The following is a 112,004-nucleotide window of genomic DNA, read 5'->3' as shown; positions in this document are numbered from 1 at the left end:
CGGTGGCGGGGAGATCGAACCGCGCGAAGTGCTCGCCGCCCAGGAAGGAGGTCAGTGCCGCGATCCGGTCGTCCCGCAGCGTCAACACTGTGATCGACCAGGCCCGGTGCGGGCCGTCGTCGTCGCGGCGCAGGTAGAACGCCACCGCGGGCTGGCCGTTGGCGGTCACCGGCACGTGCCGCCAGCTGCCGCACGAGCTGAGCGGCACCCGCGCGGCGAAGTCCAGCACCGGCCCCACGCCCGCGTACCACTCGGTCATCGGCGGCATCGACCACGTGACGTCCTCGGTCACCAGCGCCAGCAACGCGTCGGCGTCGCCGCGTTCCAGCGCCCCGGCGTAGGCGGCGACGATCTCCCGCACGCGGGCGTCGCCGATCTTGCGCAGGGTCTGCTGCTGGTCGATCTCCGGTATTCGGTCGGACACGATCGCCCGAGCCCGTTGCAGCGCGCTGTTCACCGACGCGGTCGAGGTGGCCATCACCTCGGCGATCTCCGCCGCCGAGAAGCCGAGCACGTCGAACAGCAGCAGCGCGGCCCGCTGGTTGCCGGGCAGGTGCTGCAACGCGGCGACGAACGCCAGTTCCACGGCCTCCCGCTGCTCGTACCGGGCGTCCGGATACGGCCCCAGCCAGGCGGTGTCCTCGCCGTAGTCCATCGGCAGCGCCCGCCGGGCCCGGCCTTCGGCGAGGTCGAGGCACGTGCGCGTGGCGACCGTGTACAGCCACGAGCGCAGCGAGCTGCGGCCCTCGAAGCCGCTCAGCCCCCGCCAGGCGCGCAGCAGTGCGTCCTGCAAGGCGTCGTCGGCGTCGTGGGCGGAGCCGAGCATGCGGTAGCAGTGGGCGTGCAACTCGCCGTGCAGCGGCTTGACGAGTCGGGTGAACGCGGCGTCATCCCCCGCCCGGGCTGCCGCCAGGTCGAACTCGGATGAAGAAATCTCGCTCACAGCCGATGATTCTGCCGGAGGCGGCCGGTCTCACCTCTGTACGCGCAACCGCGAGGGGATTTGGACATGAAGGAAGACCTGCGCCGCTACCTCCGGGACGCCCGGGAGGCGATCCTGTGGAAGCTCGATGACCTGGGCGAACGTGACATCCGGCGGCCGCTGACGCCGACCGGGACGAACCTGCTCGGGCTTGTCAAGCACCTCACCACGGTGGAGCTGCTGTACTTCGGGATCGTGTTCGACCGGCACCCGGAGAACCCGGTGCCGTGGCTGCGGCAGGGCCTGGAGCCGAACATCGACATGTGGGCGGCGGACGACGAGTCCCGCGACTACATCGTGGGGGCGTATCGGGCCGCCATTCGGCACGCCGACGCCACCATCGAGGCGCTGGACCTGGACGCCCCGGGCACGGCGGTGTGGTGGCCGGAGCCGAAGGTGACCCTGCACCGGGTGCTGGCCCACGTGGTCGCCGAGACGCAGCGGCACCTCGGGCACGCCGACATCGTGCGGGAGCTGATCGACGGGGCCGCCGGCCACAGCCGGGGCAACGACTTCCTGCCGCCGCGGGACGAGACCGGGTGGCGGGCGCACGTGGCCCGGTTGGAAGCGGTTGCGGACCGGGCCTGAACGTCATGAAGGGCCCCTTCCTCGCGTTGAACGCGAGGAAGGGGCCCTTCATGACAGAACGGGGAGCTAGCCGGCGGCGACCGTCGACTTGACCCAGGAGGAGATGGACGACGAGCTGGCGTCGCCGTAGATGGACTTGGTCTTGCCGCAGGTGTCGGCGCCGGGGCCGTCCGCGCCGCGGCTGTCGGTGCCGACCAGCATGCCGTTGACCACGGCCGGGCCACCGGAGTCGCCGTAGCAGTCACTGCCGGACACGGTGGTGTTGAAGCACAGCTCGACGCTGCCGACGATGCCGCCGCAGTTGCTGTCGGCGGACACGGTGGTGGACAGCTGCCGCAGGGTCGAGCTCATGTCGCCGCAGCCGCGGGTCCCGCAGGTCTGGCCGAAGCCGTACAGCGTGACCTTGGTGCCGGTGGCCGGCGAGGTGGTGGCGATCTGGATCGGCGTCTGGCTGACCGGCGCGGTCAGCTTGTACAGCGAGAAGTCGTAGCCGCCGCCGTTGTACTTGGGGTTCTTGACCCACTTCGAGACCTTGGCCAGGGTGCCGCCGCTGTTCAGGCTCTTCGAGCCGACGCGGATCTGGGTGGCGCCCTCGCAGTGGCCCGCGGTCAGGACCCACTGGCTGGCCACGAGTTCGCCACTACACCACATGCCGGAGCTGTCGCCGACGGCGGCGGCCCAGGACGGGGCGGTGGTGACGGTGGAGCCGCCGACGATGTTCGGCGTGCTGGCGGCTTCGGCCGGCACGGTCGCGAAGCCGAGCAGCGCGAGCGCCATGGCGGCGACGGCAGAGAGCCTGCTGATCTTCAAGGGGCACGCCTCCAGGGACCGGTGGCGCCGGGCGGGCTGTCAGGGGTTCCCGTGCGCCACAAGCGGATGGTGCGCCCAACGTAGGATGCCTCGGGTATCGGCGGGCAGAGCCGAAAGTCGGGTAATTCGGACGAACTCGATTACCGGATGGCGGCGACCGCCGTCAACCCGCCGAAAGGCCGTCCCACGTCCAGTGCGGCATGGCCGCTTCGGTCGGCACCACGCTGTCCTTGGGCGCGTACACCAGCACGTCGGCCACCGCCCATTCCATGTACGCCCGCATGGCCGCCCGGAACTCCGGATCCACCGGCAGGCCCGCGTCGTCCATGGCGTCCACGAAACATCGCACGAACCGGCGGCCCAGGTCGTCCATGTCGCCGTTGTGGGCGTGCATCGACAACACCGCCGAATGGCCGCCGGCGATCGTCGTGTACCCGGGTGGCCCGCCCAGCACCTCGGCCCAGTAGGCGGCCAGCCGCGCCACGTGCTGCGGATGCTGGTCCGGGTGGGAGAACGGGTGGTTGAGTTCCGGATCGGCCAGGCAACGGCGGTGGTGCGCGGCGGCCAGCGCCAGGAAGGCCGGCTCGCCGCCGGCGAACTCGTACAGGCTGGGGCGCATGTCACCATGGTGGCACGACGGCCGGGAGTCCGTAGTGGACAACGTTGTCCGTACCTGTGGATGCGCTGTGAATCGGTACACCGGGGTCACTTTCGACGTATTCGACCCTCGGCTGGGGTGTCGCGTGTGGTTGCATCTGTCCCTCACCACGGAAAGGGATCGCGGGATGCCCATCCAGCAGCGGCGTGCGGTGCTCCTGCCGGCCGAGGCGGAGATACTGCGCCGCGGCCTGGACGCGTTCGCCGAGCTGGGCTACGAGGCGACTTCCGTGCGGGAGCTGGGCAATCGCCTCGGGGTCAGCCACAACTTCGTCAACGACCGCTACGGCTCCAAGGGCGCGTTCTGGCACGCGGTGGTGGACTTCGCGCTGGACGACGCCCGCCGGCAGCTGGATCCGGTGCTGGCGCGGCACTTCGAGGACCCGGCCGAGCGGCTGGCCAGCATCGTGCGGCGCTTCTACCAGATCGCGGTGCGCAGCCCGCAGCTGTCGTGGCTGATGGCGTATGAAGGGACAAGGGAGTCCGCCCGACTGGACTATCTTCACCGGCGCTTCCTCGCGCCGATAGTACTGGCGTGCGAGCCGTCGATCGAGCAGCTGGTGGTCGCCGGCCGGATCCGGCCGGTGCCCCTGTTCCAGTTGTACGCACTGGTCACCGGCCCCATCGCGACCCTGACCCAGTGGCCACTGGCCCGCCGGTTCGGTGAACCGCCGGTGAGTGAGGGAGAACGCACCGCGACCGCGGACTCGTTGGCCAGCATGGTGATGGCGGGCCTGCTGCGCGAGTGATCGTGGGATGATGGCCCCGTTGGGGGTGGGGTTTTGGTTCAGGTTCATCCGTCGGCGGTCGTCGCACCCGAGGCCGAGCTGGCCGACGACGTCGTCATCGGTCCGTACGCGGTGGTGCACGGCTGTGTGCGGCTGGCCGCCGGCGTTCGGGTGGACGCGCATGCCGTGCTGGGCGGGGATCCGCAGGACCTGGCCTTCGCCGGTGGCCCGACCGGCGTGGAGATCGGGCCGGACACGGTGATCCGCGAGGCGGCCATCGTGCACCGGGCGACCACGTCGGTGCCGACCAGGATCGGCGCCGGCTGCCTGATCATGGGGCAGGTGCACGTGGCGCACGACTGCCAGCTCGGCGACGGCGTGATCGTCTCGCAGGCGACCAGTCTCGGCGGGCACGTGGTGATCGACGACCGCGCCGTCGTCGGCGGCATGTGCGGGGTGCACCAGCACGTCCGCATCGGCCGGCAGGCCATGGTCGGCGCGATGTCCAAGGTGACGCGGGACGTGCTGCCGTTCTGCGGCGTGGACGGCATTCCGGCCACGCACCGCGCGCTGAACGTGGTGGGGCTGCGGCGATCCGGCATGCCGCCGGCCGAGTACAACCAGCTGCGCCTGGTGTTCGACCGATTACGCGACGGGCACGAGCTGGAGTCGTGGACCGACGGTCCCGTCGCGCAGCTGGTGGAGTTCCTGGCCGGACCGTCCCGCCGCGGCATCAGCCCGTTCCGCCAGGTCCGGAGGGAAGCCTGATGCCATGGACGTTGGCGGAGCTGGCTTCCGTCATCGGCGCCGAAGCCGTGTCGTCGCCGGGCTTCGTGGTCACGCGGCCGGTTCCGGCCGATTCCGATGATCCGGCGGGATTGGCGTTCTGCGCGAACGCCAAGTACCTGCGGCAGGCGTTGGCGCACGGTGTCGGTGCGCTGATCCTGCCGCCGGGATTGGACGCCGATCGCCCGCATCTGCGGTGCGCCGATCCGCGTCTCGCGTTCGCCCGTTTCCTTGAGCTGTACCGGCGTCCGTTGCCACTGGCCGCCGGCGTGCACGCCACCGCCGTGATCGATCCTTCGGCTTCGGTCGACGTTTCGGCGTCCATCGGCCCGTATGCCGTGGTGGAGCGGGGTGCTGTCATCGGTCCGCGGGCGCGGTGCTGGGCCGGCATGTCACCATGGCCGGGAACACCGGCGTCGTCGATCACGCGGTGCTGGGTGATGACGTGACCCTGGCTGTCCGAGCGCTGGCCATGAAAGACATCCCCGACGCCGGTGTCTACTATGGACAGCCGGCGATTCCGGCCGCACAGGGGCTTCGCGCCGCCGCGCTGATGGCGTCGCTGCCGGAGCTGCGTCGGCGGATCCAGGCGCTGGAGGAGCGTCTGTGAGGCGCACGGTCGCCCGGCCGGCCCGGTTCGCCGGACTCGGCCTGCACTCCGGCCGGCCGGTGACCGTCGTGGTGCACCCCGGCGACGCCGGAATTACGTTCCGGCACGGGGATTCCCGAGGTGCGGCCCGGCTCCGGCTTGTGGTCCTACACCTTCGTCCGGGGTGCGGTGACACAGACTTTCACGTGTCGGCTGCCCGACGACTACTTCGCCGAAGTGGCTCCCGCGCGCACGATCGCCTTCGCCGAAGAGGTGCCGCGTGCGCACGAGTTGGGACTGGGCCGGGGACTCACCGCGGAGTCGGTCGTGCTCCTCGGCCCGACCGGCTACGACAACGAGCCCCGGTTCCCCGACGAGCCGGCCCGGCACAAGCTGCTGGACCTGGCCGGCGACCTGTACCTGACCGGGATTCCGTTGCGGCGCCTGGACGTCACCGCCCGGCTGAGCGGTCATACCGACGCGGTGCGGGCGGCGTCGCTGGTGTCGGCGTGCGGTCGGTGATCGTCGCCTTGGGCAGCCGGGACAGCACCTTCGGCGTCACCCCGGCGTAGGCGGCGGGATCGACCGGGTTGAGCCAGTGGGCGGCTCGGACCAGCGGCGAGATGTTGGCGTCCAGGTCGGCGAGCACCTCGTCCACGTTGTGCATGGAGAACGGGATGATCTTCGTGCCGCGGCAGTGGTGGGTGTCGGTGGCGACGTCCATGAACGCCAGCTGTTCGCGGATCTCCTGCCGCATCTGGGAAGCCGGCGGCAGGTCGACCGCCCCGGCCAGGTCGGCGGCGATCCACACGGCGGCCATCTCGGCGTTGAGCGGGCTGAAGAACGAGGAGTTGTAGCCGTTGAAGTACAGGCCGGGCACCGAAACCGGCCGGATCTGCCGGTACAGCATGAAGTTGCCGCGCTCGTCCAGCAGCTCCCGCTGCACGTCCTCGGGCAGGAACGGCACGCCCTGGCGGAAACCGGTGGCGCAGACCACCAGATCGGCCGGCAGCACCGTGCCGTCGCTCAGCTCGGCCCGCGGCGAGTCGCCGCCGAGCAGCCGGCTGATGGTGGTGTCCCGTCGCACGGTGATCGTGCCGTCGGCCACGCCCTCGAAGAAACCCTCGGTGGCCAGGCCGATGGCGCCCTTGACGATGTCCTCCATCTGCCCGTGCGGCACCAGTCCCAGGGCCTTCAACCCGAACTGCCGCACCGACACCGTGCCGACCGAGTTGAGCATCCGCCGCCGCAGGCCGTTGCCGGGGCCGTGCAGGAAGCGCTCGACGCCGCGCAGCCGCAGGTACCGGAACAGCGCCTCGCCCATACGGGTCAGCAGCAGCATCTTGAAGTTCACCTTGCCGGCGATGCGCCGTGGCACCTTCCACAGCATCTGCCGGGCGATGATGTCGGTGCTGGCGGCCACCTTGCTCACCGGCACGGTCACGTCGCAGGCCGACTTGCCGTAGCCGACGACCAGCACGTGCTTGCCCCGCGCGTCCTCGGCGTCGTGGAACTCGGTGCCGGCGCACAGCCGCCCGCCGGCCGCGGCGAACTCGGCCAGCCCCGGATAGTCCGGCACGGCTGGCTCGCAGAACACGCCGTTGGCCACCACGACCCGGTCGAACAGCTCGCCGTCGACCAGCCAGCGGCCGGCCGCCGGCTCCGCGGCCACCACCTCGGTGTTCAGCCGGAACAGCCGGTCGACCCCGAAGTTCTCGGCGTAGGCGGCGAAGTAGCGCTGCACCTGCTCGCCGTCCGGCCACTCCGGATAGTCGGCCGGCATGGCGAAGTCCGACAGCGAGTACTGCGCCTTGGGGCTCTGTGTGGTGACGCCCGGGTAGCGGCGGCTGCGGCTCCACACCCCACCCAGGTCCGGCGTCTTGTCGTAGCCCACGACCTCGTGCCCGGCCTGCGTCAGCACCTTGGCGGTGGCCAGCCCGGCGACGCCGGCCCCGATGACCGCGACGCGCATGGTCAGCCCGCCTCGGGCAGCTGGAGCACGATGCCGAAGTCGGCCATGATGCCCTTGAGCACGGAGATGTCCTTCGGACCGGGCGGCAGGTCGGCCAGCGCCTGGTAGTAGTCCTCCAGGCCGGCCGGCGACACCACGGAGATCACCCGCGCCTCGTCCTTGGTCGAGTTGCGGAACGTGTGCACCACATCGCGCGGCAGGAACAGGTAGTCGCCCGGCTCCAGTACGAAGTCCTCGCCGCCGAGCATCACGTCGAGGCGGCCGGACAGGCACACGAACGACTCGTCCTCGCGGGTGTGCAGGTGCGGCGGCGGGCCGCTGGTCTCGCCGGGGACGGCGTACTCGAACAGGGAGTACGCGCCCTGGGTGGAGTCGCCGTTGGTCTTCATGGTGATGCCGAGCCCGATGGCCGGGATCTGCCGCCCCTGCCGGTTCCGGAGCATGTAGCCGCCGCCGAGAGTCACCGCCGCCTCCTCCTGTGTGGGACCCTCAGCCTGGCTTCGCCCGTGGGCCAGGCGCAATTTCGGGTCCCGCTCAGCGGGACTTGGCGTAGGCCCGGGAGGCCGCGGCGGCGGCCAGCCGGACCGCCGGCCCGATCCGGTCGGCCCGCACCAGCTTGCTCGGCCCGGTCACCGACATCGCCGCCACCACCTCGCCGAGCGGCCCGAACACCGGCGCGGCCACGCAGCTCACGCCGATGACGCCCTCCTCGCGGTCGACCGCCCAGCCCTGGTCCGGCACCGCCGTCAGCTCGCGTAGCACGGCCACCGGGTTGGTGAGCGTGCGTGGCGTACGGGCCGGCAGGCCGGCGGCCAGCACCTTCTGCACGGTTGCCGGATCGGAGTAGGCCAGGATGGCCCGGCCCAGCCCCGAGCAGTAGGCCGGGACGACCCCGCCGGCCTGCTCCAGCATCGGCATCGGTCGGTGTCCGCTGATCCGCTCGACCACCAGGATCTTGGCCCCGTCCAGCACGCCCAGCTGCACGGTGGCGTGCGTGGCGTGGTGCAGGTCCTGCAGGAACGGCAGCACCGACTCGCGCAGCTCGTGCCGGATCGGGGCCAGGCTGGAGATCTCGAACAGCCGGTTGCCGACCCGGTAGCGGTCGCGGGGCTTGTCCAGCCAGCCGAGGCGGATCATCTTGTCGGCGGTCCGGTGCACCGTCGAGCGGGGCAGGCCGCTGCGCTCGACCAGGCCGGCCAGCGTCAGCTCGCGGTGCCCGGCGTCGAACGCGCCCAGGATCGCCGCCGCCCGGTCCAGACCACCCGTGCCGTCCCGCTCAGCGGGACTCATCGTTGTCCTGCCTGGTTCATGCCGGTCAGGCTAGCGCCGACAGCACCGACTGGGGGAGGCCGACATCAGCACCCGAACCGCGCTCGTCGGCGGTGGCGCCACCGGCATCGGCCACGCCGCCGCGGCCCACCTGCTGCGCCAGGGCCACGGAGTTGTCCTGACCGGACGGAACAACGACACGTTGCAGGCCGCGGCCGAGAAGCTGCGGGCCGGCTGCACCGGACCGGTCGGCACGCTCGTGCAGGACGTCGCCAAACTGTCCGATGTGGACGCCGCGCAGGCCGTGCAGCACGTGGAGGAGCGGTTCGGCTCGCTGGACGTGTTGGTGCTCAACGCCGGCGGCCCACCGCCCGGCCGGGTCCTGGACGTGACCGACGAGCAGTGGCTGCGCTCCATCGAACTGCTGCTGCTCGGGCCGCTCCGGCTGGCCCGGGCCGCGCTGCCGGCGATGGCCCTGCGCGGCTTCGGCCGGGTGGTGCTGGTGACCTCGGCGATGGTCCGCCAGCCCGATCCGAACCTGGCCATCTCCGTGGTGCTGCGTTCGGCGGCTACGGCGGCGGCGAAGCTGATGTCCAGGGAGTACGCGGCCAACGGCGTCACCGTGAACTGCGTCGCGCCCGGCGCCACGGCGACCGACCGGCGGACCGAGGTGCTGGCCGCGCGGGCCGCGGCCAGCGGGTCGACTCTGGTCGAGGTGGCCGCCCGCGACACGATGGCGGTGCCGGCCGGGCGGCCGGCGACCGCCGACGAGATCGGGGCCGCGGTGGCGTTCCTGGCCTCGCGGGCGGCGAGTTACGTGAACGGGACCGTGCTCACGGTCGACGGCGGCAGGACGGAGACGATCTGATGGCCCAGTCCGGACCGGACTTCAGCATGGCCGAGTTCCTCGGTGCGATCAGCGACAGCGTGCGTCCCAGTGCGGCGCGGCCGATCGTGGTGCGGGCCGCGGAGCTGGAGCGGCTGCCGGCCGACCAGGTGCACAACCCGACCACGCTGTCCATCGCCGGCCGGCTGCCGACCGTGTCGTTCGAGATCTTCCGGCAGACCATTCCGCCCGGCCTGAGCTCGGACATGCAGCGCCACCACCACGAGACTGTGCACTACGTGATCTCCGGGACCGGCCACAGCGAGGTCGAGGACGAGACCGAGCCGTGGTCGGCCGGCGACTTCGTCTACACGCCGCCGTGGACCTGGCACCGGCACTACAACGACTCGGCCGACGAGCCGGTCGAGTTCCTGACCATCGAGAACTCCCGGCTGCTGGGACTGCTCGGCGTGGGTCGGCGGCAGAGCGCCGGGCTGGCCACCATGGCCGAGGCGCGGGCGAAGTTCGGGGAGGAGCAGTCGTGAAAGCGTTGCCGGAGCACATCTCCATCTGGGATGAGCTGTCCGATGTGGACCACGAGCTGCGGCACGTGGACGTGCGGGGCGTGCGCACCCGGGTGCTGCGCGCCGGCTCGGGGCCGGATCTGGTGCTGCTGCACGGAACCGGCGGCCACCTGGAGGCGTACGCGCGGGACATCGCCGGCCTGGCCGAGCACTTCCGGGTCACCGCCTACGACATGGTCGGCCACGGCTGGTCGGACCTGCCCGACCACCACTACACGATCGACGTGCTGTCTGATCACCTCGTCGCCCTGCTCGACGTCCTGGGCATCGAATCCGCGCACCTGTCGGGGGAATCGCTCGGCGGTTGGGTCGCGGCGTGGACGGCCGCGCACGCCCCGGGCCGAGTGGACCGGCTGGTGCTGAACACGCCCGGCAACATCGCCAACAAGCCCGAGGTGATGGCGCGGCTGCGGGACAGCACGATGGCCGCGGTCGCCGACCCGTCGGACGAGACCGTGCGGCCGCGGGTGGAGTTCCTGTTCCACCACAAGGAGATGGTCACCGACGAGCTGGTGCTGCTGCGGCGCAAGGTGTACAGCCGGGTCGGCTTCACCCGGGCCATCGCCAACACGCTGGTGCTGCAGGATCCGGTGGTGCGCGCCGACTTCGCGTGGGAGCCGGCCTGGGTCGGCAAGATCACGGCGCCCACCCTGTTGCTGTGGACCGACCATGACCCCACCGGCGGCCTGGACGAGGCGGCGCTGCTGCTGGAGTGGCTGCCGAACGCCGAGCTGCACGTGATCTCCGACGCCGGGCACTGGCCGCAGTGGGAGAAGGTCGACGAGTACCTGGCCGTGCACAAGCGCTTCCTGCTGGGAGACGCGGCATGAGCGAGCTTGCGAGCGAATCATTCAGCACAGAGCGTCCGCGAACGCGGACACCGAGCGCTAGCGAGGTGCCGCAGTGAGTGAGCTTGTCGGGCTGGTCGCGTTGTCCCACTCGCCGTTCGCGACGATGATGCCACCGTCCGAGGTGGACGCGCCTGGGGCCGCCTTCCTCGCCGCCGCCGAGCGGGTCCGGCGCGCGGTCGCCGCCCGTCGGCCGGACGCCGTCGTGGTGATCGGGCCGGATCACTTCCACGCCAACTTCTACGACGCCATGCCGCCGTTCGTGCTGGGTGTGGAGGAAGCCGTCGGCTTCGGCGACTTCGCCAGCCGGGAGGGGCCGCTGCCGGTGGCCGGTGAGTTGGCCTGGTCGGTGCGCGACGGCTTGGCCGGGGCCGGTTTCGACCTCTCGCTGTCGTATTCGCTGACCGTGGACCACGGCGTCGTGCAGAGCTACGACATGGTCGTCGGCGACGTGCCGATGGTGCCGCTGGTGGTGAACACCGCTGCGCCGCCGTTGCCGAGCATGCCGCGCTGCCTGGAACTCGGCGAGGCGCTGGGCAAGGTGCTGCGGTCCGCGCCGTTCCCGGGCCGGGTGCTGGTGGTGGCCAGCGGCGGACTGTCGCACTGGTTGCCGCCCAACGATCCTCGCGACCCGACGGTGGTGGGGGAGCGGCGGGTCGCGATGATCCACGGCCGCAAGGACGCCCGCGCCTTCGCCGCCGCCCGTGAACCGCGGGTGCGGGCGATGGCCGGCGACCCCAACGCGCCCGTGAACGCCGACTGGGACCGCTGGTTCCTCAAGCAGCTCGCTGCCGGCGACCCGGCCCCGATCGCCGCGCTCGGCGACATCGGCCTGGAGACGCAGGCCGGCAGCGGCGGCCACGAGATCCGCACCTGGCTGATCGGGGCCGCCGCCGTCGGCCGGCCGCTGGTCTGGACCGGCTACGAGGCCGTGCCCGAGTGGATCACCGGTATGGGCCTGGGCACGACCTTTCCGGTCGACTAGCCCAGTTTCTTGTCTACGAAGCACCACCGCCAGCTCTCACCCGGCTCGTAGCTGCGCATCACCGGGTGCCGGGTGTCGCGGAAGTGCTTGTCGGCGTGCTTGCCCACCGACGAGTCGCAGCAGGCCACGTTGCCGCACTTCAGGCACATCCGCAGGTGCACCCAGGTGATGCCCTCCTCGACGCAGGCGGCGCAGCTGTCCTCGCTGCTGGCCGGGACGTCCCGCCACTCGTGGGCCAGGTGCTTGCACGCCTCGGTCAGGGTCGCCGGCGCGCGTAGCTCGCGGCCCTCCTGGGGCGGCTCCTCCTCGTCCCGGTCCAGCATGGACTCCTCGACGTCGAGCCGTTCCAGGACGCGCCGCAGCACCACGTCGTCGGCAGTGCCCTTGTCCCGCGCCTTCAGACAGTGCTCGCGCTCCACCTGGAGCAGCTCCAGGCGCAGCCGGCGGTAGGCGTCGCTCGGCGTCTCGCTGAGCGCGCTCTGCCGCCCCAACTGCTCCCACGCCGCGTCCGTGCGACCTTGGAGGCGCTCACGCAGCCGCTGCACCACCTCCGGCGGGTCCGCCGGGGTGCTGATCTCGTCCAGCTTGACCAGGGCGACGCGGACCATGTCATGTAGCAGAGCCGCTTCCTGCAAGGCATCCTGCGCCGGGTCGGGGCCGGGCAGGCCCATCCGCCGCACCAGCATCGGCAGCGTCGTGCCCTGCACCAGCAGTGTGCCCGCCACCACGACAAAGGCCGCGAGCACCAGCACCACCCGCTGCGGCGTGTAGGCCGGCAGCACGAACGCCGCCGCCAGCGTCACCACCCCGCGCATGCCGGCCCAGCCGATCACCACCGAATACCGCCAGGGCCACGCCTTCTTGCGTTTCATGCCCAGCATGGCCGTGATCCGCTTCTCGGCCGCGACGCCGACCAGCCACACCATCCGGGTCACGATCGTTGCCGCCAGCACCGCCGCGCAGATCAGCGTCAGCGTGAGCACCGACAGGCCGCTGTGCGCCACCTCGGTGAGGATTCGCCGCAGTTGCAGGCCGATCAGCAGGAAGACGATGTTCTCCAACAGGAACTGCACCGTCTGCCAGTTGTGCCGGCTGGCCGTCCGGGCCGCCCCCGACAGCACGCGCGGGGACCGGTGGCCCAGCATCAGGCCGGCCACCACCACTGACAGCACTCCTGAGCCGTGCACCGACTCGCCGAGGATGTAGGCCACGAACGGCACCGCGAACGACAGTGCCGTGTCCGCCACCGGCTCCGTCAGCTTCAGGCGTACCAACGAGGCCACGAAGCCGACCACCAGGCCGGCGGCAACCCCGCCCACCGCCGCCAGCACGAAGTCCAGACCCACATGCCACAACGAGATCGAGCCCGTGATCGCCGCGATGCCCGTGCTCAGCGCCACCAGCGCCGCCGCGTCGTTGAACAGGCTCTCGCCCTCCAGCAGCCGCACCATCTTGCGGGGCATCGCCACCCGTCGGGCCACCGCCGTCGCCGCCACCGCGTCCGGCGGCGCCACGATCGCTCCCAGCGCGAAACCCGCCGCCAGCGGCAGGCCCGGGATCACCAGCCAGGCCACCAGGCCCACACCCGCCGTCGTGAACAGCACCAGGCCCACCGACAGCACCGCGATCGGCCCCCGGAGCCGACTGAAGTCCACCAGCGAGGTCTGGATCGCCGTCGAGTACAGCAACGGTGGCAGCAGGCCGACCAGCACCACCTCCGGGTCCAGTTCGTAAGCCGGCACCCCCGGCACGAACGACACCGCGACGCCCACCACGATCAGGCACAGCGGCGCCGACCAGTCCAACCGTCGGGCCACCGCCGTGACGGCCAGCACCGCCACCACCAGGGCCACAATCTCCGCCGCGATCTCCACGCCGCAAATCATCACTCGAACGGCGGCCGGCAGGCCAGCCGGGCACCGCCGGGCGTCCCGTCGCCGGTCTGTCCTTGCCCGGCCGTTCCGGTTCCCGCTCTTTGTGAGAGTCCACTTGCATGGGATGAGGGTCCCAACCTAGACTCGTGAGAGTTCACTCTTACGAAGGAGCTGGCATGAGTCGGGTGTTCGACCTGGGGGACGGGCTGTCGGTCACGGTGGATGTGCGGGAAGGGGCGGGGGAGACGGCGCTGGTGCTGCACGGGGGTGCGGGGCCGAAGTCGGTGGCGGGGCTGGCGGGAGTGCTGCCGGGGGATCGGACGGTGCTGACGCCGACGCACCCAGGGTTTGACGGGCAGCCGAGGCCGCAGTGGTGCGACAGCGTGGCGGATCTGGCGGTGGCCTACCTGGACCTGCTCGAACGGTTAGCGGCGGAGCGGGTCCTGGTGGTGGGCAGCTCGATCGGCGGCTGGATCGCGGCGGAGATGGCGACCCGGGACAGCTGGGGGCGCATCGGCGGGGTGGTGCTGCTGAACGCGGTGGGCATCGACCCGAAGGAGGGGCAGCTGACCGACACCCGGGGGCTGCCGCCGGTGAAGCTGGGGGAGCTGGCCTTCGTGAACCCGGCGCTGCGGCTGGATCCGTCGAAGCTGACGGAGGAGCAGCGCGCGGCGGGCCTGGCCAACCAGGAGGCGCTGGCGGTGTACGCGGGGGAGCCGTTCATGTACGACCCGAAGCTGCGCCGCCGGCTGCGCGGGGCGAAGGCGCCGGCGCTGGTCGTGTGGGGCGAGGAGGACGGCATCGCGACTGTCGACTATGGACGGTCCTACGCGGAGGTGTTCACGCGGGGGCGGTTCGTGCCGGCGCCGGGGGCGGGGCACTTCCCACACATCGAGGCGGCGGAGCTGACGGCGGCGGCGATCGAGGACTTCGTGAAGCAGGAGTTCTGAGGCGGGTGGGCCCCGCGCAGGGGCCCACCCGAAGGCTCAGGCGAAGTCGGTGGCGGGCGTGGTGGCGTAGCGGCCCATGACCTCGACGGTGGCGGCCGGGGTCAGCGTGCCGTCGGCGGCGACCACGTCGCGCAGGTCCCGGAAGTACTGCACGTACAGGTCGGGCGTGAAGGTGTTGAGCATGACGGCGGGCTCGTCGCCGGGATTGGCGAACGTGTGCGGCACGCCCGGCGGCACCATGACCAGGGTGCCCTTGGCGGCCACGTGGTCCTGGTCGCCGACGGTGAACCGGACGGTGCCGGACACGACGTAGAAGCCCTCGTCGTGCTGGGCGTGGCGGTGCTGCGGCGGACCGGCGCTACGTGGGGCCAGGGTGATCTCGCCGATCCCGAGCCGGTGCTGGGTGACGCTGCCGTCCTCCATGATCCGCATCCGGGCCGGGCCGAGTTCGATGACCTCGCCCCCGTCCGGGCCGGTGATCGAGACGTCGTTCACTGGGGTGCTCCTTCGTGAGAATTAACTCTCACGAAGGTAGTGCGCTGTAGCGGCACGATGCAAGTGTTCTCTTACGAATCGGATAGGATGGCGGGCATGGCGCAGACGACCTCGGGCCGGGTGAACCAGAAGACCCGCACCCGCAACGCGATCGTGCGGGCAGCCGCGGAGCTCAGCCGCAGCGGCCGCGAGGTGACGATGCCCGAGGTGGCCAAGGCGGCCCTGGTCTCGGAGGCCACCGCCTACCGCTACTTCCCGGATCTGCTTTCCCTGCTCCGGGAAGCGATCGCCGGTCAGTTGCCCAGCCCGGAGGAGGCGCTGGCCCCCGTCGCCGACTCGACCGACCCGGTCGTCCGGATCGCCGCCGCCGCCGAGTTCCTGCTCCGGCACGTGCTGTCCAGGCAGGGCGTGGTGCGCGCGATGATCTCCGCTACCGTCGTGCGCCCCGAGCAGGCCCAGACCCGTCCGGGCATGCGCTTCGGCCTCATCGACTACGCCCTCGCGCCGCTGGCCGGCACGCTCGGCGGCCGTGACCCGCAGGCCTTGGCCCAGCTCAAGAACGGCCTGGCCGTCGTGGTCAGCGCCGAGGCGTTGTTCTCCCTGACCGACCTGTACGGCATGGCGCCCGAGGCGGCCATCACCAGCCTGGTGCAGACGGCCACCACTCTCACTCGGGCCGTCCTGAACACCCAGGCATAGCCTCAGAAATCGAGCGCCCCTCGGATCTGTTGGATCCGGGGGGCGTCTTTCGTGATCGACAAAGGCGCTGTCGGTGAAGGACAACGGCGACGGTCCATTCAGGACAGACGGTCGACGTGACGTCAAACCTGACTCAAGTTACTCGCTGGTACGTAGTGACTGATCGGCCGATCGTACGTATAACTTGTTCTAATCTCTCAACGGTGAGGAAGATCACATGAGCGAGAAATCCATGCAAAGTAACGCTTCTGGTCGTGTCTCCCGCCGCGCTTTCATCGCTGGAACAGGTTCTATCTTGGGGGCGGTGGCCCTCGGCGGTCGGGCCCTCGCGGCACCGGCCGCGGCCGGGCCGATCCAGTCCGGCGCCCACGTGCCGGTGCTGGTGATCGGCACCGGATACGGCGGCTCGGTCGCGGCGCTGCGGCTGGCTCAGGCCGGCGTGAACGTGCAGATGGTCGAGATGGGCATGGCCTGGGACACGCCCGGCGCGGACGGCAAGATCTTCGCCAACACCACCAACCCCGACGCCCGGTCGTACTGGTTGCGCACCAAGACGAAACAGCCGCTGAGCAATTTCCTCGGCTTCCCCATCGACCGGGACATCCCACGCTACACCGGGATCCTGGACGCCGAGGAGTTCGCCGGCATCATCGTGTACCAGGGTCGGGGCATCGGCGGCGGGTCGCTGGTCAACGGCGGCATGGCGGTCACGCCCAAGCGGGAGAACTTCGGCGCCATCCTGCCCTCGGTCAACGCCGACGAGATGTACAACACCTACTACCCGCGGGCCAACGCCGAACTGGGCGCGGGCCTGATCGACCCGGCCTGGTTCGACACGGTGGACTGCTACCAGTTCGCCCGGGTCGGCCGCAAACAGGCCCAGCGGTCGGGTTTCCCGTTCGTCTTCGTGCCCGACGTGTACGACTGGGACTACATGAAGCAGGAGGCCGCGGGCACCGTGCCGAAGTCGGCGGTGGCCGGGGAGATCCTGTACGGCAACAACTACGGCAAGAAGTCGCTGCAGAAGACCTACATTCCCAAGCTGATGGCCACCGGCCGGGTCACGATCTCCCCGCTCCACAAGGTGACCTCGGTCAGCCCGGCGGCCGGCGGCGGCTACACCGTGCTGATCGACCAGCTCAACACCAACGGGGACATCACGACCACCAAGACGGTGACCGCGGACAAGGTGTTCTTCGCGGCCGGCAGCGTCGGCACCAGCAAGCTGCTGACCATGCTCAAGGCCACCGGCAAGCTGCCCAACCTGAGCTCGGAGATCGGCAAGGGCTGGGGCGACAACGGCAACGTCATGGTCGGCCGGGCCAACTGGTGGTGGGACGCGACCGGCTCGGTGCAGGCCTCGATTCCCTGTGGCGGCATCGACAACTGGACCGCGGGCGGCGCGTTCGCCGAGGTCGCCCCGTTGCCCACCGGCATCGAGACGTACGCCTCGTTCTACCTGTCCATCACCAAGAACCCCAACCGCGCGGAGTTCTCCTGGAACGCCGCCACCAACCAGGTCGACCTGAGCTGGCAGACGGCATGGAAGCAGCCGTCGATCGACATGGCCAAGACCATCTTCGACAAGATCAACTCCACCGAGGCGACGGTCTACCGCTCGGATCTGTTCGGTGTCAACAAGATCTGGGGCGACCACCTCACCTACCACCCGCTCGGCGGCGCGGTGCTGAACCGGGCCACCGACAACTACGGCCGCCTGAACGGATATCCCGGCCTGTACGCCATCGACGGCTCGCTGATTCCCGGCAACACCAGCGTGAACCCGTTCGTCACCATCACCGCGCTGGCCGAACGGAACATCGAGAAGATCATCGCGACCGACCTGTAGCGGCGGCTGCCGGGGCCCGGTCAGTGCCCCGGCAGCACGCACACCGCGTCGATGCCCAGCACGTGGTTGAGCCGCCCGAACGCCAGCCAGGAGCCGATGCTCATGCTCAGCTCCACGATCTCCTGCTGGCTGTAGTGCTCGGACATCCGCGTCCAGAACGCCTCGTCGATGTTGTGGTGGTCCAGGGCGTACCGCTCGGCGTACTCGGCGGCCAGCCGGGTTCGCTCGTCGAAGGCCTCGGTGGTGCGCCACTCGGTCACCGCCTGGGCGAACTCCTCCTCGACCTTCGCGCCGTCCCGGTCGGTCCGCCAGTCCAGGCAGAACAGACACCCGTTGATCTGGGCGATCCGCAGCCGCGCGGCCTCGAACTCCCGCAGCCCCAACGTGGTGTGCTGGTACACCGACAGCGAGAAGTTGGCGGCCGCGGTCCCGATACCGGGCACCATCTCGCCCCACACGTAGCCGATCGCGTCCTTGCCCGCCGGGATGTCGATGTTCATCGCGAACGTCCTTTCCGGACAGTCAGGGGCGGCCGAGTTTGCCGACGGCCGGCCGCAGCGGCACGTCGAGCGCGTCGTACAGACCGGGCTCGGCCTCGACCAGCCAGTCGATGGCGTTGACCAGCCGGCCCACCGCGGTGGCGTTGCCGCCGGCCGAGCGGTTCTCGCTCTCGTCGGTCGCCTCGATGGTGACCTCGATGCGCGGCCGGCCCTCGATGATCACCCGGTGCGCGCCGTCGCCGCTGGGCGGCTGCGGCCAGTCCGGGGCGCAGGACGAATGGATGCGGGTGACGTGCTCGATGACGATGCGGGCCGCGCCGTTGACGATGCCCTGCACCTCGAACCGGACCGCACCCTGGGTGCCGGCCTCGAACTCGCCCATGGTCCTGGTGGTCACGCCTGCGTCCAGCGGGCGACGGTCCATCGTCTCCCGGATCTCGTCCAGCTCCACGCCCAGCGCCCGGGCCATCATCCGGATCTGGCCGCCCCACACCATCGTCGGCACCGTCGCCATCAGCATCGGCGCCTGGTAGTCCATGGGCTGGCCCATACCGACGAGGTAGCGGACCGAGTCGGGCTGCTCGTAGGTGGAGTAGTCGAAGATCTCCTGGCAGCGGATCACGTCCACGGTGCTGCCCAGGCCACTGATCAGCAGCGGCAGCACGTCGTTGCCCCAGCCCGGATCCACTCCGGACACGAACAGCGACCCACCGCCCGACTTGATCGCCGCCAGGATCGGGTCGCGCAGCTCGGCCGGCGCGTTGCGGTGGTCGTAGAGCGGATACAGCGAGGGAGTGACCACCACCGCCCCGGACTCGACCGCCTTCACAAGATCCGCGAGCGCTTCGAGTCCCCGGACGTCGCCCGAGGCCGCGTACACGATCGCCCGTGGCCCCGTGGCCAGCACCGCGTCGATGTCGTCCGTCGCGGCTACGCCCAGCTCGACGTCCAGCCCGGCCAGCTCGCCCGCGTCCCGGCCGACCTTGGCCGGGTCGTGCACGAGCACCGCCGTGAGCTTCAGCGCCGGGTGGGCGGCCACGGCCCGAATGGCCGCGCGACCGACGTTGCCTGTGCCCCAGACAACCGTGGCAATCATGGGCAAAACCTAGCAAACGCTTGGTTGCGTCACGAGGGGCCGAACGAGTGAGGGCCCCGCCGACGGCGGGGCCCTCACAGGTGGACGGGGAACGCGGTCAGGTGCGGGAGCCGATGCCGGTCAGCGCCCGGACCTCCATCTCGGCCTGCTTGCCCGGGTCGCTCTTGCGGCTGCCGACGAACGTGCCGACGATGCCGCACAGGAACGAGAACGGGATGGAGACGATCCCGGGATTGCTCAGCGGGAACCAGTGGAAGTCCATCGACGGGATCAGCGAGGTCGGCGCGCCGGACAGCACCGGGGAGAACGCGATCAGCACCAGGCAGGAGCCGAGGCCGCCGTAGATGCTGGACAGCGTGCCGGTGGTGTTGAAGCGCTTCCAGAACAGCGCGAACAGGATGGTGGACAGGTTGGCCGAGGCGGCCAGGGCCAGCGCCAGCGCCACCAGGAAGGCGACGTTCTGGCCGTTGGCGGCGATGCCGCCGATGATGGCCAGCGCGCCGATGGCGACCGCGGTCAGCCGCGCCACCCGCACCTCGCGCCGTGGATCGGCCTTGCCGTGCTTGATGATGTTGGCGTACACGTCGTGCGCGAACGAGGCCGAGGCGGCCAGGGTGAGGCCGGCGACCACGGCGAGAATGGTGGCGAACGCGACCGCCGACACGATGCCCAGCAGGACCGCCCCGCCGACCCGGAAGGCCAGCAGCGGCGCGGCCGAGTTCTCGCCGCCGGGCGCGTGCAGGATGGCGTCCGAGCCGACCAGCGCGGCCGAGCCGTAGCCGACGACCAGCGTGCACAGGTAGAACACGAACATCGTCCAGATCGCCCACACCACCGAGCGGCGGGCCTGCTTGGCGTCGGGCACCGTGTAGAACCGCATCAGCACGTGCGGCAGGCTGCAGATGCCCAGCACCAGCGCCAGCGCCAGGGACACGAAGTCCAGCTCGTTCTTGCCGTACTGCGCCCCCGGCCCGAGGATCGCGGTGCCCAGCTTGTTGTTCTGGGTGGCCCGGTCCAGGATCGAGGAGAAGTCGAAGCCGAACTTGCCCAGCATGAACACGCTGATCAGGGTCACGCACAGCAGCAGCAGGACGGCCTTGATGATCTGCACCCAGGTGGTGCCCTTCATGCCGCCGACCAGCACGTAGAAGATCATGATGGCGCCGACGACCACGATCACCAGCGACTGCCCGGCCCGGTCGGTGACGTTGAGCAGCAGCGCCACCAGGCCGCCGGCGCCGGCCATCTGGGCCAGCATGTAGAAGAACGAGATGACCAGCGTGGAGATGGCGGCCGCGGCGCGCACCGGGCGCTGCCGCATCCGGAACGCCACCACGTCGCCCATGGTGAACCGGCCGGTGTTGCGCATCATCTCGCCGATCAGCAGCAGCCCGACCAGCCAGGCCACCACCCAGCCCACCGAGTACAGGAAGCCGTCGTAGCCGTGCACCGCGATGCCGCCGGCGATGCCCAGGAACGAGGCGGCCGACAGGAAGTCGCCGGACAGCGCGATCCCGTTCTGCGCGCCGGTGAAGGCGCCGCCGGCCGCGTAGTAGTCCGAGGTGGTCGCGTTGCCGCTGCTGACCCGGTAGACGATGTAGAGCGTCGCCGCCGCGAACAGCACGAAGACGCCCAGGTTGATCAGCGGGTTACCGGTCGCGGTCCCGTCCGCCAGCACCTTCACTTGTTCTCCACCCCGGCGTGCGCGCGGATCAGGGCCACCTGCGGGTCAATTCGCTTTCGGGCGAACCTGTTGTACGCCAACGTGATCAACACCGTTGAGACGAACTGGGCCAGGCCGAGCAGCAGGCCGACGTTGACCAGTCCGAAAACCTGCTGAGCCATGAACGCGTGGGCATACGCCGACAGCAGCACATAAGTGAGGTACCAGACCAGGAACAGCCCGGTCATCGGGAAGATGAACCGGCGCAGTCGGCGGCGTAGCTCGGCGAACTCCGGAGTCTCCTGGATGGCCTCGAAGTCCGGCCGCCCCGGAGCGGCCGGCCGACCACCGAAAACCTGCTGCTCCGGTTCGACCGCCGCGTGCCGACCCGTAGTCGACGCTGTGGTCACCTGTCCTCCAGGGCGAGCCGACACGTTGAAGAAAGTGGGCCAACTCTAACGGGGGCGTGAACGGAGTCAACCGCAGGCCGGCCGCGGGCGGGCGGTCCAATCCGGCGGCCGGGAGCACCCGGGCTGACGTGTCGGCCTTGACAGCGGAATTCGGCCTGGAGTACACCCCAGCAGCGGCCGGACGACCGTAACGCGTTTCCCTTATCGGCAGACAACCGAGCAAAGGGGAAGCCGGAGGTTTCCGGTGCGATACTTACCCGCGCCCCGCACCAGAACCTGAGGAAGGACGTATCGTGGTTCAGCCCAGCCCGGGTCCGTGGTGGCACACGGTCGCCCGGTGGCGCAACTGGCCGGTGCTGGTGAAACTGGCCGCGGTGCTGGTGGTGCCGGTGGTCGTCGCGGTCACCCTCGGCTTTCTCCAGGTGCGCAGCGAGATCGGCCAGGCGGACCAGTACCTCACCATTCAGCGAGTGATCGCGCTGCGTGACTCCCTGACTCCGCTGACCGCGCAGCTGCAGCGTGAGCGCACGCTGGCCGCGCAGGTGCCGACCCAGGGCGTCGCCGCGTTCCACGCGCAGGCCAAGAACGTCGACGACGCGGCGGCCAAGGTCGCCGACGCCGCCCACCGCACGGTCGGACTGTCCGCGGCCTCCTCGGCGTGGTTCAACGACCTGCAGCTCAACCTCGGCCAGCTGCCGGCCATCCGCCGTCCGGTCGAGCAGTCCAGCGACGCCGACACCGACGCCGTGTCGGCGTACACCCAGGTCATCGAGACCGCCCTGAACTTCGACCAGGCCCTGGTGGTGCAGCTGGGCGACCCGTCGCTGTCCAGCCCGGCGACCGCGCTGCTGGACCTGGAGGGCGCACAGGAGCAGATCCGGCTGGAGCAGGCGGTGGTGCTGGTCGGCATCGCCCGCGGCCACCTGATCGACGCCGAGGCCAAGATGCTGGCCGCCTCCGCGACCCGCTACGACGACAACGTGGCCAACTTCCAGGCGGTGGCCTCGCCCGAGTGGCAGCAGGCGTTCCAGCAGACGGTGTCCGGCGTCGACGTCGGCACCCGGCGGCAGCTGCTCGACTTCGCCAGCACCCAGCCGGTCGGCCAGGCCGCCCCGGCCCAGAACGCGGCCAAGAAGACCGGCGGCGTGCACAACGCCCCCGCCACCGGCGGGCTGACCATCCCGCTGGACGAGTGGAACCGCACCTCGGACGCCACCGTGACGCTGGTCAACAAGGTCGCCACCGGCCTGGCCGGGCAGGTCCGCGACACCGCGACCGCCCTGCAGGAGGGCAGCAGCGACCGGGCCGGCCTCGAGTCCGTGGTGCTGGTCGTGACGGTGCTGCTGGCCGGCGGCGTCGGCCTGGTCGTCGGCCGCTACCTGCTGGGCTCGCTGGGCGTGCTGCGGCGCACCGCCCTCGACGTCGCCTCCCGCCGGCTGCCCGAGGCGGTGGCCAAGATCCGCGAGGGCCGCGGCGAGGACGTGCGCATCGACCCGGTGCCGGTGTACACCACCGAGGAGTTCGGCCAGGTGGCCCGGGCCTTCGACGAGGTGCACGGCCAGGCCGTCAAGTCCGCGGCCGAGCAGGCCAGCCTGCGCAGCAACCTGGGCAACATCTTCGTCAACCTGTCCCGGCGCAGCCAGGGTCTGGTGGAACGGCAGCTGCGCCTGATGGAGCAGCTGGAGCGGCACGAGGAGAACCCCGAGCAGCTGGCCAACCTGTTCAAGCTGGACCACCTGGCCACCCGCATGCGGCGCAACAACGAGAACCTGATGGTGCTCTCGGGCCTGGACCTGTCCCGCCGGTTCACCAAGCCGCTGCCGCTGGGCGACGTGCTGCGGGCGGCTGTCTCCGAGATCGAGCACTACCAGCGCGCGGTGGTCCGCTCGGCGCCGACCGCCACCGTCGTCGGCTACGCCGCCGGCGACCTGGTCCGCCTGATCGCCGAGCTGCTGGACAACGCCACCGCCTTCTCCCGGCCGGACACCCAGGTCACCGTGGACAGCCACCGCGACACCAACGGCGACATCGTCGTGCAGGTCGTGGACCAGGGCATCGGCATGGGCGACACGGAACTGGCCGAGGCCAACAAGCGCGTCTCGGCCGGCGCCGCGGTCGAGGTGCCGGTGTCCCGCCAGATGGGTCTGTTCGTCGTTGGTCGGCTGGCCAGCCGGCACTCCTTCCGGGTCCGCTTCGAGCAGGGCGGCGGCGGTGCGGACGGCCTGACCGCCTCCGTCACCGTGCCGGCCGAGCTGGTGGTGCGGGGCAGCGGTGACCGGGAGCGGCCGCTGAGCACGCCGGGCGAGGTCGCGCTGAACGGCATGCCGCCCGCCCCGCGGCTGGGGCCGGACGACACCACCCGCATCGAGCGCATCGACGAGGTGGTGTGGCCGAGCGACAGCGTCGAGGACGAGCCGTGGGACCCGCCGGAGCGCAACGCGCCGGTGGTGCCGGACACGCCGCCGAACGTGGTGAAGGCGATCGACCCGTCGCCGACGCCGCTGCCCACCCGCCGCGTGCCGCGCAAGCCGGACATGCCGCCGGCCCTGTCCGGTCCGCCGGTGCCCCGTCCCGGGCCGAACTCCGGTCCCACGCCGCCCGAGGTCCTGTCGACCGGGGGGATGGAGCTGCCGCGGCGGACCTTCACGCCGCCGCCCACGGTGCAGCCGCCGGTCCCGGCCGACGGGGCGACGGGCTGGTTCGCCGCCAACACACCCGTCGCCGACGAGAGCAAACCGCCGCGTCAGGACGAGGAATCCGTCCTACGACCGGAGGTCTCGCTGGAGCCGACCAGCTACGCTTGGTTCGAGCACATGTCCGGGGGACCGGCGATCGAGTCCTCCGATCAGGTGAACCCGTCGGGCGCCACCGCGCCCGAACCGGCCCCGCCGGCGACGCCGGAGCCGGTCTGGCCGGCCGAGCAGCCGGCGGCGCCACCCGCGCCGCAGCCTCGTCCCCAGGGCGTCCAGAACGGGGCTGGCCTGCCGAAACGCGTGCCGAAGGCTGGGTTGTTCCCGGCTACCGGGGCGCCGGCGGCCGGACCCGCGGCGGGCGCCGCCCACCGCGATCCGAACCGGACACGCGGCTTCCTGGCCAGTTACCAGTCTGGTATCCGTCAGGACCACACTGGTGCAGCAGCGTCGAGTGAGAACGAACGGGGGCAGGAGAGCCCATGACCGCACCCCAGTCGCGGCAGGTGAACCAGTTCGGCTGGTTGGTCAACAACTTCGCCGAGCACGTGCCCGGTGTCGCGCACGCGGTCGTCGTGTCCGTGGACGGTGTGTTGCTGACATCGTCCGCGCGGTTGCCCGCCGAGCGGGCCGAGCAGGTCGCGGCCATCGCGGCCGGCGCGGTCAGCCTCACGCAGGGAGCCTCGCGCTGCTTCGACGGCGGTCCGGTGCGCCGGACCGTGGTGGAGATGCAGGGCGGCATCCTGTTGCTGATGACGATCATGGACGGCTCGTGCCTCGCGGTGCTGGCCGCTCCCAACTGCGATGTGGGCCAGGTGGCCTACGAGATGACGGTCCTCGTCGACCAGGTCGGACCGCTGCTCACGCCCGAACTGCGCAGCGAGCTCAGGGTCGCCAAGCAGGCCATGGACAGCCAGCCCGTCTGAGGGTGGAGATGAACACCGAGGACTGGGGCGAAGACCCCGCGGAGAGCACGTTCGCGGACGTGCTCAACGGCTTCACGCTCAACGGCGGAGGCGGCTCCCGCCGCCGCGGCCGGCGGGAGCCCGACGGCCGGCACGCCGAGCCGGAGCGGCCGGTCGAGCAGCCGGCGCCCGCCCAGGCGCCGGTACCCGACCAGGACGAGTCGTCGGCCGCCATCGTGCGCGCCTACGCGTGGACCGGCGGCCGGACCCGGTCGGAGGTGCCGCTCCAGATCGAGACCCTGGTCTCGACCAGCGAGCACGGCAGCACCACGACCGAGCCGCTGCAGGCCGAGTACCGGGCCATCGCCGAGCTGTGCGCGCAGACCAGGTCGGTGGCCGAGATCGCCGCGCTGCTGTCGATCCCGCTCGGCGTGTCCAAGGTGCTCGTCGGCGACATGGCCGGCCTGGGCCTGGTCTTCGTGCACGCCGCCGACACCGGCGGCGACGGCGCGCCCAACCTGGGGCTGATGGAGCGGGTGCTCAGCGGGCTGCGCCGGCTGTAGTGCGCTTCTCCGCCTGGAACGCGTCCTCGTGCAGGCCGCGCCGCCAGTAGCCGGAGATCGACAGCTGCTCGCGGTCGAGGCCGCGGTCACCGGTCAGGTGGCCGCGGAGCTCCTTGACCATGCCCATCTCGCCGTGCACGAAGGCGTGCACCCGGCCGGCTGGGAAGGTCAGGGCTCGCACCGTGTCGACGACGTCGGCCGGGTCGACCCAGCGGACCTCGCGGTCGAACGGCTGCGGCTCGGCGCTGCCGACCACCGCGACCACGTTGGCCGCCGGGGACAACGCGTCGATGGCCGCGCCGATCGCCGGCAGCGCGCTCTCGTCGCCGACCAGCAGGTGCCAGTCCGCCGTCGGGTCGGGGGCGTAGGCGCCGCCCGGGCCGAGGAAGTAGAGCTCGTCGCCGGGCTTCGCGCTGGCCGCCCAGGGGCCGGCCAGGCCGCTGTCGCCGTGGTGCACGAAGTCGATCGTCAGCTCGCCGCTGTCCGCGTCGTGCGAGCGGATCGTGTAGGTGCGGCGGGGCGGCAGCTGGTCGCGGGGGAGGTCGTCGAGGTTGTCCGGGAAGCCGCCCTCGCCCGGGAACAGCAGCTTGACGTAGCGGTCGGTGAAGCCGTTGTCGACGGCCAGGCCGTCGCCGGCGAAGGTCACGCGGACCATGTGGGGGGTGATCCGCTCGCTGCGGCGGACCTGGATACGGGTCGCACTCATTGGGTCAGCTTAGCCTAACCTTACATCTAGTTGTAAAGCTATAACTGTCTCCGTGTGGATAGGGTAGCGCCCATGAACGATCAGCGCGAGGTGCTGACCTGGGAGCTGTTCGGCTCCGCGAGCCGCGAACTGGCCGAGATGGTCGCCGCCGACGGCTTCGAGCCCGACCTGCTGCTGTCCATCGCTCGCGGTGGCCTCTTCGTGGCCGGCGCCCTCGGCTACGCGCTGGACGTCAAGAACCTGCACGTGATGAACGTCGAGTTCTACACCGGCGTCGACCAGCGGCTCGACCTGCCGGTCATGCTCCCGCCCGTGCCCAACGCCGTCGACCTGCACGGCGCCAACGTCCTCGTCTGCGACGACGTCGCTGACACCGGGGCCACGCTGAAGCTCGTCCGCGACTTCTGCGCGGACAAGGTCGCCGACGTCCGCTGCGCCGTCGTGTACGAGAAGCCCCACTCCACCGTCAAGTGCGAGTACGTGTGGCGGCACACGGACCGCTGGATCAACTTCCCTTGGTCGACCCTGGCGCCGGTGGTCCAGCGCCGTGGCCAGGTGCTGGACGCCTGACGTGCCCGTCGAGATCGTCGAGGGGGACATCACCACGCAGCAGGTGGACGTCATCGTCAACGCTGCCAACACTTCTCTGCTCGGCGGCGGTGGTGTCGACGGCGCCATCCACCGCCGTGGCGGGCCCGAGATCCTGGCCGAGTGCCGCAAGCTCCGCGCCGGCCACTACGGCCGTGGGCTCAAGGTCGGCCAGGCTGTCGCCACCACCGCCGGCCGCTTGCCGGCCCGCTGGGTGGTGCACACCGTCGGTCCCGTGTGGTCGGACACCGAGGACCGGTCGGCGCTGTTGGCCGACTGCCACCGCAATTCCCTGCGCGTGGCCGCTTCGCTCGGCGCTGTCACCGTCGCCTTCCCGGCCATCTCCACCGGCATCTACCGGTGGCCCCTGGAGTCGGCGGCCAAGATTGCTCTGGAGACGGTGACCGCCGAACTGGCCGCCGACACGTCGGTGCAGACGGTGCGCTTCGTCCTCTTCGGACAGCAGGCCTACACCGTCTTCCGCACCCACCTCCCCTAACCCCTCTCCTCTCCCTCCCTTTTTCCGCCACATGTGGTCCACATGTGGCGTCTGGAGTCGACTGTGGCGCACATGTGGCGTTTGCCGGGGGCGCGATGGGGGTTAGCGGGTGAGGCGGAGTTGGAGTTGGGCGACCAGGCGCTGGTCGGGGTCGGCGAGGTCGAGGCCGCTGAGTTCGCAGGCGCGGCGGACGCGGTAGCGCAGGGTGTTGGGGTGGACGTGCAGGCCGGCGGCGGCGGAGCGGACGTCGCCGAAGGCGTCGAGGTAGGCGAGCAGGGAACGGCCGATGTCGGTGCCGGCCAGGGGATCGAGGCGGGGATCGCGGATGCGGGGGTTGTCGGACAGCAGGGTGAGGGTTTCGCTGAGCAGGACCTGGGTCCGCACGTCGGCCAGGGCGGCGACGGCGACCTCGGGGCGGGCGGCGATGGCGTCGAGGACGCGGTCGGCCTCCTGGCGTGAGACCGGCACATCCGCGAGGCCGGCGACCACGGAGCCGATGCCGGCCTGGACGGTGAGGCCGAGGTGCCGGCTGGTGGCGGCGACGGCGTCGCGGGTCATGGCGGTGACGGTGCCGGCGTCGGAAACCTCGGGCAGCAGCACGTAGACCCGGCCGCCGATGGGAGTGACGAGTGCGGACCGCCGGTACGAGGCGGCGTGCACGGAGACGATGCTGATCATCTCGGCCCGGTGCAACTCGACCTCGGAGCGGGTGCGATCGGTGCTGCGCAACAGGAAAGCCACGACGGCGGCGGGTTTGAGGGGGTCGGCGCCGATCTGGCCGGCGACGGAGACGCCGGTGATGCGGCCGTCGAGCACGCCGGTCAGCAGGTTCTCCCGCAGCCGCAGGCCGGCGCTGGCGGTGTTGCGGTGCTGCACCAGGTGCAGCGCGGTGATCCGGGCGGCGCCGAGCAGCGCGCGGTCGGCGTGCTCGGTCAGTGGGTGACTGCCCTCCTGCACCCACACGGTGCCGAGCGGCTGCGACCCGGCGTGGATGCCGACCGCGATCCGGCGCTTGATGCCCAGCTCGGGCCGCTCGTCGATGTGCACGACGTCCTCGCCGGAGCGAAGTCGTTGGTACACACCCCATTCCCGGAGCATCGCGAGGTACGGCTCGGGCCCCTGGCGGCCGAGGATGGACAGCCGGCGCAGCTCGTCGACCTCGTCGGAGGAGCGCGAGTAGGCCAGCACGCGGTTGGCGGTGTCCTCGATGCTGACGCTGCCGCCGGTCAGGGCGGCGATGGTCTGGGCCAACGAGAACAGGTCGCCGAGCACCTCGCCGGCATCGGCGTCGGCGGTGCCCCGAGCGGTGCTGACCACATTGCGCGCCAACGACTCCAGCTGTTCCCAGCGCACCTCGGAGCGGACATCCAGCAGGGCCACGCCGGCGTCGGCGGCGGCCTGCCGCAACGGCTCGGCGTCCTTGACGGCGACGGCGGTCGCCCCGCGCTTGCCCGCGGCCCGCACGTGCGCGGTGGCGGACTTGCCCCGGGCCCCGATCACCAGCACCAGGTCGCCGGGGCGGGAGTCGGGGGCGTCGTCGGGATCGAGGATCACCACGTCCCGCACTTCGGCGTCCAGGCCGTCGGGGGCGGTCAGCACCTCGACGAACGGCTCGCCGAGGGCGAGCAGCAGCTGCTGGACGCTCGACCCGCTGATGATCCGCTCCTTTGTTCACCCGGACAACCCGGCACCGGCAAGCTTAGCCGTCCGAACAACACACCGCCGGTCGGCGCTGCATAGCCTTTGCCCATCGACGACGACGCCGAAGGAGTGCCAGTGGACGCCGTGACGCAGGTCCCGACCCCCGTGAACGAGCCGGTGCTGCAGTACGCGCCGGGCAGCCCGGAGCGGGCCGAGCTGACGGCGAAGCTGGTCGAGCTGGCCAAGGAGCAGATCGAGCTGCCGCTGACCATCGGCGGCGAGCAGCGGATGGGCGGCGGCGAGCGCGTCGACGTCGTGCAGCCGCACAACCACCGCGCCGTGCTGGGCACCTTCGCCGGCGCCACCCAGGCCGACGCCCGCGACGCGATCGCCGCCGCCAAGGCCGCCGCCCCGGCGTGGCAGGCGATGCCGTTCGACGAGCGAGCGGCGATCCTGCTGCGCGCCGCCGACCTGCTGTCCGGCCCGTGGCGCGCCACCCTCAACGCCGCCACCATGCTCGGCCAGTCCAAGACCGCCATCCAGGCCGAGATCGACTCCGCCTGCGAGCTGGCCGACTTCTGGCGCTTCAACGTGGCCTTCGCCCGCGAGCTGCAGGCCAAGCAGCCGGAGAGCTCGAAGGGCGTCTGGAACCGCACCGACCACCGGCCGCTCGAAGGCTTCGTCTACGCCATCACGCCGTTCAACTTCACCGCCATCGCCGGCAACCTGCCGACCGCGCCGGCGCTGCTGGGCAACGTGGTGCTGTGGAAGCCGTCGCCGACGCAGACGTTCGCCGCGCACCTGACCATGCGGCTGCTGGAGCAGGCCGGCATGCCCCCGGGCGTGATCAACCTGCTGACCGGTGACGGCCTCGCCGTCTCCGAGGTGGCGCTGGCCGACCCCGACCTGGCCGGCATCCACTTCACCGGCTCCACCAAGACCTTCCAGCACCTGTGGTCGACGGTCGGCGCGAACATCGCCAACTACCGCAGCTACCCGCGGCTGGTCGGCGAGACCGGCGGCAAGGACTTCGTGCTGGCCCATCCGTCGGCCGACCTGGACGTGCTGCGCACCGCGCTGGTCCGCGGCGCCTTCGAGTACCAGGGCCAGAAGTGCTCGGCCGCCTCGCGGGCCTACGTCCCGCGGTCGGTGTGGGCCAAGCTGCGGGACGGCCTGGTCGCCGAGACCGAGGCGCTGACCATGGGCGACGTCACCGACCTGAGCAACTTCATGGGCGCGGTGATCGACCGCCGCTCGTACGACAAGCTCGCCGGCGTGCTGGACCGGGCCCGCGGCGACAGCAAGCTGGAGGTCATCGCCGGCGGCACCGCCGACGACTCCGACGGCTACTTCGTGCGGCCGACCGTGCTCGTCGGCGAGGACCCCTCGCACGACGTGTTCAAGACGGAGTTCTTCGGTCCGGTGCTGGCCGTGCACGTCTACGAGGACAACGACTTCGACTCGGTGCTGTCCACTGTGGACTCGGCGTCGCCGTACGCGCTGACCGGCTCGATCATCGCCGACGACCGGGCCGCCGTGGTCCAGGCCTCGCAGGCGCTGCGCTTCGCCGCCGGCAACTTCTACGTCAACGACAAGCCCACCGGCGCGGTCGTCGGCCAGCAGCCGTTCGGCGGCGGCCGGGCGTCGGGCACCAACGACAAGGCCGGCTCGGTGCACAACCTGCTGCGCTGGGTCAGCCCCCGCTCGGTCAAGGAGACCTTCGTCGCTCCGACCACCGTGCGTCACCCCCACCAGGGGTGAAACGCCACATGTGGCGCGCATGTGGCCCACAACGCCACATGCGCGCCACATGTGACCAAACTTGGTGACAGAAAGTGAGGAGATCCCATGCTGCGCACCGCTTTGCTGGCCGCCGCCCGCTCACCGCTGGCCCGGCAGGCCGTCGAGCGCACCCCACTGGCCAAGCCGGTGGTGCGCAGGTTCGTGGCCGGCTCGTCGCTGGGTGAGGCCGTGGCCGTGACCGCGTCGCTGATCGGCGACGGCCGCAAGGTCACGCTCGACCACCTCGGCGAGGACACCATGGACGCCGCGCAGGCCGCCGCCACCGTGCACGCCTACGAGCGGCTGCTGGCCGAGCTGGGCGACACCGGGCTGTCGGCCGGCGCCGAGGTTTCCGTGAAGCTGTCGGCGGTCGGCCAGTCGCTGCCCAAGGACGGCGAGAAGATCGCCCTGGACAACGCCCGGCTGATCGGCGAGGCGGCCGCCGCCGTCGGCACCACGGTCACGCTGGACATGGAGGACCACACCACCACGGACTCCACCCTGGGCATCCTCGCCGACCTCCGGGTCGACTTCCCGTCCACCGGCGCCGTGTTGCAGGCCTACCTGCGGCGCACCGAGCAGGACTGCCGGGACCTGTCCGGCGCCGGCTCCCGGGTGCGGCTGTGCAAGGGCGCCTACAAGGAGCCGGAAACCGTTGCGTACCAGGACAAGTCCGAGGTGGACCGGTCCTACGTCCGCTGCCTGAAGATCCTCATGGCCGGGGACGGCTACCCGATGGTCGCCTCCCACGACCCGCGCCTGGTGTCCATCGCCGCCGACCTGGCCGACGCCGCCGGCCGCACGCCCGACACCTACGAGCACCAGATGCTCTACGGCGTGCGCCCCGACGCCCAGCGCCAGATCGCCGCCGCCGGCAAGACGCTGCGGGTCTACGTCCCCTACGGCGACCAGTGGTACGGCTACTTCATGCGCCGCCTGGCCGAGCGTCCCGCCAACGTCGCTTTCTTCCTCCGCTCGCTGGCCACCAAGAGCTGACACTGCGGCGGTCACGCTTTCGGGCACACCGAATGTAGAGTCCCGGTGTGTCACGTGCGAGGTCGCGCCGGTCTCTGGAGCCGCGGGTCGGGAAAATCGCGTCTTTTCAGCGATTTTTCCGACCAAGGCGAAGAGACCGGCTTAGAAGCGACCTCGCCCCGCGCGGAACGCGCGGCATGGGCACAGCCTGGCGGCCGGTCCTGATCGTCGCGGCGGTGGCCGCCGTGGTGCACCTGGCGGTGGCGTTGCGCTACGGCTGGCATCGTGACGAGCTGTACTACGTCACCTCGGGCCAGCATCCCGCGTTCGGCTACGTCGACCAGCCCCCGCTGACGCCGGTCCTCGCGGCCCTGGCGGGAAACCTGCTGGCACTGCGGATCCTGGCGCTGGCGGCGCAGGTGGGCTGCGTGGTGTTGACGGCGATGCTGGCGGCGGAGCTGGGCGGTAACCGCAAGGCCCAGGCGTTGGCGGCGGGTTGTGTGGCGGCGTCGCCGGTGTTCGTGGGGGCGTCGCTGTTGTTCGGCACGACGGTGCTGGACCAGGTGGTGTGGGTCGCTGTCTTCCTGACGGCGACGCGCGCGGTGCGGATCGGCACGGTCAGGGCGTGGCTGCTGCCGGGGATGATCGCCGGCCTGGGCATGGAGAACAAGTCCACGGTGGTGGTGTTGTTGGCCGGCATCGGGATCGGGTTGCTGATCTTCCGCCGGGACGTGCTGCGCACCGGAGGACCGTGGCTGGCCGCGGGGCTCGCGCTGGTGATCGCGCTGCCGAACATCATCTGGGAGTTCGCCAACGGCTGGCCCGAGTTCGGGATGGCGGCGGTGTTGTCGAACCGGACCGGTGGCATCCCCGGGTCGTCGGTCCAGTTGGTGGTGCTGGCGTTGCTGCTGGCCGGGCCGCCGCTGGTGGCGGTGTGGGTGCTCGGCGCCCGCTGGCTGGCCAAGGGCGAGCACCGCTGGCTGTTGGTGGTGGTCATCGTGACGGCCGTGGTCTTCACGCTGTCGGGCGGCAAGTCGTACTACACGGCGCCGGTGCTGGCGCTGTTGTTCGCGGCCGGCGCGGTGTGGAAGGGTGCGGCGCCAAAGGGGTGGATCATCGCCGTCGCGGCAACCGGTGTGGTGGCCGTGTTCCTGACGCTGCCGATCCTGCCGCCGTCGGTGCAGACACACCTGCGGGCGATCGACCCGGAGCCGACGGAGACCTACGGCTGGCCGGAGTTTGTGGATCAGGTGAAACGGGCCGAGCAGACGATGCCGCCGGGCACTCCGGTCTTCACCAGCAACTACGGCGAGGCGGGCGCCCTGACCATCATCGGCGGCCTCGCCAACGTCTACAGTGGACACAACGCCTACGGTGACTGGGGCCCGCCGCCCGGCACCTCGCCGACGGTGTTGTGCGTCGGGGAGTTCACCGCCGACCAACTGCGCCGGGGCTGGCGGGTCGTTCAGCCCATCGCGCCGATCACCATGCCGGACGGCGTGCAGAACGAGGAGACCACCAACCACGCCACGATCTTTCGCTGCGAGCAGCCGGTCGGCAGCTGGGCCCGGATGTGGCCGATGATCCGCCACCTCAGCTGATGGTCAGGCCGTTCTCCGTCCCCTCGACGCAGGCCAGGTAGTGCCGGGCCACGTCGGCGGCGGGTGTGCCGTCGGCCGGGTCCATGCCCAGTGACACCAGGGTTTCCCGGAGCCAGCCGGGGGCGACGAGGTTGAGGCGCAGCTCGCGGGGCAGTTCGGCGGCGGCGTTGGTGACGAAGCCGGACAGGCCGGCGTTGACCAGCGCGCCGAGCGAGCCGCCGGCCAGGGGAGCGGCGAAGGTGCCGCCGGTGAGGGTGATGGATCCGTTGTCCCGCAAGTGGTGCAGCGCCCGGCGGGCGAGGGCGACCTGGCCGAGGAGCTTGCCGGACAGGCCCGCGGCGAACTCGGCGTCGGTGGCGGCGGCGAGGTCGAGCAGGGGGCCGCTGGCCGCGCAGCACACGACTGCGTCGACGTCAGGCACGGCTGCGAACAGGGCGTCGATGGAGGACGGGTCGTCGAGGTCGACGGCGATCGGGCCGCGGCGGGACGCGGGGATCACTTCGTGGCGAACGGAAAGGGCGGTGCTGACGGCCCGGCCGAGGGTGCCGGTGGCGCCGATGACGATGATCTTCACAGCCCCAATGCTGCCCTAGTGACCGGCCGGGGTGGGGCCGGCCAGGACAGAATCATGGCGCTGGAGGTCTCGCCGTAGCCCCACAGGCGTTCCAACACGGCGGTGAGCTGCTGCACGTCCCGGGCGGCGATGTGCACGATGGAGCAGACGTCGCCGGTGAGCCGCACGATGGACAGGATCTCGGCGAAGTCGGCGACCCGCTCGGGTTGCAGCGTGATGCAGCGCGGTCCGTAGCAGCGCATGGAGACCAGGGCCTGCACGCCGAGGCCGACGGCGGAGACGTCGACGGTGGCGCGGTAGCCGGTGATCACGCCGGACTCCTCCAGCCGGCGCACCCGCTGGGCGATGGTGGGAGCGGAGACGCCGAGGCGGCGGGCGAGTTCGTTGAACGAGGTCCGGGCGTCGGCCTGGAGCTCGGTCAGCAGGCCCCAGTCGAGGTTGTCCAGCTCCATCTCACGAGTGTAAGCCGTAACCGCTCACATCTTTACGACCAACAAGCAAATGGCGACCGGCACCTGTCGACAGCCATTCCGAACGTCCCTCGATCGGGCGACGATGTCCGGGTGAAAACCGAGCCGAAGCTGGAGTTCGCCGAGGCCAGCCCGTACGACCAGTACGTGCACGCCTCGGTGCTGACGTCCCTGCAACAGCCTTGGTCCGACGACCCGGCCGAGATGGCGTTCCTGATCACCACCCAGGTGATGGAACTGTGGTTCACCCTGCTCGTGCACGAGTGGCGCACCGCCCGCGACGCGCTGCGCCAGGACCGCCTCGGCGACGCGCTGGCGGCGCTGCGCCGCAGCCAGCCGCAGCTCAAGGCGCTCAACGCCGCCTGGCAGCCGATCGCCTCGCTGACGCCGGGCCAGTTCAACTCCTACCGCTCGGCGCTGGGCGAGGGCTCGGGGTTCCAGTCGGCGATGTTCCGCCAGCTGGAGTTCGTGCTGGGCGACAAGAGCGTCAGCCTGCTCCAGCCGCACAAGGCGGTCCCGCAGGTGCACCGGGAGCTGGAGCGGGCGCTGCACGAGCCCAGCCTGTACGACGAGGTGCTGCGCTTCCTGCACCGCCGCGGCTTCGACATCCCGGCCGAGGTGCTGGACCGCGACGTCTCCCAGCGCTACCAGGAGAATCCGGGCGTCGAGGCGACGTGGACGGAGATCTACCAGGATCCACGGCATGATGACCTGGTGACCCTGGGAGAGGCATTGACCGACGTCGCCGAGCTGGTGGGCCGATGGCGCACCGACCACCTGCTGGCCACCCGCCGCGCGATGGGGGCCAAGCCCGGCACCGGCGGCTCGGCCGGCGTGGCCTGGCTGGAGAAGCGGGCCAACAAGGTCGTGTTCCCTGAGCTGTGGACGGCGCGCAGCCATGTCTGAGCTCGCCGAGCGGGCCGCGAAGGCCGACGCCAACGATCCCCTGGCCGCCAAGCGCGACCTGTTCGACCTCGACGACGGCGTGATCTACCTGGACGGCAACTCGCTGGGCGCGCTGCCCCGGCACGTGCCGGCCCGGGTCGCCGACGTGCTGACCCGGCAGTGGGGCCGGATGCGCATCCGGGGCTGGACCGAAGAAGGCTGGTGGGACGCCCCGCAGCGGATCGGCGACCGGATCGCCCCGCTGGTCGGCGCGGCCCCGGGCCACGTCGTGGTCGGCGACTCGACCAGCGTCAACATCTTCCGGGCGGTCGTCTCGGCGCTGCGGATGACGCCCGGTCGCGGCGAGATCCTGGTCGACGCCACGACTTTCCCGACCGACGGCTACGTCGCGGCCTCGGCGGCGCGGCTGACCGGGGCGACGATCCGCCCGGTTGAGCCGAAGAACGTTCCCGACGAGGTGGGCGACGACACCGCGGTGGTGCTGCTCAACCACGTGGACTACCGCTCGGGCCGCCTGCACGACATGGGAGCTCTCACCGCCGCCGCGCACGCGGCCGGGGCCCGGGTGATCTGGGACCTGTCGCACAGCGCCGGTGCGCTGCCGGTCGATCTCTTGCAGCACAACGTGGATTTCGCCGTTGGCTGCACGTACAAGTACCTCAACGGCGGCCCGGGCGCGCCGGCCTTCTTCGCCGTCCGGCCGGACCTGCTGCCGGTGCTGGACCAGCCGCTCGGCGGTTGGTGCTCGCATCGCGAGCCGTTCGCCATGGACCCGGAATACGTTGCGGCGGAAGGCATCGCCAAGGCCCGTGCCGGCACGCCGGAGATCGTGTCGCTGCTGACCCTGGACGCCAGCCTGGACGTCTGGGACGACGTCGATCTGGCCCAGCTGCGAGCGAAAAGCCTGGCTCTGACCGAATTCTTCGTCGACTGTGCGCGTGAGCTGGCCCCGGCGGCCAGGAGCGTCACGCCGGCCGGCGAGGACCGCGGCAGCCAGGTGTCACTGTCCTGTGTGGACGCCGAGAAGGTGATGGCCGAGCTGATCGCCAGGGGAGTGGTCGGCGACCACCGTCCGCCGGACCTGCTGCGCTTCGGCTTCACGCCGCTGTACACCCGGTTCGCGGACGCCTTGCGGGCGGCCGAGATTCTGGGTGAGATTCTGGCATGAGGACAGTCGACTACGGCGACCACGCGGATCAGGTCGTCGACGTGTGGGACAACGGCTCCGACACCGTTGCGGTCCTGGTGCACGGCGGCTACTGGCGAGTCCGCTACGACCGGTCGTACCTGGTGCCGTTCGCGGAATACCTGGTGGCCCAGGGCTTGTCGGTGGTTTCGTTGGAGTACCGGCGGATCGGCAACGGCGGCGAGTGGCCGGTGATCTTCGAGGACGTCGCCGCCGGCGTGGACAAGGCCGTGGAACTGTTCCCCGGCAAGCGGATCGTGCTCGTCGGCCACTCGGCCGGCGGCCACCTCTCGCTGCTGGCCGCCGACCGTCCCGGCGTGGCCAAGGTGGTGGCGGTCGGCGGCCTGTGCGACCTGGCCCGGGCGCACGAGCTGGGGTTGAGCGACAACGCCGTGACCCTGTTGCTGGGTGGTGACCTCGGCCGGCTGGCGGCGGCGGACCCGATGAACCAGGTGCCGCCGCCCGTGCCCGTCACGCTGCTCCACGGCGACGCCGACACTCACGTCCCACTGGAGCTTTCCCAGCGGTACCAGGAGAAAAGCGGGGCCGAGCTGGTGGTGCTGCCCGGGATCGGCCACTTCGAGCCGGTCGAACCCGGGGCAGCGGCCACGGTGGCAGCGATTCGTTCCAACTAGCGGTCAGCGGCGGTAGGTGTACACGGTGACGTCGGTGTTGCACGGGCTCGGTGGCACGACCTCGACCCGCAGCTCACCGGTCACCGTGTCGTAGTCGACGCCCTCGGCGGTGTACGCGCCGACGCAGGTGCTGACCAGCGGCAGCTGCCCGAGCGAGGTGACGTGTGCCCGGACGTCCTGGCCGCGCAGCTGGTGCTGGAGGTCGATCTGCAGCAGCGGCTTGCTGGTCGGGTACAGGTCGTTGTTGGAGTCGTCGGACGCGCAGATCAGCCGGGTCGAGGTGATGAAGTCGCAGCCCTGGAGGTTGCGGACCGGCTTGTCCAGCAGCACCTTCGCGGCCAGCGGCAGGGTGCCGCCGCCGGCCGGCAGCGCCTTGTTCAGGATCGGCGCCGGGAACACCAGCAGTCGGTCGACCTGGGCCAGCTCGCTGGACACCAGCCACTGCCCGTCCGGCGTGACGGCGGTGTAGGCGTTGGCGTTGGGCACGATCTCGTCGGGGCCGAGCGTGTGCGCGTACTCGTACTGCTGACCGGTCGGCGTGGTCACCAGCATCATCTTCTGCGTGATCGTGGCGGTGGTCTGCTGGTAGGGGTCGAAGACGTAGCCGTGCAGCGAGTCGGGGTCGCCGATGTGACCCCAGCCCTCGGCCTTCAGGTTGGCCGGGATGGTGTTGCCGGCGGTGTAGTACACCTTCACCGGCTGGCCGGGGAGTCTGACCGTGGCCACTCCCTCCCCGCCGACGGCCGCGCTGACGGTGGTCTTGTCCACGACGTGCCAGTGGTCGTGGTGCGCGTCGTCGGCCAGTGCCGCGGGCGCGGCGACAGCGGTCAGCAGGGCCGCGAACAACACGGCCGTCACGCCACGGATCATCGAGCTGCCTCCTCGAAGCTGATTTCGACCTGGAAAAGCTAGAAGGCGGTTGTTCGCCCGTCAATGATGCATTTCTGGCGTTCACGTCGGTGAACAGAACGGGACCTTCTTCTTGGTCCACGATGACGTCAGGGCCGACTGAAGTTCGTATATGTGAAATGCGACGCACGAAATGGAGCAATGAATTCCGGCGGATGAACGGCGGGTGTCCGCCGACTGACCGTGACCCGCCGGTCACGCCACGCGGCTAGTTAATGCCGTTCACTCACCCGTTCGGGTATAGCGTGAGGTCAACTGGTATCGCTCTCACGCACGGAGTCCTGGCGTTGACGATCATCGAGGAGACGACCCACCTCCGCATCGGCCTGCTCGGACCGGTCCGCGCCTGGCGGGGCGGGGCCGAGGTGGCGGTCGGCCCGCCGCGCCAGCAGGCGCTGCTGGCGGTGCTGGCCACCAACGCCAACCAGGTGATCTCCCGGGCCGAGCTGATCGACGCCATCTGGGGCACCGAGCCGCCGGCCAGCGCCGTCGGCAGCGTGCACACCTACGTCGCCGGCCTGCGGCGTGCCCTGGAGCCGGCCCGCAAGACGTTCCAGGTGCTGGTCAGCGCCGGCTCCGGCTACAGCCTGCGGGTCGAGCCCGACGACGTGGACGCCGAGCGCTTCGCCCGGCACCGCCAGGCCGCGCGGCAGCTGTCCGGCAACGATCCCGACGCCGCCCTGGCCGAGCTGGACCGGGCCCTGGCGCTGTGGTCGGGCACCCCGCTGGGCAGCATCGGCGGCCCGTTCGCCGACGTCGAGCGGCACCGGCTGGCCGAGCTGCGCCTCGATGTCGTCGAGGAGCGCGCCGACCTGCTGCTGACCCTGGGCCGACCGGCCGAGGTGGTCAGCGAGCTCAAGACCGTGCTCGACGACCACCCGCTGCGTGAGTCGAGCCGGGCGCTGCTCATCCGGGCGTTGCACCAGCACGGCCGCACCGGCGAGGCCAAGTCGGTCTACCAGGCCGGCGCCCGGCTGCTGGACGACCGCCTGGGCGTGCAGCCTGGCCCGGCGCTGCGCTCCGTGTACGACACGCTGCTCAACACCGCCGGGCCGGCCGAGGACTCGCTGCTGCCGCGGGTCGTGCCGTCCCAGCTGCCGCACGACACCCGCCGGTTCACCGGCCGCGGCGAGGAGCTGCGGCGACTGGACGCGCTGCTGCCGGTGGCCGGCGCGGTCAGCCACGGCGGCACCGTTGTCATCACCACCATCGAGGGCACCGCCGGAATCGGAAAGACCTCGCTCGCCGTGCACTGGTCGCATTTGGTCCGCGACCTTTTCCCGGACGGCCAGATCTATTTGAACCTGCGCGGATTCGACGTCGCCGACAAACCCGTGCAGCCGCACGACGCGCTGTTCACGCTGCTGTCCGCTTTTCGGGTGCCGGCCGAGAAGATTCCGCGGACCACCGCCGAGCGCACCGTGCTGCTGCGCAACGTGGTCGCCGGCCGGCGGATGCTGATGGTGCTGGACAACGCCGTGTCCACCGACCAGGTCACGCCGCTGCTGCCGGCCAACCAGAGCTGCGTGGTCCTGGTGACCAGCCGCAACCGGCTGGACGGCCTGGTCGCCACCGGCGACAGCCAGCAGCTCACGCTCGGCCTGTTCGACGAGGTCGACTCGGCCGCGCTGCTGGCCAGCTACCTCAGCCCGGAGCGGGTCGACGAGGAGCGCGAGGCGTTCGACGAGCTGCTCGCGCTGTGCGCCGGCCTGCCGCTGGCCCTGAGCATCGTGGGCGCGCGGGCCTGGTGCAGCCCCAACCTGCCGCTGGCCCAGTTCGTCGACGAGCTGCGGGACGACTTCCGGCTGGACGCCCTGGACACCGGCGACGACGCCGCCTCCAGCGTGCGGGCGGTGTTCTCCTGGTCGTACGCCGCGCTCAGCCCCGAGGCCAAGCGCATGTTCCGCCGGCTGGGCCTGCACGCCGGGCCCGACGTCAGCCGGCACGCCGCCGGCGCGCTGGCCGACGTGACCGAGGACGAGGCCCGGCAGCAACTGGACGAGTTGGTCCGGGCGCATCTGCTGGAACTGCGCGGCGACGGCCGGTACCAGTTCCACGACCTGCTGCGGGTGTACGCGGTGGAGCGGGCCGACAACGACGAGACCGCCGCCGAGCGGGACGCCGCGGTCCGGCGGTCGGTGAGCTGGTACCTGCACGCCGCCAACGAGGCCGACCGCAAGATGCTGTCGTTCAAGCCCGTGCACAACATCATCGACCCGCCCGCGCACTGGACGTTCCACGAGCAGGACGACCCCGAGGGCGTCAAGGCGTGGTTCATGACCGAGGAGACCAACCTCGTCGAGGCCGTGCGGCGGGCCGTGGAGCTGGCGGAGCACGCCGTCGCCTGGCGGCTGCCGCAGACCCTGTCCAGCTTCTGGTACGTGTGCAACAAGCGCTGGGAGCTGTGGGGCGAGATGATCCGGATCTCGCTGCGGCACGCCGTCCTCGACGGCGACGTCAACGGCCAGGCGTCCGCGCACGGGATCCTCGGCATCATCGCCAACGACCTGCGCCGCTACGACGAGGCCGTCGACCACTACCAGCAGGCCATCGCCCTGTTCCCGCAGATCGACGAGAAGTGGCTGGTCGGGATCACCTACAACTCGCTCGGCCACACCTACGTCAGCATGGGCAAGCTGCCCGAGGCCATGGCCGCGCTGCGCACCGCCGCCGAGGCGTACGCGGCGATCGGCAACACCTGGGGGCGGGCGTGGGCGCTACAGGGCACCGCCTCGGCCTACAACGCCATCGGGGACCACGAGAAGGCTTTGGAGTACGGCCATCTCACGCTTGAGGCCTGGCACGACGTCAACTACACGCACGGCATCGGCTCCGGCCTCAACCTGCTCGGCGAGATCCACCTGGCCGCCGGCAACTACGCCGAGTCCATCGACTACTACGACCAGGCCATCCAGGCCCGGCAGTCCATCAACGACCGCTTCGGCATCGCCAACGCCCTGCGCGGCAAGGCATTGGCCGAGCTGCGGGCCGGCCGGGTGGACGCCGCACGCGAGTCCTACCGGCTGGCCCTGCCGATCCTGACCGCCCTGGAGTCCCAGGACACCGCCGAGGTCGAGGAGCAACTGGCCCAGCTCGACGCCACCCAACCCTGACCCCCGCGAGTCCCGCTCTCCAGCAACCGAAACACCGGTTTCAGTTCGTCCTGAAACCGGTGTTTCATGTGCCTGAGAGCGGGACTCGCGAGGTTACTGGGGGTCGTAGGCGAGGTTGGGGCGCAGCCAGCGCTCGACCTCGGCCACCGGCACGCCGCGGCGGGCGGCGTAGTCCTCGACCTGGTCGCGGCCCAGCCGGCCGACGGTGAAGTACTTGGACTCCGGGTGGGCGAAGATCAGGCCGCTGACGCTGGCCGCCGGGGTCATGGCGTACGACTCGGTCAATGCCATGCCGAACTCCTCGGCCCCCAGCATCTGGAACAGGTCGGCCTTCTCGCTGTGGTCGGGGCTGGCCGGGTAGCCCAGCGCCGGCCGGATGCCGCGGAACCGCTCGGCGTGCAGGTCGGCCAGCTCCGGCTGGGCGTCCGGCTCGAACCACTCGCGGCGGGCCTGCAGGTGGATGTACTCGGCGAAGGCCTCGGCCAGCCGGTCGGCCAGCGCCTTGACCATGATCGCCCGGTAGTCGTCGTTGACGGCCTCGTACTTGGCGGCCAGCTCCTCGGCGCCGAGGATGGTCACCGCGAAGCCGCCGAGGTGGTCGCCGGCCGGCGCGATGTAGTCGGCCAGACAGCGGTTGGGCCGGCCGTCGGGCTTCTCGGTCTGCTGCCGCAGCATCGGGAAGTCCGGCGCGCCATCCAGGATGATGTCGTCGCCGTCGGAGTGCGCGGGCCAGAAGCCGTAGACGCCCTCGGCCCGCAGCGTGCCCTCGGCGATGATCTGGTCCAGCAGCGTGTTGGCGTCGTCGAACAGCTCCCGCGCCACCGGCTGGTCCAGGATCGCCGGGTACTTGCCCTTCAGCTCCCAGGCCAGGAACAGGAACGTCCAGTCGACCATCTCACGCAGCGTCGTCAGGTCCGGGCTCACGCGCTTGGTGCCGGTGAACGGCGGCGTCGGCACGTCGTCGAAGGACACCACCTCGCGGTTGGCCCGGGCCTGCTCCAGCGTGAGCAGCGGCCGCTGCTGGCGGTTGGCGTGCTGCTCCCGCAGCCGCTCCTGCTCGACGGCGTTGTTCTCGGCCAGCACCTCGGCCCGCTCCGGGTCGAGCAGGTCGGACACCACGCCGACGACCCGGGAGGCGTCGAGCACGTGCACGGTCGTCGACTCATAGGCCGGGGCGATCCGCACCGCGGTGTGCTGGCGGGAAGTGGTCGCGCCGCCGATCAACAGCGGCAGCTTCAGCCCGCGCCGCTGCATCTCCGCCGCCACCGACACCATCTCGTCCAGCGACGGCGTGATCAGGCCGGACAGTCCGATCGCGTCCGCGCCCTCGGCCACCGCGGTGTCCAGGATCTTGGCCGCCGGCACCATCACGCCCAGGTCGATCACGTCGTAGCTGTTGCAGCCCAGCACCACGCCGACGATGTTCTTGCCGATGTCGTGCACGTCGCCCTTCACGGTGGCCAGCACGACCTTGCCGTTGCCGCGGGCTGTCTCCTGCACGCCGGACAGCCGCAGCTGCTCCTTCTCCTCCTCCATGTACGGCTCCAGGTAGGCCACCGCGCGCTTCATCACGCGGGCGCTCTTCACCACCTGGGGGAGGAACATCTTGCCGGAGCCGAACAGGTCGCCGACGATCTTCATGCCGTCCATCAGCGGACCCTCGATGACCTCCAGCGGCCGCGCGGCCTCCTGCCGGGCCTCCTCGGTGTCGTCCTCGATGAAGTCCACGATGCCGTGCACCAGCGCGTGCGACAGCCGCTCCCGCACCGGGGACTCGCGCCAGGACAGGTCCACGACCCGCTTGGTTCCCTTGCCCCGCACCGTCTCCGCGAACTCCACCAGCCGGTCGGTCGCGTCCTCCCGGCGGTCGAACAGCACGTCCTCGACCAGTTCCAGCAGGTCGGCCGGGATGTCCTGGTAGACGGCCAGCTGGCCGGCGTTGACGATGCCCATGTCCAGGCCGGCGGCGACCGCGTAGTACAGGAAGGCCGAGTGCATGGCCTCGCGCACGACATCGTTGCCACGGAAGGAGAACGACAGGTTCGAGATGCCGCCGCTGGTGCGGGCGCCCGGGCAGCGCTGCTTGATCAGCGGCAGCGCGTCGATGAAGGCCTTGGCGTAGCCGTTGTGCTCGCTGATGCCGGTGGCGACGGCCAGCACGTTCGGGTCGAAGATGATGTCCTCGGCCGGGAAGCCCACTTCCTTGGTGAGCAGGTCGTAGGCGCGGGCGCAGATCTGCACCTTGCGCTCGGTGGTGTCGGCCTGGCCCTGCTCGTCGAAGGCCATCACGACCACGCCGGCGCCGTACTCGCGGATCGTGCGGGCCTGCCGCAGGAACGGCTCCTCGCCCTCCTTCAGGGAGATCGAGTTGACCACGCCCTTGCCCTGCACGCAGCGCAGGCCGGCCTCCAGCACGCTCCACCGCGAGCTGTCGACCATGATCGGGATCCGGGCCACCTCCGGCTCGGTCGCGACCAGGTTCAGGAAGGTGGTCATCGCCTGCTCGCTGTCGAGCAGGTCGGCGTCCATGTTCACGTCCAGCAGGTTGGCGCCGCCGCGCACCTGCTCCAGCGCCACGTCCACGGCCGCCTGGTGGTTGTCCGACTCGATGAGCCGGCGGAACTTGGCCGAGCCGGTGACGTTGGTCCGCTCGCCGATCATCACGAAGCCGGTGTCCGGGCCGATCGCGAACGGCTCCAGGCCGCTGAACCGGGTCGCCGGCTCGATCGTCGGCAGCCGGCGGGGCGGGAGGTTCTTGACCGTCTCAGCGATCTTGGCGATGTGCGCCGGGGTGGTGCCGCAGCAGCCGCCGACGATGTTGACCAGGTGCGACTCGGCGAACTCGCCGATCAGCGCGCTGGTCTGGGCCGGTGTCTCGTCGTAGCCGCCGAAGGCGTTGGGCAGGCCGGCGTTGGGGTGGCAGGCCACGTGCGTGTCGGCCAGCCGGGCCAGCTCCACCAGATGCGGCCGCATCTCGGTGGCGCCCAGCGAGCAGTTCACGCCCACCGCCAGCGGCTTGGCGTGCTCGATGGACCGCCAGAAGGCCTCCACCGTCTGCCCCGACAGGGTGCGGCCGGACAGGTCGACGATCGTCACCGAGATCCACAGCGGCAGGTGCGGCGCGACCTCCTGGGCCGCCGCGATCGCCGCCTTGCAGTTCAGGGTGTCGAAGATGGTCTCGACCAGCAGCAGGTCCACGCCGCCCTCGGCCAGCGCGCTGATCTGCTCGGCGTACGAGTCGCGCACCTGGTTGAAGGTCACCGCGCGGTAGGCCGGGTCCTCGACCCGCGGCGACAGCGACAAGGTGACGTTGAGCGGGCCGATCGAGCCGGCGACGTAGCGGCCACCGAACTCGTTCGCGGCCTGCCGGGCCAGGCCGGCGGCCTCGATGTTCATGTCGCGTACCAGATGCTGCAGGTCGTAGTCGGCCTGCCCGATGCTGGTGGCGGTGAAGGTGTTCGTGGTCGTGATGTCCGCGCCCGCGGCCAGATACTGGCGGTGCACGTCCGACACGACGTCCGGGCGGGTCAGGTTCAGCAGGTCCGGGTCGCCCGTGACATCCTTGCTGTGGTCCTCGAAGCGGCCGGCCTTGTAGTCCTCGGGCTTGAGTCCCGCGTTCTGGAACATCGTGCCCCAGGCCCCGTCCAGCACGGCGATCCGCTGCCGGAGCAGTTCCCTCAACGCGTTTTCGGACACCAGCCACCTCCCAGTCGCGGGAGGCGCCCTTGGTCGTCGCGGAACAAAGTCGAGCGTGGCGGGCTGTTGCCCGTTGCAGCGCCTCTCGACCTCCCGACAAGGCTACCGGAGGCGGGCGAGAGGCGACCAGAAGGTTCGGTGGGATGGGTGGGCTCGGGGTGTGACCTGGTGATCAGCGGGGATAGATGGGATCTCAGGATGTGGGACGGGGGAGGTTGGGTCCACAAGCGACGGTGGGTGGTGTGGGGCGGGGTGGTTGGTTGGTTGGTTGGTTGCGGGGTGTGTGGGATTGGCGGGGGTTGGGCGGGGTCAGGTGGGGATTGGGTTGGGCTGGTCGGCGTGGGTTGGGTGGGTGGCTGGGTTTAGGGAGGGCTTTGGACGGGAGGGATGGTGGGGGTCGTTCGGAGGTGGGGGTGATGGGGTGGTGGGGGAGGGGTGGTTGAGGGTGTCGAGGGTTCGGTGGGGGTCGGGTAGCTTTTCCGGGAGCCGGGAGCCGGGAGCCGGGAGCCGGGAGCCGGGAGCCGGGAGCCGGGAGCCGGGAGCCGGGAGCCGGGAGCCGGGAGCCGGGAGCCGGGAGCCGGGAGCCGGGAGCCGGGAGCCGGGAGCCGGGAGCCGGGAGCCGGGAGCCGGGAGCCGGGAGCCGGGAGCCGGGAGCCGGGAGCCGGGAGCCGGGAGCCGGGAGCCGGGAGCCGGGAGCCGGGAGCCGGGAGCCGGTCAGTTCCCGTGGTTCCCGTGGTTCCCGTGGTTCCCGTGGTTCCCGTGGTTCCCGTGGTTCCTTTATAATCCCCGGCACTTCCTCGGCTTTTCGCCAGGCCTTTTCCTTCGGGCTTCTTCCGCTTTGTAGTTGTCAAAGAATCGGTGCTCAGTACTGGTGTGGCTGGGTGGTGTAGTGCCGTCCCTGTGGTGTGACCCAATGTGTCGTGCCGTCGGGGTCCAGGGTGACGGTGTAGTTGTCGTGTTTGCGGTGGTGGTGCCAGGAGCAGAGGCCCTTGAGTTGGGTGGCGGTGGTTTTGCCGATGGGCCAGGGGGTGGTGTGGTCGAGTTCTTGGATGGGGGTGGTGCATCCGGGGGCGGTGCAGGTGCCGCCGTCGCGGACTTTGATGAACTCGCGGGTCTTAGCGTCGGCCCGGTATTTGTGGGTGTTCATGGAGTCGGCTTGGCGGCGTTTGTCGAGCAGGATGCCGCGCCAGGGGCCGTGCATGGCGAGTTCGCGGGCGGAGTCGGCGGCGATGGGCCCGTAGCCGTCCAGGAGGCCGGGGTCTTCGGTCAGGCCCATCAGGGTCTCGATGGAGATGGTGACGTGGACCTGGACGTTGCGGTCGACCCCGTAGCCGAGGAACCGGTCCAGGAAGGCGTCGGCGCGCTTCTGATCGGTGGTGCGGTCGTCCTTGGGTAGGGAGCGGGCGTCGCAGGTGAGCAGGTCGTAGGCCTGGCGGGCGTCGACGGCCGGCAGGATGATGCTCAGTTGGGCCATGTCGTCGGGCAGCGGGGTGAACTCGACTCGGCGGTCTTCCCGGGCGAGTTGGCGGCGTTGGTCGTAGCCGAGGGGGTCGGCTTCGGCGACGGCTTTGGTCGCGCGGCGGGCCAGTTGGGTGCGGGTCAGGCCGGGTGCCACGTCTGCCAGGGCCTGGTCGACTTGGGCGATCAACTCGGGGTCTGCCAGGTGGGCCACCCGGTCGTCCATCGCCTTGAGTCGGCGGGGGTCGATCTCGCCGCGCCGCAGGAGTTCGGCGCATTGGGGGAGTCGGTCCAGGACCTGGCTGTACTCCTTCTGGCGGACCACGGACTGTTCTGGTTCGTGGATGGCCATGGCGATTTCGGTGGTGTCGTCGAGGTTGTGGAGAATGGCGAGCTGGAGGTGTTCGGCCCAGGATGTGAATTTGCGGGCGAGGATGAGCAGGGTGAGTTTTTCGCTCAGGGTGAGGGTGGTGAGGTCTGCACCCATGGCTAGGTCCATTAGGGCCCCGGAGGGTTCCTGGGACTCCAGGTCCTGGGTGAGTTCTGGCATACGTTCAGAATACGCTTGCTAAAGATCGAACTCGAATCACTGGTGGGTGAATTCAGTTCGAAGACCACATTCCTACGGCGTCGAGATGACGCAAGAGGCGTTGTTCGCCGTCCTGGACGTGGCGAAGGGCGGCGGAGCGGGCCGCCTCGGGGTCACGGGAGCGGAGGGCGGCCAGCAGATCGGCATGGTCGGCGACGACCTGGAGCCGCCACTGGGGATCGGCGGTGTAGACCCGGGCCGGGACATAGCGGCTGGCCATGTCGAGGAAGCGCGCCAGCTTGCGGGCGGCGGCGGCCTTGTTGATCAGGCGGTGGAACTCGTACTCCAGGGCGCTGAGCTCCTGGTGGCCCACGGCCGACGCAAGATCAAGAGCGACCTGGGAGACGTGCTGGAGCTGCTCGGGGGTGATGAGCTCGGTGGCCCGGACGGCGAGCTGGACGGCGAGGTCGGCCTGGAGGCGGAACATGTCCTCGACGTCGCGCCGCGAGAGTGGGCTGACGACGAAACCGCGACGGGGCTCGAGCTCGACCATGTCCTCGCCGCGCAGCGCGAGCAGGGCCTCGCGGACGGGGGTGACGCTGACGCCCAGTTCGGCGGCGACGGCGTCGAGGCGGACGAACTGCCCGGGGCGCAGCACGCCGGACATGATCGCCTCGCGGAGGTGCGCGGCGACCTCGTCGGACAGCTGCGGACGAGCGGTCAGTGGCCTGGCCATAAGATATATTATATGTCCTACGGCCGACGGCCGGTGCGACGAGGAGGTCGGACATGCGGCTCAGCGTGCCCCTGCAGTACGCCGGCGACCCGGTGCAGTTGATCGAGCAGGTGGTCGCCCTGGAACGGGCCGGCCTGGACGCGGTGTGGGTGGCCGAGGCCTACGGCTTCGACGCGCCGACCCTGATGGGCTACCTGGCCGCGAAGACCGAGCGCCTGCTCATCGGCTCCGCCATCCTGCCGATCTACTCCCGCACCCCGGCGCTGATCGCGCAGACCGCCGCCGGCCTGGACGCCGTCTCCGGCGGTCGGGCGCTGCTCGGCCTCGGCGCGTCCGGGCCGCAGGTGATCGAGGGCTGGCACGGCGTGCGCTACGACCGGCCGCTCGGGCGCACCCGGGAGATCATCGACCTGTGCCGGCGGATCTGGCGCCGCGAGGTGATCACCAACGACGGCATCTACCCACTGCCGCTGCCGGGCGGCACCGGTCTGGGCAAGCCGTTGAAGATGCTGACCAAGCCGCTGCGCGAGTCGATCCCCGTCTACCTGGCCTCGCTGGGTGACAAGAACGTCGAACTCACCGCCGAGATCGCCGACGGCTGGCTGCCCACGCTGTTCCTGCCGGAGAAGGCTTCCGCGGTGTGGGGCAGGGCGCTGGAAGCCGGTCGCGCCAAGCGGGTCGGCCTGCCGCCGCTGGACGTGGTCGCGGGCGGCATGCTGGCCATCGGCGACGACGTGGCCGAGATGCGCGAGTGGGCCCGGCCGATGATCGCGCTGTACGTCGGCGGCATGGGCGCGCGGGACCGCAACTTCTACAACGACCTGATGCGGCGCTACGGCTACGAGGCCGAGGCGCGCACGATCCAGGACCTCTACCTGGACGGCCGCAAGGACGAGGCCGCCGCCGCGGTGCCGGCCGAGTTCCTGGAGCTCAGCTCGCTGGTCGGGCCGGCAGGGTACGTCAAGGAACGGGTCGAGGCGTTCCGCGCGGCCGGCGTGACCATGCTCAACGTGACCCCCGTCGGTCCTGATCCGATCGGGGACGTGCGCACGCTGCGTGAGTGGCTGGGCTGAGGCGATGGGCCGCTGGGACAACCTCCGGCGCATCCTGGCGCTGGACCCCGAGCGTGACCACCAGGAGATCTACCGGCTGTCCGCGGGCTTCGAGTTCCCGTGGGACTACCAGCGGTCGCTGGAGTTCGCCCTGTTCCGGACGTACTGCGTGCCGTCGATCTCCCGGCTGCTGGCCGCCACCCAGGAGTTCGAGAAGCGGCCGCAGCGGCGGTACGACGACACCGCGTTGCTGATCGCGGAGATGATGGAGCACGGCTACGACTCGCCTCGTGGCAAGTCCGCCCTGCGCTCCGTCAACCGCGCGCACGGCCGCTACCGGATCACCAACGAGGACATGCTGTACGTGCTGTCCACCTTCGTGTACGAGCCGGTCCGCTGGCTCGACCGCTTCGGCTGGCGGCGGCTGTCCGACCACGAACGCCTCGCCGCGTTCCACTTCTACCGCGCCGTCGGGGCCCGCATGGCGATCCGCGACATTCCTTGCGACTACCGGGAATTCGAACAGTTCAATGTGGACTTCGAGCGGCGGAACTTCGTGTACACCAAGGACAACGCGGCCATCGGCGGCTACACCCTGGAGCTGTTCTGCTCCTGGTACCCCAAAGCCACTCGTGCCCTGATCCGACCCGCGCTGCGGTCCCTGATGGACCGTCCGCTGCTCGACGCCTTCGGCTTCCCGCCCGCGCCGGCCTGGCTGACGTCAGTGTCCGAGGCCGGGATCCGCTTCCGCTCGGCGATCGTGCGTGAACTGCCGCCACGACGCCGGTCCAAGCTGGCCCGGGATCCACACAACCGGACCTATCCCGGCTACCCCAACGGTTACGACCCGTCAACCATGGGCGCTGGGGAGCCGCCCGCTGACATCGACCCAACCTTCCTGCGCCGAGGCTGACCGGACGCACGGATTGGGGGGTGCAGGGGGCGAAGGCCGCCCTGCCTGGGGTGTGGGGCGCGAGCCCCACACAACACGATCAGGTCCCCATGTCTGCGCTTTCCGCAGACATGGGGATCCCCGGGACCTAAATGCTGTCGGAGCGCTCGATGACGTGGTCGATGAAGCCGTAGGCCAGCGCGTCCTTGGCGGTGAACCAGCGGTCGCGGTCACCGTCGCGGATGATGTTCTCGACCGGCTGGCCGGTCTGCCGGGCGGTGATCTCGGCGAGCTCCTTCTTCCAGAGCCCGTACACCTCGGCGCGGATCTTGATGTCGGAGGCGGTGCCGCCGACGCCGCCGGACGGCTGGTGCATCATGATCCGGGCGTAGGGCAGCGCGTAGCGCTTGCCGGGGGCGCCGGAGGAGAGCAGGAACTGCCCCATCGACGCGGCCAGGCCCATGGCGTAGGTCTGCACGTCGGGCTGCACGAACTGCATGGTGTCGTAGATCGCGAAGCCCGCGGTGACCGAGCCGCCGGGGGAGTTGATGTAGAGCTTGATGTCCTCTTCGGGGTTCTCCGCGGTCAGCAGCAGCAGCTGAGCGACGATCCGGTTCGCCACGTCGTCGTCGACCTCGGAGCCGAGCACGATGATCCGGTCGCGGAGCAGGCGCTCGTACACCGAGTCGGTGAGGTTCATCCCGGACGCGCGCGCCACGAGGTTCGCGTTGGCGTGGTGTTCCACTTCTGTCCGCCTCTTCTTGAAAGCCAGGACTCCTGATTCCTGCTCGCTACTCTAGCCGAGCGGATCGGGCCGGAGTTCGGCGGCACGGCCGTGTTCGCCCACAGCAGTACGGCGATCATCGGCGACCATCCTGACCTGCGGCGATGCGCCGGTGTTCTGGTCATCACGGCGTGTCGCACGCCATTCGCCACATTCGGCGTTCGCCTTCGGCGGAATTGTTTTTCGCCGCGGGAATTCGTCAGCCGATCAGGGCCAGCGTCTGGGCCGCGTTGCGGGCGAGCAGGTCCCACCGGCCGGTGTGGGCGCAGTAGGCCTGGGCGTCCAGCCCGATGTGCACCTGGTAGGCCAGCAGCGGCCCCCGGCCGATCATCCCGGCGATGTCGATGTCCCGCCAGGCCGGGTACCAGGGCCACCAGTAGAGCAGCCAGGCCAGGTCGTAGTCGGCGTCGCCATGCAGCGAGTTTCCCCAGTCCAGGACCGCCGTGACCCGGTCGCCGGACACGAGCACGTTCCGGTAGAGCAGGTCGCCGTGGATGATCTCCCGCCGGTCGGGGCAGTCGGCGACCAGCTCTGGCAGCGCGGCGGCGGCCTCGTCGAACGGCCCGGCCCCGGTGGGAGAGGACTCCAACGCGGCCCGCCAGCCGTGGATCCGGCCGCCGGGTTCGTCGTTGACGATGTCGAGCAGCGCGTCGGCCCAGGTGGCGAACGGGGCGGAGCCGTCGGGCCGCCACGGCCCGTAGCCGGTGGTGTCGGAGACGTCGATCCGCCGGACCTCGTCGAGCATGGCCAGGGTGGCCGGCAAGACGGCGTTCATGGCGTCGCCGTCGAGCTCGTCGAGGAAGTCGCCGTACGCCCGGCGGGTGATGGCGAAGTAGCCGTCCTCGGTCTCGCCGGAGTCGACGAACTCGGGGACGGGCAGCGCGGCGGACCGATGCCGGGCCATGCGGCGGTCCTTGGCGTAGTCCTCACCGTGCTGCCCGAAGCGGGCGACGACCTCGCGGCCGTCGAGCTTGAGGGCGTAGGCGCTGGACCACTCGCCGGCGCCGAGCGGGGAGGGCGTGGTGGCGCGATCCCCGTAGCGGCGCCGGAGGAAGTTCTCGATCACGCGCCGCCAGTGTAGAAGGCGATGGTCCGGTCGCCGACTTCTTTTGCCTTGGCGGGATCGGTGCCGAAGGCGATGTCGGCCTCGGTCCACTGCCGGCCGCTGGCGGTGTAGAACTCCTTGGCCTCGGCGGAGGCCATCCACTTGGCCGCGGCGGCCTGGTCCATGCCCTCGCCGGTGGCGAGGTGGTTGGCCAGGCCCAGGAGCATGCCGTCCCAGCCGATGCCGACCGCGCCGGGACCGTAGGTGTCCCAGTGGTCGCCGACGATGGCGATGTGGTGCAGCTCGAACCGGGCGCCGCCGTCGACGGGGGACAGGCGCACCTCGATCCAGCTGACCTGGTCGCCCATCTCCCACGTCGCGTCGTAGGCGGTGGGCGGCTGGCAGGCGGTGACGGTGCCGCCGGCGTTGCCCTGGAGCTGGTAGTGGCCGCCCAGCTTCAGCTCGCCGGTGACCGGCAGGAACCAGCGGCCGATGCGCTCGGCGCTGGTCACGGCGTCCCACAGGTCGTCGACGTCGGTCTTGTACGTCTGGCTGACGGTGACGGTCCGGGCCTCGCCAGCCTCCAGCGTCCGGCCGCCGACCTGCCGGCTCACGGCGTTGATCTGCTGCTTCACGTCGAACATGCCGGCAAAGTATCAGCACGAGCTTATATAAGCAACGGGTGTGGAGTTAGGCTGGGGCGGGGACGGTGCTCTTCCGGGGAAGGGCACCGCCCCCGTTGTCACCAGGCGTAGTGCTCGGGCGCGGTCTTGTAGCCCGGGAATATCTCGTCGATCGCCGCCAGGTCGTCGGCGGACAGCTTGATCTCCAACGCCTTCAGCGCGCCCTCGAAGTGGGCCGGAGTGCGGGGGCCGACGATCGGGGCGGTCACCGCCGGCTGGTGCAGCAGCCAGGCCATGGCCAACTCACCCGGCTGGTGGCCGAGCTTGTCGGCGAGGTCCTCGTACGCCCCGAGCCGCTCGCGGTGCTTCTCCAACTGCTTGGCGAGGAAGTCGCTGAAACGGCGCTTGCCGTCACGCTGCCCGCGGACCGAGCCGCCGAGCAGGCCCGAAGCCAGCGGGCTCCACGGGATGACGCCGATGCCGTGGGCCTGGGCCGCTGGCAGCACCTCCAGCTCGACCTCGCGGGTCAGCAGGTTGTAGTGCGACTGCTCGCTGACCAGGCCGAGGAAGTTGCGCTTGCTCGCCTCGGCCTGGGCCACGGCCAGGTGCCAGCCGGCGAAGTTGGAGGAGCCGAAGTAGAGGACTTTGCCCTGGGCGACCAGGGTCTCGCAGGCCTGCCAGAGCTCCTCCCACGGCGTGTCCCGGTCGATGTGGTGGAACTGGTACAGGTCGACGTAGTCGGTCTGCAGGCGGCGCAGCGAGGCGTCGATGGCGCGGCGGATGTTGAGGGCGGACAGCTTGCCCTCGTTGGGCCAGTCGCCGGTGGCGCCGTAGAGCTTCGTGGCCAGGACCGTGCGCTCACGGCGGTCGCCGCCCTTGGCGAACCAGTTGCCGATGATCGTCTCGGTCGCGCCCTTGCCGGCCGCGCCACCGTAGACGTTGGCCGAGTCGAAGAAGTTGATGCCCTGCGCCAGGGCCTCGTCCATGATGGCGTGGCTGGTCGGCTCGTCGGTCTGGGAGCCGAAGTTCATCGTGCCCAGGCACAGGCGGGAGACGGACAGGCCGGTGCGGCCGAGGTGCGTGTACTCCATGCCTGCCATCTTGGTACGTGGCCGGGGAAGTAGTCACGTCAAGGCCTGCCGGGACAGCAACGGTGCAGTTCCAACGGTCCTTCGTGCCGACGCCCGGGCCTTGCCGGTGTCACGGGCCGGGCGGCAGCGTCACGCGGGTGACTCTGGCACCGGCCTATCTCCGTCTGATGCGGGCGGACAAGCCGATCGGCGCGCTCCTGCTGTTGTGGCCGACGCTGTGGGCGCTGTGGATCGCCACGCCGGGGATCCCGGATCCGTGGACGCTGGCGGTGTTCGTGGCCGAGGTCTGGATCATGCGCTCGGCCGGATGCGTGGTGAACGACTACGCCGACCGCGGATTCGACGGCCACGTCAAGCGCACAGCCGGTCGTCCGCTGCCCAGTGGCGCGGTGACCGAGCGGGAGGCCCGGATTCTGTTCGCCGTGCTGGTGTCGCTGTCGTTCTTGCTGGTGTTGACCCGCAATCTGATGGCCATCCTGCTCTGGGTGATGGCGGTGGGGCTGGCCTGGGTCTACCCGTTCGCCAAGCGCCACACCCACCTGCCGCAGCTGGTGTTGGGCCTGGCCTTCAGCTGTTCGATTCTCGTGGTCTTCGGCGCGGTGCGGGAATCGCTGCCGCCGATCTGCTGGCTGCTGTTCGTGGCCAATGTGGTGTGGGTGCTGGTGTACGACACGCAGTACGCCATGGTCGACCGCGACGACGACGTGCGGATCGGCATCAAGTCGCTGGCCATCCTGTTCGGCCGGCACGACAAGGTGATCATCGGGATCTCGCAGGTCGTGGTGCTGGCGCTGATGGTCGCCGTCGGGCTACTGGCCAACCTCGGCTGGCCGTTCTCTGTCGCGATCCTGGTCGCCGGCGCGCTGTTCGCCCACCAGCAGAAGCTGATCGCCCATCGCGAGCGTGCAGGCTGCTTCAAAGCCTTCCTGAACAACAACTACGTGGGAATGGCGCTGTTCGCGGGAGTGCTGCTGAGCCAATAAAACGAGGCGGGCCCCCGAAAATCGAGGGCCCGCCACGTGATCACACTCCAGCGGTCGACTTGATCCAGCTCCGGCTGGCCGCGACGCTGGCGTAGTTCTGCACGCCCTGCGGGTCGGAGCCGCTGTTGCCGGCGGTGGAGGCGACGCCGACCTGCACGCCGTTGGACACCTCGGGCCCACCGGAGTCGCCGTGCCAGGCGGCCCCGTTGATGCCGGTGCTGGCGATGGCCCGGCCGCCGTAGGCGTCCGTGCTCCGCCCGCTCACCCGCACGTTGGCGGTGCGCAGCACCGACGCCGGCGGCGACTGGTTCAGGGTCCGGCCCCAGCCGTAGATCTGGTTGGTGCTGCCCGTCGCCGGGTCCGCCGAGCCCAGCTTCATGTACGTCGTCTGCACGGCCGTGGCCAGGTGCAGCAGCGCGATGTCACCGTTGGGCGACGTGTACTGCCGGTCCACGGCCACGTTCGTGCCCTGGTCGAAGTTCACGTTGCCGACCTTGACGTGCATGCCCGAGCTGCTCTGGCAGTGGTGCGCGGTCATCACCCACTGGGCGGCGATGATCGTGCCCGAGCACTCGAAGCCGTCGAACTCGCTGCCGCCGCTGTTCCAGAAGATCTGCGCGCCCCACGGGGCCGAGCTGACCTGCGTGCCGCCGATGATGTTCGGAGTGCTGACCGCGGCCTCGGCGACCGGGGCGGCCATCATGGCCGCCCCGACCAGAGCCGCGGCGATGACGCCGCGCATCAGACGCCCGCGGTGTTCTTGATGAACGTGCGGCTGGACGCGACGCTGGCGTAGTTCTGGGTGCCCTGCGGGTTCGAGCCGCTGTTGACGCCGGTCGAGCAGACGCCGACCTGCACGCCGTTGGACACCTCGGGGCCGCCCGAGTCGCCGTGCCAGGCCGCGCCGTTGATGCCGGTGCTGGCGATGGCGGAGCCGCCGAACGCGTCGGTGCCGTGGCCGGTGACCCGCACGTTCGCGGTCTTCAGCACGGGGGAGGGCGGGTTGCTGCCCTGGGTGCGGCCCCAGCCGTAGATCTGGTTGGTGGCGCCGGTGGCCGGGTCGGCCGAGCCCAGCTTGCTGAACGTGGTGTTGATGGCGGTGCTCAGGTGCACCAGCAGGATGTCGCCGTTGGGCGAGGGCACCTGGCGGTCCACGGTGGCCTTGGTCCCCTGGCCCAGGTTCAGGCTGCCGACCAGCACGTACATGCCGGGGTCGTTGCGGCAGTGCTGGGCGGTGAGCACCCACTGCGGCGCGATGATCGTGCCGGAGCACTCGAAGCCGTTGGCGGAGCCGGCGTTGGTCCAGTAGATCTGGGCGCCGTAGGGGATGTTGCTGGCCGCGCCACCACCGATGATGTTCGGGCTGGCGCTGGCCGCCATGGCCGGGGCCGCGGCCAGACCGGCCGCGAGGGCGGCGCCGGCGAGAGTTGCCGCGACGAGAGACTTACGCATGATGGGGTACCTTTCGGCGACTGGCAGGGACAGTCGTGCGTAAACCGAAAGCTAGACCCGTGCGCGCGGCCGCGGCACCCGACGATCGTCGGTACCTTTTCCGCCGTTTTACCCGAGTTTGCGGAAGTCCCAGGAGACTACTGTGTGCGGCCGCAGCCGCATCCACGCGTGCCGGCCGTCATGGAACATCTGGTCGCCGCCGAAGTACTTGCGGGCGAACAGCCGCTCCGGTTCGGCCAGCTCGGGCACGTTTTCCCCGGTGCGGGGCGCTTCCCCGACGAACTCGACGTCCCCTCGCAGCTCCGCGCCGCGCAACTCGGCGTAATCATGACCGGCGTCGACCAGCACCGACACCTGAGGGTTCCGCTTGAGCTGGGCCCAACGCTTGGCCCGGGTGATCGAGGTCAGCCACAGCGTCCGGTCGTGCCACAGGAACCACAGCGCGGTCAGGTGCGGGCCGTCCGGGCCGGTCGTCGCCACCCGGCACGTGCGCTCGGCCGCCAGGAACTCGTCGAGTTCCGCGTCGCTCATGGCGATGCGTCGGCCACGTCGCTGTTCTGCCACCGTTGTCCTCCGGCCAGTCCGTCGATCACCGTGGTCGCCTGGGCCACGATGCCGGTGATCAGTTCCTCGCAGCTTGGCAGGTCCCGCAGCACGCCCACCACCTGGCCGGCGGCCAGCACGCCGGCGTCGGTCCGGCCCTGCACCAGCCCGGACCGCAGCAACATCGGCGTGTTGGCCGCCATCAGGACCTGAGACCAGCTCAGCTCCCGGCCGTGCTTGAGCCGCCGGCCGTCGCCGACCATGGTCCGCCAGCTCAGCCCGGTCAGCGCCTTGAACTTCCGGGCGTTGGCCAGCGCGCCGAGCAGCGACCTGAGCCGTCCGGTCCGCTCCAGCCGGTCCACGAGCTCGGTCCGCAGCACCCGGTGCGGCATGCCGTCGACCTTGGTCGTGACGACGGTGCCGTCCAGGCCGCGCTCCAGGTACAGCCGCTTCACCTCGTCCGGCACCGAGCTGTCGCTGGTCAGCAGGAACCGGGTGCCCATGGCGATGCCGGCCGCGCCGTAGGCCAACGCCGCCGCCAGGCCCCGGCCGTCGAAGAAGCCGCCGGCCGCCACCACGGGAATGTCCACGGCATCGACCACGCTCGGCAACAGCAACGTCGTCGCCACCGCGCCGGTGTGCCCGCCGCCCTCGCCGCCCTGCACGACGACGGCGTCCGCACCCCAGGCGGCGACCTTCTCGGCGTGCCGGACCGCACCGATGGACGGCATCACGACCACACCGTGATCCTTGAGCCTGGCGATCAGGTCCTTCTTGGGGGCCAGGGCGAACGAGGCCACCCTGACGCCGTGCCGGATCAGCAGCTCGACCCGGTCGACCGCGTCGGACGCGTCCGAACGGAGGTTGACACCGAACGGATTGTCGGTGCGGCGCTTGGTCTCCACGATCGCCGCGTCCAGCTCGGCCAGGGTCATCGTGGCCGAGGCGATGATGCCCAGCCCGCCGGCGTTGGCCGTGGCCGAGACCAGGCGCGGGCCGGCGACCCAGCCCATCCCGGTCTGCACCACCGGATGCCGGACGCCGGTCAGCCGGGTCAGCTCAGTCGCGAGCATGGTTGGGATCCAATTTGTCGATCAGCTCCAACTCCTGCTGGGACGGCTCCCGGGTCTGTGCGGCCTCGCCGATGTCCAGCGGAAACCCGGTGTTGTCAAGGACTTCGTCCACGGTGACGCCGGGATGGGTGGACACCAGGCGCATCGAGCCGTCCGGGGTGGCGAAGTCCAGCACGCACAGGTTGGTGACGACCCGGTGCACATGGTGGAAGCCGCGGTCGTGGCCGACGCCGCTGACCACGTCGACCCGGGGCACGAAGACCCGCTTGCTGTGCTTGGGAACCCAGTAGCTGGTGCGGTGGTTGGCGGTGTTGCCGGGCGCGCCCCGGAAGCCCAGCAGCTGCCGGGTCGGCCGGTCGTGGTCGCCGATGCACGAGATGTTCTGGTTGCCGAAGCGGTCCAGCTGGTTCGCGCCCATCACCACGTGCCGGCGGCCGTGCGCCACGACGTCGAACACCTTGCGGTACGGCAGCCAGCCCTCGACTCCGTTTTCCCCCACCAGATACGCCTCGCCGTCGGACAGCAGCAGGTCCGGCTCGGTGGTCAGCCGGGCCAGCTTGGCGCCGAGCTGGGGGACCAGACCCATCGGGCTGGCCAGGATCTCGCCGGCGCCGAGGAACAGGTCGGCGCAGGCGGCGACGCAGACATCGATGCGGCTCATGACATCCCCTGCACGGCCAGTTGGTACCCGGTCTCGCCACGGGACAGGAACTGGTCCACGAAGGACGGCCATAGTTCCTCGTCGGCGGCGGATTTCGCGTAATGTCGCTGGAAGGTCTCGTCGCGGCCGTAGTCCGGCACGCAGGACGTGAAGTGCGCGCCGTTGGGCGTCTCCACGACGCCGTCCACCATCATCCGGTTGGTGAGCAACGACTGCGGCGGCCCGTCCAGCTCGGCGGTGTCCACGATCCGTTCGCACGACAGGAAACGACGCTTGGCCGCCATGCAGAACAGGTCGTCGAAGTACGGGTCGGGGCCGAGGTACTGGCCGTTGCCGTGCCGGTCCGCCCGGTTGAGGTGGATCAGCGCCACGTCCAGCGTCAACGCCGGCATGGCCACCAGTTCCTCGTTGTCGTAAGGGGACCGCACGGTCTTCAGGTCCGGGTTGACCCGCAGCACGTCGGAGCCCAGGCCGGCGCGGATCGGCAGGAACGGCAGGCGGTGTGAGGCCGCCAACAGTCCACTGTAGAGCATGCCCTCGTCGTACTCGCCGACCTCGATGCCGCCCTGCTGGCGCACCCGCTGGAACCACGGGTCGTAGGCGATGCTGTCCAGGGACACGAATCCGAACACCAGCCGGCGGACTTTGCCGGCCGCACACAGCAGTCCGACGTCCGGCCCGCCGTAGGACACGATCGTCAGGTCGCGCGCAGGGGAGTCGAGAATGGCCCGGACCAGAGCCATCGGTTTGCGCCGCGAGCCCCAGCCGCCGATGCCGACGGTCATGCCGTCGGAGAGTTCGGCGGCCACCTCGGCGGCGGTCATCCGCTTGTCCCGCATGTCATCCCTCCAGGAAGGCCCGCCGCGCCTCGTCGGACACACCGGACAGGTTCAGCTCGAAGGTGAAGCCCTGCTCGTAGCGGTAGCTGCGGTGCACGTGCTGTGGGTCGATGCCGTTGAGCGCCTCCTTGGCGCAGCGGATCACCCGGGTGTCCTTGGCGGCGATCTCCTCGGCCAGCGCCATCGCCGCCGCGTCCAGGTCGGGCGGTGGCACCACCTCGTACACCGAGCCGTGGTGGTGCAGCTGCGCGGCGGAGATCCGCCGGGCCGTGTAGTACAGGGCGCGCAGGAGATGCGGCGGCACCATCCGGGCCAGGTGGGTGGCCGCACCGAGGGCGCCCCGGTCCACCTCGGGCAGCCCGAAGGTGGCATCTGTCGACGCCACGATGATGTCCGCGTTGCCGACCAGCCCGACGCCGCCGCCGAGACAGAAGCCGTTGACCGCGACCACCACCGGCACCTGGCAGTCGTAGACCGCCGCGAACGCCGCCGCGCAGCCCCGGTTCGCGCCGATCAGGGCGTCGAATCCGGACGTGCGCTGGATTTCCTTGATGTCCACGCCCGCGCAGAAGCCCCGGCCCTCGGCCCGCAGCACCACCGCGTGGGTCTCCGGCCGGCGGCCGGCGGTGGTCAGCGCGTCGGCCAGGTCGAACCAGCCCTGTACCGGGACCGCGTTCACCGGCGGGTAGTCGATGGTGATCACGGTGACGCCGGATCCGGTGTGGCTGCTGGAGATGCCCATCGGCACTCCTTCCCAACCTAGCGGTTGCTTGGTACGTTAACAGGCATCGGCGGACCTTGGAAGTGCCCATGGAACTGACGAACAGGGTGGTTCTGGTGACCGGCGGCACCCGGGGCGTGGGGGCCGGCATCGCCCGGGTGTTCCGGGCCGCCGGCGCGACCGTGCTCACCTGCGCCCGACGGCCGCCGGAGCAGCCGGATCCCGGCTTCGTGGCCTGTGACGTGCGGGAACCCGAGCAGGTGGCGGCGCTGGTCGACGGCATCGTCGACCGCCACGGCCGGCTGGACGTGCTGGTTAACAACGCCGGTGGGGCCCCGAACGCTCCGGCCGCCGAGGCGTCGCCGCGCTTCCACGCCAAGGTCGTCGAGCTGAACCTGCTCGCGCCGCTGCTGGTCTCGCAGGCGGCCAACCGGGTGATGCAGGGCCAGCCGGACGGCGGCGTGATCGTCATGGTGAGCAGCGTCAGCGGGCAGCGGCCCTCGCCCGGCACCGCCGGCTACGGCGCGGCCAAGGCCGGGCTGGACAGCCTCACCGGCAGCCTGGCTGTGGAGTGGGCCCCGAAGGTCCGGGTCAACGCGCTGGCCGTCGGGCCGGTCCGCACCGAGCTGTCCGACATGCACTTCCCCGACCTCGCCGCCGTGGCGAAAACCGTGCCGCTGGGGCGGTTGGCCGAGCCGGCGGACGTCGGCAACTGCGCCCTGTTCCTGGCCTCCCCGCTCGCCTCCTACGTCTCCGGCGCCACGCTGCTCGTGCACGGCGGCGGTGAGTGGCCGGCATTCCTCACCGCACAAGGAGATCGATGAGCAGGGTCGTGATCATCACCGGCGCGGGCCGAGGCATCGGCCGGGCCCACGCGCTCGCCTTCGCCGCCGCCGGCTACTCCGTGGTCGTCAACGACCTGGACGAGGCTGCCTCGGAGGTCGCCGCCGAGATCGGGGCGGTGGCCAACCGCGACGATGTCGCCGACTGGGACGGCGCGGCCCGGCTGGTCGACACCGCGCTGGATGCCTATGGGCGGCTGGACGTGTTGGTCAACAACGCCGGCTTCGTCCGGGACCGGATGCTGGTCAACCTCAGCGAGTCCGAATGGGACGACGTCGTCCGCGTGCACCTGAAGGGGCACTTCGCGCCGCTGCGGCACGCCGCCGCGCACTGGCGGGCCGAACACAAGGCCGGCCGGCCCGTAACGGCCCGTGTGATCAACACGACGTCAGGTGCGGGACTGCTGGGCAGTGTCGGCCAGGGCAACTACGCGGCCGCCAAGTCCGGCATCCTCGGCTTGACGTTCACCGCCGCCGCCGAACTCGGGCGCTACGGCGTGACCGTCAACGCCATCGCGCCTGCGGCGCGGACTCGGATGACCGCCGAGACCTTCGCCGCGCAGATGGCCGCGCCCGCAACGGGCTTCGACGCCATGGCGCCGGAAAACGTGTCACCGCTGGTGGTCTGGCTCGGCAGCGAGGACGCCGGCGACATCACCGGCCGTGTCTTCGAGGTTGACGGCGGCCGCATCTGCCTGGCCGACGGTTGGCGCCGCGGCCCCACCGTGGAACGTGAAGAACGTTGGCCCGTAACGGAAGTCGGCCCCGCCGTGCGAGCACTGCTCGACAAAGCCGTGTCGCCGGAGCCGGTCTACGGCGCGGAATGAGCTGACTACCCAGCGACGTTAGCGCTAACGAAGCGGCAACGACACTGTCCATTGTGGTCTCGGCGGCGCATTCTCCGAGTGGAACTCCACTCCTGCGTCGCTGGAGGCCGCCATGGCCAAGTCGGTTCTCAGATTCGTCGCCGCCGCCGCGCTGATCGTCGGTGGCGCGGCCGTGTGCGCCACGGGCGTAGCGTCGGCCGCCGGGGACACGCCGCCGTCCGGCGACCCACGGGCCGTCGTGCACTCGGGCAACGCCACCACCTGCGCTCAGGCCGGCCTGGCCGGCGGCACCATCACCGTGACCGCCACCATCACCGGCAACACCTACATCACCGTCACCGCCGTGCCGGCCGGCACCACCGTCACCGGTGTTGTGGTCAAGGGCAGCGACGGCTACAACGTCTACCTGCCCGGCGCTCTCGGTTCGCTGCCGTGGACCGACCTGCACTCGCCCATCGCCGGCAACAGCGGCAAGCCCGCCACCATCAGCCACTGGTTCGCGTGCGGCACCGAGACGACCACCACCAAGCCGACGACCACGGTGCCGACAACAACAACCACTGAGTCGACGACCACGACAACCAAGTCGACCACCACCACGGCACCGACGACGACCACCACAACCACCACGACCGCGCCGACCACCACCACGACGACCACGACGGCCCCGACCACCCCAACAACCACGACTCAGCCGACGACCACGACCAAGTCAACGACCACCAAGCCGACCACCACCACAACCACGACGACCAAGTCGACCACCACGACGACGCCGTGCCCGACCACCACCACGTCGCACAAGACCACCACGACTACCAGCACCACGACAACGGCACCGACCACGACCAGCACCACGACGGCACCGCCGACCACCACCAAGGCGTCGCCCACCACCACCGAGACGGTCGTGACCGCCATGCCGGCCGGTGGCGCGCTGGCCTACACCGGCTTCTCCGGCGGCTGGCTGATCGTCGTCGCGCTGGCGCTGATGCTGGCCGGCCTGTCGCTGCTCACGATCCCGAGCCTGCTGGCCCGGCGGCGCTAACCGATCTCGGTCGACACCGGCGGCAGCGAGCCGTCGGTGTCGGTGAAGCCGTAGCGCTCGGCCAGTTCGGCGGTGGTCTCGACGCCGCCAGACCGGCCGAGCCGGGCCGGATCCGTGGCCAGCCCGACAACCCCGCGCCCGATGAACCGCGGCGTCTCGGCCTGGCTCACGTCCAGCACCCGCCCGTCCGGGAAGTCCAGCACCTGACGGCCGTCCTCGGTGGTGCGGGCGGCGGCCAGCAGGAACTCGGTCCGCACCAGGCCCGGCCACAGCGAGAACACCGACACACCACGGACCTTGAGCTGGCCGGCCATCTCCGCGGCCAGTCGATCAGTGGCCGCCTTGCCGACGGCGTAGGCCACGTTGGGCACCTGCTGGCCGCGCGACGACACGTTGACGATCAGCCCACCAGAGGGCATCAGCGGCACCGCGTGCGTCGAGGCCACGTAGTGCGCCCGCGTGCCGAGGCCGAGCACCCGGTCCCAGGAGTCGATGGGCAACTCCCAGAACGGCCGGGTCAGCCAGCCGGACAGGTCAGGGGAGCAGAAGACGTTGTTCACCAGAATGTCCACGCGGTCCAGCGGCCGGAACAGGGCCGCCGTCTGCTCGTCGTCGAGGTGGTCGCACGCGACCGCGATGCCGGTGCCGCCGGCTTCCGTGACCGCGGCCGCCGTCTCGCCGATCGTGCCCGGCAGCCGACCCGGCTCCACACTGCGGCCCGTTACGTACACCGTCGCGCCGGCTGCTCCCAGCTCGATGGCAATGCCCTTGCCGACTCCACGGCTCGCGCCGGTGACCACGGCGATGCGACCACTGAGATCCATCCCGCCAAGCTACGTGATCACGCCGCCGCGACCGGTTCCCGATGTCCGCCCGTGCACTGTTTTCGGGCTCGCACGGAGAAGGTGATCGGCGTCGGCTCGTCGCCCTCGCCGAACCGCTCCAGCGTCAACCCGGCCTCGGGGAAGGCGTTCAACAGCTGGTGCGCCGGCCAGTGCGCCGCGCCGACCCGGTTGCGGACTCCTTGGTCCGTCCAGGACTTCTTGGTCCAGCTGCCGTCGTGGTAGCCCGGGGTGATCACGATACTGGCCGGATCCGCCCGGTCGGCGAAGTGCCCGCAGAAACACGGATGCACGCCCACGTGCACAAAAACCCCGCCCGGTCGCAGCACCCGGCGCACTTCGCGCAGCACCGCCGGATAGCCCGGCATGTCGGTGTGCACCATGACCGAGACGACCGCCGGCAGCGAGTCGTCGGCGAACGGCAGGTGCTCGGCGTTGGCCCGCGCGACCGGCAGCCGGCCGTTGGCGTAGCCGAGCATCTTGGTGGACAGGTCCAGGCCGATCGGCGTCCAGCCCAGGGACCGGACCGTCTCCGCGTGCGCCCCGGTCCCGCAGCCGATCTCCAGGCACAGTCCGGTTCCCGAGCCGAGCAGGTCGCCCAGCTGCCGGTACAGCCCGGGCAGCGGCTGGAACTCCCGCTCGTACCAGTCGGCGATCTCGTCGTATGCGGCCTTCACGCCGTCCACGCTGGCGTGGACGGCGTGACCCAGCAAGCGTGTTCGCTACTGGATGACCATCACCGGCTCCGGCGCGAACCGGATGTCGGCCAGCGTGCCTGGGCGCAGGTCCACGGCGGCGGAGCTGGGCAGGTCGCTGTCCACCTCGGTGCCGTCGGCCAGCTCCACGGTCACCCGGGTCACCGGGCCGCGGAAGCTGCTGCGCGCCACCCGGACGTTGCCGGCGGCAGCCGGGGTGAGCAGCACGGACTCGGGCCGCACCAGGGCGGTCACCTTGGCGCCGGCGGGAACCTCCGGGGCCTGGGTGACGACCAGGCGCTGGCCCAGCACCTCGATCTCCGCGCCGGAGGCGATGCCGCTGATGCGGTTCATCGCGCCGACGAAGGCGGCCACGAACGGAGTGGCCGGGCGGCTGTAGACCTCGTCGGGACTGGCGCACTGCTCCAACCGGCCGGCGTTCATCACCGCGACCCGGTCGGACATGCTCAGGGCCTCCTCCTGGTCGTGCGTGACGAACAGGGTGGTGATGCCCAGACGCTGTTGCAGGCCACGGATCTCGTCCCGCAGCTGGACCCGGACCTTGGCGTCCAGAGCGGACAGCGGCTCGTCCAGCAGCAGCACCTTGGGCTCGATGGCCAGGGCCCGGGCCAGTGCGACCCGCTGCTGCTGGCCGCCGGACATCTGGGTGGCGTAGCGGTCGAAATGCTGGTTCAGGCCAACGAGTTCCAGCAGCTCGCCGGCCCGCTTGCGGCGCTGCGCCGGGTTCACGCCGCGCAGCCGCAGCCCGAACGCCACGTTCTCGCCGGCGGTCAGGTTGGGGAACAGGCTGTAGGACTGGAACACCATGGCCATGTCCCGCTTGTTGGCCGGGATCTTGGTGATGTCCTTGCCGTCCACGAAAACCGCGCCGGCGTCGCTGTGCTCCAGCCCGGCCACGATGCGCAGCGCGGTGGTCTTGCCGCAGCCGGACGGGCCGAGCAGGCTGACCAGCTCGCCGGGGGCGATGTCCAGGTCGAGGCCGTCCAGCGCGACCACCTGGCCGTAGCCGCGGCGCAGGCCGGCCAGCCGGACCGGGCTGCCGGGCTTTGGGCTGCCCGGCCCGGCCTCGGTGCTGGGATCGAGTGTCACGGTCACGACGACCTCCCGGTGCGGCGGGCGCCACGCTGCCCGAACACGGACATCAGCAACAACAGGGCCCAGGTGACGATGAGGATCAGCATCGAGGCCGCGGTGGCGACCTCGCCGTCCTGCTGGCCGGCCTGGACCGTCCAGACCGGCAGGGTGTTCATCAGCAGCAGGTTGGCGATGGTGAACTCGCCCAGCACCATCGCCGCGCTCAGGATGGACGCGTTCAGGATGGCGGTGCGCAGGTTCGGCACCACCACCCGCAGCAGCACGGTCAGCCAGCTCGCGCCGAGGTTGCGGCCGGCCTCCACCAGCGTGGTCAGCGGAATCGCCGACAGGCCGGCGTCCAGCGTGCGATACGTGAACGGCAGGGCCAGCACCACGTACTCCAGCGCCAGGATCACCGGGGTGCCGGTGATCCAGCTCGGCCCGCCGCGGAACGCCACCAGCACGCCGTTGGCCAGCACCACCGCCGGGATCACCAGCGGCAGCACGCAGATCGCCTCGATCAGCCGGCGGAGCTTCGGCAGCCGCAGGTGCACCCACGCCGTGGTCGGCACCATCAGCACCAGTGTGATCACCACCGTGCCGGCGGCCAGCTCCAGCGAGGTGACCAGGTTGTCCAGGAAGCCGGGCTGCCCGAACAGGTTCTCCCAGGTGGACAGGTCATGGGTGTCGTGCACGCCGCGCAGGCTGAACTCCACCGACGCCGCGATGGGGACGAGGAAGTACAGCGCGGCGATGATCAGCACCAGCCACGCGGCGATGCGACCCTTGCCGAGCCTGCGGCGGGTCGCGGTCCGCGGCGCGGTGGTGAGGTCGACAACTGCGGTCATCGCAACCACCTCGACGTCCGACGCTGCATCAGGGCGTAGCCGGCCAGCGCCAGGCCGACGATGAGGATCATGCCGAGCCCCAGGGCGTTGCCCAGGTTCTCCTGCCCCACGGCCACGTTGCCGGACATCACCGCGGCGATCTGGATCGGCACCAGCGGGATGATGCCGTTGGTCAGCGCGGCAGCCGTGGCGTAGGCGGCGAAGGCGTTGGCGAACAACAGCATCAGCGCGCCCAGGAACGGCGGCAGCAGCAGCGGGCCGCCGACCAGCCGCCAGTACTGCCAGCGGCTCGCGCCCAGGTTGCTGGCCGCCTCCTGCCACTGCGGGCGCAGGCCCTCCAGCGCCGGGAAGATCACCAGCACCATCAGCGGGATCTGGAAGTACAGGTACACCACCGTGATCCCGGCGAAGCCGAACAGGCTGAAGCCGGAGATGTCCAGGCCCAGCGACCCCAGCCACTTGGTGACCAGGCCCTGGCTGCCGATGGCCGCAATGAACGCGAAGGCCAGCGGCACACCGGCGAAGTAGGCCAGCACGCCGGAGGCCGTGGACACCACCTGGCGCAGCACGCCGCCGGGCGGGGACGCGCTCACCGCGAAGGCGATGGCCAGCCCGACCACCGCGCCGATCGCCGCCGTCAGCGCGGAGACCTCCGTGCTGACCACAAAAGCGTGCAGATACGGGTCGCCGACGGCGGCGCCGATGTTGCTCAGCGTCCAGCCGCCGGAGTCGTCCTGGAACGCGCCGACGACGACCGAGACCGTTGGCACGCCCAGGAACACCGCGACATAGGCCAGAAACGGCAGCAGCCCGAGGATGTCGAGCCGCTGCCGGTTCCGGGACTTGATGTCAGCCAACGGTCTTCGCCCAGCTGTCGGCGATGACCTTCTTCGCCGCGTCCAGCTGCGCCTCGGTCGGGAACGGCGAGTTGCCGTCCACCTGCGGCAGCGCGGCCAGCTCGGTCTTGTCGACGGTGCCGGCGGCCTGCATCGCGGCCAGCTCGACCGGACGGGCCCAGCCCTTCAGGAAGCCGTTCTGGCCCTCGGCCGAGTACAGGTACTCCTCCCACAGCCGGGCCGCGGCCGGGTGCGGGGCGGTGGCGCTGATGGCCTGGTTGTAGTAGTTGGCGTACAGGCCGTCCTTGGGCACGACGACCTTCCAGTCCACCTTGCCCTTGAGCGTGTTGGCCGCCGAGACCTGCAGGTAGTCCCAGTCGATGGTGATCGGCGTCTGGCCGGACTGGATGGTGGCCTGGGTGGCGCCGACCGGGATGAAGTTGCCGGACTTCTTCAGCTCGCCGAAGAAGTCGATGCCCGGCTGGATGTTGTCGGCGTTGCCGCCCTTGGCCAGCGAGGCGGCGAACACGCCGGCGAAGGCCGCGCCGGCCTTGGTCGGGTCGCCGTTGAGCGCCACCTTGCCCTTGTACTCCGGCTTGGCCAGGTCGGCGAACGAGGTCGGCGGCGTGGTCACCTGCTTGGCGTCGTAGCCGATGGAGATGTAGCCGCCGTAGTCGTTGTACCAGCGGCCCTGGGCGTCCTTCTGCGACTCCGGGATGTCCTTCCACGACGCGACCTGGTACGGGGCCAGCAGGTTGGCGCTGGCCGCCGACAGCGCGAACGAGGAGCCCAGGTCGAGCGCGTCCGGCGCGCGGTCCTGGCCCTTGAGCTGCTTGACCGCGTTGATCTCGTCTTGGCTGCTGCCGTCCGGGTTGGCGTCGGTGATCTTGATGCCGTACTTCTTGGTGAAGTTGTCCATCAGGTCGCCGTAGCCGGCCCAGGTGCGCGGCAGCGTGATCAGGTTGAGCGTGCCCTCGGCCTTGGCCGCGGCGATCAGGGCGTCCATGCCGCCGAGGTCGGCGGCGCTCTTGGCGGTGGCGGCCTTGGTGTCGCCGCCGCTGCTGCCGGCGCTCGACGAGGAGCCGCATGCGGTGGCGGCCAGCGCGACGACGGCCAGCAGACCGGCCGCGAGGGCGGTACGGCTTCTGTTCACGGGGACTCCAGGGGAGTACGGGGAAGGACTGGCGGCAGACTTGTTCACCGAACTGACGACTTGGCTAGATAAGTCGGAACATGGTCGGACACGAAGGTGAACGGTGGATGTCGGGTTGCCCTCACGGCGGGTGACCGACCGGTTGCGGGTTACGGTGCAGGGCATGGGGACCACGCTCTACCGCCGAGTGGCCGAGGACATCAAGGCAGCCATCGTTTCCGGTGCGTACCAGGCGGGAGCCCGACTTCCGTCCGAATCGGAGCTGGCCGCCCGCTACGGCGCCTCGCGCGGGACGATCCGGCAGGCCTTCGCCGCGCTGGTCGCCGACGGCGTGATCTCGTCCCGGCAGGGCGCGCGGCGCGTCGTGCTCGGCGGGCCGCGGCTGCAGACGTTCAACGAGCTGGTCAGCTTCTCCCGCTGGGCCAAGGCGATCGGCGAGGAACCGGCCGGCCGGGTAGAGCGCATGGAGCTGCGCGCGGCCAGCGAGGACGAGTGCGCGCACCTGGAGGTGCCGGCGGGCAGCCGGGTCTACCACCTGACCCGGGTGCGCTACCTGTCCGGCCGGCCGGTGATGATCGAGCGCACCGCCTACCGGGAGCCGGTCGGGGCCATGGTCGCCGGCATGGACCTGGACGTCGTGTCGATCACCGAGCGGCTGGAGGACCTGGGGGTGATCTTCGCCGACGCCGAGCATCAGATCGACGCGGTCGCCGCGACCTCCGAGGACGCCCGGCTGCTGGAGATCCGGCCCCGGACGCCGCTGCTGCGCGAACGCCGACGCACCGCGGACCCCAACGGCGTGCTCCTGGAATGGTCCGATGATCGGTACGTCGGCGACGCGGTGGCCTTCACCGTCCGCAACTCCGCCAGCGGCAAGGCCCTGTCCCGCCTCCCCTCCCCCCGCTGAACCCCCGCGAGTCCCGCTCTCAGACAGCTGAACTACCGGTTTCGGAACTCGACATTCAGTTGCCCCAGAGCGGGACTCGCGGGGGTGTCAGGGGCGGACGAGGCGCTCCAGCAGCGGGGCAAAAAGGGAAAACCCGGGCACGGTGGCTTCGGGATCCTTGGCGGCCTCGTCCCACCGCCGCACCGTGACGGCGTCTTCCGCGTAGGGGCCGGCGGCGAACTCCGCAGCCTCCACTTCGGACATTGGCCCGCCCTGAAAACCCAGCGTGCGCACGGAGGCTTGGGACAGGGACTCGAAGTAGCCGGGTTCGGTGGCGCAGAGATAGCGCTTGGCGGCGACGTGCAGGCGCACGGGTTCGGTGACGGCTGGCGGGAACCAGCGGGCCAGGAACCGCGCCCCGGCGGTGTCGTGGTGCTGCTCGTCGGCGACCAGATGCCCGATGTCGTGCAGCAATGCCGCTGCGACAAGGTGATCGGGTGCCTGGGCGTGCAGCGCCGCCGCGCCGGCAAGGAGCATGTGCTGGGCCTGGGTCACCGGCTCGCCGAGGTACGCCGCCGCGCCGGGGCCGGTGAACATGGCGGCCAGCTCGGCGACTGGCGTCCGCCGGAGGACGGCGGCGGAGCTGGCCAGGGCGTCGATGTCGGCGTAGCAGCCCTGGAGGTGCCTGGAGCCGCTGGTCTCGAAACCGGTGCGGGCGTGCAGGATCCGGGTGTTGTCGAACAGCAGGCAGTCGCCGGGCTCCAGCCGGAACGCCGCCTGGGACTCGGTCAGCAGCGCCCGGAAGGCCCGGTACGCCCGGTAGAACTCGGGCCCGTGCTCACGGCCGGGCTGCATCGACCGGTTGTTGATCCGCACCTCGCGGATCCGGCCGGCCGGGTCGACGTCGATGATCGGCCGGAACGCCGACAGGAAGGTGGTGGCGTCGGCGAAGGAGAAGGTGACCGGAGTCTGCGTCAGCACGGCGAAGGCCTCCGGGTCTTCGGCGCGCAGCCGGGCGGCCACGGCGAAGCCGTCGACGAGGGTCGTCTCCCCGCCGGCGGCGGCGTTCTCCAGGCAGTGCAACAACTGGAGCGTCGGCACCGGATCCCGGTACGGGTTGTCGGTGTGCGGCGTGATCGGCTTGCTGGTGAAGGCCAGGTTGTTGGGGGAGTCGACCACGTGCACGTCGAACAGGCGGCCGTAGTTGGTCTCGCGCACGAACCCGAACGTCTCGGCGACCTCCAGCACCGCGCCCGGTCGGGTGGGCACGCCTCTGAGCAGGACAAAACCGTTGCGCAGCACGGAATCCAGACAGCGCAGGCGTTCGGCGTCGTCATCCAGGTACGCCAGCCAGGACGCCGACACCACGTCGGTGCGGGTCCACAGGTCCTTGGACGACTCGTCACGGTGGCCCAGCGGCGCGGGCGCAGCCAGCCAGGCCCGGTCGAAGACCGAGCGGTGGCCGTCGGCGAACACCACGGTCACCTCGGCCGCGGACTCGGCGATCTCGGCGATGGCGGGGGAGTCGGCCAGGTCGAACAGCTTCTGGCCGCTCACCGCGTCCCGGCACTCGGCGCACCGGCAGTTGTCCCGCAGCCACTCGGCGGAAACTCCAAGACTTGTCTGCACAAGTCCCAACATGGTCGGACAAGATGGCGTCCGGTGGTCCGGCGGGCGAACGGCGGATGTCAGATCCGTTCCAGGATGCTGCCGGTGGCCAGCGCGCCGCCGGCGCACATCGAGATCAGCGCGGTCGAGGCGTCCCGGCGCTCCAGCTCGTGCAGCGCGGTGGTGATCAGCCGGGTGCCGGTGCTGCCGACCGGGTGGCCCAGCGCGATCGCCCCGCCGTTGACGTTGACCTTGGCCGGATCCGGCCGGTGCACCGCCTGCCAGGACAGCACCACCGAGGCGAAGGCCTCGTTGACCTCGAACAAGTCGAGGTCGTCGATCTTCATGCCGCTGCGCTCCAACACCCGACTGGTGGCGGCGACCGGGCCGTCCAGGTGGTAGTAGGGCTCCGCGCCGACCAGGCACTGCGAGACGATCCGCGCCCGCGGCGTGAGCCCCAACTCCTTGGCCTTCTCGAGAGAAACCAACAACACCGCGCTGGCGCCGTCGGAAATCTGCGAGGAGGTGCCGGCGGTGTGCAGGCCGTCCTCCAGCACGGGCTTCAAGCGCGCCAACGCTTCCATGCTCGTCTCACGCAGGCCTTGATCGATGTCGACGCCCTTCACCGGCACGACCTCGTCCCGGAACCGGCCGGCGTCCCAGGCGGCGCGGGCCAGTTCCTGGGAGCGCAGCCCGAACCGGTCGGTGTCCTCACGGGTGATGCCCCGGCGCTGGGCGATCCGCTCGGCGGCCAGGTACTGGTTGGGCAGGTCGATGTCCCACGACTCCGGTCGTGGCATCCCGGCGTCGGTGCCCACGTTGCTGCGCAAGGGAACTCGGCTCATCGCCTCCACGCCGCAGGCGATGCCGACGTCGATCGCCCCGATGGCGATCAGGCCGGCGATCAGGTGCGTGGACTGCTGGGCCGAGCCGCACTGGCAGTCCACCGTGGTGCAACCCGCGCCTTGCGGCAGGCCGGCGTGCAGCCAGGCCGTTCGGGTGATGTTGTTGGACTGCTCGCCGGCCTGGGTGACGCAGCCGCCGATCACCTGTTCCACCAACGCCGGATCGACGCCGGACCGCTCGACGACGGCCTGCTGCGCCGCGCCCAGCAGCTCGGCCGCGTGCAGGCCGGCCAGCCAGCCGCCGCGCCTGCCGATCGGCGTCCGCGCCGCCGCCACGATCACCGGGGTGCCCATGCCCTCAAAACTAGAACAGGTTCTCGTTCGTCGCAATGGTCATTTGAGCAGCGGGGTTCCGTTAGTTAACGCTGTATGCTAGGAACTTGGTAGAACCCGTTCCAGCACGACGAAGTGCCTGGAGGCAACGTGGTACCCGAAGGCTACGACTTCACCGATCCCGACATCTACGCCAACGGCGTGCCCCACGAGCACTTCGCCGAGCTGCGCAGGACCGCGCCGGTGTGGTGGAACGCCCAACCCGACGGCTGCGCCGGCTTCCAGGACGGCGGCTTCTGGGTCGTCACCCGGCACGCCGACGTGCGCGAGATATCCAAACGCAGCGACGTGTTCTCCTCGTCAGCCAACGGCGCGATCGTCCGCTTCGGTCACGAGATGACCGCGGAGCGTATGGACATGATCAGGCTGATCATGCTCAACCAGGATCCGCCGCAGCACACCAAGGTCCGGGGCATCGTGTCCCGCGGCTTCACCCCCAAGTCGATCAACTCGCTGCGCGACGCACTGCGCGAGCGGGCCGAGCGCATCGTCGACGAGGCCCTGGCCCGCGGCACCGGCGACTTCGTCACCGAGGTCGCCTGCGAGCTGCCGCTGCAGGCCATCGCCGAACTGCTCGGCGTGCCGCAGGAGGACCGGCGCAAGATCTTCGACTGGTCCAACCAGATGATCTCCTACGACGACCCCGAGTACGACATCGAGCCGGAGGCGGCCAGCGTCGAGCTGATCGGCTACGCCTGGAACATGGCCGAGCAGCGCCGGGCCTGCCCGATGGACGACATCGTCACCAAGCTGGTGCAGGCCGACGTGGACGGCGAGGCGCTGGGCTCCGACCAGTTCGGCTTCTTCGTGCTGCTGCTGGCCGTCGCCGGCAACGAGACCACCCGCAACGCCATCACCCACGGCATGGCCGCGTTCCTGGACCACCCCGAGCAGTGGGAGCGGTTCAAGGCCGAGCGCACCGCCACCGCCGCCGACGAGATCGTGCGCTGGGCCACGCCGGTGGTCGCCTTCCAGCGCACCGCCACCCAGGACGTGGAGATCGGCGGCGTGGCGGTCAAGGAGGGGCAGCGGGTCGGCATGTACTACAGCTCGGCCAACTTCGACCCCGAGGTCTTCGACGACCCGCACACGTTCGACATCGGCCGCGACCCCAACCCCCACCTCGGCTTCGGCGGCAGCGGCACGCACTACTGCCTCGGCGCCAACCTGGCCCGGCTGGAGATCGAGCTGATCTTCAACGCCATCGCCGACCGGATGCCCGACATCCACAAGCTGGCCGAGCCGGAGCGCCTGCGCTCGGGCTGGCTCAACGGCATCAAGCACTTCCCGGTCGCCTACACCTGATCTTCCCTCGCAACCTGAGTGGCTTACTTGACCCTGGTGGCCAAGTAAGCCACTCAGGCGTCTTTACTGGGTCGTGAACACGAGTGCGGGCCGCGACCAAGTAGAGATGTGATGACAGCAACCGACGAGGCGGCGCCACCGGGCCACCTCGCGGATTTCGAGCAGCTGTTCGAGGCGCATGCCGATGATCTGCACCGCTACCTGGGCAGACTCGTCGGCGGCGTGGCCGACGACCTGGTCGCCGACACGTTCGTCGCGGCCCTGAAGGGTCGGGACGGCTTCGACCCGGCGCGGGCCTCGGTCCGCGCCTGGCTGTTCGGGATCGCCAACAACCTTGCCCGCAACCACCTGCGCCGACGCAAACGTGAGACCGCGGCCACGGCCCGCTTGGCTGACGCCGCCCGCGCCGAGAGCCACGAGAACCGCGTCGTCGAGCAGGTCGACGCGCAGCTGCGCGCCCGCCAACTGACCGCGGCCATCGCCGAGCTGGACGACGCCGACCGCGATGTGCTGCTGCTGACCAGCTGGGCCGGCATGGACTCCAACGAGATCGCGGAGGCGCTGGGCATCCCGGCCGGCACCGTGCGGTCCCGCCTGCACCGCGTGCGCCGCCACCTCCGCGAGGCCGCGCCGCAGATTGATCTTGGGGGTAGCGATGATGTGGACTGACAGCGAGCTCGACCAGGCCCTGGCCGACCAGCCAGCGGGGCCGGCGTTCAGCCCGGAGGCGCGGGCCCGGGCGCTGGCGGCGATCCGTGCCGCGTCGGCGGAACCCCGTCGACGCAGCGGCCGGGCCTGGTGGCTGGCCGCCGCCGCGTCGGTCGCGGTGGCCACCGGCGTGTCGGCCACCTTTCTCTCCGGCGGACCGGCACCGCAGGCCAGTGCGGCGGCAGTGCAGCGCCTCGAGCAGGCGTCCAGCGGCTCGGCGGAGGTGACGGTGGGGCCGGGACAGTACTTCTACCTGTCCATCCACAGCTGGGGACTCGACGCCGTGCAGACGAAGTCGGGCAAGTACCTGGACGTCATGCAGGAGAACGTCAGCGACCTGTGGATTCCGGCCAACCGGTCGGACGTGTGGCTGATGCGGTCCCAGGACAGCGGCCGGCACACGTGGATCGTCGGCAACGACGAGCTGGCCAAGGCCGAGGGCGACGGCTGGATCCTCGAGCCGGGCAAGCCGACCGAGCGACAAGGGCCGTGCGCAGACTGGGACGGACACCAGATACCCACCCTGGGCGGTTCGCCCGACGACGGCAAGCCGTGCGACCAGCGGATCGGCAACTGGTACGAGCCGACGCCTCGGTTCATCGCCGAGCTGCCGACCGATCCGGCCAAGCTGTACGACCGGCTGCGGGCGGACAACAAGCAGGGCGGCAAGGGCGACATGCTGAAGATGGCCGCCGGCGTGCTGTCCTCGGGCGACGCCTCTCGGGAGGTTCGGTCCACTGTGTACCGTGCGCTGATGTTGATGCCCGGCCTGGACGTCACCGACAATGCGGCCAACCTGGACGGTCAGCGGGGCGTGGCCCTCGGCGCTGTGGACGGCACCCTCCGCCAGGAGATCGTCATCGACCCCGACTCCGGCAGCTACATCGGCAACCGGTCGACCACCCTCGCCGCCGGCACCGAGGCATGGCAGGGCGTACCCGCCGGAACCGTCGTCGAGTTCACCTCCGTGCGAACCGCCGTCGCCACGAAAATCGGTGTCGCGCCTCGGTAATCTGGATGTGTGTTGACGCAGAGGCTCACGCGGGCGATCGGTACGCCGGTCGTCCGCGTGACGCCGTTCACCGGCGGTGGCTACACGCCGGCGCGGCGGATGATCGTGGAACTGTCCGACGGCACAGCGGTGTTCGCCAAGCAGGGCGTGAACGAGTACACGGCCGGCGCAATCCGCCGCGAACACACGAACTACCGCCGGCTGCGCGGATCCTTCCTGCCCAGGTTGGTCGGCTGGGACGACGACGGCGATGTGGGGCCGATCCTCGTGCTGGAGGACCTGTCCCGTGCGGTGTGGCCGCCGCCGTGGTCGGTGGACCGGGTGCGCAGGGTGCTGGACACGATCACCGAGATCGCCGAGCAGCCGGTCCCGGACGGCTTGGCCGCGCTGGAGTTCGACGGAGTCGGCGGCGGCTGGCGCGAGGTCGCTGAGGATCCGGAACCGTTCCTGTCGTTGGGAATGTGCACGTCGGCGTGGCTGGACCGGGCGTTGCCGGTGCTGCTGGCGGCGGCGGAATCCGCACCGCTCAAGGGCGATCGGGTGATTCACTTCGACGTCCGCAGCGACAACCTGTGCTTCGACGGCGACCGGACGCTGTTCGTCGACTGGAACCACGCGTGCCTCGCCAACCCCGAGGTGGACAGGACGTTCCTGATGCCCAGCATGGTGTCCGAGGGTGGACCGCAGCCGGAGCAGGTCGGGACATTCCAGCCGGAAATGGTCGCGGTCGTCGCCGGCTTCTTCGCTTGCCGGGCCGGACTGCCGCCGGTGCCCGGTGGGCCGGGGGTGCGCGGCGTCCAGCGCACACAGCTGGAAGCCGCGCTACCGTGGGCGACCCGGGTCCTGGGGCTGCCCTCACTTGGCGCGTAGGGTGCCCATCGCGCGTTCCATCTCCCAGTGCGCCCGGACCGACCGGATCAGGCCGTCCTCGTTGATCCGGTAGACGAACACCCCGTCGGTGTCCATCAGGTTGCCGCCGGGCAGGTGGATGGTGATGGTGCCGACGTTGGCGCACTCCAGGCCGTTGGCGAACGAGTCGGTCATGGTGAAGTCGAAGCCCTCGGCCAGGGCGATGGCCTTGTCCCAGAAGGCCCCGATGGCCTCGTGGCCGTGGTGGCCGACGCCCTCGGGGTCGAACGGCGACGGACCCACCGGGTCCTCGACCGAGCCGTCCGGGGCGAACAGGGAGATCCACTTCTCCTTGGCCCCGGCCACCACCGCCTCCATGGACCGCCAGGAGGCCAGCCGCGCCGGGTGCTCGACCTTCGACGCCCGCCAGTCGATCACGCCGTCACCTGCTCGATCACGTCGTGGGTGAAGCGCCGCACCGCGTCCTGCTTCGCGGCCAGCTCGCCGTCGAAACCGATGCCGTAGTTCATCCACGGCATCACGATCACGTCGGTGACGCCGGCCTCGAACAGGTCCCGGTAGCCGTCGACGCCGAACTTGTCGATGCACACGGCCTGGATCTCGAACGGCTCGTCGGCGCGGCCGTACTCCGCGCGCAGCTCGCCGAGCCGGCCGATGACCTGCCGCAGGTCGTCGAACTTGATCATCGCGGAGGTCCAGCCGTCGCCCGTGCGGGCGGCGCGGCGCAGGCCGGCCTCGGTGTGCCCGCCGACGTAGATCGGCACCGGCCGCTGGGGCGCGGGGCTCATCTGCAGCTTGTCGAAGTCGTAGTACTCGCCGTGGTACTCGACCATGCCGCCGCCGAGGATCAGCTTCAGGACGTCGATCATCTCGTCGCACCGCGGCCCGCGGTGCGCGTACTCCGTGCCGCACCAGGCGAATTCCTCCGGTGACCAGCCGAGGCCGACACCGAGCCCGAACCGGTCGCCGGTCAGCGCCGCGACGGAGCCGACCTGCCGCGCGAGCAGCACGGGGTTGCGGGAGCCGAGCTTGAGCACCTGTGTGTAGAAGCGGATCCGCTCGGTGGCGGTGCCCATCGCGGCGGCCGCGATCAGCGGGTCCACCCACGGCGTGTCGGCGTTCCAGAACCGTGAGCCGTCCGGTGTGTACGGATAGTCCGCGGACACCTTCTCCGAGTAGAACAGGGAATCCGGCAGCGCGACGGACGCGAAGCCGCACTCCTCGGCCGTCCGGGCCAGCTCCACCAGCTGGTCCAGCGGATTCATCGCCACCGCAAGCGTGAACTTCACCGCGCACCCGGCCTTTCCGATCCGACCACCCAGAGCGAGAAGTACTGCGAGCCGCCGCCGTAGGCGTGGCCCAGTGCGACACGGGCGCCGTCCACCTGGTGCTCGCCGGCCCGGCCGAGCACCTGCATCGCGGCCTCGGCGTAGCGCAGCAGCCCGGACGCGCCGATCGGGTTGGACGACAGCACGCCGCCGGACGGGTTCACCGGCAGCCGGCCGCCGATCGCCGTCTCGCCGGCCTCGGTGAACTTCCAGCCCTGGCCCTCCTCGGTGAACCCGAGGTTCTCCAGCCACATCGGCTCGAACCAGGAGAACGGCACGTAGATCTCGGCGACGTCCACTTCGGACACCGGGTCCTTGATGCCGGCCTGCCGCCACAGCGCCGCCGCCGCGTCCTTGCCGGCCTGCGGGCTGACCTGGTCGCGGCCGGCGAACGTGGTCGGCTCGGTCCGCATGGCCGTGGCGTGGATCCACGCCGCCGGCCGGCCCTTGGCCGTCTGCTCGTCGGCGATCACCACCGCGGCCGCGCCGTCGGAGGACGGGCAGGTCTCGTCGTAGCGGATCGGGTCCCACAGCATCTTCGACGCCTGCACCGATTCCACCGTGATGTCGGCCTGTTTGAGATGTGCGTACGGATTCAGCGCGCCGTTGCGCCGGTCCTTGGCGGCGACGATCGCGCCGATGTGGTTGGGCGCGCCGGACCGCCGGATGTAGGACCGGACATGCGGCGCGAAGTAGCCGCCGGCACCGGCGCCGACCGGCATGTGGAACGGCGGCATGACCGACAGCGCCCACATGGCGTTGGACTCGGACTGCTTCTCGAACGCCACCGCCAGCACGCGGCGGTGTACGCCCGACTGCACGAGGCTGGCCGCCACGTTGCCGGTGGAGCCGCCGACGGAGCCGGCGGTGTGCACGCGCAGCAACGGTTTCCCGGTCGCGCCGAGCGCGTCGGCCAGGAACAGCTCGGGCATCATGACGCCCTCGAACAGGTCCGGGGCCTTGCCCAGCACCACGGCGTCGATGTCGGCCCAGTCGGTCCCGGCGTCGGCCATCGCCCGGTCGATCGCCTCCCGGCACAGGCCGGCCATGGACACGTCCAGGCGCTTGGCGGTGTGGTGCGTCTGGCCGGTTCCGATCACGGCCGCGAGTTGCTGGCCCATCAGCGTCCCTCCAGCACGCAGACGAGATTCTGTTGCAGCAACGGCCCGCTGGTGGCGTGGGCCAGTGCCCTGTCGGCGCGACCGGCGGTGATCTCGCCGGCCGCCGCGCCGATGCGGATCAGGCCGGCGGCGAACATCGGGTGCCCGGCCAGCACACCGCCGGACGGGTTGACCCGAACCTCCTCACCCAGCCCGAAAGCCTGGCGCAGCAGGATGTCCTGGTGGGTGAACGGCGCGTGCAGCTCGGCCACCTGCACGCCGTCCACGCCGGCCGCCTTGGCCGCGGCGATGGTCGACGGCGAGGTGGTCAGATCCCGGGCGCCCAGCAGGGGAGTGTCGATGCGGTGCTCGAAACCGGAGATCCACGCCGGTCGCTCGCACAGGTCCCGGGCCCGGTCGCCGGCGGCCAGGATGATCGCCGCCGCGCCGTCGGTGATCGGCGCACAGTCGTGGGCTCGCAGGGGATCGGCCAGATAGGGCTGTTTCAGCAGCTCCTCGGCCGTGGTCTCACCGGCCAGCTGGGCGTCCGGATTGGACAGTGCGGCCCGGCGGCTGGCCGCCGCCACCTCGGCCATGTCGGCCTCGGTCCACAGGCCGGCGTCGATGCCCAGCCGGGCCTGAAGCCCGGCCACGCCAACGGAATCCGGCCACAGGGGCGTCACCAGGTACGGGTCCATCTGCATGGCCAGCACCCGCCGCAGCTCGCCGGCCGAGGACTTGCCGAAGCCGTACACCAGGGCGGTCTCGACCTCGCCGGTGCGGATCTTCACCCACGCCTCGTACAGCGCCCACGCGGCGTCCATCTCCACGTGCGACTCCATGATCGGCGGGAACGCGCCGATGGCGTCGACCGCCGCGATGAACGAGAACGCCCGCCCGGCCAGGTAGTCCGACGACCCCGAGCACCAGAACCCGATGTCCTGCTTGGTCAGGCCGGTGTCGGCGAGCAGCCGGTGGAACACCGGCACCAGCATCTCGACGCCGTTGGTGGTGCCGGGTGTGCGGCGCACGTTCGGCGCCTGCGCGAAGCCGACGACCGCCACCTCGCTCACGAGGGCCTCCTAGAGATGTTGGGCGAAAGACTCATAGGGCGCGTCCGGTTCGCCGGAGGGCTCGAAGTGGTCGATGTTCTCCAGCGTGGTGCCCCACTGCTCGCGCGGCCGCCAGTGCGCCCGCACCCGCAGGCCCATTCGGACCTCGTCGGCGGTGCAGCCCAGCACCAGGTGCTGGAACGGAATGTCCGCACCCTCCAACAAGATGTACGCGGCCACGTAGGGCGGCTTGATCCGCTGGCCGAGGAACGGCACGTTCACCACGCAGAACGTGGTGACCACACCGTGGTCGGGCAGTTCGACCTCGTCCTCGGTGGGCACGCCGTCGGTGGGGCAGGAGCCGCGCGGCGGGATGTAGACCTTGCCGCAGGCCGGGCAGCGCTGTCCGAGCAGCCGGCCCTCGGCCAGTCCGCGCAGGTAACGGCTTTCCTCCGGCGACGCCGTGTGCTGGTACTGGAGGTGGATCGGTGTCGTCAGCATCGTGACGGCCTCGCCGCCGACCGGATCGCGCTGAACCGGTTCCGCGTCAAGAGGTTCGAAGCACTCGATGTCACGGATGCTGCCGGTCGGCCCAGCCGCCCAACGCACGCGGACCCGCATGCCAGTGCTCATCCGGTCCGGCGACCTGGCGTCGACGGCGTGCAGCAGGCCGGTGTCGGCGCCGTCCAGTTTGACCAGCGCCCACGCGAAGGCGTGCGAAAGTGGTTGCCCCGCAGGCGGTTGCGGGTTCCACGACCACGTCTGCACGACGCCTTCGGTGGCGACGTCGACGAACTCGGTCAGCTTCTCCGCGGTCACCGGGTCGTATTCGGCCGGCGGCACCAGGACCCGGCCGTCCGAGCCGCGCACGCCGGCGATCCTGTGCTCGCGCAGACCCGTGGCGAACCGGCCCAGCACCGGCCCGAGCGAGCGGGTGTAGTCGAAGCCCACGTCCAGCGGGGCGCTCAACGGTTCCGAGCTGATCGTCACCTTCGAAGTGAAACACGTTCTCGTTTTTGCGGCAAGATGAAGCCATGAGGCTTGGACTGCAACTCGGCTACTGGACCCCCGTGCCGGCCCCGAACACCCCGGAGCTGGTCGCCGCGGCGGAGCGGTGCGGCTTCGACTCGGTGTTCGCGGCCGAGGCCTGGGGCTCGGACGCGTTCACCCCGCTGGCCTGGTGGGGATCCCGCACGTCACGGCTGCGGCTGGGCACCTCGGTGGCCCAGCTGTCGGCGCGCACGCCCGCGGGGTGCGCCATGCACGCCCTGACCCTGGATCGGCTCAGCGGCGGCCGGTTCATCCTCGGTCTGGGCGTCTCCGGGCCGCAGGTCGTGGAGGGCTGGTACGGCCAGCCGTTCGCCCAACCGCTGGCCCGCACCAGGGAGTACGTGTCGATCGTGCGGCAGGTGCTGGCCCGCGAGGCGCCGGTGGTGAACAATGGGCGGCACTATCCGCTTCCGTACCAGGGGCCTGGGGCGCTCGGGCTGGGCAAGCCACTGAAGTCGATAGCCCATCCGCTTCGCCCTGATGTGCCGATCATGCTGGGGGCGGAGGGGCCGCGCAACGTCGCCATGACCGCGGAGATCGCCGACGGCTGGCTGGCCATCTACTACACGCCGCGGCTGGCCGGGCTGTACAACGAATGGCTGGACGAGGGCTTCGCGCGGCCCGGTGCGCGGCGGTCCCGCGAGGACTTCGAGATCGTGGCCAGCTGCCAGATCGTGCTCACCGACGACCGGGCTGCCGCCGTCCAGGCCATGAAGCCGGTGCTGGCGCTGTACATCGGCGGCATGGGCGCGGCCGGCATGAACTTCCACGCCGACGTGTTCAGCCGGATGGGCTATCCGGATCAGGTGGCGGAGATCGGCGAGCTGTTCCGCGCCGGCCGCAAGGACGAGGCGGCGGCCGTGGTGCCGGACGCGCTGGTCGAGGACATCGCCGTGATCGGCAACGCCGACGAGGTGCGGGACCGGGTCGCGGAGATGGAACGGGCCGGTGTGACCACCCTGCTCGTCGGCTGCGGAAGCACGGCGCAGGTTGAGCAGCTGTCCTCGGCCCTTGTCGGCGAAGTGGAACACGTTCTAGATTGAGATGCATGACGGCGCCTGGACTGTGGAACATCGCGGCTGCGGAACCCGGGTTGACGGCGGTTGTCGACCCCGACGGCGGAGAGGTCGGCTACGGCGAGCTGGCCGCCGCGGCGGACCGGTACGGGCGGGGGCTGCAGGCCATGGGCCTGCGGCCCGGCGACAGCGTCGTGGTGCTGCTGCCCAACAGTTCCGAGCTGCTGGCCATGTACTTCGCCGCGATGCAGACCGGCCTGTACATCGTGCCGGTGAACTGGCACCTGATCGGGCCGGAGGTCGCCTACCTGGTCGCCGACTCCGGGGCCAAGGCGTTCGTGGCCTCGCAGCGGTTTGTCGACACCGCCGTGGTGGCGGGGGAGTCGCTGCCGCCCGACGCCCGCTTCTCCGTCGGCGAAATCCCCGGTTTCCGGCCGTTGTCCGAGTTGGGTGCGGACGAACCCGTTGGGCGGCCGGACATCCGCACCGCCGGCGCGCCGATGCTCTACACCTCCGGCACCACCGGCCGGCCCAAGGGCGTGCGCCGGCCGCTGACCGGGGCCGACCCGGACGTGCTGCCGGCGGCCGGCGTCTGGTTCTTCGGCATCTTCGACCTCAAGCCGTTCGACGGGCACGTGCACCTGTGCGGCTCGCCGCTCTACCACACCGCCGTGCTGAACTTCGTCTCCCTGTCCGTCCAATTCGGACACAAGACGGTGTTGATGGACCGGTGGGACGCGGCCGAGATGCTGCGCCTGATCGAGAAGCACCGGGTCACCCACAGCCACATGGTGCCCACCCAGTTCCGCCGGCTGCTGGCGCTGCCCGAGGATGTGCGGTCCTCGTTCGACGTCTCCTCGCTGCGGGCCGCCATCCACGGTGCCGCGCCGTGCCCACTGGAGGTCAAGCGCCGGATGATCGACTGGTGGGGACCGGTGGTCACCGAGTACTACGCCGCCACCGAGGGCGGCGGGACCATGATCGAGGCGGCCGACTGGCTGCGCAAGCCCGGTTCCGTCGGCCTGCCGTGGCCCGGCTCGGTGGTCAAGGTGCTCGCCGACGACGGCGCCGAACTGCCGGCCGGCGAAGTGGGCACTGTGTACATGCGGATGGGCACCTCGACTTTCGAGTACTACAAGGACAAGGCCAAGACCGACGCCGGCCGGGTGCGCGACCTGTTCACCCTCGGCGACGTCGGTTACCTGGACGAGGACGGCTACCTCTACCTGCGCGACCGCAAGGCCGATATGATCATTTCCGGCGGGGTGAACGTCTACCCGGCCGAGATCGAGGGCGAACTGGCCTGTCACCCCAAGGTCGCCGACGTGGCCGTGTTCGGCATCCCGCACCCCGACTGGGGCGAGGAGATCAAGGCTGTCGTGCAGCCCGTGGACGACGTCGTCGGCGACGACGCCCTCACCGCCGAACTGCTCGCCTTCGCCGCCTCGCGCCTGGCCAAGTTCAAGCTCCCGCGCAGCGTCGACTATGTCGCCGAGCTGCCCCGCGACCCCAACGGCAAGCTCTACAAGCGTCGCCTGCGCGACCCCTACTGGCAGAACCAGGAGCGCGCCATCTAGAACCTCGCGAGTCCCGCTCTCGGGCAACCGTGTGTCGAGTTCCGAAACTCGTGTTTCAGTTGCCTGAGAGCGGGACTCGCGGGTGTTAGCGGCCGTTGAACTCCGGCTTGCGTTTGGCGGCGAAGGCGGCCGGGCCCTCCTTGGCGTCCTCGCTGAGGAACACCCGCGTTCCGTGCTGGGACTCGATCTTGAACGCCTCGTTCTCGGGCAGGCCCTCGGTCTCCCGGATGGTGCGCAGGATCGCCTGCACGGCCAGCGGTCCGTTGGCGGCGATCATGTCGGCCAGCTCCAACGCCTTGGCCAGCGCTTGTCCGTCGGGCACAACATGACCGATCAGGCCGATGTCGAACGCCTCGGCGGCGGTGATGTGGCGGCCGGTCAGCAACAGGTCGGCGGCGACGGTGTAGGGGATCTGGCGGGGCAGCCGGACGGCCGAGCCGCCCAGCGGGAACAGGCCCCAGCGGGCCTCGGACACGCCGAAGCGGGCGCTCTCGCCGGCCACCCGGATGTCGGTGGCCTGAAGGATCTCGGTGCCGCCGGCGATCGCCGGCCCCTCCACCGCGGCGATCAGCGGCTTGCTCAGCCGGCGGCCCTTGAGTAGCGGCTCGATCACCGACAGGTCCCAGCCGCCGCCGGAGAACGAGTCGCCGGGATGGCTGGCCGTCATCGCCTTGAGGTCGGCGCCGGCGCAGAACGCGCCGCCCGCGCCGGTCAGCACGCAGACCCGGACGCTGTCGTCGGAGTCGACGCGGTCCCAGGCCTCGCGCATGATCGCCATCATCGGGCCGGACAGGGCGTTGCGTGCCTCCGGGCGGTTCATCGTCACCACGAGGACCCCGCCTCGTTGGTCTACCAGGCAGTGCTCGGACTCCTGCGTCGCGGTCATCAAGCCTCCCAGGGGATTGCCCAAAACAGTAACACGTTCTAGTTTGCAGGGGTGGCCCTGAACATCGCAGACCTCGTGGAGCACGCCGCCGATCTCGTCCCCGAGCGCGCCGCGGTGATCTGCGGCGAGCGCCAGGTCAGCTACGCGCAGCTGGACGAGCGCGCCAACCGGCTGGCCAACCACCTCGCCGCGCACGGCGTCGGACCGGGTGACCATGTGGGCGTGCACTCCCGGAACTCCATTGAGATGGTGGAAAGCATGCTCGCGGCGTACAAGCTGCGGGCGGTCGCCATCAACATCAACTACCGGTACACGCGCGCCGAGCTGCGCTACGTGTTCGACAACTCCGACCTCGTCGCCCTGGTGCACGAACGCCGCTTCACGCCGCTGGTGGCCGACGTCCTGCCCGAGGTGCCGCGGCTGCGGCATGTGGTCTACACCGAGGACGGCACGGACGAGAACGTGTCCTACTCCGCGGTCGAGTACGAGGCGGCGCTGGCCGCGGCCAGCCCGGCCCGCGACTTCCCGGAGCGCAGCCCCGACGACATCTACATCCTGTACACCGGCGGCACCACCGGCCATCCCAAGGGTGTGCTGTGGCGGCAGGAGGACGTGTGGCGCGTCCTCGGCGGCGGCATCGACTTCCTCACCGGCGTGCCGGTGGAGGACGAGTGGCAGCAGGCTCGGCAGGGCCAGGCCTACGGGCTGGTCCGGCTGTGCGCGCCGCCGATGATCCACGGCGCCGCGCAGTGGGGCGTGTTCGGCGCCCTGTTCACCGGCAGCACCGTTGTGCTGCTGCCGCAGTTCGACGCCGACCAGGTCTGGCAGGCGGTGGAGCGGCACAAGGTGCAGGTGATGATGATCGTCGGCGACGCCATGGCCCGGCCGCTGATCGAGTCCTATCGGGACGGTCAGTACGACGTGTCCTCGCTGGGGGCCATCTCCAGCAGCGCGGCCCTGTTCTCCAAGGCCGTCAAGGAACAGTACGTGGCGGCCTTCCCGAACATGGTGATCACCGACGCCATCGGCGCCTCCGAGACCGGCTTCACCGGCATCGGCGTCGTGCAGAGCGGCGCCCCGCAGTCCGGCGGCCCGCGCGTGAAGGCCGACCCGGCCAGCATCGTGCTCGGCGACGACGGCCGGCCGGCTCCGCCCGGCGTGGTCGGCAAACTGGCCCGTGGCGGGCACATCCCGCTCGGCTACTACAAGGACGAGGCCAAGTCGGCCGCGCTGTTCACCGAGGTCGACGGCAAACGCTATGCCGTGCCGGGGGATTTCGCCCGCCTCGAGGAGGACGGCACCGTGACCCTGTTGGGGCGCGGCAACATGTGCGTCAACACCGCGGGGGAGAAGGTGTTCCCCGAGGAGGTGGAGGGCGTGCTGAAGTCGCACCCGGACGTCTTCGACGCGCTGGTGCTCGGCATCCCCGACGACCGGCTCGGGCAGCGGGTCGCCGCCGTCGTGCAGGCCCGCCCCGGCCACACGCTGGCGTTCGACGAGCTGGAGGCCCATGCGCGGCAACAGATCGCCGGCTACAAGGTGCCGCGCAGCATCTGGGTGGTGGACGAGATCAGTCGGCTGCCCAGTGGCAAACCCGACTACCGGTGGGCGCAGGCGCTCGTCGCCGACCAGCCGCCGACCGTAGAGGTGCAGACCAAGGCCGGGCTGGGAGGTTCCCGTGCGCACGGCACTGTGTGAGCGGTTCGGGATCGAGTATCCGATTTTCGGCTTCACGCCGTCGGAACACGTCGCCGCGGCGATCAGCCGGGCCGGCGGGCTCGGGGTGCTGGGCTGCGTCCGGTTCAACGATCCCGGCGAGCTGGACGCCGCGCTGACATGGATGGACGAGCACACCGACGGCCGGCCCTACGGCGTGGACGTCGTGATGCCGGCCAAGATCCCCACCGAGGGCACCGCCGTCGACCTGGACGCGCTGATTCCGGCTGAGCATCGGGAGTTTGTCGAGCGCACCCTGACCGAGCTCGGCGTTCCGCCGCTCGACTCGCACGGCACCGGCGTGCTGGGCTGGCTGCACTCCGTAGCACGGTCCCATGTGGACGTTGCCCTGCAACATCCCATCCGGCTGATCGCCAACGCCCTGGGTTCGCCGCCTGTTGACGTCATCGAGCTGGCCCACGAGCACGACATCCCCGTGGCCGCCCTCGCTGGCAAGGCCGAGCACGCCCGGCGGCACGTGGCGAACGGCGTGGACATCGTTGTGGCCCAAGGCTACGAGGCCGGTGGCCACACCGGCGAGATCGCCAGCATGGTGCTCGTGCCCGAGATCGTCGACGCCGTCGACGTTCCCGTGCTCGCCGCCGGCGGCATCGGCACCGGCCGCCAACTCGCCGCCGCTCTCGCCCTCGGCGCGTCCGGCGGCTGGCTCGGCTCGTGCTGGCTCACCACCGCCGAGTACTCCGAGGGCCTGCCCGTCTCCGCCACCCAGCAGGCCCTGCTCGCCGCCAGCTCCTCCGACACCGTCCGCAGCCGCATCTACACCGGCAAACCGGCCCGGCTGCTCAAGACCCGCTGGACCGAGGCCTGGGCCCAGCCCGGCGCCCCCGCCCCGCTGCCCATGCCCCTGCAGAACCTGCTCGTCGCCGACGCCCACCAGCGGATCACGCTGTCCGGCGACCCCACCGTCGTCTCCATGCCCGTCGGCCAGATCGTCGGGCGCATGAACGAGATCCGCCCCGTCGCCGCCGTCATGGCCGACCTGCTCCGGGAGTTCGACGACACCCTCACCCGCCTGGACAAGCTCCGCTGACCCAGTCCGCCAGCCGGGCCAACGATTCCCGGCTGTGCGGGTCGATGCCCCGCCTCGACCGGCCGAACGCGAACAGCCTGGTCCGCCGGTCGCCGAACTCGTCCCGCCAGAGCAGGGCGTAGCCGGCCTGGTCGACGCCGAGCACCGCGTCGGTCGGGATCCGCACCGTGCGCACCCATCCCCGCACGGCGATCGTGTCGGCCGTGCAGTCCACCCCGCACTCCGTGCCCCGCACGCTCAGCGTGATCGCGACCAGCAGCGCCACGCCCAGCAGCGGGATCTCCAGCGTGTTTCCGACGATCGGCCCGGCCAGGATCAACGCCCCGAAGGGGAGTAACCAGCTGAGCACGATGATCGCGATCTGCGCCTGCACGGTCATGCGAAGCCTCAGTGGCACGGCGAGATCATAGCGAGGTCACACCGGGGTCGCGGCGAGGGCGGCTCCGATGTGGCGCAGGTGGGCGGTGGCGCCGCCGAGGGCGAACTCGTGACGTTTGGCGGCGGTGAAGTAGCGGTGCAGGGGGTGGCTGACGTCGATGCCCATGCCGCCATGGATGTGCACGGCGGTGTGGGCGACATAGTGCCCGGCTTCGGCGGCCCAGAACTTGGCGGTGGCGAGCTCGGTGTCGCAGGGCAGCCCTTCGCTGAGCCGCCAGGCAGCTTGCCACAACGTCAATCGAATGGCTTCGACCTGGATGTACGCGTCGGCGAGGCGCTGGGACACGGCCTGGAAGCTGCCGATGGGGCGGTCGAACTGCTGCCGCGTCCGGGCGTACTCGGTGGTCATCTCCAGGGCCCGTTCGACGACGCCCAGTTGCAACGCGCACAGGCCGACCACACCCCGGTGCAGCGCGTGGGAGACGGCGGCGGCGTCGAGCACCCGGGAGGCGTCGACCTCGACGTCGGAGAGATCGAGCAGGCAGGTGTCGCCGTCCACGAGTTCCTGAGGCTGCGGGGAAACCTGGTCGGACTCGACGAGGAACAGGCGCACGCCGTCGGTGGTGCTGGCCGGGACCAGGAAGAGATCGCCGGGCGGGACAAGGGACTTCGCGCCGGTGAGCCGCCAGCCGCCGGAAATCGGCGACGCCTGCGTAACCGGGGACAGGGGATCGTCGTTGTTCTCTTCGGACAGGGCGACCGACAGCACGGTCGACCCGGTCAGCGCCGGCCGCACCCAGCGGTCGACGTGCTCGGCCGTGCCGAACCGGGCCACTGTCGACGCCGCCTGCACAATGGAGTGCAGGTACGGCGCCGATGACATGGCACGGCCGAGTTCGACCAGCACGCTGCACTGTTCGAGAAGCCCGAAACCGTTGCCGCCGGCGGATTCCGGCAAGGTGGCGGCCAGCACGCCGGAGGCCGCCAGGTCGGTCCACTGTGGATGCTCGCGCACCATGGCGGCGAGGTCCCGCTGCGCTTCCGAAAACTCGAAGTCCACCGGAGGTTTCCCTTTCAGCGCCGGCCGACGGGCAGGCCGAGGCCCACCGCGGCGATGATGTCCCGCTGCACCTCGTTGGTGCCGCCGCCGAACGTCAGGATCAGTGACGACCGATGCATCCGCTCGATCCGCCCGTGCAGCAGCGCGCCCGGCGATCCCTGGCGCACCACGGCGTTGGTGCCGAGCACCTCCATCAGCAGCCGGTAGGCCTCGGTGGCGAACTCGGTGCCGTACACCTTGGTCGCGGACGCGTCGGCGGGGCTGGGCGACTGCTCGACGCCCCAGGCGATCCGCCAGTTCATCAGCTTCAGGAACTCGGCCTTGGCGTGCACCCGGGCCAGGTGCAGCCGCACCCACTCCTGGTCGATCACCCGGTTGCCGTCGGGCAGCTTGGTGCGCTGCGCCCACGCGATCACCTCGTGCAGCGCGGTCAGCACGGGCGCGGCCGAGGTGAGGGCGACCCGCTCGTGGTTGAGCTGGTTGGTGATCAGCGGCCAGCCCCGGTGCTCCTCGCCGACCAGCGCCGTCGCCGGCACGCGCACGTCCTGGTAGTAGGTGGCGCTGGTGGTCGGCCCGGCCATGGTGTGCACCGGCGTCCAGCTGAAGCCCTCGGCGTCGGTGGGCACGATCAGGATGCTCAGTCCCTTGTGCTTCACCGCGTCCGGGTCGGTGCGGGCGGCCAGCCAGACGTAGTCGGCGTACTGGATCAGGCTGGTCCACATCTTCTGGCCGTTGATCACGTAGTCGTCGCCGTCGCGGACCGCCCTGGTCCGCAGCGAGGCCAGGTCGGTGCCGGCCCCCGGTTCCGAGTAGCCGATGGAGAAGTGCAGCTCGCCGGCGGCGATCCGGGGCAGGAACTGGGCCTTCTGCGCGGGCGTGCCGTACCGCATGATCGTCGGGCCGATGGTGTTCAGCGTCAGGAACGGCACCGGCACGCCGGCCGCGGCCGCCTCGTCGAGGAAGATCAGCTGGTCCAGCATGGACCGGTCCTGGCCGCCGTGCTCCTGGGGCCAGCCGATCACCAGCCAGCCGTCGCGGCCCAGCTGGGCGACGACTTCCTTGTACGCGACGCCGTCGCCGTACTCGCCGCCGGTGGTGGTCAGCGCCTCCCGCCGCTCCGGCGTCATCAGGTCCGCGAAGTAGGCCCGCAGCTCGGCGCGCAGCCGCTCCTGCTCGGGGGTGTACGCGATCCGCATCCGGCCTCCCGGCTCGGCGAGGTGGAACGTGTTCTAGTAACCGTAGCACGGTGTTACCGTGAATCGCGTGGCTTCTGGCGAGCGGGAGGCGGCCGTGGCGATCGAGGTCGATCGGAATCTGTGCGAGGCGAACGGCCTGTGTGTGGCGGCCGTGCCCGAGGTGTTCGAGCTGGACAGCGACGAGGAACTGGTCATTCACGAGGCGGCCGTGGACACTGTGTCGGCCGAGCGGATCAAGGTTGCTGTCGCGAGCTGTCCGCGTTACGCGCTGCGTGTGACCGGCTGAACGGTCTTGCCCAGAACGAGAACAGATTCTAGTGTGGCCTGGATTACAGTGTGGTGATCCCTGGCGACTAGGAGCGGCGAGTGGAGCTGGACGGGAAAGTCGCGATCGTCACCGGTGCCGCCGCCGGGCTGGGCCGCGCCGAGGCGCTGGCGCTGGCCGCGGCCGGCGCGTCCGTGGTGCTCGGTGACGTCGCCGACGCGTCCGACGTGCTGGCCGAGATCGAGGCGCTGGGTGGCAAGGGCGAGATCGTGCCCGGAGACGTGGCTGACCGCTCCACCGCGGACGCCCTCGTGGCCGCGGCCGTGGAAGGCTTCGGCGGCCTGCACATCGTGGTGAACAACGCCGGCGTGCTGCGCGACCGGATGCTGTTCAACATGACCGACGAGGAGTGGGACACCGTGATCCGCGTGCACCTGCGCGGACACTTCCTGTTGTCCCGCAACGCCTCAGCCTACTGGCGACAGCAGTCCAAACAGGACGGTAAGCCGGTGTACGGCCGGGTGGTCAACACCTCGTCCGAGGCCTTCCTGCTCGGCTCCGAGGGCCAGCCCAACTACGCCGCCGCGAAGGCCGGCATCGTCGCGCTGACCGTGGCCACCGCCCGGGGCATGGCCCGCTACGGCGTGAAGGCCAACGCGATCTGCCCCCGCGCCCGCACGGCCATGACCACCAACGTCTTCGGCCCCGCACCGGATGGGGCGGATCCCCTTTCCCCGCAGCATGTCGCGCCGTTCGTCGGCTACCTCGTGTCCCCGGCGGCCGACCACATCAGCGGCCAGCTCTTCGTCGTGCACGGCGGCATGGTGGCGCTGATCGCCGCGCCGTCGGTCGAGCAGACCTTTCACGCCGCCGACGGCGACTGGGCCGCGGTCGGCGGCTACTTCACCGACCGGGACCCGGCGCGCACCTTTGCCTGCACCGAAGTTATGACCCTCAGTTAGGAGAAGGCCATGACCGGGCGACTGGACGGCAAGACCGCGCTGATCACCGGCGCGGCCCGTGGACAGGGCGCGGCCGCGGCGCGGCGGTTCGTCGCCGAGGGCGCGCGGGTGATCATCGCGGACGTCAACGACGACGCCGGCAAGGCGCTGGCCGACGAGCTCGGCGACGCGGCCGACTACCAACACCTGGACGTCAGCTCGGAAGACGAGTGGGCGCAGGTCACCGGCGAGTTGGAGCGGCTGGACGTGCTGGTCAACAACGCCGGCGTGCTGCACTTCTCGCCGCTGCCCAAGACCACGCTCGCCGACTACGAGCGGGTGATCCGGATCAACCAGATCGGCACCTTCCTGGGCATGCGCGCGGCCGTGCCGCTGATGAAGGGCCACGGCGGCTCCATCGTGAACGTGTCCTCCGTGGAGGGTCTGGCGGCGATGCCGTTGCTGGTGGCCTACTCCGCCTCCAAGTTCGCCATCCGCGGCATGACCAAGGTGGCGGCGGTGGAGCTGGGCCGCAAGAACATCCGGGTCAACTCGGTGCACCCCGGCGCGATCGACACCGACATGGTGAAAACCGCCCTGGGCGGCCACGAGATGGACATGACGCCGGTGCTGAAGAAGCTGGCCATCCAGCGGGCCGGGCGGCCCGAGGAAGTCGCCAACCTGGTGCTGTTCCTGGCCAGCGACGAGAGTTCCTACTGCACCGGCGGCGAGTTCTCGGTCGACGGCGGGGCCGCCGCCACCCACGCGCTGGCGCCGTCGTGATCGTCGCGTTCCGTCAGGTCGGGCGGATCTCCCTGCTGGGCTGGGAAGTCGTGCGGTCGGTGCCGCAGCGGCCGTTCCAGTGGCGGGAGCTGGTCCGCCAGTCCTGGTTCTTCGCCAGCGTCACCATCCTGCCCACGGCGATGGTGGCGATCCCGTTCGGCGCGGTCATCTCGCTGCACCTGGGCTCGCTGACCAAGCAGATCGGCGCCCAGTCGTTCACCGGCGCGGCCAGCGCGCTGGCGATCATCCAGCAGGCCAGCCCACTGATCACGGCGCTGCTGGTGGCCGGCGCGGGCGGCTCGGCGATGTGCGCGGACGTCGGCGCGCGGACCATCCGCGAGGAGATCGACGCCATGCGGGTGCTGGGCGTGCCGCCGGTGCAGCGGCTGATCGTGCCCCGGGTGCTGGCCGCGATGTTCGTCTCGATCCTGCTCAACGGCCTGGTCAGCGTGGTCGGCGTGCTGGGCGGCTACTTCTTCAACGTGATCATGCAGGGCGGCACGCCGGGCGCGTACCTGGCCAGCTTCAACGCCCTGGCCCAGCTGCCGGACCTGGTGATCAGCGAGATCAAGGCGGTGATCTACGGCTTCATCGCCGGCGTGGTGGCGGCCTACCGAGGGCTGAACCCGTCGGCCGGCCCCAAGGGCGTGGGCGACGCGGTCAACCAGGCCGTGGTCATCACCTTCCTGTTGCTGTTCCTGGTGAACGTGGTGCTGACCGGCATCTACCTCCAACTGGTTCCGCCGAAGGGCATGTGAGACATGACAGCTCCTGCGGCGCAACTGGAGCAACTCGGCCGCCAGATGGCGTTCTACGGCCGGGCCATCGCCTGGGCGCCGCAAGCGATCCGGCGGTATCCACGCGAGGTGCTCAGGCTGCTGGGTGAGGTCAGCTTCGGCAGCGGGGCCCTGGCGGTGATCGGCGGCACGCTCGGCGTGATGATCGGCATGACCCTGTTCACCGGCACCGTGGTCGGACTGCAAGGCTATTCGGCGCTGAACCAGCTCGGCACCTCGGCGCTGACCGGGTTCATCTCGGCCTACTTCGACACCCGCGAGGTCGCGCCGCTGTCGGCCGGCCTGGCGCTGTCGGCCACGGTCGGCTGCGGCTTCACCGCCCAGCTCGGCGCGATGCGGATCTCCGAGGAGGTCGACGCGCTCGAGGTGATGGGCGTGCCGAGCCTGCCCTACCTGGTCACCACCCGGATGCTGGCCGGTGTGGCCGCGGTCATCCCGTTGTACGTCATTGGTCTGCTCTGCTCCTATCTGGCCTCCCGCGAGATCACCGTGCTGTTCTACGGCCAGTCGGCCGGCACCTACGACCACTACTTCGCGCTGTTCCTGCCGCCGGTGGACGTGCTGTGGTCGTTCGGCAAGGTGATGGTGTTCAGCGTCGTGGTCATCCTCGTGCACTGCTACTACGGCTACACCGCCAGCGGCGGGCCGGCCGGGGTCGGCGTGGCCGTCGGCCGGGCGGTGCGGGCCGCGCTGGTGTCCCAGGTGGTGCTGGACTTCTTCCTCAGCCTGGCGATCTGGGGCTCGTCCACGACGGTGCGGATCGCCGGATGAACCGGTACCACGTGTTCGGCGCGGCCTTCCTGGTGGCCATCGTGGCCTTCCTGTCGTTCACGGTGGCCGTCTACGAGAAGGCGTTCACGCCGGCCGTGCACGTGACGCTGGAGACCGACTCGGTCGGCAACCAGCTGACCCCGGGCTCGGACGTGAAGGTCCGCGGTGTGGTGGTGGGGGAGGTGCGGTCGGTCCGCACCGACGGCGGCCTGGCCTCGCTCGACCTTGCGCTGCAACCGGATCTGATCGACCAGGTGCCCTCGAACGTGACGGCCCGGCTGCTGCCGAAGACGTTGTTCGGCGAACGCTATGTGGCGCTTCAGATCCCGAACCAGCCGGCGGCGCCGATCCAGGCCGGGGCGGTGATCGGCCAGGACCGCAGCAGCTCGGCCGTCGAGATCAGCAAGGTGCTCGACGACCTGATGCCGGTGTTGCAGGCCGTGCAGCCGCAGAAACTCGCCGGCACCCTGACCGCCCTGTCGCAGGCGTTGGACGGCCGAGGCAAGCAACTCGGGGAGGTGCTGACCCAGGCCGACTCGTACCTGCGGCAGCTGGCCCCCTCGTTGCCGGACCTGAACGCCGATCTCGCATCCCTGTCCCACGTCGCCGACACGTATTCGACCGCCGCGCCGGACTTTCTGCACGCGCTGGCCGATCTCACCACCACCAGTCGGACCCTGGTCGACCAGCGGTCCCAATTGGACACTCTGTACTCGGTCGTCACCACGACGTCGGTGGACCTGGACAGCTTCTTACGGGTCAACGAGGCCAACGTCATCGGCCTCGCCGGCTCGGCCGCGCCGACCCTGGCCGTGCTGGCCAAGTACGCCCCCGAGTACCCGTGCGTGCTGGGCCAGCTCGCCGACCAGTTGGCCAACGCCGACTTCACCTTCGGCAAGGGCACCGACCACCCGCAGATGGGCAAGTTCACGCTGACGATCACCGCCAGCCGGGGCGCGTACCAGCCGGGCGTGGACACGCCGAAGTACCTGGACACCCGTGGGCCGCAGTGCTACCAGAAAGCCAGCAGCGGCAACCTGTTCCCGCAGTACCCGCCCGGCGGCCCGATCAAGGACGGTTCGACCCATCCCGGTACCCAGGACTCCGCCGGCCAGCCGGCCACCACCCACCCCGCAAGCGCTTCCGTCGCCGGTTCGTCGGCCGAGCAACAACTGCTCAACCTCCTTGAGGCGCCCCAACTCGGCCTGATGCCGCAGCAGACGCCCGGCTGGAGCGCCCTGCTGATCGGCCCGCTGCTGCGCGGCTCGGAGGTGACGCTGAAATGAGGTCCGTCCTCGGCCCCGGCCTGAAGATCGCGATCTTCACGGTGGTCACCGTGGTGCTGACCGGCATGCTGGCGGCGACCATCGTCAACGCCAACCTCGGGAACACCGCCACCTATCACGCGATCTTCTCCGACGTCAGCGGCCTCAACAAAGGCGATGACGTACGGGTCGCCGGTGTCCGAATCGGACAGGTCGACGACATCGCCCTGGTGGACGACAAGAACGCCGAGGTGACGTTCGACCTGGCCGCCGACCGGAAGCTGCCGGCGGCGACCACGGCGTCGGTCAAGTACCGGAACCTGGTGGGGCAGCGGTACATCTCGCTCGGCACCGACGTCGGCGACCCGAACGCGGTGCTGCGGCCCGGCACCACCATCCCGCTGGACCGCACCCAGCCGGCGCTCAACCTGACCGCGCTGTTCAACGGCTTCAAGCCGCTGTTCCAGGCGCTGTCGCCGAAGGACGTCAACCAGCTGTCGTACGAGATCATCCAGGTCCTGCAAGGGGAAGGCGGCACGGTCAGCGACCTGCTCGCGCACACCGCGTCGATCACCTCGGCGGTCGCCGGGCGGGACCAGGTGATCGGGCAGGTGATCGACAACCTGACCGCGGTGCTGGGCACCATCAACGGCCGCGGCGCCGAGCTGTCCAGCCTGATCAGCACGGTTCAGCAGCTGGTGAGCGGGCTGGCCGCGGACCGGCAGCCGATCGCCGACGCGATCACCGCGCTGGACGGCCTGACCACCGCGACCGCCGGGCTGCTGGCCCAGGCCCGGCCCTCACTGCAGTCGGACATCGGCAATCTCGGGCAGGTGTCGCAGCTGCTCAACCACGCCGACCCGTCGCTGGACTCGTTCCTGCAGAAGCTGCCCGGCGACCTCCAGGCCTTCACCCGGACCGCGAGCTACGGCAGCTGGTTCAACTACTACCTGTGCCGGCTGTCCGGCTCGGTCAGCATCGGCTCGCTGGGCGTGTCGCTGCCGATCGTGCCGTTCCCGGTGTCCCAGATGCCGGCGAGGTGTGGCCCATGAGGCGGGAAGTAGCCATGAGGAGGGAAATACTCGTCGGAGTGGTCACCGTCGTGGTGCTGGTGCTCGGCGTGCTGGCCGCGTTCAACGCCGACGACCTGCCGATCATCGGTGGCGGCACGACGTACTCGGCCTACTTCGGCGAATCGGCTGGGCTGGTGGCCGGCAATGAGGTCAGCGTGGCCGGCGTGAAGGTCGGGCAGGTGCGGCGAGTGTCCTTGGCCGGCAACAAGGTGCTGGTGGAGTTCCGGGTCAGCGACGTGTTCCTCGGCGACAAGACCAGCGCCTCCATCCAGATCCGGACCGTGCTCGGTGACAAGTACCTCGCCCTGCAATCGGCTGGCTCCCAGGCCCAGGATCCACGGCAGACCATTCCGCAGTCCCGCACCATGTCGCCGTTCGACGTGACCGACGCGATCAACCAGCTCGGCCAGACCGTCGGCCAGATCGACCCGAACCAGCTGGCCGCCAGCTTCCAGGTGATCTCCGACGCGTTGAAGGACACGCCGGAACCGTTGAAGCAGGCGGCGTCCGGGCTGTCGTCACTGTCCACGACAATCGCCTCCCGTGACGATCAGATCGCCGGTATGTTGGCCGGCACCAACCAACTGAGCTCAACCGTGTCGGCCCGGGGCGCCGAGATCAGCAAGCTGCTCGACGACGGCAACCTGCTGCTTTCCGTGGTGCAGCAGCGCAAGCAGGCCATCGCCCAGCTGCTCACCGGCACCCAGCAGCTGGCCAAGCAGCTCAGCGGGCTGGTCACTGACAACCAGGACCAGCTGCAGCCGGCGCTGGACCAGCTCGACGAGGTCACCGCGGTGCTGGCCCGCAACCAGGACAACCTCAGCCAGGCGCTGGCCTCGCTGGCTCCGTTCGTACGGGTGTTCAACAACACCATCGGCACCGGTCGCTGGTTCGACGGCTACATCTGCGGCCTGCTGCCGCCAGCCCAGACCACGGCCGGCCTGGAGTTCAATCCCGGCGGCTGCTCGACGCCGCTGGCCGATCCGAGCCTGGGGTCGAAATGACTCGCATCCTGGCAATCGCTTGCGTCGTCGCGTTGGTGCTGGCCAGCGCCTTCCTGTGGCTGGCCCCGACTTCCGGCACGGTCGTGACGGCGTACTTCGACAAGACGATCGGCCTCTACGCCGGCTCGGCGGTCCGGGTGCTCGGAGTGAAGGTCGGCAGCATCGACTCCGTGATGCCGGTCGGCGGCCAGGTGAAGGTTCAGTTCACTGTGGACCGTGACGTGCAGATCCCGGCCGGCGTGCATGCCGTGGTGATCGCGCCCAGTCTGGTCAGCGACCGCTACGTGCAGCTGACGCCGGCCTACGACGGTGGGCCGGAGCTGCCGCCGAACTCCACGCTGTCCCGGGACCGCACCGCCAGCCCGGTCGAGCTGGACCAGTTGTTCACCAGCGTCGACCAGCTCAGCCAGGCCCTGGGGCCGTCCGGCGCCAACAAGAACGGCGCGCTGTCCAACGTGATCGACTCCGCCGCGGCCAACCTGGCCGGCACCGGTGACGCCTTGAACAACACCGTCAAGCAGCTCAGCCAGGCCGCCGGCGCCCTGGACAGCTCCAAGGGCGACCTGTTCGGCACCGTCGACAACCTGAGCAAGATCACCTCCACCCTGGCCGCCAGCGACCAGCAGGTGCACGACCTCAACGGCCGCCTGTCCGACGCCACCGGCTTCCTCGCCGACAACCGCCAGCAGCTCGGCGCGGCCGTGTCCGCGCTGGCCTCGGCCCTGACCAAGGTGCAGAAGTTCCTCACCGACAACAAGGGGCTGATTCAGACCAATGTGGACAATCTGGCCGCCATCACCAAGACCCTGGTCGACCAGCGCGCCGCCCTCGCCGAAGTCCTCGACGTGGCGCCCACCGCCGCCACCAACTTCGTCAATGCCTACGACGCCAAGTCCGGCACCATCGCCGTGCGCGGCAACATCAACGAGCTGACCTATCCGCCGGTCATGATGATCTGCCAGCTGTTGCAGCGCAGCACCCCCACCCAGATTCCCAGCGCCCTGGCCGACATCTGCAAGCAGATCGCCCCGCTGCTCGACGGGACCCTGCACCTGCCGTCGGCGGCGCAGGTGCTGTCGGCGCTGCAACAGGGCAAGCTACCGCCGCTGCCGTTGCCGCTGTTGGGAGGAGGAAAATGAAGCGCTGCCTCATACTCCTCCCGCTTCTGCTCGTCGCCGGATGCAGTCTCTACGACACACCGCTCCCCGGTGGCGCGGATCTCGGCGACCGGCCGTATCACGTGACCGTGCAGTTCGCTGACGTTCTCGATCTGGTGCCGCAGTCCAGCGTGAAGGTCGACGACGTGCCAGTGGGCCGGGTCGACCGCGTGGACCTGGGGCCGGACAACAAAACCGCCCTCGTGGACGTGCTGATCAACGGCTCGGTGCGGCTGCCGGCCAACGCCGGGGCGCAGCTGGGGCAGTCCAGCCTGCTGGGCGAGAAGTACGTGGAACTGACCGCGCCCGCGCAACCCAGTGGCCAGTTGCGGGACGGGGCGGTGATCACCAAGGACCGGACCGGCCGCAGCCCGGAGATCGAGGAAGTGCTGGGGGCGCTGTCGCTGCTGCTCAACGGGGGCGACATCGGCCAGATCCAGAACATCGTGCGGGAGCTCAACGCGGCCATGACCGGCAACGAGCCGCAGATCCGCTCGTTCCTGTCTCAAGTGGACAATCTGGTGCGGGACCTGGACGGCCAGAAGGACAGCATAGTCAAGGCCATCGACGCGATGAACCGGCTCACCGGCACCCTGGCCGGCCAGCGCGACAACATCGCCACCGCCCTCGACCAGCTCGGCCCCGGCCTCCAGGTCGTCACCCAGCAGCGCGACGAGCTGACCAGCATGCTCAACGCCCTGGACCACCTGTCCTCGGTGGCCGTCGACACGATCAACCGCAGCCGCGATGACCTGGTCGGCGATCTCCAGCAGTTGCAGCCGGTGTTGCAGAAGTTGGCCGAGACCGGCTCGAAGCTGCCGACCGCGCTGGAGTACCTGGCCACCTACCCGTTCAGCGACTATGCGGCCAACGACGTGAAGGGCGACTACTTCAACTCGGACATCCGGTTCAACCTGGACCTGAGCTCGCTGCTGGGCCCGCAGTCGCCGATCATCGGGGGTGCGGGATGAGGCTCCGCGTCCAACTGGCCGTCTTCCTGGTCATCGCCCTGGTCGCCATCGTCGGCCTGTACCGGTTCCTCCAGACGCCGGGCTATCAGATCACCGTGCAGCTCAGCGATTCCGGCGGGGTGTTCCCGAACGCCGAGGTGTCGTACCGGGGTGTGACGGTCGGGCGGGTGAACCAGCTGAAGCTGTCGCCGGCGGGCGTGCAGGCGCTGCTGACCATCGATTCGTCGGCCCCGCTGATTCCGGCCAGTGCCAAGGCGGTGGTGGCGAACCGGTCGGCGGTGGGGGAGCAGTACATCGACCTGGAGCCGGCGGACGACAAAGGTCCGTACCTGGCCCAGGGATCGACCATCGCGCAGGACCGGACATCGCTGCCGCCGACTCCGGACGAAGTGCTGTCCAATTTGGACTCGTTGGTGAAGAGCGTGCCGGCGGACAAGCTGAAGGTGGTGGTGGACGAGCTGGACAAGACGTTCGCCGGTACGGGTCCGGATCTGCAGAAGCTGTTGGACGCCAGCCGTGATCTGACCGCCGCCGCGGCGCAGCACCTGCCGCAGACCAAGGCGCTGCTGGCCGATGGCAAGACGGTGCTGGACACCCAGAACCGGGACGCGGCCGACATCACCTCCTTCGCGACCTCGCTGAACCAGATCGCCGGCCAGCTCAAGGGATCCGACGCCGACATCCGGTCGCTGATCTCCGCCGCGCCGGCGGCCGCCCAACCAGTGGACGACATCCTGCGCTCCTCGGGCCGCAATCTCAGTGTGGTGCTGGCCAATCTCTACACCACCACGGCCATCACCTCGACCCGCACCGCCGGCATCGAGGAACTGCTGGTGGCCTACCCGGTGATCACGGCGTTCACGCCGGGCTTGTCGCCCGACGGCACCGGGCACCTGGGTCTGATCCTGAACTTCTTCAATCCGTTCCCGTGCACCAAGGGCTATGAGACGACCCAGGAACGCCCTGCGAACAACACCGCCCCGGCGGCCGCGAACAGCCAGGCCTACTGCGCCGAGCCGCCCAGCAGCCCGATCGACGTCCGTGGCTCGCAGAACGTGCCGCGGGGCAACACACCGCGCCTCCCTGGTGCGCTGGGGACGACTCAGACCACACCCTCGCCGACGAACATGGCCCAGCTGCTGGGATTGCCGGGATGAGCCGGGTCCTTTCGGTTATCGCCTTGCTGGCCGTGCTCGGGGCCGGCTGGGCTGGTTGGAGTTGGTGGCAGTCCGCGCACTCCGACGACGTGACGTACGGCCAGGCCCGGGACCTGGTGCTGGCCGCGGCCTCCGATCAGATCAAGACGTTGAACACGGTCGACTATCGCGAGGCGGATGAAGACCTGACCCAATGGCAGCGGGTGACGACCGGCAACCTGCTGACCCAGTTGACCAATCAGCACGACAGCGACGTGAACTCGACCAAGTCACAGAAAACAGTGTCCACGGCCAAGATAATCGACGCCGCGGTCAGCACCTTGGACAGCAGGGCCGGCACCGCGACCGTCCTTGTCGCAGTCGAGGTGACGATCAGGCAGGCTGACGGTCAGCCCTCGGTGCGAAAGAGCCGGGTGGACGCGGTGCTGTCCAGGACTGAGGACGGCTGGAAGACCGGCACCGTGCAGGTGATCGAATGAAGGCCGCCATCGCGGTCATCGTCGTCGCACTGGCGGCCACGGGATGGTTTCTGCTGAACCAGGCGCCACCGATGGCCAACACCGCCTTGGTCGACACCACGACCACGAGCCAGGTCGAGGCGCAGGTCAAGACGGCGGTCGAGAATTCGTTCTCCTACGACTACACCGACACCGCCCGCACCGAGAAGGCCGCCAAAGCGGTGCTGGTCGGCGACGCCATGCGGGAGTACGAGCAGTTGTTCGCCAAGGTTCGCACGCAGGCCTCCGAGCAGCAGTTGGTGCTGGTCAGCACCGTCCGGGCGATCGCCGTCCGCGAGCTCAAGGGAGACGACGCGACGCTGCTGGTCTTCGTGGACCAGCAGGCCGTACGAACGGGAGACAACGGCAATACATCGACATCCGCCCAGCTCACCGTGGTTGCACACCGAACCGGCGACAGCTGGCGGATCACCGGGCTCACGGTGCTCTGAACTCGACATTCGGTTGCCTGAGAGCGGGACTCGCGAGTTGACAGCGGCCATATAGTCGGATCCGAACAGTCGGATCCGAGGGGTGGACGTGGTCAGGAGAAGTCGGAACACGCTCGCGCTGGCGGTGCTGGGCCTGCTCATGGAGCGGGCGTCGCACCCGTACGAGATGGCGCAGACGCTGCGGGAGCGGAACAAGGGAACAAGCTTCAAGGTCACCACGGGCTCGCTCTACGACGTGGTGGAGGGCCTGGAACGGGACGGCTGGATCCGCTCGGTGGAGACGGTGCGGGAGGGCAACCGGCCGGAGCGCACCGTGTACGAGCACACCGAGCTGGGGTTGGCCGAGTTCCAGAAGTGGATCGACGAGCTGGTGCGGGTGCCGGTCAACGAGTACCCGAAGTTCATCGCGGCGGTGAGCTACGTCGGAGTGCTCGGTCCGGACGGCGCGGTGGACGCGCTGACCGAGCGGGCCGAGCGGTTGGCGAAGACGATCGACGAGACCGATGAGCACATGAGGACGGTGCCGGTGCCGCGGTTGTTCGTCATCGAGGTCGAGTACGCGCAGGCGATGCGCCGTGCGGAAGTGGAGTGGCTGCGGCGGACCGCGGCCGAGATGACGGCCGGCGGGATCACCTGGCCGAAACCGGGGGAGTTCTAGTGCGCACAGATGTGGTGATCGCCGGCGCCGGGCCGGCCGGACTGATGCTGGCCTGCGAGCTGGCTACCGCGGGCGTGGAAACCGTGCTGCTGGAACGGGAAGCGGCCAGGCCCGCCTTCTGCCGCGGGTTCAACCTGAACGCGCGCAGCCTGGACGTGCTGGACCGGCGCGGCATCGCCGACCGGTTCATCAACGAGGGGCTGAAGGTGCCGGTCTCCTTCTTCGGCCTGCCGGCGCCGCTGGACATCGGCCAGCTGGACTGGGACCACCCGTACACGCTCGGCATCCCACAGACCCGGGTCGAGGAGATCCTGGAGGAACGTGCCGTCGAGCTCGGCGTGGACGTCCGTCGGGGCGAGGAAATCCGCACGTTCGAGCAGGACGAGGACGGCGTGACCGTCAACGACTCGATCCGTGCGAAGTACCTAGTCGGCTGCGACGGCAGTCGCAGCGTGGTCCGCAGGATCGCCGGAATCGGCTTCCCGGGCACGGAGACCACCCGCTACGTCATGTTCGGCGATGTCGAGGCCGACATCGCACTCGGCAAGCACGAGGGTGGCGTGCTGGTGATCCCGCGCACCGGTTACGTCCGCGTCGCGGTCGCGGATCCGGTGCTCAACCGCGCGGAGCCGATCACCCTGGAGATTCTGCAGTCCACTGTGGACGAGGCGCTTGGCCGGCATGTCGAGCTGGCGAATCCCCGTTGGGTGACCAGGTTCGGCAATGCGGTGCGGCAGGCGGAGCGCTACCGCAGTGGTCGGGTGCTGCTCGCTGGCGACGCGGCGCACATCCACCCGCCGGCCGGCGCACAGGGCGTCAACCTGGCCATCGCGGACGCCATGAACCTCGGTTGGAAGCTGGCCGCCGCGGTGCAGGGCTGGGCGACGCCGGAACTGCTCGACACGTACCACTCCGAGCGGCATGCGGCCGGTGCGCGGGTCCTGATGCATACGCAGGCGCAGGCGTTGCTCGGCGGCGACAGTGTCGGTCCCTTGCGCGAGCTGTTCGTTGAACTGAGCGAGCTCGACGGTGTCGGAAAATATCTCGCGGAACTCGTCACCGGTGTGGAAACCTGTTATCCCATGGGGGAATTCACCTCACATGCGTGGCTTGGCCGAATGGCGCCGGATGTCGCCGTCGCCGTCGACGGCCGCCCGACCAGTGTGGCCCGGCTGCTGCGGTCCGGCCGGGGAGTGCTGCTCGACTTCGGCGTGGCCGACCACCCGCCGCTGGACCGGATCGACGTGATCAGGGCCGAACCCCTGGACGACGTGCCGGTCGGCGCGCTGCTGCTCCGCCCCGACGGGCACGTCGCCTGGCTGATGACTCGCGACGGCCGCCTGGAGCCAGGGCCGCTGGCCGACGCGCTGTCCCGGTGGTTTGGCCTGGTGCCGGCGTGACGACGGACGGCCTGGTGCGCCGGGTCGCGGTGCACCAGGCCGTCCGGCCGGGAGCGAGAGTCTGGCTCGACGGGGCTGACGGTGTCGGCCTGATCGAGCCGGTGGGCGCTGATCCCGGTTCCGGCGGCTGGGGCCGGGGCGGGCGGTGTGCCTGACGGCCCTGCGTGCGGTGCGTGCGGTGAGCCGCCCGAGAGGCCGTGGTGTACCCGGGCGCCCTGGCGCTGTGCCGGGCGTTGGGGTTCGCCGGCTACGCGCGCAGCGTCGACTTCCGGCGTTGAGCGGTCGGTGGCGACGAGGGGAGACGCCACCGACCACCACGGGAGGAGATCAGCACTGCTTCCACTCGAAGTGATAGGTGGAGTGAATGCTGCCGTCCGTCGAGTCCATCTCCATGAAACTCGTGCTGGCCGGATCGGAGCTGCCGGCGGCCACCCGCAGCTCGGTGTTGACATTGAGCAGCCGGTCGACGCCGCACGGCGCGAACACCAATGACGCGACATCGGTCGCGTCGACCGTCTCCCAGTCATCCTGGAACGGTCCGGAGAACTTGTGGGGGACCCGGGCCGTCGGCGCCGTGCCCTGGAAATAATAGTTGGCCTGTTCCATGCCGGTCGCGCCCGAGGACAGCGCGGCGAAGCCGCGGTAATCGGCCTCGGCGATCGCGTAGGTGAACCCCTGCGGCACGTGGATCCGCAGAGCCAGCTGGCAGTTCTTGCGGATGTCGGTCGGCGAGGACTGCGGGCCGACCTGGGCCAAGTAGTTGCTGTAGGTGACGGTGAACGCGGTGTTGTCCCTGGCCACGGCGACGGCGGCGGTTCCGGCGGGGCACCCGGACCCGTTGACCGTGACGACGTCGACCGTGATCGGGCTTGAAGGCGGCGGAGAAGCGGGAGCGGAAACACCGGAAGTGATCATCGATAAAGCCAGACCGGTGGCCGCCATCGTAGTAAGCATGGGTTTCCTTCCCAATACTTTTCACGACAAGGATCGCACGCGTCGCTCACCGTAGCGCCAAGCGTAACAACGCGGCACCCACTGAACGGTGCAACATGAAAACACCCCGTTGTCCGATCGTGGGATGAATTGACGCCAGCTGGTTTCCGTGACGGAAACCGCATTGGCTGATTTAGTGCGGACGGGCTATCGGAACACGCTCACGTCGGTGCTGCGACCGCCGAAACGCGATGGCTCCGTTCGGCCGAGACGTTTGACTCGGCAGCGACCGGGTAACCGCTCCCATCGGGCCGGACGGGGCCCAGTGGAGGTGAACGGCCATGATCGTCGGAATCGTGCTGGTCGTGCTGTCGGTCGCCGTCGGGGTGGCGGCGGTCGCGTTCAACGGCGCCGGTTCGACCCACGAGATCACCGCGTTCGGGCAGCACGTGACGAACGCCAACGAGACCCAGGTCTTCGTCGGCGGCATCGTGATCGGCCTGGTGTTCTGCGTGGGTGTGTGGATGGTGTCGGTGGCCGGCAAGCGGCGGCGGGCGCTGCGCGCCGAGTTCCGTGCCGCGCGCCGGGAAGCGGCCGACGCCGGCCGTGAGCGGGACCGCCTCGCCGAGCAGTTGAGCACCCAGCAGGAGATCACCCAGCGGGAGCAGGAGACCACGGTGCCCGGTCGCCACCGCGACCGCGAGGTCACTTCCTGAGTTCCTTGCGCCAGACGAACTTCAGCCCCGACCAGTCCTCGGACAGGGCGGCCACCTTGACGTCCACCAGTCCGGTCGGCAGTAGAAGTTCACGCAGCAGGTTGTCGGTGATGTCGCTGCGGTGCCCGCCGGCGCGGCGGGGCCAGCAGACCCACAGCGACGACGCCACCGCCAGTCCCGACGCAAGGGTGGTGACGTCGTCGCCGAGGTCGGCGTGGCGGCGGTAGAAGGCGAGGACGACATCTGCCCCGGCGATGTCGTCCTCGACCAGTTCCACGTCCGGCAGGGCCCATTCCCGTGGGGTCCATCCCGGCGGGGCATGCCGCAGTGTCACCCGGTGACCCGGCTTGACGCCGAGCTTGCGGTCCAGCGGCGTGCCCTCGACCATCCGGTGATTCTAGGGCGTTCCGGTCGCGGCTGACGGGGCCCATTGGGCGAGTTCGGCCCGGGCCGCGGCGAGCTGGCTGTCTGAAGGCGACGCGGACGGCTCGGCCACCAGGGCGTAGTGCAGGCCGGGGGAGGCGGCCAGCAGCAGCTGGTCGCCGCTGCGGGTCGATGACACGTCCGAGACCACCGTCGCGTTCATGCCGGCCGGCACGTGCAGTTCGGTCGGCGCCGCCAGGTCCGAGCCCTGCCAGACCAGCACGCCGTAGCGGCCGCTGCCGACGATCGCCGACGTGGCGGGCATCGAGCTCGGCACCGAGTTCCAGGTCAGCACCTGGCTGCCGTCGCGGGACCGGTCCTCGTAGGTGAACGCCAGCGTGTGGCCGGCGACCGCCGCCGGGTACAGCCGGTCCAGCAGCCGCGGGTCCTGGCGGAGCTGATTTCCTTGCACCGACGAGTAGTCCTCGCCGTTCCAGCCGTCGCCGATGGTCTGCACCTTGCTCGGATTGTCGTTCATCAGCTCGTGGTGCTGGCCGCTGTAGACGTCCCAGTGCCACTGCGTGCCGGACAGCACCGGGCCGGACTGGCCGGGGTGGCTCCACCAGTTCGCGCCGGACAGCCGGGAATCCAGGGCCTGGTACATCGCCTTGTCCACGGTCGGCGTCTTGTCCGAGGTGTAGCCGGTCAGCGGATGCCCGAACTCGGTGACGATCGCCGTGGTGCCCAGGGCCTGGGCCCGGTCCCGGATCGTGCCGAAGTCGGTGCTGTACTGGCCGTCGCCGGCCTTGCCCGGCATGAGCACGCCGGACTGGGCCAGCTCGTCGTAGAAGTGCGTGTTGAAGACGTAGCGCGAGCCGATCGCGCCGGTGTCGAGGAAGCCGCCGGTCTGCCGTTCGAAGGAGATGTTGGCGTTCCAGAACATGCTCGGCTCCACGAAGGCCGGCTTGTCCTGCCAGCCGGCGGTGTCCATGGCCTGCCGGAAGCGCTGGAAGAAGGGCCAGAGTGTGTTCTGCTCCCAGGTCTGGCTGTTCTGGTTGGCGTCGTAGCGGCCGGCGTAGGGCTCGTTCCACGGGTCCATGCCGGCGACACCGGCGAACTCGTCGGCCGTCAGATGGTCGTGCAGGTACTGCATGGTCTGCGTGGCCTGGCTGACGAACTCGTCCTGGACTCCGTTGGCGTTGTGCCAGAAGTCGCTGGTGGCGTCCTGCACCGCGCCGTTCTGGGTGACGTTCTGTCCCCAGTGGACACACGCGCCGCAGTTCTCCTGCGGGTAGTGGCCGAGGTCGACGACCCACTTCGGCGCGCCGTCGCCGCTGTACCAGCTGCCGGTGTTGAACAGGTAGCGGGAGTAGAGGTCCTGGTGGTAGTCGGGCAGCACCTCGATGCCCGCGTCGAGGAACGCCCGCATCTGGTCGGTGAGCTTGGCCAGGTACGTCTGGTCGAGCTGGCCCCGCGTGGGTTCCGCGCCGGCCCAGGAGACCAGGAAGCGGACCGCGTTGGCACCGGTCAGCTGGCGCATCGCCTGCGCCGACGACTGCGCGTCGGCCGTGCTGGCGAACGGCAGGAAACCGTTCTCCGCCAGCTTCACCTCGCCCGAGACGTTGAAGCCCCGCAACACCACCTCGCGGCCGTAACCGTCCACGAATGTTCCATTGTGGACAGTCAGCTGGCGTGCCCGGACGTCATCGGCCATCGCCGCGGGGGCCGTGCCCAGCACCGCCGTCGCCGCCGCGAGCACCGCAACCAGTGCCCTCATCACGCTCCCAATAACGTGAAAAAAATTCGCGACCGACGGTAGTGAGGGGTGGGGAGTCGGTCAAGGGGCCGTTCCGGTGGCAAGGGGTGGTTGTTGTGAGGTTGTCGGGGGTGTGGCGATGGTGGTGGAGGGTGGTGGGGTGGGGTCAGGTGGGTGGGTGCTTCGGGTGGGTCGGTTGCGGTTGGGTGGGCGGCTGGGTTTAGGGCGGGCTTAGGACGGGAGGGAGGGTGAGGGGAGTGTGGAGGTGAGGGTGATGGGTTGGCCTGTGGTTGTGGGTGGGGGTTCTACGGTGTGAAGGGATGCTTGTTTTTGGGTGGTTGGGTGAGAGATTGTTGTTCGCGGGCCCGCTTCACTGTTGAATTGTCAAAGAACGGTGTGGCTGTCAGTACTGGTGGGGCTGGGTGGTGTAGTGGCGGCCTTGCGGGGTGACCCAATGGAGCGTTCCGTCAGAATCTAGGGTCACGGTGTAGTTACCGCATTTGCCGTGCTTGACGCGATGATGATGAGCGCAGTAGCCCTTGAGTTGGGTGGCGTTGGTCTTACCTTGTGGCCAGGGAACGGTGTGGTCGAGTTCCCTGATTGGACTGATACAGCCTGGGGCCGAACAGGTGCCGCCGTCGCGGAGGGTGGAGAAGGCGCGGGTTTCGGCGTTGGGGCGGTAGGTGTGGGTCCCGATGGCGGCGGCATGGCGGTACTCGTCGAGAAGGAGACCGTTCCAGGGGCCGTGCATGGCGAGTTCGCGGGCGGCGTCAGCGGCGATGGGGCCGTAGCCGTCGAGCAGGGCGGGGTCCTCGGTCAACCCCATCAGCGTCTCCATCGAGATGGTGACATGCACCTTGACCTTGCGATCCACGCCGTAGCCCAGGAAGCGGTCCAGGAAGGCGTCCGCCCGCTTCTGGTCGGTGGTGCGGTCGTCTTTGGCGAGGGAGCGGGCGTCCTGGACCAGCAGTTCATAGGCGGCGCGGGCGTCGATGGCCGGGAGGGTGAGGCGGAGTTGGGCCATGCCGTCGGGGAGCGGGATGAACTCGACCCGGCGGTCCTCGCGGGCCTTCTGGCGGCGCTGGTCGTAGCCGAGGGGGTCGGCCTCGGCGACGAGCTTGGTGGTGAGGCGGGCCAGTTGGGTGCGGGTGAGCCTGGGGGCGATGTCGACCAGGGCGTCTTCGACCTGGGCGACCAGGTCGGGCCTGGCCAGGTGGACAATCCGCTCGTCGACGACCTGGAGCCGGCGTAGATCCAGTTCGCCGCGCCGGACCAGGTCGGCGAGTCGGGGCAGCCGGACCAGAGCCTCGGCCTGATCCTTCTGACGGACCACGGACTGCTCAGGCTCGTGAATGGCCATGGCGAGCTCAGTGGTGTCCTCGACGCACTGAAGAATGGACAACAGCGCGTGATCGGCAAAGGCCTTGATCTTGCGGAGACAGATGGTCGCAGTGGTTTGCAGTTCCGGTGTGAGACTGGTCAGATCCGCACCCAGAAAGAAGTCCAACATGGCCCCCGACGGTTCCATGCTCTCCATCTCGCGGGCGAGGTCTTCCATGCCTCCAGAATACTCACACACATGATCGAACTCGAATCACTAACGAGTGAAAATTTGCTGCATAATCGCAGTTATTCATCACCTTGCGCTGATCATTGGGTCAATGATCGACCACACCAATATCGGAGGGTGGATTTTGCGTGGAGGGGGGCGATGGCCCTCGCTTGTACGCGAGAGGGGCAGGCCTGCCTGCCCCGGAAGTGCCCCTCGTAGGCCATCGCCCAGAGGCTCCACGCAAAATCCATCCGGAGCCACCACGAGAACTCCCCGCCACTGCCCCAACTTTCGCCAGACTATCCACAATGGACTGAACGTCCTGCGCGCCTACCCCGAAATTCGGGTGCGACCACCCGCACCCCATCGCTACCGTCGCCCCATCATGACGAAGCTGAACCAGATCATCGCGGTCGAGAAGGGCGTCAAGAGCGGCGCGCTCCGGGACCTGACCGATGCGCACCACGCCCTCCAGAAGCCCGCGCTGCTGGCCGGCATCTCCCGTACCTACCAGCCGAAGGACGAGGACGGCGAGGTCCTGCCGCCGGAGTCGACGCGCGTCCAAGTCAAGACCGAGGACGTGTTGCGGCGTACCGCGACTGTGCTCACCCGCCTGTTCGACGTCACCGCGACCAAGGACTGGGCCAACTGCGTGGCCCGGGCAGACGTGGTGGTCGACGGCCGCACGCTGCTGGCCGATGTGCCCGTCTCCTACCTGCTCTTCCTGGAGAAGCAGCTGGTCGACCTGCACACCTTCGTGAAGAAGCTGCCGCTGCTCGACGCCGCCGAGTCGTGGAACTTCGAGGAGTCCGCCGACTACTGGCGCACCGAGCAGGTGCGGACCATCCGCACCAAGAAGGTGCCGCGCAACCACGTGAAGGCCGAGGCCACCGAGAAGCACCCCGCCCAGGTCGAGGTGTACTACGAGGACGTGCCGGTGGGCTACTGGACCACCGTCAAGTTCTCCGGCGCGCTGCCGGCCCGCCGTGTCAACGAGCTGCTCGACCGGGTCGAGAAGCTCCAGCAGGCCGTCAAGTTCGCCCGCGAGGAGGCCAACGGCCACGAGGTCACCGACCAGCGCGTCGGCGACGCCGTTTTCGGCTACCTGTTCGGGTAGCGTCACAGACTCCCCCGCTGGAGCGCGGGGGCGCGCCCCGGACACCGGGGCGTGAAGCTGAAACTGAGTCGTCAGCCTGATTTCTCCCGGCCACAGCGGAGGTTCGAGTCCTCCTCCCGGCACTTCCGCGCCGGGGTAGCCCAACTGGCAGAGGCAGCCGGGAATCAACCTCAAGCTCTCGCTCCAGCGTCAGCATTCCGCCGAACACCGGATCGCGCGGGGACGGGCGACCATCGTCGAGGTGCTGGTTCAAATCCAGCCGGCCGCGCCAACCATGCGGCCGTAGCTCAACGGAAGAGCGCGGCGACCTGACACTGACCCGTCCCCTTAAACGTGCCGGTGTGCGCAATTGGGCGGCCAAGCAGGGCCCCGGACTGGCCATGTCCGGGGCCCACCGTCATTTCAGCGATCTCGGCGACTGCGACCTCGCCGTCGTCGTCACGATCGGAAACCGCATTTCGATGTGTCTGAGAGCGGGACTCGCGGGGGTCAGCCGGCTTGCTGGTCGTCCTGGTCCTGGGGCGTGGACTCGGTGAGGGAGGCGGCGCGGAGGGCGACCTCCAGTTCGAAGCGGGCGTCGGGGCAGCGGAGTTGGTCGCCGAAGAGGCGTTCGACCTGGCGCATGCGGTAGCGGACGGTCTGCGGGTGCACGCGGAGGCGGGCGGCGATCTCGGGGGCGCCGCCGCGGGTTTCCAGCCAGGCCAGCAGGGTCTCGCCCAGTCGCTTGTGCTGTTTGTCGGTGAGCGGGGCGAGCGGGGCCAGCCGGGTGCGGATGAGCTGTTCGACCAGGAACTCGTCGGTGAGCAGCCACAGCGTGGACAGGTGGTCGGCGCAGCGCACCGGGAAGGTCTCGGCGATGGTGTTGCGGCGCACCAGGTCCCGGGCCAGCTGGGCGTGCCGATGCGACTTGGCGGCGTCGGCCAGCGCGGTGGTCGGGCCGATCACGACCCGCCAGCCGGCGAGTGCGGCGGCGCACCGCGGCCACCAGTCGGAGTCCTCGGAGTCGGGCACGATCAGACAGCCGACCGCGCCCTGGAAGTCGGCCAGGATCTCGGCAGACAGCTCGGGTTCGGCCTCGGCCGGCCCGCCGGCCCGGTCGACCATGACCACGCACAGCCGGTCGGGCAGCGGCCAGCGGGCGGCGGTGGCCAGCTCGACGGCCTCGGCCCTGGCCGTGTCGTCCTCGCTGATCAGCAGCCGCAGCAGGCGCTTGCGCCGTCGTTGCCGGCCCTGTTCGCTGCGGGCCTGCATGTCGGCGTAGCCCTCGACGGACAGCGCAATGAGCTCGTCGGCATAGGCCAGGGTGGCCTCGCCGAGCGTCCACATCATGGCCGTGGGCAGGCCGCTGCGCTGCCGGAACCGGATCAGGTGCCGCCAGGCCACCCGGGTGCCCAGCCGGTAGGCCTTCTGCAGCGAGTCGAGGCTGCGGCCCTCGCTGGCCTCCAGCCGGCCGAGCTGGCGGTACACCTCGGCGAAGTCGGGGCGCGGCCGGTCGGGGTCGGCGATGCGGTCCACGAACTGCGTCAGCGCCTGGTTCACGCCCAGCCGGATGGCCTGCCCGTAGCAGCCGTCCAGCGGTTTCGCGTACTCCGGGATGGTCGCCCGAATGGCGTGCACGATCTCCTCGGCCAGCGGGGGCAGCTGAGGTCGGATCAGTGTCGCCAATTCCCTGGGCAGCCGTTCGGCGGTCGTTCTCATGGCGTCATCCCCAGAACTGTCAGGTGTTCGGCGATTCTGCCACACGGGACCGCGTTTTGACTCCGGTCGGTAATCGTCAGAATCGTGACAGTGAATGCTCACGATCATGACAAAGAGCCGGGGTGGAGCGCTCCCATGCGCTCCACCCCGGCGTAGAAAGGCCTTTCAGCTCAAGGTGAGCGCCGTGTCGTCGAGCACGAAAGAGGTCTGCAGTGAGGAGTCCTCACTCCCACTGAATGAGACGGTGACGGTCTGGCCGGCCAGCGACGAGACGTCGTACGAATGCTGAACGTAACCGCTGTTCGCGTTGAGGTTGGAGAACGTGGCCACGGTGGTCGAGCCGACCTTCACGGTCAGCTTGTCGTACTGCGTGGTCGTGGTGGTCTCGGCGGTGTCGATGTGCAGGTAGAACGACAGCGTCGCGTGGCAGCCGGCCGGAATGGCGACCGACTGGGTGGCCGAGTCGGTGTGGGTGGTGCCGTAGCCGTCCAGCCAGGCGAAGTGGGTGCCGCCGTGGGCGGTCTCGCCGGAGCCGTTGGCGTTGACCACACCGGAGGTCGTGGTCCACGGCGCGGTCCCGGACTCGAAGCCGGCGTTGCCCAGCTGCTGGCCGGAGCAGCCGCCGCCACCGCCGGTGGTGATCGTCCACGAGAACGAGGCGCTGCCGGTCTTGCTGGCCGCGTCGGTGACGGTCGCGGTCACGGTGTTCGAGCCCGCGGTGGTCGGCGTGCCGGAGATCAGACCGGACGAGGAGATCGACAGGCCGGCCGGCAGGCCGGTGGCGCTCCAGGTGTACGGCGCGGTGCCGCCGGTGGCCGAAAGCTGGAGGCTGGCCGCGGTGCCGACGACGCCGGACTGGCTGCCCGGGTTGGTGACGCTCGGCGAGCCGGGCGGCGGCGGGGTGCCGCCGGCGGTGAACGCGGCGGTGCCGTTCGGGGTGCCCAGGCCGGTCGGCCCGTCCCAGCCGGCGCCGGCCTTGCACTGCACGGCCGTGGAGCAGCTGCCGTTGCTGCCCGAGGTCACGTCGTAGAGGGCGCTCGCGTTGGCGTACGGGTAGGCGGCCGGGCGGTCGCTGGAACCGGGGGCGCCGGCGAGGGCGTAGACCGAGGCGATGATCGGCGAGGAGGCGCTGGTGCCGCCGTAGACGGCCCAGCCGCTGCCGCCGTAGGTCTGGTACACGGCCAGGCCGGTGTTCGGGTCGGCCACCGCGGACACGTCGGCGTCGGCACGGTTGTTGCAGCCGGTGGTGACGCCGCTCTGGAAGGACGGCTTGGCCACGTCGCTGGAGCAGCCGGAGCCGGCGCCGCTCCACGCGGACTCGGTCCAGCCGCGGCTGTTGCTGGCCTTGCTCAGCGAGGTGCCGCCGACCGCCGTCACGTACGCCGAGGAGGACGGGTAGCTGATGCCGTAGCCGCTGTCACCGGTGCTCGCGGTGATGGCCACGCCCGGGTGGTTGAAGTAGCTGGAGTCCGAGGAGTTCTCCGTGCCGTCCTCGGAGCCGCCGTAGCTGTTGGACACGTACTTGGCGCCCATGCTCACCGCGGTGTTCACGGCCGTGCCCAGGTCGCTCATGGACGGCTGGTTGGCTTCCACCAGCAGGATGTGGCAGCCGGGGCAGATCGCCGACACCATGTCGACGTCCAGCGAGATCTCGCCGGCCCAGCCGGTGTCGCCGGAGGGCAGCGGGCTGGTCTGCCCGTTCTCGTTGACCTTCTTGAAACATCCGTTGGCCGTGGTGCAGGCCGGCAGCCCGTAGGTGGACCGGTAGGTGGCCAGGTCGGACTCGGCGTTCGGGTCGTCGTTGGAGTCGATGATGGCCACGGTCGCCGACGCGCTGCCGGACGCGGTCAGGTTGTAGGCGCTGCGCAGGTCGCTCGGGCCGTAGCCGCTGGGTAGCGCCGGGGTGTTCGGGGACGCGGTGACGTCGGTTCTGCGCAGGGCGAAGCAGGACACGAAGCCGGGCTTCGGGTTCTGGTCGCAGACGTGGGTTACGGGGTGGTTGGACGGGGTGGCGATCGGGGTCGCCGACGCCAGCGCCGAGCCGGCGGTCAGCGCCAGTGCGGCCATTCCGGTGAGAGCGGCCAGCCATCGACTGGGACTGCGCACAGTTTCCTCCCTGGCAGGGTAGAGGGAAAGCCGTGCTCGTTGTGTACCGTGCCGCGGCGTCAATCGGTGGCGCACCGGTGTCAGTGGCACTAATGTGCCGAAACGAACGCCAGCCCAGGGAGAAACCATGGTTTCGGCGGACACCGGTCACCTTGTCACCCTCGGACTCGGCGAACAGGCCGCCCGGGCCTATCTCGCGCTGGCCGCCCTCGGAACGTCCACACTGGACCAACTGGCCGACGCGGCCGGCCGCCGACCGGAGCAGATC

At 70.1% G+C, this 112,004-nt stretch carries 113 protein-coding genes (2 of these 113 cut by a window edge); 59 read left to right on the top strand and 54 right to left on the bottom strand.

Annotation, left to right across the window (positions count from 1 at the left end; all coding sequences use genetic code 11):
- Positions 1–943, bottom strand: the 5' portion of a protein-coding gene (locus tag JJ691_RS21025; RefSeq protein WP_211770428.1) for a sigma-70 family RNA polymerase sigma factor. 5 nt of this gene lie to the left of the window's left edge; the window shows 943 of its 948 coding nt (coding positions 1–943); the start codon lies at positions 941–943; its stop codon lies off the left edge, out of view.
- Between the two features lie 66 nt (positions 944–1,009).
- Between JJ691_RS21025 and JJ691_RS21020 the strand changes: the two genes are divergently transcribed.
- Positions 1,010–1,570, top strand: coding sequence for a DinB family protein (locus tag JJ691_RS21020; RefSeq protein WP_211770427.1), 561 nt, complete (start codon positions 1,010–1,012; stop codon positions 1,568–1,570).
- 66 nt (positions 1,571–1,636) lie between these two features.
- On the opposite strand, the gene JJ691_RS21015 is transcribed toward JJ691_RS21020, so the two are convergent.
- A complete protein-coding gene (locus JJ691_RS21015) occupies positions 1,637–2,380 on the bottom strand; it encodes a S1 family peptidase (protein ID WP_211770426.1) in 744 nt (247 codons plus the stop codon).
- Positions 2,381–2,543: 163 nt separating this feature from the next.
- Complete coding sequence (locus JJ691_RS21010) at positions 2,544–2,999, bottom strand: group II truncated hemoglobin (protein ID WP_211770425.1); 456 nt, start codon at positions 2,997–2,999, stop codon at positions 2,544–2,546.
- Positions 3,000–3,165: 166 nt separating this feature from the next.
- Here JJ691_RS21010 and JJ691_RS21005 point away from each other — a divergent pair, with 166 nt between their 5' ends.
- From JJ691_RS21005 to JJ691_RS20980, 5 genes are all read left to right on the top strand, one after another.
- Complete coding sequence (locus JJ691_RS21005) at positions 3,166–3,786, top strand: TetR/AcrR family transcriptional regulator (protein WP_211770424.1); 621 nt, start codon at positions 3,166–3,168, stop codon at positions 3,784–3,786.
- Positions 3,787–3,819: 33 nt separating this feature from the next.
- On the top strand, positions 3,820–4,533 hold the full coding sequence (gene lpxA / locus JJ691_RS21000; protein WP_211770423.1) for an acyl-ACP--UDP-N-acetylglucosamine O-acyltransferase: 714 nt from the start codon (positions 3,820–3,822) through the stop codon (positions 4,531–4,533).
- Complete coding sequence (locus tag JJ691_RS20995) at positions 4,533–5,000, top strand: LpxD N-terminal domain-containing protein (RefSeq protein ID WP_211770422.1); 468 nt, start codon at positions 4,533–4,535, stop codon at positions 4,998–5,000. The genes lpxA and JJ691_RS20995 overlap by 1 nt, the downstream gene beginning before the upstream one ends.
- A complete protein-coding gene (locus JJ691_RS20990; protein ID WP_211770421.1) occupies positions 4,997–5,161 on the top strand; it encodes a hypothetical protein in 165 nt (54 codons plus the stop codon). Before JJ691_RS20995 ends, JJ691_RS20990 begins: the two co-directional genes overlap by 4 nt.
- Positions 5,162–5,329: 168 nt before the next feature.
- The gene (locus JJ691_RS20980) at positions 5,330–5,662 is read left to right on the top strand and encodes a UDP-3-O-acyl-N-acetylglucosamine deacetylase (RefSeq protein WP_211770420.1); all 333 of its coding nucleotides are present in this window, start codon (positions 5,330–5,332) and stop codon (positions 5,660–5,662) included.
- Here JJ691_RS20980 and JJ691_RS20975 read toward each other — a convergent pair.
- From JJ691_RS20975 to JJ691_RS20965, 3 genes are all read right to left on the bottom strand, one after another.
- A complete protein-coding gene (locus JJ691_RS20975; RefSeq protein ID WP_211770419.1) occupies positions 5,592–7,112 on the bottom strand; it encodes a flavin-containing monooxygenase in 1,521 nt (506 codons plus the stop codon). The two genes, JJ691_RS20980 and JJ691_RS20975, sit on opposite strands and share 71 nt — an antisense overlap.
- 2 nt (positions 7,113–7,114) lie before the next feature.
- Positions 7,115–7,576, bottom strand: a complete 462-nt coding sequence (locus JJ691_RS20970; RefSeq protein ID WP_249228083.1) for a cupin domain-containing protein — start codon at positions 7,574–7,576, stop codon at positions 7,115–7,117.
- 70 nt (positions 7,577–7,646) lie between these two features.
- Positions 7,647–8,402 (bottom strand): IclR family transcriptional regulator, encoded by a 756-nt coding sequence (locus JJ691_RS20965; RefSeq protein ID WP_211770418.1) that lies wholly within the window; start codon positions 8,400–8,402, stop codon positions 7,647–7,649.
- A 49-nt stretch (positions 8,403–8,451) separates the two neighbouring features.
- On the opposite strand from JJ691_RS20965, the gene JJ691_RS20960 reads away from it, so the two are divergent.
- From JJ691_RS20960 to JJ691_RS20945, 4 genes are all read left to right on the top strand, one after another.
- A complete protein-coding gene (locus JJ691_RS20960) occupies positions 8,452–9,249 on the top strand; it encodes an SDR family oxidoreductase (RefSeq protein ID WP_211771622.1) in 798 nt (265 codons plus the stop codon).
- Entirely contained in the window at positions 9,249–9,752 is a 504-nt protein-coding gene (locus JJ691_RS20955) for a cupin domain-containing protein (protein WP_211770417.1), read from the top strand. The genes JJ691_RS20960 and JJ691_RS20955 overlap by 1 nt, the downstream gene beginning before the upstream one ends.
- Complete coding sequence (locus JJ691_RS20950; protein WP_249228082.1) at positions 9,749–10,621, top strand: alpha/beta fold hydrolase; 873 nt, start codon at positions 9,749–9,751, stop codon at positions 10,619–10,621. Before JJ691_RS20955 ends, JJ691_RS20950 begins: the two co-directional genes overlap by 4 nt.
- A gap of 73 nt (positions 10,622–10,694) precedes the next feature.
- Entirely contained in the window at positions 10,695–11,624 is a 930-nt protein-coding gene (locus JJ691_RS20945) for a 2,3-dihydroxyphenylpropionate 1,2-dioxygenase (protein ID WP_211770416.1), read from the top strand.
- Here the strand turns inward: JJ691_RS20945 and JJ691_RS20940 are convergent.
- Complete coding sequence (locus tag JJ691_RS20940) at positions 11,621–13,498, bottom strand: Na+/H+ antiporter (protein ID WP_249228081.1); 1,878 nt, start codon at positions 13,496–13,498, stop codon at positions 11,621–11,623. The two genes, JJ691_RS20945 and JJ691_RS20940, sit on opposite strands and share 4 nt — an antisense overlap.
- Before the next feature lie 176 nt (positions 13,499–13,674).
- Between JJ691_RS20940 and JJ691_RS20935 the strand changes: the two genes are divergently transcribed.
- Positions 13,675–14,448, top strand: a complete 774-nt coding sequence (locus tag JJ691_RS20935) for an alpha/beta fold hydrolase (RefSeq protein ID WP_211770414.1) — start codon at positions 13,675–13,677, stop codon at positions 14,446–14,448.
- A 36-nt stretch (positions 14,449–14,484) separates the two neighbouring features.
- On the opposite strand, the gene JJ691_RS20930 is transcribed toward JJ691_RS20935, so the two are convergent.
- Positions 14,485–14,943: a cupin domain-containing protein gene (locus JJ691_RS20930; protein WP_211770413.1), complete on the bottom strand. Its 459-nt coding sequence runs from the start codon at positions 14,941–14,943 to the stop codon at positions 14,485–14,487.
- A gap of 96 nt (positions 14,944–15,039) precedes the next feature.
- Here JJ691_RS20930 and JJ691_RS20925 point away from each other — a divergent pair, with 96 nt between their 5' ends.
- On the top strand, positions 15,040–15,642 hold the full coding sequence (locus JJ691_RS20925) for a TetR/AcrR family transcriptional regulator (RefSeq protein ID WP_211770412.1): 603 nt from the start codon (positions 15,040–15,042) through the stop codon (positions 15,640–15,642).
- A 295-nt stretch (positions 15,643–15,937) separates the two neighbouring features.
- On the top strand, positions 15,938–17,491 hold the full coding sequence (locus JJ691_RS20920) for a GMC oxidoreductase (RefSeq protein ID WP_249228080.1): 1,554 nt from the start codon (positions 15,938–15,940) through the stop codon (positions 17,489–17,491).
- Between the two features lie 20 nt (positions 17,492–17,511).
- On the opposite strand, the gene JJ691_RS20915 is transcribed toward JJ691_RS20920, so the two are convergent.
- The 4 genes from JJ691_RS20915 to JJ691_RS20900 all read right to left on the bottom strand — a co-directional run bounded on the left by JJ691_RS20915 (position 17,512) and on the right by JJ691_RS20900 (position 21,160).
- On the bottom strand, positions 17,512–17,991 hold the full coding sequence (locus tag JJ691_RS20915) for a carboxymuconolactone decarboxylase family protein (protein WP_211770411.1): 480 nt from the start codon (positions 17,989–17,991) through the stop codon (positions 17,512–17,514).
- Positions 17,992–18,013: 22 nt separating this feature from the next.
- Entirely contained in the window at positions 18,014–19,087 is a 1,074-nt protein-coding gene (locus JJ691_RS20910) for an NAD(P)H-dependent amine dehydrogenase family protein (protein WP_211770410.1), read from the bottom strand.
- 97 nt (positions 19,088–19,184) lie between these two features.
- Positions 19,185–20,771: a solute symporter family protein gene (locus JJ691_RS20905; RefSeq protein WP_211770409.1), complete on the bottom strand. Its 1,587-nt coding sequence runs from the start codon at positions 20,769–20,771 to the stop codon at positions 19,185–19,187.
- The gene (locus JJ691_RS20900) at positions 20,768–21,160 is read right to left on the bottom strand and encodes a DUF485 domain-containing protein (protein WP_211770408.1); all 393 of its coding nucleotides are present in this window, start codon (positions 21,158–21,160) and stop codon (positions 20,768–20,770) included. The genes JJ691_RS20905 and JJ691_RS20900 overlap by 4 nt, the downstream gene beginning before the upstream one ends.
- Positions 21,161–21,453: 293 nt before the next feature.
- Between JJ691_RS20900 and JJ691_RS20895 the strand changes: the two genes are divergently transcribed.
- Genes JJ691_RS20895 through JJ691_RS20885 form a run of 3 tightly spaced genes read left to right on the top strand, consistent with a single transcriptional unit; the run spans position 21,454 to position 25,318 of the window.
- On the top strand, positions 21,454–24,336 hold the full coding sequence (locus JJ691_RS20895; RefSeq protein WP_211770407.1) for a nitrate- and nitrite sensing domain-containing protein: 2,883 nt from the start codon (positions 21,454–21,456) through the stop codon (positions 24,334–24,336).
- Positions 24,333–24,776 carry a roadblock/LC7 domain-containing protein gene (locus tag JJ691_RS20890; protein ID WP_211770406.1) on the top strand — a complete coding sequence of 148 codons (444 nt, stop codon included), beginning with the start codon at positions 24,333–24,335 and terminating at the stop codon, positions 24,774–24,776. The genes JJ691_RS20895 and JJ691_RS20890 overlap by 4 nt, the downstream gene beginning before the upstream one ends.
- Positions 24,777–24,784: 8 nt before the next feature.
- Entirely contained in the window at positions 24,785–25,318 is a 534-nt protein-coding gene (locus tag JJ691_RS20885; protein ID WP_211770405.1) for a DUF742 domain-containing protein, read from the top strand.
- On the opposite strand, the gene JJ691_RS20880 is transcribed toward JJ691_RS20885, so the two are convergent.
- Entirely contained in the window at positions 25,296–26,024 is a 729-nt protein-coding gene (locus tag JJ691_RS20880) for a siderophore-interacting protein (RefSeq protein WP_211770404.1), read from the bottom strand. The two genes, JJ691_RS20885 and JJ691_RS20880, sit on opposite strands and share 23 nt — an antisense overlap.
- A gap of 72 nt (positions 26,025–26,096) precedes the next feature.
- Here JJ691_RS20880 and JJ691_RS20875 point away from each other — a divergent pair, with 72 nt between their 5' ends.
- Positions 26,097–26,594 (top strand): phosphoribosyltransferase, encoded by a 498-nt coding sequence (locus JJ691_RS20875; protein ID WP_211770403.1) that lies wholly within the window; start codon positions 26,097–26,099, stop codon positions 26,592–26,594.
- Between the two features lies 1 nt (position 26,595).
- On the top strand, positions 26,596–27,111 hold the full coding sequence (locus JJ691_RS20870; RefSeq protein ID WP_211770402.1) for an O-acetyl-ADP-ribose deacetylase: 516 nt from the start codon (positions 26,596–26,598) through the stop codon (positions 27,109–27,111).
- A 102-nt stretch (positions 27,112–27,213) separates the two neighbouring features.
- On the opposite strand, the gene JJ691_RS20865 is transcribed toward JJ691_RS20870, so the two are convergent.
- Positions 27,214–28,710, bottom strand: a complete 1,497-nt coding sequence (locus JJ691_RS20865; protein WP_249228079.1) for a helix-turn-helix domain-containing protein — start codon at positions 28,708–28,710, stop codon at positions 27,214–27,216.
- Between the two features lie 177 nt (positions 28,711–28,887).
- Here JJ691_RS20865 and pruA point away from each other — a divergent pair, with 177 nt between their 5' ends.
- The 3 genes from pruA (at position 28,888) to JJ691_RS20850 (ending at position 33,110) form a co-directional block, all read left to right on the top strand.
- Positions 28,888–30,513 carry an L-glutamate gamma-semialdehyde dehydrogenase gene (pruA, locus tag JJ691_RS20860; RefSeq protein WP_211770401.1) on the top strand — a complete coding sequence of 542 codons (1,626 nt, stop codon included), beginning with the start codon at positions 28,888–28,890 and terminating at the stop codon, positions 30,511–30,513.
- 87 nt (positions 30,514–30,600) lie between these two features.
- Complete coding sequence (locus tag JJ691_RS20855) at positions 30,601–31,530, top strand: proline dehydrogenase family protein (RefSeq protein ID WP_211770400.1); 930 nt, start codon at positions 30,601–30,603, stop codon at positions 31,528–31,530.
- Positions 31,531–31,706: 176 nt separating this feature from the next.
- Positions 31,707–33,110, top strand: coding sequence for a glycosyltransferase family 39 protein (locus tag JJ691_RS20850; protein WP_211770399.1), 1,404 nt, complete (start codon positions 31,707–31,709; stop codon positions 33,108–33,110).
- On the opposite strand, the gene JJ691_RS20845 is transcribed toward JJ691_RS20850, so the two are convergent.
- Positions 33,103–33,684, bottom strand: coding sequence for a short chain dehydrogenase (locus tag JJ691_RS20845; protein ID WP_211770398.1), 582 nt, complete (start codon positions 33,682–33,684; stop codon positions 33,103–33,105). The two genes, JJ691_RS20850 and JJ691_RS20845, sit on opposite strands and share 8 nt — an antisense overlap.
- A complete protein-coding gene (locus tag JJ691_RS20840; RefSeq protein ID WP_211770397.1) occupies positions 33,681–34,136 on the bottom strand; it encodes an Lrp/AsnC family transcriptional regulator in 456 nt (151 codons plus the stop codon). The genes JJ691_RS20845 and JJ691_RS20840 overlap by 4 nt, the downstream gene beginning before the upstream one ends.
- Before the next feature lie 111 nt (positions 34,137–34,247).
- Here JJ691_RS20840 and JJ691_RS20835 point away from each other — a divergent pair, with 111 nt between their 5' ends.
- Genes JJ691_RS20835 through JJ691_RS20825 form a run of 3 tightly spaced genes read left to right on the top strand, consistent with a single transcriptional unit; the run spans position 34,248 to position 36,881 of the window.
- Positions 34,248–35,060 carry a tryptophan 2,3-dioxygenase gene (locus JJ691_RS20835; protein WP_211770396.1) on the top strand — a complete coding sequence of 271 codons (813 nt, stop codon included), beginning with the start codon at positions 34,248–34,250 and terminating at the stop codon, positions 35,058–35,060.
- On the top strand, positions 35,053–36,228 hold the full coding sequence (gene kynU, locus JJ691_RS20830; RefSeq protein ID WP_211770395.1) for a kynureninase: 1,176 nt from the start codon (positions 35,053–35,055) through the stop codon (positions 36,226–36,228). The genes JJ691_RS20835 and kynU overlap by 8 nt, the downstream gene beginning before the upstream one ends.
- Entirely contained in the window at positions 36,225–36,881 is a 657-nt protein-coding gene (locus JJ691_RS20825; protein ID WP_211770394.1) for an alpha/beta hydrolase family protein, read from the top strand. The genes kynU and JJ691_RS20825 overlap by 4 nt, the downstream gene beginning before the upstream one ends.
- Before the next feature lie 3 nt (positions 36,882–36,884).
- Here JJ691_RS20825 and JJ691_RS20820 read toward each other — a convergent pair whose 3' ends face one another.
- Positions 36,885–37,751 carry a hypothetical protein gene (locus JJ691_RS20820; protein ID WP_211770393.1) on the bottom strand — a complete coding sequence of 289 codons (867 nt, stop codon included), beginning with the start codon at positions 37,749–37,751 and terminating at the stop codon, positions 36,885–36,887.
- Between the two features lie 326 nt (positions 37,752–38,077).
- Here JJ691_RS20820 and JJ691_RS20815 point away from each other — a divergent pair, with 326 nt between their 5' ends.
- Positions 38,078–40,903 (top strand): AfsR/SARP family transcriptional regulator, encoded by a 2,826-nt coding sequence (locus JJ691_RS20815; protein ID WP_211770392.1) that lies wholly within the window; start codon positions 38,078–38,080, stop codon positions 40,901–40,903.
- A 93-nt stretch (positions 40,904–40,996) separates the two neighbouring features.
- Here JJ691_RS20815 and metH read toward each other — a convergent pair whose 3' ends face one another.
- From metH to JJ691_RS20800, 3 genes are all read right to left on the bottom strand, one after another.
- Complete coding sequence (gene metH / locus JJ691_RS20810; protein WP_211770391.1) at positions 40,997–44,599, bottom strand: methionine synthase; 3,603 nt, start codon at positions 44,597–44,599, stop codon at positions 40,997–40,999.
- Between the two features lie 862 nt (positions 44,600–45,461).
- Positions 45,462–46,544: an HNH endonuclease gene (locus JJ691_RS20805; RefSeq protein WP_211770390.1), complete on the bottom strand. Its 1,083-nt coding sequence runs from the start codon at positions 46,542–46,544 to the stop codon at positions 45,462–45,464.
- Between the two features lie 115 nt (positions 46,545–46,659).
- Complete coding sequence (locus JJ691_RS20800; protein ID WP_211770389.1) at positions 46,660–47,322, bottom strand: GntR family transcriptional regulator; 663 nt, start codon at positions 47,320–47,322, stop codon at positions 46,660–46,662.
- 53 nt (positions 47,323–47,375) lie between these two features.
- Between JJ691_RS20800 and JJ691_RS20795 the strand changes: the two genes are divergently transcribed.
- Positions 47,376–48,395, top strand: coding sequence for an LLM class F420-dependent oxidoreductase (locus JJ691_RS20795; protein ID WP_211770388.1), 1,020 nt, complete (start codon positions 47,376–47,378; stop codon positions 48,393–48,395).
- Positions 48,379–49,287, top strand: coding sequence for an oxygenase MpaB family protein (locus JJ691_RS20790; protein ID WP_249228078.1), 909 nt, complete (start codon positions 48,379–48,381; stop codon positions 49,285–49,287). Before JJ691_RS20795 ends, JJ691_RS20790 begins: the two co-directional genes overlap by 17 nt.
- A 127-nt stretch (positions 49,288–49,414) precedes the next feature.
- Here JJ691_RS20790 and JJ691_RS20785 read toward each other — a convergent pair whose 3' ends face one another.
- From JJ691_RS20785 to JJ691_RS20770, 4 genes are all read right to left on the bottom strand, one after another.
- Positions 49,415–50,011 (bottom strand): ATP-dependent Clp protease proteolytic subunit, encoded by a 597-nt coding sequence (locus tag JJ691_RS20785; RefSeq protein ID WP_256449407.1) that lies wholly within the window; start codon positions 50,009–50,011, stop codon positions 49,415–49,417.
- A gap of 238 nt (positions 50,012–50,249) precedes the next feature.
- Positions 50,250–51,116: a phosphotransferase family protein gene (locus tag JJ691_RS20780; RefSeq protein WP_211770387.1), complete on the bottom strand. Its 867-nt coding sequence runs from the start codon at positions 51,114–51,116 to the stop codon at positions 50,250–50,252.
- Positions 51,113–51,739, bottom strand: a complete 627-nt coding sequence (locus tag JJ691_RS20775; protein WP_211770386.1) for an SRPBCC family protein — start codon at positions 51,737–51,739, stop codon at positions 51,113–51,115. The genes JJ691_RS20780 and JJ691_RS20775 overlap by 4 nt, the downstream gene beginning before the upstream one ends.
- Positions 51,740–51,837: 98 nt before the next feature.
- Positions 51,838–52,809 carry an aldo/keto reductase gene (locus JJ691_RS20770; RefSeq protein ID WP_211770385.1) on the bottom strand — a complete coding sequence of 324 codons (972 nt, stop codon included), beginning with the start codon at positions 52,807–52,809 and terminating at the stop codon, positions 51,838–51,840.
- Positions 52,810–52,946: 137 nt separating this feature from the next.
- Between JJ691_RS20770 and ubiA the strand changes: the two genes are divergently transcribed.
- Complete coding sequence (ubiA, locus tag JJ691_RS20765) at positions 52,947–53,792, top strand: 4-hydroxybenzoate octaprenyltransferase (RefSeq protein WP_249228077.1); 846 nt, start codon at positions 52,947–52,949, stop codon at positions 53,790–53,792.
- 40 nt (positions 53,793–53,832) lie between these two features.
- Here ubiA and JJ691_RS20760 read toward each other — a convergent pair whose 3' ends face one another.
- The 7 genes from JJ691_RS20760 to JJ691_RS20730 all read right to left on the bottom strand — a co-directional run bounded on the left by JJ691_RS20760 (position 53,833) and on the right by JJ691_RS20730 (position 59,102).
- The gene (locus JJ691_RS20760; RefSeq protein ID WP_211770384.1) at positions 53,833–54,534 is read right to left on the bottom strand and encodes a S1 family peptidase; all 702 of its coding nucleotides are present in this window, start codon (positions 54,532–54,534) and stop codon (positions 53,833–53,835) included.
- Positions 54,534–55,244, bottom strand: coding sequence for a S1 family peptidase (locus tag JJ691_RS20755; protein WP_211770383.1), 711 nt, complete (start codon positions 55,242–55,244; stop codon positions 54,534–54,536). The genes JJ691_RS20760 and JJ691_RS20755 overlap by 1 nt, the downstream gene beginning before the upstream one ends.
- A 108-nt stretch (positions 55,245–55,352) precedes the next feature.
- A complete protein-coding gene (locus JJ691_RS20750; protein WP_249228076.1) occupies positions 55,353–55,775 on the bottom strand; it encodes a pyridoxamine 5'-phosphate oxidase family protein in 423 nt (140 codons plus the stop codon).
- Positions 55,772–56,860: an NAD(P)H-dependent flavin oxidoreductase gene (locus JJ691_RS20745; protein WP_211770381.1), complete on the bottom strand. Its 1,089-nt coding sequence runs from the start codon at positions 56,858–56,860 to the stop codon at positions 55,772–55,774. The genes JJ691_RS20750 and JJ691_RS20745 overlap by 4 nt, the downstream gene beginning before the upstream one ends.
- Positions 56,847–57,521: a CoA-transferase subunit beta gene (locus JJ691_RS20740; protein WP_211770380.1), complete on the bottom strand. Its 675-nt coding sequence runs from the start codon at positions 57,519–57,521 to the stop codon at positions 56,847–56,849. Before JJ691_RS20740 ends, JJ691_RS20745 begins: the two co-directional genes overlap by 14 nt.
- A complete protein-coding gene (locus JJ691_RS20735) occupies positions 57,518–58,360 on the bottom strand; it encodes a CoA transferase subunit A (RefSeq protein ID WP_211770379.1) in 843 nt (280 codons plus the stop codon). Before JJ691_RS20735 ends, JJ691_RS20740 begins: the two co-directional genes overlap by 4 nt.
- Before the next feature lies 1 nt (position 58,361).
- Positions 58,362–59,102 carry an enoyl-CoA hydratase family protein gene (locus JJ691_RS20730; protein ID WP_211770378.1) on the bottom strand — a complete coding sequence of 247 codons (741 nt, stop codon included), beginning with the start codon at positions 59,100–59,102 and terminating at the stop codon, positions 58,362–58,364.
- Between the two features lie 68 nt (positions 59,103–59,170).
- On the opposite strand from JJ691_RS20730, the gene JJ691_RS20725 reads away from it, so the two are divergent.
- From JJ691_RS20725 to JJ691_RS20715, 3 genes are all read left to right on the top strand, one after another.
- Positions 59,171–59,905 carry an SDR family oxidoreductase gene (locus JJ691_RS20725; RefSeq protein WP_211770377.1) on the top strand — a complete coding sequence of 245 codons (735 nt, stop codon included), beginning with the start codon at positions 59,171–59,173 and terminating at the stop codon, positions 59,903–59,905.
- Positions 59,902–60,750, top strand: coding sequence for an SDR family oxidoreductase (locus tag JJ691_RS20720; protein ID WP_211770376.1), 849 nt, complete (start codon positions 59,902–59,904; stop codon positions 60,748–60,750). Before JJ691_RS20725 ends, JJ691_RS20720 begins: the two co-directional genes overlap by 4 nt.
- Before the next feature lie 112 nt (positions 60,751–60,862).
- On the top strand, positions 60,863–61,798 hold the full coding sequence (locus tag JJ691_RS20715; protein WP_211770375.1) for a hypothetical protein: 936 nt from the start codon (positions 60,863–60,865) through the stop codon (positions 61,796–61,798).
- On the opposite strand, the gene JJ691_RS20710 is transcribed toward JJ691_RS20715, so the two are convergent.
- The 6 genes from JJ691_RS20710 to JJ691_RS20685 are packed head-to-tail and all read right to left on the bottom strand — an operon-like array spanning position 61,795 to position 67,267.
- Complete coding sequence (locus tag JJ691_RS20710; protein WP_211770374.1) at positions 61,795–62,622, bottom strand: SDR family NAD(P)-dependent oxidoreductase; 828 nt, start codon at positions 62,620–62,622, stop codon at positions 61,795–61,797. The two genes, JJ691_RS20715 and JJ691_RS20710, sit on opposite strands and share 4 nt — an antisense overlap.
- A gap of 17 nt (positions 62,623–62,639) precedes the next feature.
- On the bottom strand, positions 62,640–63,353 hold the full coding sequence (locus JJ691_RS20705) for a class I SAM-dependent methyltransferase (protein WP_249228075.1): 714 nt from the start codon (positions 63,351–63,353) through the stop codon (positions 62,640–62,642).
- A gap of 9 nt (positions 63,354–63,362) precedes the next feature.
- Positions 63,363–64,451, bottom strand: coding sequence for an ABC transporter ATP-binding protein (locus JJ691_RS20700; protein ID WP_249228074.1), 1,089 nt, complete (start codon positions 64,449–64,451; stop codon positions 63,363–63,365).
- On the bottom strand, positions 64,448–65,278 hold the full coding sequence (locus JJ691_RS20695) for an ABC transporter permease (protein ID WP_211770373.1): 831 nt from the start codon (positions 65,276–65,278) through the stop codon (positions 64,448–64,450). The genes JJ691_RS20700 and JJ691_RS20695 overlap by 4 nt, the downstream gene beginning before the upstream one ends.
- Positions 65,275–66,135, bottom strand: a complete 861-nt coding sequence (locus JJ691_RS20690) for an ABC transporter permease (protein ID WP_249228073.1) — start codon at positions 66,133–66,135, stop codon at positions 65,275–65,277. The genes JJ691_RS20695 and JJ691_RS20690 overlap by 4 nt, the downstream gene beginning before the upstream one ends.
- Positions 66,128–67,267 carry an ABC transporter substrate-binding protein gene (locus tag JJ691_RS20685; RefSeq protein WP_249228072.1) on the bottom strand — a complete coding sequence of 380 codons (1,140 nt, stop codon included), beginning with the start codon at positions 67,265–67,267 and terminating at the stop codon, positions 66,128–66,130. Before JJ691_RS20685 ends, JJ691_RS20690 begins: the two co-directional genes overlap by 8 nt.
- A gap of 163 nt (positions 67,268–67,430) precedes the next feature.
- Here JJ691_RS20685 and JJ691_RS20680 point away from each other — a divergent pair, with 163 nt between their 5' ends.
- Positions 67,431–68,174, top strand: a complete 744-nt coding sequence (locus tag JJ691_RS20680) for a GntR family transcriptional regulator (RefSeq protein WP_211770371.1) — start codon at positions 67,431–67,433, stop codon at positions 68,172–68,174.
- An 87-nt stretch (positions 68,175–68,261) separates the two neighbouring features.
- On the opposite strand, the gene JJ691_RS20675 is transcribed toward JJ691_RS20680, so the two are convergent.
- Positions 68,262–69,782 (bottom strand): TauD/TfdA family dioxygenase, encoded by a 1,521-nt coding sequence (locus JJ691_RS20675; protein WP_211770370.1) that lies wholly within the window; start codon positions 69,780–69,782, stop codon positions 68,262–68,264.
- A 59-nt stretch (positions 69,783–69,841) separates the two neighbouring features.
- The gene (locus tag JJ691_RS20670) at positions 69,842–70,960 is read right to left on the bottom strand and encodes a steroid 3-ketoacyl-CoA thiolase (protein WP_211770369.1); all 1,119 of its coding nucleotides are present in this window, start codon (positions 70,958–70,960) and stop codon (positions 69,842–69,844) included.
- A gap of 129 nt (positions 70,961–71,089) precedes the next feature.
- On the opposite strand from JJ691_RS20670, the gene JJ691_RS20665 reads away from it, so the two are divergent.
- From JJ691_RS20665 to JJ691_RS20650, 4 genes are all read left to right on the top strand, one after another.
- Positions 71,090–72,304, top strand: a complete 1,215-nt coding sequence (locus tag JJ691_RS20665; protein WP_305875026.1) for a cytochrome P450 — start codon at positions 71,090–71,092, stop codon at positions 72,302–72,304.
- 111 nt (positions 72,305–72,415) lie between these two features.
- Complete coding sequence (locus JJ691_RS20660) at positions 72,416–72,973, top strand: RNA polymerase sigma factor (protein ID WP_211770367.1); 558 nt, start codon at positions 72,416–72,418, stop codon at positions 72,971–72,973.
- Positions 72,960–74,024 (top strand): CU044_5270 family protein, encoded by a 1,065-nt coding sequence (locus JJ691_RS20655; RefSeq protein WP_211770366.1) that lies wholly within the window; start codon positions 72,960–72,962, stop codon positions 74,022–74,024. Before JJ691_RS20660 ends, JJ691_RS20655 begins: the two co-directional genes overlap by 14 nt.
- A 9-nt stretch (positions 74,025–74,033) precedes the next feature.
- Complete coding sequence (locus JJ691_RS20650) at positions 74,034–74,894, top strand: phosphotransferase family protein (RefSeq protein ID WP_211770365.1); 861 nt, start codon at positions 74,034–74,036, stop codon at positions 74,892–74,894.
- On the opposite strand, the gene JJ691_RS20645 is transcribed toward JJ691_RS20650, so the two are convergent.
- Genes JJ691_RS20645 through JJ691_RS20625 form a run of 5 tightly spaced genes read right to left on the bottom strand, consistent with a single transcriptional unit; the run spans position 74,880 to position 79,364 of the window.
- On the bottom strand, positions 74,880–75,251 hold the full coding sequence (locus JJ691_RS20645) for a nuclear transport factor 2 family protein (RefSeq protein ID WP_211771612.1): 372 nt from the start codon (positions 75,249–75,251) through the stop codon (positions 74,880–74,882). The two genes, JJ691_RS20650 and JJ691_RS20645, sit on opposite strands and share 15 nt — an antisense overlap.
- A gap of 56 nt (positions 75,252–75,307) precedes the next feature.
- Entirely contained in the window at positions 75,308–76,183 is an 876-nt protein-coding gene (locus JJ691_RS20640) for a TIGR03619 family F420-dependent LLM class oxidoreductase (RefSeq protein WP_211770364.1), read from the bottom strand.
- Positions 76,180–77,343, bottom strand: coding sequence for a thiolase domain-containing protein (locus JJ691_RS20635; protein ID WP_211770363.1), 1,164 nt, complete (start codon positions 77,341–77,343; stop codon positions 76,180–76,182). The genes JJ691_RS20640 and JJ691_RS20635 overlap by 4 nt, the downstream gene beginning before the upstream one ends.
- Positions 77,343–78,395 carry a thiolase domain-containing protein gene (locus tag JJ691_RS20630; RefSeq protein WP_211770362.1) on the bottom strand — a complete coding sequence of 351 codons (1,053 nt, stop codon included), beginning with the start codon at positions 78,393–78,395 and terminating at the stop codon, positions 77,343–77,345. The genes JJ691_RS20635 and JJ691_RS20630 overlap by 1 nt, the downstream gene beginning before the upstream one ends.
- A 9-nt stretch (positions 78,396–78,404) precedes the next feature.
- A complete protein-coding gene (locus JJ691_RS20625) occupies positions 78,405–79,364 on the bottom strand; it encodes a Zn-ribbon domain-containing OB-fold protein (protein ID WP_442912743.1) in 960 nt (319 codons plus the stop codon).
- 44 nt (positions 79,365–79,408) lie between these two features.
- Between JJ691_RS20625 and JJ691_RS20620 the strand changes: the two genes are divergently transcribed.
- A complete protein-coding gene (locus JJ691_RS20620; RefSeq protein WP_211770361.1) occupies positions 79,409–80,467 on the top strand; it encodes an LLM class F420-dependent oxidoreductase in 1,059 nt (352 codons plus the stop codon).
- A 5-nt stretch (positions 80,468–80,472) separates the two neighbouring features.
- Positions 80,473–82,017 carry an acyl-CoA synthetase gene (locus tag JJ691_RS20615; RefSeq protein WP_211770360.1) on the top strand — a complete coding sequence of 515 codons (1,545 nt, stop codon included), beginning with the start codon at positions 80,473–80,475 and terminating at the stop codon, positions 82,015–82,017.
- Between the two features lie 85 nt (positions 82,018–82,102).
- Here JJ691_RS20615 and JJ691_RS20610 read toward each other — a convergent pair whose 3' ends face one another.
- Positions 82,103–82,903 carry a crotonase/enoyl-CoA hydratase family protein gene (locus tag JJ691_RS20610; protein WP_211770359.1) on the bottom strand — a complete coding sequence of 267 codons (801 nt, stop codon included), beginning with the start codon at positions 82,901–82,903 and terminating at the stop codon, positions 82,103–82,105.
- 51 nt (positions 82,904–82,954) lie between these two features.
- On the opposite strand from JJ691_RS20610, the gene JJ691_RS20605 reads away from it, so the two are divergent.
- Together JJ691_RS20605 and JJ691_RS20600 are read left to right on the top strand one after the other, a co-directional pair.
- Positions 82,955–84,601 (top strand): acyl-CoA synthetase, encoded by a 1,647-nt coding sequence (locus tag JJ691_RS20605; protein WP_211770358.1) that lies wholly within the window; start codon positions 82,955–82,957, stop codon positions 84,599–84,601.
- A complete protein-coding gene (locus JJ691_RS20600) occupies positions 84,582–85,670 on the top strand; it encodes an NAD(P)H-dependent flavin oxidoreductase (RefSeq protein WP_211770357.1) in 1,089 nt (362 codons plus the stop codon). Before JJ691_RS20605 ends, JJ691_RS20600 begins: the two co-directional genes overlap by 20 nt.
- Here the strand turns inward: JJ691_RS20600 and JJ691_RS20595 are convergent.
- From JJ691_RS20595 to JJ691_RS20585, 3 genes are read right to left on the bottom strand one after another with little or no spacing between them, the layout of a single operon-like run.
- On the bottom strand, positions 85,645–86,067 hold the full coding sequence (locus tag JJ691_RS20595; RefSeq protein ID WP_211770356.1) for a hypothetical protein: 423 nt from the start codon (positions 86,065–86,067) through the stop codon (positions 85,645–85,647). The two genes, JJ691_RS20600 and JJ691_RS20595, sit on opposite strands and share 26 nt — an antisense overlap.
- Before the next feature lie 18 nt (positions 86,068–86,085).
- The gene (locus JJ691_RS20590) at positions 86,086–87,108 is read right to left on the bottom strand and encodes an acyl-CoA dehydrogenase family protein (RefSeq protein ID WP_211770355.1); all 1,023 of its coding nucleotides are present in this window, start codon (positions 87,106–87,108) and stop codon (positions 86,086–86,088) included.
- Positions 87,109–87,122: 14 nt separating this feature from the next.
- A complete protein-coding gene (locus JJ691_RS20585; protein WP_211770354.1) occupies positions 87,123–88,304 on the bottom strand; it encodes an acyl-CoA dehydrogenase family protein in 1,182 nt (393 codons plus the stop codon).
- Between the two features lie 67 nt (positions 88,305–88,371).
- Here JJ691_RS20585 and JJ691_RS20580 point away from each other — a divergent pair, with 67 nt between their 5' ends.
- The 16 genes from JJ691_RS20580 to JJ691_RS20505 all read left to right on the top strand — a co-directional run bounded on the left by JJ691_RS20580 (position 88,372) and on the right by JJ691_RS20505 (position 101,650).
- Entirely contained in the window at positions 88,372–88,590 is a 219-nt protein-coding gene (locus JJ691_RS20580) for a ferredoxin (protein ID WP_306291378.1), read from the top strand.
- An 80-nt stretch (positions 88,591–88,670) separates the two neighbouring features.
- Positions 88,671–89,531 carry a 3-oxoacyl-ACP reductase gene (locus tag JJ691_RS20575; protein ID WP_211770353.1) on the top strand — a complete coding sequence of 287 codons (861 nt, stop codon included), beginning with the start codon at positions 88,671–88,673 and terminating at the stop codon, positions 89,529–89,531.
- A gap of 9 nt (positions 89,532–89,540) precedes the next feature.
- On the top strand, positions 89,541–90,293 hold the full coding sequence (locus JJ691_RS20570) for a glucose 1-dehydrogenase (RefSeq protein WP_211770352.1): 753 nt from the start codon (positions 89,541–89,543) through the stop codon (positions 90,291–90,293).
- Positions 90,290–91,051 carry an MlaE family ABC transporter permease gene (locus tag JJ691_RS20565; RefSeq protein ID WP_211770351.1) on the top strand — a complete coding sequence of 254 codons (762 nt, stop codon included), beginning with the start codon at positions 90,290–90,292 and terminating at the stop codon, positions 91,049–91,051. Before JJ691_RS20570 ends, JJ691_RS20565 begins: the two co-directional genes overlap by 4 nt.
- A gap of 3 nt (positions 91,052–91,054) precedes the next feature.
- Positions 91,055–91,861: an MlaE family ABC transporter permease gene (locus JJ691_RS20560; RefSeq protein ID WP_211770350.1), complete on the top strand. Its 807-nt coding sequence runs from the start codon at positions 91,055–91,057 to the stop codon at positions 91,859–91,861.
- Entirely contained in the window at positions 91,858–93,147 is a 1,290-nt protein-coding gene (locus JJ691_RS20555; RefSeq protein ID WP_211770349.1) for an MCE family protein, read from the top strand. Before JJ691_RS20560 ends, JJ691_RS20555 begins: the two co-directional genes overlap by 4 nt.
- Positions 93,144–94,178: an MCE family protein gene (locus JJ691_RS20550; protein ID WP_211770348.1), complete on the top strand. Its 1,035-nt coding sequence runs from the start codon at positions 93,144–93,146 to the stop codon at positions 94,176–94,178. Before JJ691_RS20555 ends, JJ691_RS20550 begins: the two co-directional genes overlap by 4 nt.
- Positions 94,175–95,203, top strand: a complete 1,029-nt coding sequence (locus JJ691_RS20545; RefSeq protein ID WP_211770347.1) for an MCE family protein — start codon at positions 94,175–94,177, stop codon at positions 95,201–95,203. The genes JJ691_RS20550 and JJ691_RS20545 overlap by 4 nt, the downstream gene beginning before the upstream one ends.
- Entirely contained in the window at positions 95,200–96,342 is a 1,143-nt protein-coding gene (locus JJ691_RS20540) for an MCE family protein (RefSeq protein WP_211770346.1), read from the top strand. Before JJ691_RS20545 ends, JJ691_RS20540 begins: the two co-directional genes overlap by 4 nt.
- The gene (locus JJ691_RS20535) at positions 96,339–97,331 is read left to right on the top strand and encodes an MCE family protein (protein ID WP_211770345.1); all 993 of its coding nucleotides are present in this window, start codon (positions 96,339–96,341) and stop codon (positions 97,329–97,331) included. Before JJ691_RS20540 ends, JJ691_RS20535 begins: the two co-directional genes overlap by 4 nt.
- Positions 97,328–98,488: an MCE family protein gene (locus tag JJ691_RS20530; RefSeq protein ID WP_211770344.1), complete on the top strand. Its 1,161-nt coding sequence runs from the start codon at positions 97,328–97,330 to the stop codon at positions 98,486–98,488. The genes JJ691_RS20535 and JJ691_RS20530 overlap by 4 nt, the downstream gene beginning before the upstream one ends.
- On the top strand, positions 98,485–98,967 hold the full coding sequence (locus JJ691_RS20525) for a hypothetical protein (RefSeq protein WP_211770343.1): 483 nt from the start codon (positions 98,485–98,487) through the stop codon (positions 98,965–98,967). The genes JJ691_RS20530 and JJ691_RS20525 overlap by 4 nt, the downstream gene beginning before the upstream one ends.
- Entirely contained in the window at positions 98,964–99,437 is a 474-nt protein-coding gene (locus JJ691_RS20520; protein WP_211770342.1) for a hypothetical protein, read from the top strand. The genes JJ691_RS20525 and JJ691_RS20520 overlap by 4 nt, the downstream gene beginning before the upstream one ends.
- 88 nt (positions 99,438–99,525) lie before the next feature.
- Complete coding sequence (locus JJ691_RS20515) at positions 99,526–100,095, top strand: PadR family transcriptional regulator (RefSeq protein ID WP_249228071.1); 570 nt, start codon at positions 99,526–99,528, stop codon at positions 100,093–100,095.
- A complete protein-coding gene (locus tag JJ691_RS20510) occupies positions 100,095–101,495 on the top strand; it encodes an FAD-dependent monooxygenase (protein WP_249228070.1) in 1,401 nt (466 codons plus the stop codon). The genes JJ691_RS20515 and JJ691_RS20510 overlap by 1 nt, the downstream gene beginning before the upstream one ends.
- A complete protein-coding gene (locus JJ691_RS20505; RefSeq protein ID WP_211770341.1) occupies positions 101,492–101,650 on the top strand; it encodes a hypothetical protein in 159 nt (52 codons plus the stop codon). The genes JJ691_RS20510 and JJ691_RS20505 overlap by 4 nt, the downstream gene beginning before the upstream one ends.
- A gap of 172 nt (positions 101,651–101,822) precedes the next feature.
- Here JJ691_RS20505 and JJ691_RS20500 read toward each other — a convergent pair whose 3' ends face one another.
- Positions 101,823–102,449 (bottom strand): DUF4360 domain-containing protein, encoded by a 627-nt coding sequence (locus JJ691_RS20500; protein ID WP_442912742.1) that lies wholly within the window; start codon positions 102,447–102,449, stop codon positions 101,823–101,825.
- 320 nt (positions 102,450–102,769) lie between these two features.
- Here JJ691_RS20500 and JJ691_RS20495 point away from each other — a divergent pair, with 320 nt between their 5' ends.
- On the top strand, positions 102,770–103,144 hold the full coding sequence (locus tag JJ691_RS20495) for a hypothetical protein (protein WP_211770340.1): 375 nt from the start codon (positions 102,770–102,772) through the stop codon (positions 103,142–103,144).
- Here the strand turns inward: JJ691_RS20495 and JJ691_RS20490 are convergent.
- From JJ691_RS20490 to JJ691_RS20480, 3 genes are all read right to left on the bottom strand, one after another.
- A complete protein-coding gene (locus tag JJ691_RS20490; protein ID WP_211770339.1) occupies positions 103,134–103,532 on the bottom strand; it encodes a DUF3052 family protein in 399 nt (132 codons plus the stop codon). The genes JJ691_RS20495 and JJ691_RS20490 overlap by 11 nt on opposite strands.
- 9 nt (positions 103,533–103,541) lie before the next feature.
- Entirely contained in the window at positions 103,542–105,284 is a 1,743-nt protein-coding gene (locus tag JJ691_RS20485; protein ID WP_211770338.1) for a cellulase family glycosylhydrolase, read from the bottom strand.
- 382 nt (positions 105,285–105,666) lie between these two features.
- Positions 105,667–106,821 (bottom strand): DUF222 domain-containing protein, encoded by a 1,155-nt coding sequence (locus tag JJ691_RS20480; protein WP_211770337.1) that lies wholly within the window; start codon positions 106,819–106,821, stop codon positions 105,667–105,669.
- Positions 106,822–107,200: 379 nt separating this feature from the next.
- On the opposite strand from JJ691_RS20480, the gene JJ691_RS20475 reads away from it, so the two are divergent.
- Positions 107,201–107,932: a DUF7873 family protein gene (locus tag JJ691_RS20475; protein ID WP_211770336.1), complete on the top strand. Its 732-nt coding sequence runs from the start codon at positions 107,201–107,203 to the stop codon at positions 107,930–107,932.
- A 489-nt stretch (positions 107,933–108,421) separates the two neighbouring features.
- Here the strand turns inward: JJ691_RS20475 and JJ691_RS20470 are convergent, their stop codons facing one another.
- Both JJ691_RS20470 and JJ691_RS20465 read right to left on the bottom strand, forming a co-directional pair.
- Positions 108,422–109,630: a helix-turn-helix domain-containing protein gene (locus JJ691_RS20470; protein WP_211770335.1), complete on the bottom strand. Its 1,209-nt coding sequence runs from the start codon at positions 109,628–109,630 to the stop codon at positions 108,422–108,424.
- Positions 109,631–109,795: 165 nt separating this feature from the next.
- Positions 109,796–111,736, bottom strand: a complete 1,941-nt coding sequence (locus JJ691_RS20465; RefSeq protein ID WP_442912741.1) for a putative Ig domain-containing protein — start codon at positions 111,734–111,736, stop codon at positions 109,796–109,798.
- A 127-nt stretch (positions 111,737–111,863) separates the two neighbouring features.
- On the opposite strand from JJ691_RS20465, the gene JJ691_RS20460 reads away from it, so the two are divergent.
- Positions 111,864–112,004, top strand: partial view of a LuxR C-terminal-related transcriptional regulator gene (locus tag JJ691_RS20460; RefSeq protein WP_211770334.1) — the 5' portion only. The gene runs 834 nt beyond the window's last position; the window shows 141 of its 975 coding nt (coding positions 1–141); the start codon lies at positions 111,864–111,866; its stop codon lies beyond the right edge, outside the window.

The sequence above is a fragment of the Kutzneria sp. CA-103260 genome (genome assembly GCF_018263855.1).
Taxonomy (GTDB): domain Bacteria; phylum Actinomycetota; class Actinomycetes; order Mycobacteriales; family Pseudonocardiaceae; genus Kutzneria.
The sequence above is the reverse complement of the archived record's forward strand: the minus strand, read 5'-3'. Positions and strand labels throughout refer to the sequence as shown.

Coding starts and splice junctions, on each gene's coding strand:
- JJ691_RS20725 (WP_211770377.1), top strand. CDS start 59,171: ATGGAACTGACGAACAGGGTGGTTCTGGTGACCGGCGGCACCCGGGGC.
- JJ691_RS20825 (WP_211770394.1), top strand. CDS start 36,225: ATGAGGACAGTCGACTACGGCGACCACGCGGATCAGGTCGTCGACGTG.
- JJ691_RS20475 (WP_211770336.1), top strand. CDS start 107,201: ATGACGAAGCTGAACCAGATCATCGCGGTCGAGAAGGGCGTCAAGAGC.
- JJ691_RS20545 (WP_211770347.1), top strand. CDS start 94,175: ATGAGGCGGGAAGTAGCCATGAGGAGGGAAATACTCGTCGGAGTGGTC.
- JJ691_RS20695 (WP_211770373.1), bottom strand. CDS start 65,278: ATGACCGCAGTTGTCGACCTCACCACCGCGCCGCGGACCGCGACCCGC.
- JJ691_RS20655 (WP_211770366.1), top strand. CDS start 72,960: ATGATGTGGACTGACAGCGAGCTCGACCAGGCCCTGGCCGACCAGCCA.
- JJ691_RS20670 (WP_211770369.1), bottom strand. CDS start 70,960: ATGGGCACCCCGGTGATCGTGGCGGCGGCGCGGACGCCGATCGGCAGG.
- JJ691_RS20995 (WP_211770422.1), top strand. CDS start 4,533: ATGCCATGGACGTTGGCGGAGCTGGCTTCCGTCATCGGCGCCGAAGCC.
- JJ691_RS20610 (WP_211770359.1), bottom strand. CDS start 82,903: ATGACCGCGACGCAGGAGTCCGAGCACTGCCTGGTAGACCAACGAGGC.
- JJ691_RS20850 (WP_211770399.1), top strand. CDS start 31,707: ATGGGCACAGCCTGGCGGCCGGTCCTGATCGTCGCGGCGGTGGCCGCC.
- JJ691_RS20520 (WP_211770342.1), top strand. CDS start 98,964: ATGAAGGCCGCCATCGCGGTCATCGTCGTCGCACTGGCGGCCACGGGA.
- JJ691_RS20795 (WP_211770388.1), top strand. CDS start 47,376: ATGCGGCTCAGCGTGCCCCTGCAGTACGCCGGCGACCCGGTGCAGTTG.
- JJ691_RS20910 (WP_211770410.1), bottom strand. CDS start 19,087: ATGATTGCCACGGTTGTCTGGGGCACAGGCAACGTCGGTCGCGCGGCC.
- JJ691_RS20715 (WP_211770375.1), top strand. CDS start 60,863: ATGGCCAAGTCGGTTCTCAGATTCGTCGCCGCCGCCGCGCTGATCGTC.
- JJ691_RS20760 (WP_211770384.1), bottom strand. CDS start 54,534: ATGCGCGGCGTCATCGCCGCGGCTCTGGTCGGGGCGGCCATGATGGCC.
- JJ691_RS20540 (WP_211770346.1), top strand. CDS start 95,200: ATGACTCGCATCCTGGCAATCGCTTGCGTCGTCGCGTTGGTGCTGGCC.
- JJ691_RS20485 (WP_211770338.1), bottom strand. CDS start 105,284: ATGAGGGCACTGGTTGCGGTGCTCGCGGCGGCGACGGCGGTGCTGGGC.
- JJ691_RS20915 (WP_211770411.1), bottom strand. CDS start 17,991: ATGAACATCGACATCCCGGCGGGCAAGGACGCGATCGGCTACGTGTGG.
- JJ691_RS20885 (WP_211770405.1), top strand. CDS start 24,785: ATGAACACCGAGGACTGGGGCGAAGACCCCGCGGAGAGCACGTTCGCG.
- JJ691_RS20855 (WP_211770400.1), top strand. CDS start 30,601: ATGCTGCGCACCGCTTTGCTGGCCGCCGCCCGCTCACCGCTGGCCCGG.
- JJ691_RS20480 (WP_211770337.1), bottom strand. CDS start 106,821: ATGGAAGACCTCGCCCGCGAGATGGAGAGCATGGAACCGTCGGGGGCC.
- JJ691_RS20745 (WP_211770381.1), bottom strand. CDS start 56,860: ATGCTCGCGACTGAGCTGACCCGGCTGACCGGCGTCCGGCATCCGGTG.
- JJ691_RS20470 (WP_211770335.1), bottom strand. CDS start 109,630: ATGAGAACGACCGCCGAACGGCTGCCCAGGGAATTGGCGACACTGATC.
- JJ691_RS20615 (WP_211770360.1), top strand. CDS start 80,473: ATGACGGCGCCTGGACTGTGGAACATCGCGGCTGCGGAACCCGGGTTG.
- JJ691_RS20955 (WP_211770417.1), top strand. CDS start 9,249: ATGGCCCAGTCCGGACCGGACTTCAGCATGGCCGAGTTCCTCGGTGCG.
- JJ691_RS20620 (WP_211770361.1), top strand. CDS start 79,409: ATGAGGCTTGGACTGCAACTCGGCTACTGGACCCCCGTGCCGGCCCCG.
- JJ691_RS20770 (WP_211770385.1), bottom strand. CDS start 52,809: ATGGAGTACACGCACCTCGGCCGCACCGGCCTGTCCGTCTCCCGCCTG.
- JJ691_RS20820 (WP_211770393.1), bottom strand. CDS start 37,751: ATGATCCGTGGCGTGACGGCCGTGTTGTTCGCGGCCCTGCTGACCGCT.
- JJ691_RS20730 (WP_211770378.1), bottom strand. CDS start 59,102: ATGGGCATCTCCAGCAGCCACACCGGATCCGGCGTCACCGTGATCACC.
- JJ691_RS20680 (WP_211770371.1), top strand. CDS start 67,431: ATGGGGACCACGCTCTACCGCCGAGTGGCCGAGGACATCAAGGCAGCC.
- JJ691_RS20525 (WP_211770343.1), top strand. CDS start 98,485: ATGAGCCGGGTCCTTTCGGTTATCGCCTTGCTGGCCGTGCTCGGGGCC.
- JJ691_RS20880 (WP_211770404.1), bottom strand. CDS start 26,024: ATGAGTGCGACCCGTATCCAGGTCCGCCGCAGCGAGCGGATCACCCCC.
- JJ691_RS20550 (WP_211770348.1), top strand. CDS start 93,144: ATGAGGTCCGTCCTCGGCCCCGGCCTGAAGATCGCGATCTTCACGGTG.
- JJ691_RS20555 (WP_211770349.1), top strand. CDS start 91,858: ATGAACCGGTACCACGTGTTCGGCGCGGCCTTCCTGGTGGCCATCGTG.
- JJ691_RS20570 (WP_211770352.1), top strand. CDS start 89,541: ATGACCGGGCGACTGGACGGCAAGACCGCGCTGATCACCGGCGCGGCC.
- JJ691_RS20530 (WP_211770344.1), top strand. CDS start 97,328: ATGAGGCTCCGCGTCCAACTGGCCGTCTTCCTGGTCATCGCCCTGGTC.
- JJ691_RS20560 (WP_211770350.1), top strand. CDS start 91,055: ATGACAGCTCCTGCGGCGCAACTGGAGCAACTCGGCCGCCAGATGGCG.
- JJ691_RS20890 (WP_211770406.1), top strand. CDS start 24,333: ATGACCGCACCCCAGTCGCGGCAGGTGAACCAGTTCGGCTGGTTGGTC.
- JJ691_RS20585 (WP_211770354.1), bottom strand. CDS start 88,304: ATGCGGATCGCGTACACCCCCGAGCAGGAGCGGCTGCGCGCCGAGCTG.
- JJ691_RS20660 (WP_211770367.1), top strand. CDS start 72,416: ATGACAGCAACCGACGAGGCGGCGCCACCGGGCCACCTCGCGGATTTC.
- JJ691_RS20840 (WP_211770397.1), bottom strand. CDS start 34,136: ATGGAGCTGGACAACCTCGACTGGGGCCTGCTGACCGAGCTCCAGGCC.
- JJ691_RS21005 (WP_211770424.1), top strand. CDS start 3,166: ATGCCCATCCAGCAGCGGCGTGCGGTGCTCCTGCCGGCCGAGGCGGAG.
- JJ691_RS20775 (WP_211770386.1), bottom strand. CDS start 51,739: ATGTTCGACGTGAAGCAGCAGATCAACGCCGTGAGCCGGCAGGTCGGC.
- JJ691_RS20965 (WP_211770418.1), bottom strand. CDS start 8,402: ATGAGTCCCGCTGAGCGGGACGGCACGGGTGGTCTGGACCGGGCGGCG.
- JJ691_RS20800 (WP_211770389.1), bottom strand. CDS start 47,322: ATGGCCAGGCCACTGACCGCTCGTCCGCAGCTGTCCGACGAGGTCGCC.
- JJ691_RS20735 (WP_211770379.1), bottom strand. CDS start 58,360: ATGCGGGACAAGCGGATGACCGCCGCCGAGGTGGCCGCCGAACTCTCC.
- JJ691_RS21020 (WP_211770427.1), top strand. CDS start 1,010: ATGAAGGAAGACCTGCGCCGCTACCTCCGGGACGCCCGGGAGGCGATC.
- kynU (WP_211770395.1), top strand. CDS start 35,053: ATGTCTGAGCTCGCCGAGCGGGCCGCGAAGGCCGACGCCAACGATCCC.
- JJ691_RS20645 (WP_211771612.1), bottom strand. CDS start 75,251: ATGGAGGCGGTGGTGGCCGGGGCCAAGGAGAAGTGGATCTCCCTGTTC.
- JJ691_RS20935 (WP_211770414.1), top strand. CDS start 13,675: ATGAGTCGGGTGTTCGACCTGGGGGACGGGCTGTCGGTCACGGTGGAT.
- JJ691_RS21010 (WP_211770425.1), bottom strand. CDS start 2,999: ATGCGCCCCAGCCTGTACGAGTTCGCCGGCGGCGAGCCGGCCTTCCTG.
- JJ691_RS20710 (WP_211770374.1), bottom strand. CDS start 62,622: ATGGATCTCAGTGGTCGCATCGCCGTGGTCACCGGCGCGAGCCGTGGA.
- JJ691_RS20805 (WP_211770390.1), bottom strand. CDS start 46,544: ATGGGTGCAGACCTCACCACCCTCACCCTGAGCGAAAAACTCACCCTG.
- JJ691_RS20750 (WP_249228076.1), bottom strand. CDS start 55,775: ATGAGCGACGCGGAACTCGACGAGTTCCTGGCGGCCGAGCGCACGTGC.
- JJ691_RS20975 (WP_211770419.1), bottom strand. CDS start 7,112: ATGCGCGTCGCGGTCATCGGGGCCGGCGTCGCCGGGCTGGCCACCGCC.
- JJ691_RS20875 (WP_211770403.1), top strand. CDS start 26,097: ATGAACGATCAGCGCGAGGTGCTGACCTGGGAGCTGTTCGGCTCCGCG.
- JJ691_RS20740 (WP_211770380.1), bottom strand. CDS start 57,521: ATGAGCCGCATCGATGTCTGCGTCGCCGCCTGCGCCGACCTGTTCCTC.
- JJ691_RS20635 (WP_211770363.1), bottom strand. CDS start 77,343: ATGGGCCAGCAACTCGCGGCCGTGATCGGAACCGGCCAGACGCACCAC.
- JJ691_RS20720 (WP_211770376.1), top strand. CDS start 59,902: ATGAGCAGGGTCGTGATCATCACCGGCGCGGGCCGAGGCATCGGCCGG.
- JJ691_RS20925 (WP_211770412.1), top strand. CDS start 15,040: ATGGCGCAGACGACCTCGGGCCGGGTGAACCAGAAGACCCGCACCCGC.
- JJ691_RS20535 (WP_211770345.1), top strand. CDS start 96,339: ATGAAGCGCTGCCTCATACTCCTCCCGCTTCTGCTCGTCGCCGGATGC.
- JJ691_RS20490 (WP_211770339.1), bottom strand. CDS start 103,532: ATGGTCGAGGGCACGCCGCTGGACCGCAAGCTCGGCGTCAAGCCGGGT.
- JJ691_RS20495 (WP_211770340.1), top strand. CDS start 102,770: ATGATCGTCGGAATCGTGCTGGTCGTGCTGTCGGTCGCCGTCGGGGTG.
- JJ691_RS20500 (WP_442912742.1), bottom strand. CDS start 102,449: ATGCTTACTACGATGGCGGCCACCGGTCTGGCTTTATCGATGATCACT.
- JJ691_RS20755 (WP_211770383.1), bottom strand. CDS start 55,244: ATGCGTAAGTCTCTCGTCGCGGCAACTCTCGCCGGCGCCGCCCTCGCG.